Source organism: Comamonas resistens (genome assembly GCF_030064165.1).
Lineage (GTDB): Bacteria > Pseudomonadota > Gammaproteobacteria > Burkholderiales > Burkholderiaceae_C > Comamonas > Comamonas resistens.
On sequence record NZ_CP125947.1, the window covers coordinates 2669645 to 2782190 of the forward strand.

General features: G+C 62.8%; 112 protein-coding genes, 1 tRNA gene and 2 pseudogenes (2 of these 115 cut by a window edge). 40 read left to right on the plus strand and 75 right to left on the minus strand.

The genetic code is table 11. From position 1 onward, the window contains the following. From QMY55_RS12460 to QMY55_RS12485, 6 genes are all read left to right on the plus strand, one after another. A protein-coding gene (locus QMY55_RS12460; protein ID WP_208393565.1) for a DNA methyltransferase crosses the window boundary here: on the plus strand, nt 1-378 show its 3' portion. 2427 nt of this gene lie to the left of the window's left edge; only the last 378 of its 2805 coding nucleotides appear in the window; the start codon falls outside the window, past its left edge; its stop codon occupies nt 376-378. 11 nt (nt 379-389) lie between these two features. Further along, nucleotides 390-689, plus strand: coding sequence for a DUF1016 N-terminal domain-containing protein (locus QMY55_RS12465; RefSeq protein ID WP_283484582.1), 300 nt, complete (start codon nt 390-392; stop codon nt 687-689). Further along, the gene (locus tag QMY55_RS12470) at nt 686-3517 is read left to right on the plus strand and encodes a DEAD/DEAH box helicase (RefSeq protein WP_125277460.1); all 2832 of its coding nucleotides are present in this window, start codon (nt 686-688) and stop codon (nt 3515-3517) included. Before QMY55_RS12465 ends, QMY55_RS12470 begins: the two co-directional genes overlap by 4 nt. Further along, the gene (gene pglZ / locus QMY55_RS12475; protein ID WP_125277459.1) at nt 3514-5529 is read left to right on the plus strand and encodes a BREX-3 system phosphatase PglZ; all 2016 of its coding nucleotides are present in this window, start codon (nt 3514-3516) and stop codon (nt 5527-5529) included. The genes QMY55_RS12470 and pglZ overlap by 4 nt, the downstream gene beginning before the upstream one ends. An 80-nt stretch (nt 5530-5609) precedes the next feature. Then, nucleotides 5610-6248, plus strand: coding sequence for a hypothetical protein (locus QMY55_RS12480; protein WP_283484583.1), 639 nt, complete (start codon nt 5610-5612; stop codon nt 6246-6248). Nucleotides 6249-6314: 66 nt separating this feature from the next. Further along, nucleotides 6315-7328, plus strand: a complete 1014-nt coding sequence (locus QMY55_RS12485) for a DUF4917 family protein (protein WP_125277457.1) — start codon at nt 6315-6317, stop codon at nt 7326-7328. A 94-nt stretch (nt 7329-7422) separates the two neighbouring features. Here QMY55_RS12485 and mobH read toward each other — a convergent pair whose 3' ends face one another. Next, nucleotides 7423-9264, minus strand: coding sequence for a MobH family relaxase (gene mobH / locus QMY55_RS12490; protein ID WP_125277456.1), 1842 nt, complete (start codon nt 9262-9264; stop codon nt 7423-7425). 308 nt (nt 9265-9572) lie between these two features. Between mobH and QMY55_RS12495 the strand changes: the two genes are divergently transcribed. The 3 genes from QMY55_RS12495 to QMY55_RS12505 are packed head-to-tail and all read left to right on the plus strand — an operon-like array spanning nt 9573 to nt 10750. Next, on the plus strand, nt 9573-9890 hold the full coding sequence (locus QMY55_RS12495; protein ID WP_022580070.1) for a type II toxin-antitoxin system PrlF family antitoxin: 318 nt from the start codon (nt 9573-9575) through the stop codon (nt 9888-9890). Then, on the plus strand, nt 9890-10348 hold the full coding sequence (locus QMY55_RS12500) for a type II toxin-antitoxin system YhaV family toxin (RefSeq protein ID WP_125277455.1): 459 nt from the start codon (nt 9890-9892) through the stop codon (nt 10346-10348). Before QMY55_RS12495 ends, QMY55_RS12500 begins: the two co-directional genes overlap by 1 nt. A 27-nt stretch (nt 10349-10375) precedes the next feature. Next, nucleotides 10376-10750, plus strand: coding sequence for a DUF3742 family protein (locus QMY55_RS12505; RefSeq protein ID WP_125277454.1), 375 nt, complete (start codon nt 10376-10378; stop codon nt 10748-10750). 19 nt (nt 10751-10769) lie between these two features. Here the strand turns inward: QMY55_RS12505 and QMY55_RS12510 are convergent, their stop codons facing one another. From QMY55_RS12510 to pilL2, 23 genes are all read right to left on the minus strand, one after another. Continuing rightward, a complete protein-coding gene (locus QMY55_RS12510; RefSeq protein WP_125277453.1) occupies nt 10770-12287 on the minus strand; it encodes a conjugal transfer protein TraG N-terminal domain-containing protein in 1518 nt (505 codons plus the stop codon). A gap of 12 nt (nt 12288-12299) precedes the next feature. Then, nucleotides 12300-12665, minus strand: a complete 366-nt coding sequence (locus tag QMY55_RS12515; protein WP_456064502.1) for a hypothetical protein — start codon at nt 12663-12665, stop codon at nt 12300-12302. 2 nt (nt 12666-12667) lie between these two features. Further along, nucleotides 12668-14086: an integrating conjugative element protein gene (locus QMY55_RS12520; protein WP_125277451.1), complete on the minus strand. Its 1419-nt coding sequence runs from the start codon at nt 14084-14086 to the stop codon at nt 12668-12670. A gap of 10 nt (nt 14087-14096) precedes the next feature. After that, nucleotides 14097-15044, minus strand: a complete 948-nt coding sequence (locus QMY55_RS12525) for a TIGR03756 family integrating conjugative element protein (protein WP_125277450.1) — start codon at nt 15042-15044, stop codon at nt 14097-14099. Then, the gene (locus QMY55_RS12530) at nt 15041-15487 is read right to left on the minus strand and encodes a TIGR03757 family integrating conjugative element protein (RefSeq protein WP_125277449.1); all 447 of its coding nucleotides are present in this window, start codon (nt 15485-15487) and stop codon (nt 15041-15043) included. The genes QMY55_RS12525 and QMY55_RS12530 overlap by 4 nt, the downstream gene beginning before the upstream one ends. A gap of 144 nt (nt 15488-15631) precedes the next feature. Then, nucleotides 15632-16126, minus strand: a complete 495-nt coding sequence (radC, locus tag QMY55_RS12535; RefSeq protein WP_026383922.1) for a RadC family protein — start codon at nt 16124-16126, stop codon at nt 15632-15634. A gap of 178 nt (nt 16127-16304) precedes the next feature. Continuing rightward, on the minus strand, nt 16305-17042 hold the full coding sequence (locus tag QMY55_RS12540) for a DsbA family protein (protein WP_407650692.1): 738 nt from the start codon (nt 17040-17042) through the stop codon (nt 16305-16307). Nucleotides 17043-17084: 42 nt separating this feature from the next. After that, nucleotides 17085-19994, minus strand: coding sequence for a conjugative transfer ATPase (locus QMY55_RS12545; protein WP_125277447.1), 2910 nt, complete (start codon nt 19992-19994; stop codon nt 17085-17087). Next, nucleotides 19994-20443, minus strand: coding sequence for a TIGR03751 family conjugal transfer lipoprotein (locus QMY55_RS12550; protein ID WP_012205987.1), 450 nt, complete (start codon nt 20441-20443; stop codon nt 19994-19996). The genes QMY55_RS12545 and QMY55_RS12550 overlap by 1 nt, the downstream gene beginning before the upstream one ends. Further along, on the minus strand, nt 20424-21833 hold the full coding sequence (locus tag QMY55_RS12555; RefSeq protein ID WP_125277446.1) for a TIGR03752 family integrating conjugative element protein: 1410 nt from the start codon (nt 21831-21833) through the stop codon (nt 20424-20426). The genes QMY55_RS12550 and QMY55_RS12555 overlap by 20 nt, the downstream gene beginning before the upstream one ends. After that, nucleotides 21823-22761, minus strand: a complete 939-nt coding sequence (locus tag QMY55_RS12560; protein WP_014596094.1) for a TIGR03749 family integrating conjugative element protein — start codon at nt 22759-22761, stop codon at nt 21823-21825. The genes QMY55_RS12555 and QMY55_RS12560 overlap by 11 nt, the downstream gene beginning before the upstream one ends. Then, a complete protein-coding gene (locus QMY55_RS12565; RefSeq protein WP_125277445.1) occupies nt 22758-23450 on the minus strand; it encodes a PFL_4703 family integrating conjugative element protein in 693 nt (230 codons plus the stop codon). The genes QMY55_RS12560 and QMY55_RS12565 overlap by 4 nt, the downstream gene beginning before the upstream one ends. Then, the gene (locus QMY55_RS12570; protein WP_125277444.1) at nt 23447-23857 is read right to left on the minus strand and encodes a TIGR03750 family conjugal transfer protein; all 411 of its coding nucleotides are present in this window, start codon (nt 23855-23857) and stop codon (nt 23447-23449) included. The genes QMY55_RS12565 and QMY55_RS12570 overlap by 4 nt, the downstream gene beginning before the upstream one ends. 13 nt (nt 23858-23870) lie before the next feature. Next, a complete protein-coding gene (locus QMY55_RS12575) occupies nt 23871-24230 on the minus strand; it encodes a TIGR03745 family integrating conjugative element membrane protein (protein WP_125277443.1) in 360 nt (119 codons plus the stop codon). A 16-nt stretch (nt 24231-24246) separates the two neighbouring features. Further along, complete coding sequence (locus QMY55_RS12580) at nt 24247-24480, minus strand: TIGR03758 family integrating conjugative element protein (protein ID WP_022579861.1); 234 nt, start codon at nt 24478-24480, stop codon at nt 24247-24249. Then, nucleotides 24477-24860 (minus strand): integrative conjugative element protein, RAQPRD family, encoded by a 384-nt coding sequence (locus QMY55_RS12585; protein ID WP_125277442.1) that lies wholly within the window; start codon nt 24858-24860, stop codon nt 24477-24479. Before QMY55_RS12585 ends, QMY55_RS12580 begins: the two co-directional genes overlap by 4 nt. 98 nt (nt 24861-24958) lie before the next feature. Further along, a complete protein-coding gene (locus tag QMY55_RS12590) occupies nt 24959-25708 on the minus strand; it encodes a TIGR03747 family integrating conjugative element membrane protein (RefSeq protein WP_125277441.1) in 750 nt (249 codons plus the stop codon). After that, the gene (traD, locus tag QMY55_RS12595; RefSeq protein WP_125277440.1) at nt 25705-27888 is read right to left on the minus strand and encodes a type IV conjugative transfer system coupling protein TraD; all 2184 of its coding nucleotides are present in this window, start codon (nt 27886-27888) and stop codon (nt 25705-25707) included. The genes QMY55_RS12590 and traD overlap by 4 nt, the downstream gene beginning before the upstream one ends. Nucleotides 27889-27892: 4 nt before the next feature. Beyond that, on the minus strand, nt 27893-28441 hold the full coding sequence (locus tag QMY55_RS12600) for an integrating conjugative element protein (RefSeq protein WP_125277439.1): 549 nt from the start codon (nt 28439-28441) through the stop codon (nt 27893-27895). After that, on the minus strand, nt 28438-29043 hold the full coding sequence (locus QMY55_RS12605; RefSeq protein ID WP_125277438.1) for a transglycosylase SLT domain-containing protein: 606 nt from the start codon (nt 29041-29043) through the stop codon (nt 28438-28440). Before QMY55_RS12605 ends, QMY55_RS12600 begins: the two co-directional genes overlap by 4 nt. Beyond that, nucleotides 29025-29762 (minus strand): TIGR03759 family integrating conjugative element protein, encoded by a 738-nt coding sequence (locus tag QMY55_RS12610; RefSeq protein ID WP_125277437.1) that lies wholly within the window; start codon nt 29760-29762, stop codon nt 29025-29027. The genes QMY55_RS12605 and QMY55_RS12610 overlap by 19 nt, the downstream gene beginning before the upstream one ends. A gap of 14 nt (nt 29763-29776) precedes the next feature. Further along, nucleotides 29777-30418, minus strand: coding sequence for a hypothetical protein (locus tag QMY55_RS12615; RefSeq protein WP_125277436.1), 642 nt, complete (start codon nt 30416-30418; stop codon nt 29777-29779). Beyond that, a complete protein-coding gene (gene pilL2, locus QMY55_RS12620; protein WP_125277435.1) occupies nt 30415-30993 on the minus strand; it encodes a PFGI-1 class ICE element type IV pilus protein PilL2 in 579 nt (192 codons plus the stop codon). The genes QMY55_RS12615 and pilL2 overlap by 4 nt, the downstream gene beginning before the upstream one ends. 321 nt (nt 30994-31314) lie before the next feature. On the opposite strand from pilL2, the gene QMY55_RS12625 reads away from it, so the two are divergent. Genes QMY55_RS12625 through QMY55_RS12635 form a run of 3 tightly spaced genes read left to right on the plus strand, consistent with a single transcriptional unit; the run spans nt 31315 to nt 35896 of the window. Then, nucleotides 31315-31944, plus strand: a complete 630-nt coding sequence (locus QMY55_RS12625) for a hypothetical protein (protein ID WP_125277434.1) — start codon at nt 31315-31317, stop codon at nt 31942-31944. 14 nt (nt 31945-31958) lie between these two features. Beyond that, complete coding sequence (locus QMY55_RS12630) at nt 31959-33926, plus strand: coiled-coil domain-containing protein (protein WP_125277433.1); 1968 nt, start codon at nt 31959-31961, stop codon at nt 33924-33926. Nucleotides 33927-33931: 5 nt separating this feature from the next. After that, nucleotides 33932-35896, plus strand: a complete 1965-nt coding sequence (locus QMY55_RS12635; protein WP_180729979.1) for a hypothetical protein — start codon at nt 33932-33934, stop codon at nt 35894-35896. A gap of 137 nt (nt 35897-36033) precedes the next feature. On the opposite strand, the gene QMY55_RS12640 is transcribed toward QMY55_RS12635, so the two are convergent. The 27 genes and pseudogenes from QMY55_RS12640 to QMY55_RS12770 all read right to left on the minus strand — a co-directional run bounded on the left by QMY55_RS12640 (nt 36034) and on the right by QMY55_RS12770 (nt 60777). Beyond that, nucleotides 36034-38313, minus strand: a complete 2280-nt coding sequence (locus tag QMY55_RS12640) for a helicase-related protein (RefSeq protein WP_125277432.1) — start codon at nt 38311-38313, stop codon at nt 36034-36036. 135 nt (nt 38314-38448) lie between these two features. Beyond that, a complete protein-coding gene (locus QMY55_RS12645; RefSeq protein ID WP_125277431.1) occupies nt 38449-38754 on the minus strand; it encodes a hypothetical protein in 306 nt (101 codons plus the stop codon). Between the two features lie 69 nt (nt 38755-38823). Further along, nucleotides 38824-39135: a hypothetical protein gene (locus QMY55_RS12650; RefSeq protein WP_125277430.1), complete on the minus strand. Its 312-nt coding sequence runs from the start codon at nt 39133-39135 to the stop codon at nt 38824-38826. A 102-nt stretch (nt 39136-39237) separates the two neighbouring features. Beyond that, nucleotides 39238-40383, minus strand: a complete 1146-nt coding sequence (locus QMY55_RS12655; protein ID WP_257504843.1) for a class I SAM-dependent methyltransferase — start codon at nt 40381-40383, stop codon at nt 39238-39240. 40 nt (nt 40384-40423) lie between these two features. Next, nucleotides 40424-41074: a hypothetical protein gene (locus tag QMY55_RS12660; RefSeq protein ID WP_125277428.1), complete on the minus strand. Its 651-nt coding sequence runs from the start codon at nt 41072-41074 to the stop codon at nt 40424-40426. A gap of 82 nt (nt 41075-41156) precedes the next feature. Continuing rightward, nucleotides 41157-41564 carry a hypothetical protein gene (locus tag QMY55_RS12665; protein WP_125277427.1) on the minus strand — a complete coding sequence of 136 codons (408 nt, stop codon included), beginning with the start codon at nt 41562-41564 and terminating at the stop codon, nt 41157-41159. A 91-nt stretch (nt 41565-41655) separates the two neighbouring features. Beyond that, nucleotides 41656-42354, minus strand: coding sequence for a DUF3275 family protein (locus QMY55_RS12670; protein WP_125277426.1), 699 nt, complete (start codon nt 42352-42354; stop codon nt 41656-41658). A gap of 54 nt (nt 42355-42408) precedes the next feature. Continuing rightward, nucleotides 42409-43323: a DUF3577 domain-containing protein gene (locus QMY55_RS12675; RefSeq protein WP_125277425.1), complete on the minus strand. Its 915-nt coding sequence runs from the start codon at nt 43321-43323 to the stop codon at nt 42409-42411. Between the two features lie 380 nt (nt 43324-43703). Then, nucleotides 43704-44516 carry a GTPase gene (locus tag QMY55_RS12680; RefSeq protein WP_125277424.1) on the minus strand — a complete coding sequence of 271 codons (813 nt, stop codon included), beginning with the start codon at nt 44514-44516 and terminating at the stop codon, nt 43704-43706. 279 nt (nt 44517-44795) lie between these two features. Beyond that, the gene (locus QMY55_RS12685; protein ID WP_102774531.1) at nt 44796-45074 is read right to left on the minus strand and encodes a uridylate kinase; all 279 of its coding nucleotides are present in this window, start codon (nt 45072-45074) and stop codon (nt 44796-44798) included. Between the two features lie 96 nt (nt 45075-45170). Further along, the gene (locus tag QMY55_RS12690) at nt 45171-45908 is read right to left on the minus strand and encodes a DUF5983 family protein (protein ID WP_125277423.1); all 738 of its coding nucleotides are present in this window, start codon (nt 45906-45908) and stop codon (nt 45171-45173) included. 209 nt (nt 45909-46117) lie between these two features. Next, the gene (locus tag QMY55_RS12695; protein ID WP_125277422.1) at nt 46118-46510 is read right to left on the minus strand and encodes a hypothetical protein; all 393 of its coding nucleotides are present in this window, start codon (nt 46508-46510) and stop codon (nt 46118-46120) included. Between the two features lie 21 nt (nt 46511-46531). Beyond that, nucleotides 46532-46744: a hypothetical protein gene (locus tag QMY55_RS12700; RefSeq protein ID WP_125277421.1), complete on the minus strand. Its 213-nt coding sequence runs from the start codon at nt 46742-46744 to the stop codon at nt 46532-46534. A 330-nt stretch (nt 46745-47074) separates the two neighbouring features. Beyond that, nucleotides 47075-47305, minus strand: a pseudogene (locus tag QMY55_RS12705) (hypothetical protein); the annotation flags it as partial. A 538-nt stretch (nt 47306-47843) separates the two neighbouring features. Then, the gene (locus QMY55_RS12710; protein WP_125277420.1) at nt 47844-49856 is read right to left on the minus strand and encodes a DNA topoisomerase III; all 2013 of its coding nucleotides are present in this window, start codon (nt 49854-49856) and stop codon (nt 47844-47846) included. A gap of 275 nt (nt 49857-50131) precedes the next feature. Next, complete coding sequence (locus QMY55_RS12715) at nt 50132-50575, minus strand: single-stranded DNA-binding protein (RefSeq protein WP_125277419.1); 444 nt, start codon at nt 50573-50575, stop codon at nt 50132-50134. Between the two features lie 73 nt (nt 50576-50648). Next, on the minus strand, nt 50649-51176 hold the full coding sequence (locus QMY55_RS12720; protein WP_125277418.1) for a DUF3158 family protein: 528 nt from the start codon (nt 51174-51176) through the stop codon (nt 50649-50651). Continuing rightward, a complete protein-coding gene (locus tag QMY55_RS12725) occupies nt 51173-51973 on the minus strand; it encodes a PFL_4669 family integrating conjugative element protein (protein ID WP_125277417.1) in 801 nt (266 codons plus the stop codon). Before QMY55_RS12725 ends, QMY55_RS12720 begins: the two co-directional genes overlap by 4 nt. A gap of 317 nt (nt 51974-52290) precedes the next feature. Beyond that, on the minus strand, nt 52291-53535 hold the full coding sequence (locus tag QMY55_RS12730; protein WP_125277416.1) for an STY4528 family pathogenicity island replication protein: 1245 nt from the start codon (nt 53533-53535) through the stop codon (nt 52291-52293). Between the two features lie 3 nt (nt 53536-53538). Next, nucleotides 53539-54099 (minus strand): DUF2857 domain-containing protein, encoded by a 561-nt coding sequence (locus tag QMY55_RS12735; protein ID WP_008267477.1) that lies wholly within the window; start codon nt 54097-54099, stop codon nt 53539-53541. Between the two features lie 15 nt (nt 54100-54114). Then, nucleotides 54115-55743, minus strand: coding sequence for a ParB family protein (locus QMY55_RS12740; RefSeq protein ID WP_125277415.1), 1629 nt, complete (start codon nt 55741-55743; stop codon nt 54115-54117). Continuing rightward, entirely contained in the window at nt 55736-55984 is a 249-nt protein-coding gene (locus QMY55_RS12745; RefSeq protein WP_125277414.1) for a type II toxin-antitoxin system HicA family toxin, read from the minus strand. The genes QMY55_RS12740 and QMY55_RS12745 overlap by 8 nt, the downstream gene beginning before the upstream one ends. After that, nucleotides 55968-56843 (minus strand): ParA family protein, encoded by an 876-nt coding sequence (locus QMY55_RS12750; protein WP_125277413.1) that lies wholly within the window; start codon nt 56841-56843, stop codon nt 55968-55970. Before QMY55_RS12750 ends, QMY55_RS12745 begins: the two co-directional genes overlap by 17 nt. 42 nt (nt 56844-56885) lie before the next feature. Beyond that, nucleotides 56886-57098, minus strand: coding sequence for an AlpA family transcriptional regulator (locus QMY55_RS12755; RefSeq protein ID WP_012205952.1), 213 nt, complete (start codon nt 57096-57098; stop codon nt 56886-56888). Between the two features lie 118 nt (nt 57099-57216). Then, on the minus strand, nt 57217-57972 hold the full coding sequence (locus QMY55_RS12760) for a hypothetical protein (RefSeq protein ID WP_077575456.1): 756 nt from the start codon (nt 57970-57972) through the stop codon (nt 57217-57219). A gap of 564 nt (nt 57973-58536) precedes the next feature. Next, on the minus strand, nt 58537-60465 hold the full coding sequence (locus QMY55_RS12765) for a tyrosine-type recombinase/integrase (RefSeq protein ID WP_125277412.1): 1929 nt from the start codon (nt 60463-60465) through the stop codon (nt 58537-58539). A gap of 238 nt (nt 60466-60703) precedes the next feature. Continuing rightward, nucleotides 60704-60777, minus strand: a tRNA-Gly gene (locus QMY55_RS12770). A 478-nt stretch (nt 60778-61255) separates the two neighbouring features. Here QMY55_RS12770 and QMY55_RS12775 point away from each other — a divergent pair. Both QMY55_RS12775 and cyoE read left to right on the plus strand, forming a co-directional pair. Beyond that, nucleotides 61256-62434, plus strand: coding sequence for a COX15/CtaA family protein (locus tag QMY55_RS12775; RefSeq protein ID WP_283484584.1), 1179 nt, complete (start codon nt 61256-61258; stop codon nt 62432-62434). Between the two features lie 25 nt (nt 62435-62459). After that, nucleotides 62460-63365 (plus strand): heme o synthase, encoded by a 906-nt coding sequence (cyoE, locus tag QMY55_RS12780; RefSeq protein ID WP_283484585.1) that lies wholly within the window; start codon nt 62460-62462, stop codon nt 63363-63365. Nucleotides 63366-63552: 187 nt separating this feature from the next. On the opposite strand, the gene QMY55_RS12785 is transcribed toward cyoE, so the two are convergent. The 4 genes from QMY55_RS12785 to QMY55_RS12800 all read right to left on the minus strand — a co-directional run bounded on the left by QMY55_RS12785 (nt 63553) and on the right by QMY55_RS12800 (nt 67869). Next, complete coding sequence (locus QMY55_RS12785; protein WP_283484586.1) at nt 63553-64536, minus strand: c-type cytochrome; 984 nt, start codon at nt 64534-64536, stop codon at nt 63553-63555. A gap of 7 nt (nt 64537-64543) precedes the next feature. Beyond that, complete coding sequence (locus tag QMY55_RS12790; RefSeq protein ID WP_283484587.1) at nt 64544-65263, minus strand: c-type cytochrome; 720 nt, start codon at nt 65261-65263, stop codon at nt 64544-64546. Nucleotides 65264-65422: 159 nt separating this feature from the next. Next, a complete protein-coding gene (locus QMY55_RS12795; RefSeq protein ID WP_283484588.1) occupies nt 65423-67192 on the minus strand; it encodes an ATP-binding protein in 1770 nt (589 codons plus the stop codon). Continuing rightward, nucleotides 67192-67869, minus strand: coding sequence for a response regulator (locus tag QMY55_RS12800; protein WP_283484589.1), 678 nt, complete (start codon nt 67867-67869; stop codon nt 67192-67194). Before QMY55_RS12800 ends, QMY55_RS12795 begins: the two co-directional genes overlap by 1 nt. A 181-nt stretch (nt 67870-68050) precedes the next feature. On the opposite strand from QMY55_RS12800, the gene QMY55_RS12805 reads away from it, so the two are divergent. The 4 genes from QMY55_RS12805 (at nt 68051) to QMY55_RS12820 (ending at nt 71299) form a co-directional block, all read left to right on the plus strand. Next, the gene (locus QMY55_RS12805) at nt 68051-69490 is read left to right on the plus strand and encodes a prolipoprotein diacylglyceryl transferase family protein (RefSeq protein WP_283484590.1); all 1440 of its coding nucleotides are present in this window, start codon (nt 68051-68053) and stop codon (nt 69488-69490) included. Nucleotides 69491-69548: 58 nt separating this feature from the next. Beyond that, nucleotides 69549-70349, plus strand: a complete 801-nt coding sequence (gene dsbG / locus QMY55_RS12810; protein ID WP_283484591.1) for a thiol:disulfide interchange protein DsbG — start codon at nt 69549-69551, stop codon at nt 70347-70349. Nucleotides 70350-70414: 65 nt separating this feature from the next. Then, a complete protein-coding gene (locus QMY55_RS12815; protein WP_283484592.1) occupies nt 70415-70765 on the plus strand; it encodes a DsrE family protein in 351 nt (116 codons plus the stop codon). Nucleotides 70766-70777: 12 nt separating this feature from the next. Further along, on the plus strand, nt 70778-71299 hold the full coding sequence (locus tag QMY55_RS12820) for a GNAT family N-acetyltransferase (protein ID WP_283484593.1): 522 nt from the start codon (nt 70778-70780) through the stop codon (nt 71297-71299). Between the two features lie 39 nt (nt 71300-71338). On the opposite strand, the gene QMY55_RS12825 is transcribed toward QMY55_RS12820, so the two are convergent. From QMY55_RS12825 to QMY55_RS12850, 6 genes are all read right to left on the minus strand, one after another. Next, nucleotides 71339-72352, minus strand: a complete 1014-nt coding sequence (locus QMY55_RS12825; RefSeq protein ID WP_283484594.1) for a patatin-like phospholipase family protein — start codon at nt 72350-72352, stop codon at nt 71339-71341. 23 nt (nt 72353-72375) lie between these two features. Further along, nucleotides 72376-74502 carry an NAD-dependent DNA ligase LigA gene (gene ligA / locus QMY55_RS12830; RefSeq protein WP_283484595.1) on the minus strand — a complete coding sequence of 709 codons (2127 nt, stop codon included), beginning with the start codon at nt 74500-74502 and terminating at the stop codon, nt 72376-72378. Between the two features lie 229 nt (nt 74503-74731). Continuing rightward, the gene (locus QMY55_RS12835; RefSeq protein WP_283484596.1) at nt 74732-76072 is read right to left on the minus strand and encodes a cell division protein FtsZ; all 1341 of its coding nucleotides are present in this window, start codon (nt 76070-76072) and stop codon (nt 74732-74734) included. A 40-nt stretch (nt 76073-76112) separates the two neighbouring features. Continuing rightward, complete coding sequence (gene smc, locus QMY55_RS12840) at nt 76113-79640, minus strand: chromosome segregation protein SMC (protein WP_283484597.1); 3528 nt, start codon at nt 79638-79640, stop codon at nt 76113-76115. 230 nt (nt 79641-79870) lie between these two features. After that, nucleotides 79871-80200, minus strand: a complete 330-nt coding sequence (locus QMY55_RS12845; protein ID WP_283484598.1) for a YnfA family protein — start codon at nt 80198-80200, stop codon at nt 79871-79873. A 62-nt stretch (nt 80201-80262) separates the two neighbouring features. Then, complete coding sequence (locus QMY55_RS12850) at nt 80263-83427, minus strand: bifunctional diguanylate cyclase/phosphodiesterase (RefSeq protein ID WP_283484599.1); 3165 nt, start codon at nt 83425-83427, stop codon at nt 80263-80265. 472 nt (nt 83428-83899) lie between these two features. Between QMY55_RS12850 and QMY55_RS12855 the strand changes: the two genes are divergently transcribed. Then, complete coding sequence (locus tag QMY55_RS12855; RefSeq protein WP_283484600.1) at nt 83900-84400, plus strand: flavodoxin family protein; 501 nt, start codon at nt 83900-83902, stop codon at nt 84398-84400. Nucleotides 84401-84485: 85 nt separating this feature from the next. Then, entirely contained in the window at nt 84486-85196 is a 711-nt protein-coding gene (locus QMY55_RS12860; protein ID WP_283484601.1) for a prepilin peptidase, read from the plus strand. Nucleotides 85197-85258: 62 nt separating this feature from the next. Here the strand turns inward: QMY55_RS12860 and prfH are convergent, their stop codons facing one another. After that, nucleotides 85259-85852, minus strand: coding sequence for a peptide chain release factor H (gene prfH / locus QMY55_RS12865; protein ID WP_283484602.1), 594 nt, complete (start codon nt 85850-85852; stop codon nt 85259-85261). Continuing rightward, on the minus strand, nt 85843-86997 hold the full coding sequence (locus QMY55_RS12870) for an RNA ligase RtcB family protein (RefSeq protein ID WP_283484603.1): 1155 nt from the start codon (nt 86995-86997) through the stop codon (nt 85843-85845). Before QMY55_RS12870 ends, prfH begins: the two co-directional genes overlap by 10 nt. Nucleotides 86998-87235: 238 nt before the next feature. Between QMY55_RS12870 and QMY55_RS12875 the strand changes: the two genes are divergently transcribed. The 9 genes and pseudogenes from QMY55_RS12875 (at nt 87236) to QMY55_RS12915 (ending at nt 91788) form a co-directional block, all read left to right on the plus strand. After that, nucleotides 87236-87502, plus strand: coding sequence for a hypothetical protein (locus QMY55_RS12875; protein WP_283484604.1), 267 nt, complete (start codon nt 87236-87238; stop codon nt 87500-87502). Then, nucleotides 87495-88223, plus strand: coding sequence for a DUF6348 family protein (locus QMY55_RS12880; protein WP_283484606.1), 729 nt, complete (start codon nt 87495-87497; stop codon nt 88221-88223). The genes QMY55_RS12875 and QMY55_RS12880 overlap by 8 nt, the downstream gene beginning before the upstream one ends. Nucleotides 88224-88233: 10 nt before the next feature. Next, complete coding sequence (locus tag QMY55_RS12885) at nt 88234-88491, plus strand: hypothetical protein (protein WP_283484607.1); 258 nt, start codon at nt 88234-88236, stop codon at nt 88489-88491. Nucleotides 88492-88501: 10 nt separating this feature from the next. After that, nucleotides 88502-88864, plus strand: coding sequence for a hypothetical protein (locus tag QMY55_RS12890; RefSeq protein ID WP_283484608.1), 363 nt, complete (start codon nt 88502-88504; stop codon nt 88862-88864). Next, nucleotides 88854-89171 (plus strand): hypothetical protein, encoded by a 318-nt coding sequence (locus tag QMY55_RS12895; RefSeq protein ID WP_283484609.1) that lies wholly within the window; start codon nt 88854-88856, stop codon nt 89169-89171. The genes QMY55_RS12890 and QMY55_RS12895 overlap by 11 nt, the downstream gene beginning before the upstream one ends. Next, nucleotides 89171-89545 (plus strand): DUF6331 family protein, encoded by a 375-nt coding sequence (locus QMY55_RS12900; RefSeq protein ID WP_283484610.1) that lies wholly within the window; start codon nt 89171-89173, stop codon nt 89543-89545. The genes QMY55_RS12895 and QMY55_RS12900 overlap by 1 nt, the downstream gene beginning before the upstream one ends. A gap of 114 nt (nt 89546-89659) precedes the next feature. Further along, a pseudogene (locus tag QMY55_RS12905) lies at nt 89660-89836 on the plus strand (PrpF domain-containing protein); the annotation flags it as partial. 216 nt (nt 89837-90052) lie between these two features. Beyond that, nucleotides 90053-91309 carry a DUF6138 family protein gene (locus QMY55_RS12910; protein ID WP_407650693.1) on the plus strand — a complete coding sequence of 419 codons (1257 nt, stop codon included), beginning with the start codon at nt 90053-90055 and terminating at the stop codon, nt 91307-91309. A 47-nt stretch (nt 91310-91356) separates the two neighbouring features. After that, nucleotides 91357-91788 carry a hypothetical protein gene (locus QMY55_RS12915; RefSeq protein WP_283484611.1) on the plus strand — a complete coding sequence of 144 codons (432 nt, stop codon included), beginning with the start codon at nt 91357-91359 and terminating at the stop codon, nt 91786-91788. A gap of 160 nt (nt 91789-91948) precedes the next feature. On the opposite strand, the gene QMY55_RS12920 is transcribed toward QMY55_RS12915, so the two are convergent. Further along, nucleotides 91949-92431, minus strand: coding sequence for a VOC family protein (locus QMY55_RS12920; protein ID WP_283484612.1), 483 nt, complete (start codon nt 92429-92431; stop codon nt 91949-91951). Nucleotides 92432-92718: 287 nt separating this feature from the next. On the opposite strand from QMY55_RS12920, the gene QMY55_RS12925 reads away from it, so the two are divergent. The 4 genes from QMY55_RS12925 to arsH are packed head-to-tail and all read left to right on the plus strand — an operon-like array spanning nt 92719 to nt 95348. Beyond that, the gene (locus QMY55_RS12925; protein ID WP_283484613.1) at nt 92719-93066 is read left to right on the plus strand and encodes an ArsR/SmtB family transcription factor; all 348 of its coding nucleotides are present in this window, start codon (nt 92719-92721) and stop codon (nt 93064-93066) included. 2 nt (nt 93067-93068) lie between these two features. Next, a complete protein-coding gene (locus QMY55_RS12930) occupies nt 93069-93557 on the plus strand; it encodes an arsenate reductase ArsC (RefSeq protein WP_283484614.1) in 489 nt (162 codons plus the stop codon). A 1-nt stretch (nt 93558) separates the two neighbouring features. Then, complete coding sequence (arsB, locus tag QMY55_RS12935; protein WP_283484615.1) at nt 93559-94632, plus strand: ACR3 family arsenite efflux transporter; 1074 nt, start codon at nt 93559-93561, stop codon at nt 94630-94632. Continuing rightward, nucleotides 94632-95348, plus strand: a complete 717-nt coding sequence (gene arsH, locus QMY55_RS12940) for an arsenical resistance protein ArsH (protein ID WP_283484616.1) — start codon at nt 94632-94634, stop codon at nt 95346-95348. The genes arsB and arsH overlap by 1 nt, the downstream gene beginning before the upstream one ends. Before the next feature lie 47 nt (nt 95349-95395). On the opposite strand, the gene QMY55_RS12945 is transcribed toward arsH, so the two are convergent. The 3 genes from QMY55_RS12945 to QMY55_RS12955 all read right to left on the minus strand — a co-directional run bounded on the left by QMY55_RS12945 (nt 95396) and on the right by QMY55_RS12955 (nt 98791). Beyond that, nucleotides 95396-96370, minus strand: coding sequence for a Bug family tripartite tricarboxylate transporter substrate binding protein (locus QMY55_RS12945; RefSeq protein WP_283484617.1), 975 nt, complete (start codon nt 96368-96370; stop codon nt 95396-95398). A 249-nt stretch (nt 96371-96619) separates the two neighbouring features. Continuing rightward, nucleotides 96620-98101 (minus strand): MFS transporter, encoded by a 1482-nt coding sequence (locus QMY55_RS12950; RefSeq protein WP_283484618.1) that lies wholly within the window; start codon nt 98099-98101, stop codon nt 96620-96622. Nucleotides 98102-98326: 225 nt separating this feature from the next. Then, nucleotides 98327-98791, minus strand: coding sequence for a PACE efflux transporter (locus QMY55_RS12955; RefSeq protein WP_283484619.1), 465 nt, complete (start codon nt 98789-98791; stop codon nt 98327-98329). An 84-nt stretch (nt 98792-98875) separates the two neighbouring features. On the opposite strand from QMY55_RS12955, the gene QMY55_RS12960 reads away from it, so the two are divergent. Next, complete coding sequence (locus QMY55_RS12960) at nt 98876-99760, plus strand: LysR family transcriptional regulator (RefSeq protein WP_283484620.1); 885 nt, start codon at nt 98876-98878, stop codon at nt 99758-99760. A 289-nt stretch (nt 99761-100049) separates the two neighbouring features. On the opposite strand, the gene QMY55_RS12965 is transcribed toward QMY55_RS12960, so the two are convergent. The 3 genes from QMY55_RS12965 to QMY55_RS12975 are packed head-to-tail and all read right to left on the minus strand — an operon-like array spanning nt 100050 to nt 101743. Next, nucleotides 100050-100853 carry a hypothetical protein gene (locus QMY55_RS12965; protein WP_283484621.1) on the minus strand — a complete coding sequence of 268 codons (804 nt, stop codon included), beginning with the start codon at nt 100851-100853 and terminating at the stop codon, nt 100050-100052. Between the two features lie 33 nt (nt 100854-100886). Further along, on the minus strand, nt 100887-101156 hold the full coding sequence (locus QMY55_RS12970; protein WP_283484622.1) for a hypothetical protein: 270 nt from the start codon (nt 101154-101156) through the stop codon (nt 100887-100889). A 23-nt stretch (nt 101157-101179) separates the two neighbouring features. Then, nucleotides 101180-101743, minus strand: coding sequence for a TetR/AcrR family transcriptional regulator (locus QMY55_RS12975; protein WP_283488945.1), 564 nt, complete (start codon nt 101741-101743; stop codon nt 101180-101182). Between the two features lie 150 nt (nt 101744-101893). On the opposite strand from QMY55_RS12975, the gene QMY55_RS12980 reads away from it, so the two are divergent. Continuing rightward, nucleotides 101894-103096: an MFS transporter gene (locus QMY55_RS12980; RefSeq protein WP_283484623.1), complete on the plus strand. Its 1203-nt coding sequence runs from the start codon at nt 101894-101896 to the stop codon at nt 103094-103096. Between the two features lie 113 nt (nt 103097-103209). On the opposite strand, the gene QMY55_RS12985 is transcribed toward QMY55_RS12980, so the two are convergent. Then, nucleotides 103210-103458, minus strand: coding sequence for a hypothetical protein (locus QMY55_RS12985; protein ID WP_283484624.1), 249 nt, complete (start codon nt 103456-103458; stop codon nt 103210-103212). A gap of 146 nt (nt 103459-103604) precedes the next feature. Here QMY55_RS12985 and QMY55_RS12990 point away from each other — a divergent pair, with 146 nt between their 5' ends. The 5 genes from QMY55_RS12990 to QMY55_RS13010 all read left to right on the plus strand — a co-directional run bounded on the left by QMY55_RS12990 (nt 103605) and on the right by QMY55_RS13010 (nt 109568). Beyond that, entirely contained in the window at nt 103605-104075 is a 471-nt protein-coding gene (locus QMY55_RS12990) for a CopD family protein (protein WP_283484626.1), read from the plus strand. 201 nt (nt 104076-104276) lie between these two features. After that, nucleotides 104277-104825 (plus strand): MarR family winged helix-turn-helix transcriptional regulator, encoded by a 549-nt coding sequence (locus QMY55_RS12995; protein WP_407650504.1) that lies wholly within the window; start codon nt 104277-104279, stop codon nt 104823-104825. Between the two features lie 132 nt (nt 104826-104957). Then, entirely contained in the window at nt 104958-106376 is a 1419-nt protein-coding gene (locus QMY55_RS13000) for an efflux transporter outer membrane subunit (protein ID WP_283488947.1), read from the plus strand. Between the two features lie 222 nt (nt 106377-106598). Then, a complete protein-coding gene (locus QMY55_RS13005) occupies nt 106599-107930 on the plus strand; it encodes an HlyD family secretion protein (RefSeq protein WP_283484627.1) in 1332 nt (443 codons plus the stop codon). 15 nt (nt 107931-107945) lie between these two features. After that, nucleotides 107946-109568: a DHA2 family efflux MFS transporter permease subunit gene (locus QMY55_RS13010; protein ID WP_283484628.1), complete on the plus strand. Its 1623-nt coding sequence runs from the start codon at nt 107946-107948 to the stop codon at nt 109566-109568. Between the two features lie 104 nt (nt 109569-109672). On the opposite strand, the gene QMY55_RS13015 is transcribed toward QMY55_RS13010, so the two are convergent. From QMY55_RS13015 to QMY55_RS13030, 4 genes are all read right to left on the minus strand, one after another. Then, nucleotides 109673-110038 (minus strand): tetratricopeptide repeat protein, encoded by a 366-nt coding sequence (locus QMY55_RS13015; protein WP_407650506.1) that lies wholly within the window; start codon nt 110036-110038, stop codon nt 109673-109675. 38 nt (nt 110039-110076) lie between these two features. Continuing rightward, nucleotides 110077-111366 (minus strand): anaerobic sulfatase maturase, encoded by a 1290-nt coding sequence (locus tag QMY55_RS13020; RefSeq protein WP_283484629.1) that lies wholly within the window; start codon nt 111364-111366, stop codon nt 110077-110079. After that, the gene (locus tag QMY55_RS13025) at nt 111363-112337 is read right to left on the minus strand and encodes a YkgJ family cysteine cluster protein (protein WP_283484630.1); all 975 of its coding nucleotides are present in this window, start codon (nt 112335-112337) and stop codon (nt 111363-111365) included. Before QMY55_RS13025 ends, QMY55_RS13020 begins: the two co-directional genes overlap by 4 nt. Nucleotides 112338-112483: 146 nt before the next feature. Next, nucleotides 112484-112546: the 3' end of an arylsulfatase gene (locus QMY55_RS13030; RefSeq protein ID WP_283484631.1), read on the minus strand. 1908 nt of this gene lie beyond the right edge of the window; the window shows 63 of its 1971 coding nt (coding positions 1909-1971); the start codon falls outside the window, past its right edge; it ends in the stop codon at nt 112484-112486.

The window sequence follows — 112546 nt, forward strand, 5'->3', positions numbered from 1 at the left end:
GTGCCCAGCCAGATTCACCGCTACCTCTCTACCAATTACCACGACCTGCGCGGACTGGAGAAAAACGATCCGCGCCTGATCGCCAAGGCGCAAGATCGCTGGTATGTGCCCGACCCGAACAAGGCGCAAGACCTGGAGAAAAAGCGCGAGAAGGCGCTGCTCAAGGAGTTCGAGCAGTACAAAACCTTTACTGGCCGCAAGATCAAGGAATCGCGCCTGGAAGTGCTGCGCGCCGGTTTCCGCGCAGCATGGGCGGCCAAGGACTACGCCACCATCCTGCGCGTGGCCGACAAGCTGCCGGACGCCACGCTGCAAGAGGATGAAAAGCTGCTCACCCTGTACGACATGGCGCTGACGCGCAGTGAGGGCGGTATCTGATGACCCCAGCCATGCAGCGCTGTCGCCAAACCTTGGGGGCGAACTTGGCGTTGAACCAGGCGGATGCACAGGCCAGGGAGCCAGCTGGGACCAAGTTGGGATCAAGTCGGGACCAAGTCACCCCGGAAGTGCGGCGGATGCTGGCCTTCCCGGAAATGAAGGGGTTTTCGCGCGCCAACCTGATGTATGTGGGAGCGTTTGCCGAGGCTTGGCCGGATGCCGAAATTGTCCAACAGCCTGTTGGACAATTTCCCTGGGGCCAAAATCTGCCCAGCATTGAGCAGATCGAACGCGAGGTGGGTGGGCAGTGAGTAGCGGAACCGACTTCACCACTGGCGATTGGTGCTGGTTCACCCGGCAGGCATCGCCGTGCCGGGTGATCGAGCGGCAAGATGTGTGGGGCGAGGTGGCCTACCGCGTGTGGTTGCCCGCCAAGGACGCGGTGGTGCGCGCTCGGGCGGTGGATCTGGCCTCGCTGGAAAGCGTGCGCCCGAGCGTGGAGCAGATCCTCCACACCACGGCGGCCGCCAAGTTGCTGGATGCGCTGGAGGACAACCTGCTGCTGGCGCCGATCCAGTCCAGCGTGGTGCCGCTGCCGCATCAGCTCTATGCGTTGAACCGCGCGGTCAGCCGCGACCGCATCCGTTACCTGCTGGCCGATGAGGTGGGTCTCGGCAAGACCATCGAGGCCGGCTTGGTGCTGCGTGAATTGAAGTTGCGTGGCCGCGTGAAGCGCATCCTGGTGGTGGCGCCCAAGGGACTGGTGCGCCAGTGGCAGGCCGAAATGCGCCTGCACTTTGGTGAGACGTTTCAGTTTATTGAGCCGTCCGAGCTGGCGGCCTTCCGGCAGTGGCGCAGCGGCGGTGCGGGCGAGGAAGAAAACCTGTGGCGCATGCACGACCAGGTGATCTGCTCGCTGGATTCGGTGAAGCCCATGGAAAGTCGGCGTGGCTGGAGCCTGGAGCAACTCAACACCTACAACCGCGAGCGCTTTGAGGACCTGATCTCAGCGTCGTGGGATCTGGTCATCATCGACGAAGCCCACCGCATGGGCGGCAGCACCGAGCAGGTGGCCCGCTACAAGCTGGGCGCGGCGCTGGCGGAGGCGTCGCCCTATCTCTTGCTGCTGTCAGCCACGCCGCACCAGGGCAAGACTGACCAGTTCATGCGGCTAATGCAGTTGCTGGACCGCGAAGCTTTCCCGGACGAGAGCAGCGTCAGCCGCGACCGGGTGAGCCCATTCGTGATCCGCACCGAAAAGCGCGTATCCATTAATGCCGAAGGCCAGCCGCTGTTCAAGCCGCGTGTTACCCGGCTGCAGGCCGTGGCATGGCAAGCGCGGCACGGGTCGCAGCAGCGCCTGTACGAAGCGGTGACCGACTATGTGCGCCACGGCTACAACCAGGCCATGGCGGCCAAGCAGCGCCACATCGGCTTTTTGATGATTCTGATGCAGCGGCTGGTGACGTCTAGCACGGCGGCCATCCGCACCACGCTGGAGAAGCGCCAGGCCATGCTTGATGCGCCACAGCCCCAAGCGAATCTCTTTGAGAACACCAGCCAGGACGAGTGGGCCGACCTCGATGGCCAGTCCCAGGTGGATCTGGCGATGCAGTCCAGTGGCTGGGAATTGGAGAAGTCCGAAGTCGAGATGCTGCTGGAACTGGCGCGGGAAACCGAGGCCGCTGGTACCGATGCCAAGGCTGAGGCGCTGCTGGAGCTGATCTACAAGCTGCAGCAGGAGGAAGGCGACCCGGCGTTGAAGGTGCTGATCTTCACCGAGTTCGTGCCCACGCAAGCGATGCTGGCCGACTACCTGGAAAGCCGTGGCTTCTCGGTGACGACGCTCAACGGCAGCATGGATCTGGAAACCCGCACCCGTGCGCAGCAGGCGTTCTCCAAGGATGTGCGCGTGCTGATATCGACGGATGCCGGTGGTGAAGGTCTGAACCTGCAGTTTTGCCATGTCATCGTCAACTTCGACATGCCGTGGAACCCCATGCGGATCGAACAGCGCATTGGCCGCGTAGACCGTATCGGACAGAAGCACGTGGTCCGCGCCATCAATTTCGTGCTTGAAGACACCGTGGAACACCGCGTGCGCCAGGTGCTGGAGGAAAAGCTCGAGGTCATCGCGCAGGAGTTTGGCGTCGACAAGGCGGCCGACGTGATGGACTCGGTCGAGGCCGACCCGATCTTCGACGAGCTGTTCGTGCACGGTCTGCAGAACCCGGATGCCATCGAACAGGAGTGCGACGCGGTGGTGTCGCAGTTGCGATCCACCCTGGCGGAGTCGAAGAAGAACAGCGATCTGCTCACCACCGAACACGATCTGGACGCCGACGATGCCCGCAAGTGGCGCGACCACCCGGCGCAGTTCTGGCTGGAGCGCGCCATCACCAGCGGGTTGGCTGCGCGCGGTGGCTCGGCAGCAAAAGTTGGCAAGGCATGGCGGGTGAAGTGGGCGGACGGCAGCGAGTCGGCACAGGCCTGTTTTGACGCCCGCACGGCGGATGAGAACCCGGAGTTGGAATGGGTCACGATGGAAGACCCGCGCGCACGCGCTGTGATCAGCGAGCTGCCACGCTTTGTCGCCGGGCAGCCGCTACCGGTGATCCGCGTGACCGGTCTGCCGGATTCGGTTCGCGGCATCTGGTCGCTGTGGGAGATCAGTCTGGCGGCCGAAGGCCTGAGCCGGAAGCGCTTCCTTCCAGTGTTCATCAACGAAGAAGGTCGCCCCTTCGTACCGACCGCGAAACGCGTCTGGGATCTGCTGCTCACTGAAACCGTAGACGTGCATGCCGTGACCGGCGCCGAGGAGTCGGTGAGGTGGTTCGAGGCATCGCATTCCGCTGCCAGCACCCAGGGTGAACGGATCTTCACGGAGCTGCTGACCGAACACAGCGCCCGGCTGAAAGAAGAGCGCGAACGTGCGCTGTATGCGTTCGAGGCCCGAGGTCAGGCCATCGGCCGAATTGGCCTGCCCGCCGTGCGTGAGCACCGGCGCAAGCGGCTGCAACAAGAACACGATGCACGCATGGCCGCCCTGGACGACATGGAGGCCAGCCTGCCGGATTTGAATGCCGTGATGATGGTGCGCGTCTCCGGCGATGTGATGCCCGGAGGACAGGTGGGATGAGCCAGTGGTCAGAACGTATTCTCAGCCACTTCACGGCCGATCTCACCCGGCTGTGGGTGGCGTGCGACCCGGATGATGTGCTGCTGGACGAAAAGCTGTTGTCCGAACTGCGCAGCCGGGGCTTCGAGGTCATGCTGTACGAAGACCCGTTCGCCTTTCGGGCGGAATACGAGGAACGCTATCGCGCAGCCTGGGATCGCGGTGAGGCGGGGCCAGCGCCTTCGCTGGTTCTGCATCTGCGCAGCGCCGACGCGAATGCGCTGCCGTGGGACATCGTGCACCACGGGCGTGTGGTTCGATTGAGCCTTGCGGAGCTTTTCCCCAGGCTGGCATACAGCGCGGTACAGCAAGTCGAGCCGGAGCATCTTGCCGGGCTGTTTCATGCACACCAGACGGAATTGCAGAATGCGCGCGGCGAGAACGAGTCCAAGGACTTCATTCTCGAGCACGTCTACCAACTGACGCCGCGATCTATTCGCAACCCAGTGGACTTCTGGCGCGAGCTGCTGCGGATGCACTTTGCCAACCGCTCGTTGCCACCCCTGTTTGCCCAGCACGCGGCAGGCATCATTCAAGGCAAGGGGCTGTTCACGGATCTGCCCGTCGCCACATGGTTGGCATCCAAGAGTGCGCTGCTGCGCGTGGTGCAGGATGCCTGGTATCGCTACCTGACGACACTGGGGCTGGATGGCACGCGCACGGGCGAACCGCCGCCGCCAGACTACGTCGCCAAGATCGAGATTCCGTTCGACCACTCCGATGTGCAGGTGCTGGTCGATTCCATGTTCCTCGACGGCAGCTTGCATCCGCTGGCGGTGCACAGCGTCCCGGCGGGGATGCCGAGTTGGATCAAGGCGGGGATTGTCCAGGACCCAGCGGCATTGCAGGCCTTGGTGCTCAAAGGCATTGATGGCCTGATCGAGACGATCCCAACGGCAGCGTCTTCGCACAAGGACTGGAGCGAGTTCGCCAAGCGCTACGGTGAGATCCTGGCCCGCGCGCATGGTCTGCCCGGCACGGAAGCCAGCGAACACTTGCCGGTGATTCGGGAGCAGATTAAGACCTTGCAAGCGCAATCGGACGAGCATCTGCAAGCCTGGGTCGCAGCCAAGCACTACGCCGACCTGATCCTGCAGCCGGTGACCAAGGGCCCGGTGATGGTGCACCACGTGCCGCGCTTCTTGCGCCATCGGCGATCCGCAGGGGAAACGAAGGTGGCTCTGCTGGTCTTCGACGGACTGGCCTTCGACCAGTGGGTGCAGATCCGCGAGCGCCTGATCGCCACCACCAAACGTTTCGCGTTCGATGAGGGAACCGCGTTCGCATGGCTGCCGACCGTGACATCGGTGTCGCGCCAGGCGCTGTTTTCTGGGTTGAAACCGCGAGAGTTCGACGACTCCATCGACCGAACGGACAAGGAGGAATCCTTGTGGAAGACGTTCTGGCAGAACGAAGGCGTCAATTCGAATGAGGTGATGTATCGACGTGCGCTGCGTCAGATTGATCAACTGGACGTGCTTGAGGCGGACTTGAACGATCGGCGCCCGAAGGTGGTGGGCCTGGTCATCGATGAGGTGGACGATCGGCTCCACAAGGAGCGGTCGAAGAAGGACGTGGCGATGTGGATCGGGAACTGGTTGACGACTGGTTTCGTCGACCGGCTGTTCTCGCTGCTGCTGGACAGGGGATACCACATCTATCTCACGGCGGACCATGGCAACGTAGAGTCCACCGGCGTCGGCAGGCCGAACCAGGGCGTCATTGCCGAGACGCGCGGTGAGCGCGTGCGGGTGTATCGGAGTGAGCCATTGCTGGCCGACTCCGCAGCGGCCTATCCCAGCACGGTCAGGCTTGACGTCGCAGGCCTTCCCGCGAACTTCATGCCCCTGTTCGCAGGCGGACGAACCGCCTTTGTGCCGGAGGGCGACCAGGTGGTGGTCCACGGCGGGGTGTCGGTCGAAGAACTGATCGTGCCCTTTGTGAAAGTCAGTTATGTGATAGGTACCGAATGAATTCATCAGCCCCAAAAATAGGCTTTGATCGGTTCATTCAGCTTGATTGGGCGGCTGCGGCACTGAATGTTCGTGCAGGCGTGGCTGGGCTAGATGATCTGAATGCACTGCTCGATGCAGCCGAGCTTGGCGTGGAAGCCAAGAAGAAAACGCGCACCGTTCTGAATCGGCTGTGGCTGGAGCCGCGCGCCGAACTGGTCGATTACGCCGATCGCGGCGTGGCCATCCACAACACGCAGCTGGACATTCCCGTCTCAGCACTGTGCTGGGGCATGTCCGTGGCGACGTACCCGTTCTTTGGCAAGGTGGCCGAGCTGGTGGGCCGCCTGTCCGCCATCCAGGGCGACTGCGCCGCTGCAGAAGTGCATCGGCGCATGAGTGAAACCTATGGGGAGCGCGAAGGCACCCGGCGCATGACCAACATGGTGATTCAGAGTCAGGCGAGCTGGGGCGCAGTGGAGCGGGTCGAGAAAGGCAAGCGGGTCATTCGCCTGCCACAGACGGGTATCGACAACGATGAACTCACAGTTTGGCTGATCGAAGCTGTCGTGCGCTACGCCGGCAAGCCGGTTTCAGTGCCCAGCCTGCAGTCGCTGCCCGTGCTGTTCCCGTTCAACTTGACGCGGCCTTTGGCTTACTTGGTGGCGAACAGCCCGAACCTGATCCTTCGATCAGAAGGTCCGAGTAACCAGTTCGTTGCGTTGCGAGGCGCGCTTTGAGGTGAGCGGCTTGCAGCTGAGACTCTGCGTGCCAGGCCACGCGATGAAAACGGGCTCGTAAAGAACATGGACAGAATAGGAATCGACACTTGGGCGGACATCAGCGCGGAAAGTTGGAGCTCCCTCCTTCTGGGTAACGGCGCCAGCATCGCCATCCACAAGGAGTTTGCATATCCAACACTCCACAGCGTTGCCGACGCAAAAGGGTTGCTCGCAACCACTGCGCCAATATTCGCCAAGCTCGGGACGACTGACTTTGAGCATGTGTTGCTCGCATGCTGGTATGCGGAGCACGTCAACGTCGCCTTGGGAACTCCGTCTGCCGACATCTCTGCGGCTTATGCGGAAGTGCGATCAGCACTGATCGAAGCTGTGCACAGCGTGCATCCGATACATGCCGATGTCGCCGCCGACCTACAACGGGTCGGTACATTCGCGAGCGCGTTTCCCACTGTCGTCAGTCTGAACTACGACCTCACCTTGTACTGGGCCATGCTGCTGTTCAATGCGGCAAACGGTAGCTGGTTCAAAGACGCATTCCATCATGGGGAATTCCAGGCGGATTGGGGGTATCTGCGCAGGCCACTTCCCCCGGCCGGTGGGGCCACGCTAGTGTTTTATCCTCATGGCAGTCTCGCCATGGCGCGTGACTACATTGGTGATGAGACAAAGATTTCTGTTGGTGCAGGAGCCGCAGGTGACCTGCTCGAAACGATAACTCTCAGGTGGTCGTCCCGGAACTACGTGCCCGTGTTTGTTAGCGAGGGCACCAGTAAGCAGAAAGTCGCAGCGATTCGTCGGAGCCACTACCTGACGAATGTGTATGAGGAGGTGCTGCCGGCGCTCGGGGAGGATCTGGTCGTCTATGGCTGGAGCTTTGACGAACGAGACCAACACGTGTTTGATGCCATCGCGGCGAATAAGCCAAAGCGAATGGCCGTCTCGGTTTTCACTGGTCAGCCGGATGGAGATCAGCAAGCGTTCTGCCACCAGGTTCTGAAGGCTGCTGGTCGATCCTTGCCTGCCACAGATGTGACATTCTTCGATTCGCGAAGCCCAGGTTGCTGGAACAATCCATGACCTGATTAGCGATGAGCCTCAGCCGAGCGAATCTCGCGCAGGGGCCGTGCAGATGGCGGCAGCCACGAGCAATTGCACAGGAAGTTCGCGTAGATTAAGCCAACTTCAAGAATGGATTATTTGGGGGCTCGTCATTGAATATCGAGCTGGGTTCGAGAAGCAGATAGCCATGCAGTTTCCGTGACTTTCTGGGGCCAGTGACTTCGCATGTCCAGATGTTCAACCCACTCGGCTGTTTGCGATGCAATTGCAGTCGCTCGAAGCGCTTCTGCACCCACTGCCAATCCTGCAGGTTCTCCTGTTTGGCCAGTTTACCTACCTGCGGATGTTCCTGCGCATAGCGCTGGAATACGCCAGGGCTGACCAGGTAGGCGGTGTCGCTCACGGTATGCACCAGCGCTTTCGCATCGTTGATAATGAGCCGCCGCGTGGCGATGCCCTGTTTCAGCCACTCCATGAAGTGCTCGCCGGATGGCTGTGCCGTCGAGGACGTGGAGGCCGGTCGCGAAGGCGCAGCGGCGGCCAAGGTCGGCAGGGGCGTATCGGAAAGAACGATGGGTGTTTCGTCCGGGGCGGTTTCCACATCTTGATCGGTGGTTGGCGAGTTTCCCGTTCCCACCATTGCCAGCATGTCCGCCATGACGTCGGGTATGGCCGGTGCCTTGGATGGAGGGGCCGATGCGATGTCACTACCTTCCGCTGGCGGAGCGTTTTGGTTCTCCAAAGCGGACGTCGCGCCGTCCGCAGAAAGGGTGGCCCCTGCCTCGACATCTTCGCCTGCGGGGGGCGTATCGATCATCACCGTCCCGGAAAAGGGCGCCGGTCGCTCACCAGATTCCCAGATCAGCGCGGGTGCCAGCCGTAGCAACGTAAACGAGTGGGTCCAGCCGGTGGAACTGGTCACGGTAGCACGCCAGATCGCTTTGCCGTCCGGCGTGGGCTGCAACATGCCGTGATCCTGCAGCACGTTGAACACGGCGGTGTTGTTCGCTGGGATGCCGTCTATGCCCTGGGACAGCAAGTGCGCCCGCAGCTTGTCTGAGACAGTCTTGCTGACCAGCCACAAACCATCCTCGGTGAGCCAGCCATCGGAGGCCTCGGGTTGGTTCAGCTTCAGCTCCTCCTTGAGCAGGTAACGCAGCCCGTCCAGCAGCTTGCGTTGCAGCGCGTGCTTGGGCGCAGCCATGGCGCGCGCAGGATCGCCACCCAGTTCCTGGGCCACGGAAGCCCGGTCGGCCTGCACCACCAGTTCGCCCAGCACCCCTGCATGCTCGTACTGCCCGGCCAGGACATAAAGCAGCGGTGCCCACAGTGATGGGTAGCTGCTGAGCCAGTCCAGGACTTCACGGTCAAGCAGTTGCCGGTAGAGCAAACCTGTCGCGGCGCTGTGCAGGCGGTACTCGCGATCGTCACGGTAGCGGAAGCGGTATGGCTGGTGCAGCGGGCCGTGCCACGGATGCCAGGTATTGCCGTCGGCTAGCTCGACGTGCAGATCGACAGCGATCTTGCCGATGTCGTGCAGCAGTGCGGCGTAGGCGATGGCAGCAGTCCACGCCTCGGCTTGCGCGGCCTGATCCTCGGGGTTGGCGCCGATCGGCAGCAGATGAGACTGGCGCAGCTTCAGGCTGTAGGCGACGATTTCCAGACCGTGGTCGAGCATGCCGCCTGGGTAGGCATGGTGATGCGCTTCGGAGGCAGGGAAAGCCTGGACCAGCTCGGCATAACGTTCCAGCGGCGCACGGTACAGCGCGGCGAACTGCTTGCGCGAGAGCGAGGTGCGCTGCCAGATGTGTTCCAGCAGTTTCTGTCGGCGCGGTGTCGCCAGCAGCGATGCGGCCGATTCCGGCCTGATCAGCCCTTTCGGGAGGTCGGTGGCGGGTGCTGGCGACGGAGCGGCAGCGCCTGGGGGCCGTTTTCGCTGGAACAGAGAGAGCATGTGGGTGTCCTGGTGGCGGGCCAAGCGGGAGGCTTTTTCGCCTTTTCGGGTAGGGCCTTTCCCCTTGCACCCATTCCCTTGCTCCCTTTGACCTTTTGGCCTTTAGAAGCCTTTGGATATAGAGCGGTGAGCATTGGTCGTCCACCGTCAATGCGGGTGTGGCGGGGCCGGATTGATGCGGGAAGGCTGGCTGTTCCCACCCTACGATGAGGTTCATTGTTGGATGCTGGAGAACCCTGGTGAGACCTCTCATTGACGAGGTAAGGATATTTCCTTACAATGCAGGCATTGCGATCAGGAGAGCCGCCATGCCTGCCATTCACGAAGTTGCCACGCTGACCTCCAAAGGCCAGATCACGCTGCCCAAGTCCATCCGACAGGCGCTTGGCGCCGATACCGGCAGCAAGCTCGCGTTCGAGCTTCGTGGCAGTGAGGTCGTCGTGACCCGCGCCGATGCCGAGCACGAGGACCCTGCCATTGCCGCGTTCCTGACCCTGCTGGCCCGCGACATTGAAGCGGGCCGGAATGTGCGCGGCCTGCCCGAGGATCTGGCTCGCACAATGCTGGAGCACGCGGGACACAAGGTGGACCTGGGCGATGATTTCGATGAGGACGTGGAAATCTGATGCAACAGCATGGCTGGACACTGCTGTTCCACGACAACCTGATCGAGCAGATGATGAAGCTGTGCGCGGCTGTGCTGCGCGCCCAAGACAACGACCCGGAAGGGTTCGGATCGAACGCCAACGTCAAGTTCTTCCGGGCCTTGACCCAGTTGATACAAGACGTGGTGCCGAGTGATCCGGCGCGCGACGAGTACCGTCAAGGCAACACCATGGGGCCGGCCTATCGCCATTGGCGGCGAGCCAAGCTCGGAAGGCGATACCGGCTGTTCTTCCGCTACGACTCGAAGGCGAAGGTCATCGTGTACGCATGGGTCAACGATGAACAGACCCTGCGGTCTTCGGGAAGCAAATCGGACCCGTATGCCGTGTTCGAGAAGATGCTCGGGCGCGGGAACCCGCCGGACGAATGGAGCGCATTGGTACAGGCAAGCAAGCAGGATTGGAGCAAACTGGAGTAGCGATCTCACATGTAGCAGGTGACGACCATGAACACGACGACCCGCATCAGCACCGCAGAACGCCTCGGCCGCAGCTTTGGCCGTCGATGGCGCGCCTATGCGCGTGGCGAACGGCGGGCGTCGAACTGGTTGGTATCCGAGGGCGTGCCGGTAGCTGGTGCCACCGTGCTGTTGTGGGTGGTCAAGCTGGCCGTGCTCGGTGTACTGCTCTATTCCGCGTTCTGGCTGGCACTGCTGTTGGTTTGTGTCGTGGCTGTGGGATGGGCAGCAAATCAGAGCCATTCAGACGAAGAGTTCCATTTGCAGTTTCCTACCACCTTGGAAGAACTTCGAGAGACACCGGGTTATGACCCGAATCTCTACAACGACACATCTCATGAGATGTACAAGGATGATGACTGACACTCGGCTTGAGCGTGCGTCACTTCAACTTCCTTGACATTGCGCCAGCTCCTTTTCCACCGGCAGCGCCTGCGTCCCTCGTACCTGCTGAGAAACTGTTTGCGATCGTTCCAGCGCGGATTCCGGCCCAGGTCAGCGCACCGATCCAAAAGGTGGGCAGCACGATGAACATCGTCCCCATAACGAAGTTCAACAACAGGTCGCCAAAGGCGTTGTTCAGCCCCACCAGTGGATCGAAGTTGGCGTGTGGCCGGTTCCAGCCGAAGCCCCAGCCATAAAGCGCATCGAGGATGGTGCTGTCGATCCAGCGCGCGAGCTGGAACCAGAAATCGACGAAGAACAGCGCGAACTGCACGACGCTCACGGTAACGACCGTCTTCAAGTCATAGGTGCCCACAACCAGCACCAGCGGGATGCAGATGACCAGCGCCATCTTGAGCAAGCCGAGCACCATGGGCAGCGCTTGGCGCACCACGTCCATGGCGGGAAACGCGGCAATCGCGCCGACAGCCATGCCGACGTCGCCCGTGGCCCGCGTCACGATGTTTGGCAGGGTCTTGTCGATTTGGCCGCCGTAGTCCGTATAGACGTTGCCCTGGTTCAGTTTCTGCTGCCGCGGCGAGGCGATGGTGCGGATTACCGAGTCGTCCACCTCGGCTCGGCTCAGAAAGCCGGCCCAGCCCGCCAGGCGATTCAGCAGGCTTGGGTCTACCTGCCCCAGCAGGCGTGCGCGCAGGCCATTGCTGCCATCGGCCCACCACTGCCTGCAGGACGGATAGCCGCCACCGCTGGCCACCTGCGCAAGCCCGGCATCACGGTTGCTGTCGTAGGGCCAGTCATCGCGTGGTGTGCTGGAGCGATAGCTGTCGTAGTAGCCGCCGGTGTCCGTGAAGAAGCGCGAGCCGATCCAGGTCACGTCGTGCATTTGTGTCTCATCGAGGTCCGGGCGCAGCATGAAGAGCTTGGCGCGTGCCGGTCCGTAGCAGTCCCGCGAGAAATCCGCCACTTCCTGAGCCAATACCGGGTCGTCGATGCGCGTCGCGTCGATCTCCATGCGCATCTGCCGCAAGTCGGTGCCGCAGGGAATCGCCGCCACAGAGGCACCGGTCACTGCTCGCGAGAGTGTGTGCATAAAGGCCCACCAGACGGGCACCTTCGCCGACTGGTTGTTGATAGTGCTGAAGGACTGCGACCAGCCGGTATCGGTGGGCTGCGGCACGCTGACTTGGCATTGGGCCGAGCGCGAGCTGTCGTAGCGGATGGTGTTGAGATCCACGTCGATGAATGGGATGCCGGCGAACATCACCACCACGATGGCGACGAACACCCGGTTCTCAATGCGCGCAGCCGAGAGCACGCCCTTGTTGCCTTCGTCGGCACCCTCCGCACGGGCCTTCAGCCACTCTTGCACGATGATGGCAATGAAAGGCAGCGCGAATACACCGCTCGCCACCAGCACGGCCCAGATGCCGTTATGGACGATCCACGACACCAGCGTCAGGTAGTACTCCAAGTAGTCGGTGGTGAAAAGCGTCATGTCCTCGCCCCCTCAAGCGGCCTGCATCAACAGGCTGGCTTCCAGCGCCACAATGGCGGCGACGCCGGCGATCTCGCTGCGCAGCAGGCGCCGTCGCGCCTGCCTATCCGCTCCGCGCTGGGCCTCGCGCGCCAGCAGTCGGCGACGCATCCAGACCCAGCCATAGGCTGTTGCGCCGTACAGGCACAGTCGCCACACAAGGAAGTAACCCGCCGTGGCCGTCAGCCACAGTTCCCAGCTGGCGACGCTGCCGACGAGGTAAATGCCGACGACGTTGGCACCCACGGCGGCAGCAACGAGCACCACCGTCCACAGCAACGCCTTCGCCGCGCGCCGATTCAGCAGCCAGCGCGGGCGCAGCCAACTGGCGCGCGGCAGGTTCATGGGTTGCCTCCCGGACTGCCCTTCTGGAGCCGGTCAAGGCGGTCGGGAATGGGATCGCCTTCGTAGATGCCACGCGAGCCAGCCGCGCGCGTGCCGTGGCGCTGGATGATGGCCATCGGCGAGTTGTTCGCCAGCTCGCGGCGCAGCTCCAGTTCGGTCTTGAGGTTGCGGATCTCCTGGTCGAGCGTGTCGCTCTCGTGGTTCACGGCCTCGACCGCCAACTGGTTCGCCACGACGTTGGGCTCCTTCTTGCCGGTCAGCAGGGTGCGCTGGAGCAGCAATGCCTTCTCCAGCACCGACGCCAGCGCGACCTCCGAGGCCAGGCGCCGCGCCAGCAGGTCTTGGTCAGGCTCGTCGCGCAGCGCCTCGATGACGCCGCGCGTGATGGGCAGCGAGGTGCTGCCAGCCGCGCGCAGGTTCTCGAAGGTGGTGTTGCGCGTTCCCGAGACCAGTTCCTGCAAGGCTTCCAGCTTTGCCTCGTACTCCTCCTGGATCAGCGGCGTCAGCCCGACGCCGGGCACCGTTTCGGTCTTGGTGCAGGCATCGCAAGTGCGCTGTACCTGTTCGCCGAGAACCCGTGTGGCCCATTCGGTCGCCTGCTGTGGCGAGGTCCAGGTCTGGCAGGACAGGCTCGCGCAACTGGCGGAAGCGATGGACGACGTGTCGGTCACGCCGCGGCCGTTGACCAGGTTGTAGCCCGCGCGGGTGACGTCGCCGACCACGCGGATGGCCGACTGACCTGCGCCCCCCGCATTGCTGCCGCCGACCCAGGGCACGCCGTCGTTGCCACGGCGCGTCTCTGCCTGCTCAATCGCCGACACGGCGTCCGTGCTCGACACCGCATCGCGCAGTGCCATGCCTTCGGCCATCTGGCTCCAGCCGAGCTGTCCGCCCGCCGTGTCGGCCATCTTCTCGGCCATGGCGCGGCAGGTCAGCTTGGAGCGGTCGAAATCCAGCCGCGCCTGCAGCACGCCGTTGGTCAGCAGGTTGTACAGGCCCGGATCAGCACGCTGGATGATCAGCGCAGGCAGCGATGCCACCGCGCTAGTGGCGCTCTGGATCACGTTGCTCATGATCTGCTGAAAGCCGTTGGTGACGCCGTTGAGCTGGTTGCGCAGCGTGGTCTGGATGCTCATGTCGCCGCAGATCAGGTTGCTGTTCCAGCCCACGCCGACGCCGATCGAGCGCATGCCGGCAGCGCGGCCCATGGACACTGCGCTGCCGCCGCCAATCGAATACATCACCTCGTCGCCGATCACGGAGCCGCCGGTTTGAAAGCCGGTCTGCGCCCACGCCAGGCCGCCGCCAAGAACGAGTCCGCCAGCCAGCAGCCCAGCCGATACCCGAGCCAATACCATGGGGCGCAGCAGGCGGCGTGCCTTTGGGGAGAGGTTCATCAGTTCAGGACGCTTCATCGCCGTACCCTCATTGGAAATCGACGCTGCCAAGGAACACCTGACCCCGGCGTTGGCAGCACGCATAGGGCCGCCACAGCGCCCAGGCGTAGTCGCCTTGCTGGGCTTGGGTCAGGAAGCCGCTGCGCGGGAACACCGTGCAGGACGAGGACAGGACGGGCGTGAGTTCCTGCCACTTGCCCGTCGAGGCATCGCCTTCCATCAGCGCGCCGGCAGGCCAGTAGCCGGGCCGCGAGTTGGCGAGCAGCGGCTGATAGACGTGGATTTGCCCACGGCGCGTGACGACATCGCCGGCGCGCTGGGCCACTACGGCGCCGGCCTTGTGGTCGTCGGCCTGGTGCAGGAAGCCGCCGCGCGGATACACGTTGCCCCAGAGGTTCAGCGTGGTGCGCGCGCCGACCTCGCGCCTGCCCGGAATCAGCGCCTCCGGGTAGGCCATCTCGGGCACGTTGTAGCGCCAGGCCAGCGTGTCCAGGGTGCTGAGCAGATACGGCATGAACGCTGTGCCTGCGCCCTCGCAGAAATAGCCCGAGGACGAGACGAACTGGTTGAACACCTCGACGCCGGGATGGCCGATCACGTCTGCATTCTTGAACTTGGCGAGATTGTTCTCGTGATCCTCGTTGGTGGTGCCATCTCCGCCCGCTTGGGCGGACGGGTTGGGCGCGCTCATCGCCCGGACTTCGACCCACGGGTTCTCGCCGGTGTTGCTGTAGCTGGAGACGACCGCATCGGGGATGTAGTGGCGGACCTTGATCGACGTGCGCACCGTGCAGCCCGTCCAGGTGCAATAGAGCCAGTAGCAGATGCCGACGACGCGGTATTCGAGGCAGTCCGGCGATGCCACTGAGCCAACGATGGTTGCGGTGTTGAGGGCGTAGCTGCCCGTGGCGCTGAGCAGCAGCATTGACGCCACGCCAGCACGCAGGCGGCGCATCCGCTCGAAGGGTCGGGTCATGGCTGCGGCCTCCGGTATTGCGCAACGCGCGCGACGGCACGAGCCACGTCCGGTTCGCCATAGACCACGTAACGCTGATCCACCACGACCGCCGGAATGCTGGTGACGCCCAGGCTCCATGCATCGGCAACGCCCTGGTATGCCGACGCGATTCGGCGCTGGAGGTCGGCACCGCCGTTGTTCAGGCGGCGCTTGACGATGGCCGTGGCCTGCTCAGGATCGGCGGGCAGCTGTGCGGAAAGCTCGGCTTCGATGCGCGCGCCTTCATCCAGCTCGATCAACCGCTCTCCACCCATGGCCTTGACCGGGTGACGGCTGTCGGTGACGACCACCACATCGGCGGCGAAGGCGGCGGGGCTGAAAACGGCCAAGGATGCCGGCAGTGCAACGGCCAGGCCAAGGGTTCGCCAGCCGGATGCGAAGCGGAATAAAGATGCTGGCATGTCGCGTGCCCTGGAAGTTGATCAGAGCCATAGTCGAACGCGAACCCGCTGCCGCCCCAACAAACAATGCGCATCGCGGGCACCCCGCATACCTGTTCGGTGCTGCCGCATGGAAAAAAGCGGAGGCCGAAGCCCCCGCTGTGATTACAAAAGACCAGACTCGGCGAATGAGTACGGTGCGCCCTGACCAATCACAAAATGGTCGAGTACCCGCACGTCGATAAGCGCCAAGGCCGTCTTCAACTGCTCTGTCAGCAAGCGATCCGCATTGGATGGCTCGGTGGTGCCCGAGGGGTGCTGATGGGCGAAGATGACCGCAGCGGCGTTCAGTTGCAACGCTCGCTGCAGCACGACACGCGGATAAACCGAGGTCGCATTGATCGTTCCATGGAACATCGGCTCCACGGCCAGCACGTCGTGCATGCTGTTCATGAACACGACGACGAATATCTCATTGGGCTCGGCGACCAGCTTCAAGCGAAGGTAGTCCCTGACCGCAGCGGGCCGTTCAAGACGTGGCCCTGCTTTGAAAACCCGTCGCTCCAGCAACACGATGGCTTGCTGGACGATCCAGTCCTCGTTCTGAACAGAAATATCGGAAAGCGACTCCAGGCAGGAGTCATTGATGACGACAGACATGGCGAACCTCCAGGCAGGGAAATCGGAGGGCGCACATGCCCCTGGAGGGCAGGCCCTCCAGGGAATGGAACAAGGTGCATCCATCACCGCAGCAGCGGTGATCGTTCGCGGCCAGGATGCGGGGCGAACGGGTAGCGGTCAGCGCAGCGTGCTGCGCCGTAGCCTCAATGACCGCGGGCTACCTGGGCATGTCGCCGACGACGTCGGCAGGCATTTCCGTAGTGGGTGAAACGACCGAATCCTCAGCTGCCAGCATGTCCATGGCCGACAGCAGTGCATCGCCTTCGATCGGCCCCTGCAGCAGGATCGCCTGGCTGGTCTGGCGATCGTGTAGTCGCAGGGATGGCGTCGCGGTCACGCCGCCCTTGGTGGCTTCCTCGGCCTGAGCGCGAATCAACGTTTCGGGCCGCTCGCTGGCCAAACACTGCTCGACGGCTGGGTTTAGGCCGGGATAGCGCAGGCCCTCGGGCAAGCCCAGGCCGTCACTGCGCGTGTGCGCATAGACCCATTCAATGGCCTGCCAAAAGGCCAAATGCCCGCCACTTTCGGCGGCGCACTCGGCCAGGCGTGCCTCGGCAGAGGCGGCCGGTTCGTGCGCGGCCAGCGGCTGGTGCTGCCATTGCAGGGCTACGTCCGCGTTGGCGCCCACCCAGCGTTTGAGTTGCGGAAAGTACTCCCGGCAGAACGGACATTCGAGGTCGGCATAGAGCGTCAGCGTGAACCGGCCCTGCGCGTTGCCCATTTGCCAGGGCGGCCCGGCCACCTGCGCGGTACTGACCGGCGCGGGAGCCAACGACGCGGGTTCGCTGGGTGCGCGGGACACGAGCCAGATCAGCAGCAGCGCGATCAATCCAGCGGCCAAGAACCAGGGCCAGCGCTTGCGCGAGCGCCGATGGCGGAGCGCCTGGACTGGCATAGGAACGAAAGGATGTTTCGGTTTCACGGCAGTCTCCGGCGGCTATTGCGGCAGGCCCAAGGCCGGCGACTCGATGCCGCGCGCCTGGTCGATCTTCTCGGCCACCTTGAAGGCCGCGTCGAGTTCACTGATGCCGTGCTGTTGCATGAGTTGGTAACGCTCGGCTTTCTCCTCGGGTTCGGTCTGCGCAAGCGCGAGATAGAGGCTCGGTGGCACGGCCCGAAACAGCACTTCCAGGCTCTTGGAGAGGATGACGCCCTCGGTGAACTTCCCGGCTTCCTTGCGCGCCGAAAGCATCAGCGCCTTCTGCGCAGGCGAGAGTTCGCGGAAGCGGGCGATCTTCTCCACCTCATCGGGTGGCATCGACAGGCAGATCCACCACTCGATCATGTTGAGCATGGGCTCTGCGGCGCGCGGCAGATCGTCGATGTTTTGTGTGGCGAGCCAGAACCAGGCCCCCAGCTTGCGCCACATCTTGGTGATCTTCACCACGTAGGGGGCGAGCAGCGGGTTCTTGGTGATGATGTGCCCTTCGTCGGTGACGTTGATGATCGGGCGGCCCAGGTACTGATCGCGCTCGGCAATGTTGTTCACCGTGCTGATCAGGCTTATGTAGGCAATGGAGAGCTGCGCGTTGTAGCCCTCGCGGGCATAGGTCGCCAGATCGACCAGGGTGATGTCGGCCTCGGGCCACGGCGAACCGTCGCGGTCGAACATTTCACCGTCCGTGCCTTGGCAGAACATGTCCATGGCGTCGGCCATCTCCAGCAGTCGCACACGCCGCATTTCCGGCAGCGTCGGGTCCTGGCTGCGCGTGCGCAGCGCATTGCGCACATCGCGCGTGAGCACGGTGCGCTTCTCGCCATCCTTGCTGTGGCAGTGTTCTGCGGCATCGAGGATGCACTGACGGATCAGCGAGCGGTCGGCCCGCGTCATCCGGGCTTCTTCCTTGTCTTCGCCACCGGTGATCATCAGCCTCGCGGTGATCTCCAATTCGCCCAGCACGTCGCGCTGCTCATCCGCCTCCATGGCCACAGCATCGGGTGGAAGGTCTTCGTCCAGCGCATCGGCGTCGAGCGTCTGCACGCCGCTGGGCGTCTCGATCAGCCGCCGCGCATCCGCGAACGGCGCGAGCGTCACACCCGAGCCTGGGGCCAGTTTGACCCGGTTCACGGTCAGACCCAGGCGCCGGGCAAAATCGCTGAACAGGCCGAAGCTGTTGCCGGCCTCGACAATGAACAGCCGTGGCCGGTAGATCGCCGTGACCTGATTCAAGAGGTTGTTGAGGGTCGCCGACTTGCCCGAACCCGTCGGGCCGAACAGAAACAGGTGGGCATTCATCTGCCGGTCAAGGCGGTTGAGCGGGTCGAAGGTGATCGGCCCGCCGCCGCGGTTGAACATCGTGATGCCGGGATGCCCCGTGCCCTGGCTGCGCCCCCACACCGGCGAGAGGTTCGCCGCGTGCTGGGCGAACATCAGTTGCGTGTACCACTTCTTGCGATCCTGGCTGGGGTTGTAGCAGCACGGTAGCCAGCGCAGGTAACTGTTGAGCGGCGCTACTTCGTCGTCCTCGCGCACCGGCTGCAAGCCAGCGTTGAGCATGACGTTCGCCAGGTCCAGGCCGCGTCGGTCCAGTTCCGCCTCATCGCGCCCGCGCAGGTAGAACGCCAGCGTGCCGCGATAGAGCTTGTGCGCGCTGCCGATCAGGGAACGGGCTTCATGCACGTCCTTGAGCGTCTGCTCCGACGCCAGGGTTTCGCCGACCGCTTTCTTGGCCAGGTGGTTCAAGTCCGCCTCAAGGACATCCTGCGGCGTGGCGACCATCGTCAGGCAAAGGGTGGTGTCCTCGGGCATCTGGTCGAACAGCGTGTTGATGGCATCGCCTTTGCGTGTCTCGCCGGTCAGGTGCCCTGTGCCCGGCGGCATGCGCAGGCGGTCGGTGATCAGCACGCGGTGCGGCAGGCCGTCGAAATGCCAGGTGCCCTGCGCCACGTCGGAGCGCGGCTGGCCGAAGAACAGCCGCTGGCTGAAATCCCGCCCGCTCGCCAATTCGATCTCGCCGTCTTCGCCGGCCTCCGTACTGTCGGGGTAGCGCGCCAGCGCATAGAAGCGCTCCCTGTCTTCGGCCCCAGGCCCAAGCAACGTGGGACGCGGGTTGAACCAGCGCAGCAGCCAGTCGTGAACATCCGCAGCCACCATGCGCCGGGCCTGAATGCCGGCGTTCGCCAGTCCGCCGCACAGGCGGTCGCAAACGATATTGAGCATCTGCTCGGGCGTCTGCCCGCGGCGGCTGTTTTGCCCTTGGCCGGTCACGCGGCGATAGACCACCATGCGCACACGCCGGGTCTGGCCGCGCCAGCGCAGCCGTGTGACCACCGTGTCCTCGAACAGGCCGCCCGGCTTGGCCACCGCGCGCAGGTGATGGCCGAAGAAGCGCAGGTAGAACTCGGTGAACGCCGTCTCACGGGCGCGCGGCTGCACATAGTCGCGCAGGGTCTGCATGTACTGGTCGAAACTGGGCTCGTCCTGAGCGTAGAGCTGCAGCACCCAGGGGTTCTCATCCAGTTCATCGAAACTGTCCTGCAGCGCGTTTTCCAAGGCATCGCGGGCCTGCGCGAGCCAGCCAGGTTCCCGGCCTTCGGTGCCCAGCGGCACCAGCTCGTAGAACGCCGCCACCGATTGCCCGTCCTCCAGCAACATGGCTTTCGACTGCGCCAGGAACTCCACCCAGGGCAGCAGTTCCACGAACGACGGCGCGACCTCGTACAGCGCCTGCTCGTCTGCCAGGGTCGCCGGCCTGCGGCCTTGCACCGCCGTGCCGGGTTCGGGGATGCCGACCTGGCGCAGTGCCTCGACGTGGCGTTGCCAGCCGTCCGGCTGCTCGTCGTCGTCAGCATCGGATGCGGCCAGCTTCGGCGCGGTCGGCTTCGGTCTGGGGAGTTTCCAGCGCATCAGTAATCCTCCACGCGCTCGCCTGGCATGGCGTACTGCACGCGCTGGTACAGCGGGAACACGGTCGTATAGCCCGGAATCGGCACTGGGTCGGTGCCCGCCAAATGCGGATACACGTACATTACGAGATCGGGGTTGGGCAGGCGCTGGAACTGGCGGTAGACCTCGTTGCGCGCCGTGCGCGTGTAGCGCATCTGCTCGGCAGGCGCGGCCTGCACGTCCATCTCGGTCAGCGGCCTGCGCAGGCTCTGGCGCGCATCGAGCAACTGCCTGCGCGCTACCTGGCCGGCACCACCGCCGCCGTCGCCGGCGTTCTGCTGCCAGATGTTCATCATCGTGCTGTCGCCGTGGGTCAGCAGCTTTTCCTTGCTGGTGGCGCAGCCACCGAGCAGCGCGACGGCCAAGGCCAGCGCCAGGCCCTGAGCCCAGCTATTCAAGTTCGAGGGCATGGCTTTCTCCTGCGCGGTGATCGACCTTGCGGCCTTCGGGATCGAAGTCGATGGCGAGCGGCTTTTCGAGGTGGACGGCGACCTTGGCACCGGGCTGCACATAAACGGCAGCGAAGGCCTGGCCGTAGAGCTTGTTGACCCAGCTCGACATGTCCTGGACGCCGCTGGCGAGAATCCGGCCCACGGCTTCCTGGCCGCTGATGCCCACGCTGCCGATGGAGCCGTCGGCGCCGACATAGGACGCCCTGCCACTGTCGGATTCGATCAGCGAGGCCACGCCAGCCCCAGCCGCCGTGATCAGCGCCTGGGTGCCGAGGTACTGCTGCGCATTGCTGCGCCGCTCGCCGCTGACACAGGGAATGCCGTGCGGGTCGCTGATCCAGCCCAGGCCGTCGCGTTGTTGGTTGTTCTGCTGGTTGCCCTCACGATCCTCGGGGATGGTGCGGATGGTCCCGTCATGGAACACGAAGGTGATGCTGCGCACCTGGCCGCGCACGCAGGAGAGCGTCCAGTCGCCCGATGCGGTGCCGGAGAACACGGCCCCGGCCACATCGGGAATGTCGATGCCGTTCGCGGTCAAATTGTCAGGCCCGACCAAGACCTTGAAGGGGTATGGATCGTTCACCGTGCCGTCGATCGGCACGCGGCCAATCAGCGCCGTCATCGCCACCGACCCCATCAGCGTCGAGTTGGTCGGCACGGTATAGACGGGCGTCGGGCTCTTGACGCCTGCCGCGCGTGCGCCCGCGTTCGCCACGGTTTGCGCTGTGGTTTCCAGCGTGCTCTGTGCGGAACCGAAGCTGGTGGGGAAGCTTATGCCGCCATTCGACCTGCCACGCCCGTCGCTTTGTTTCGCGTCATCCGGCTCCACCCAGCGCATACCGCCTTCCATGCCGGCCTCGTCGCCGTCACGCAGGCCCAGCCCCACCGGCAAATCGGCATGGCCACCGCCACGTCCGCCGATGCTGTCCAGGCGCTGCTGCAGGTCGGCGAGCAGCCCCTCGGTCTGCTGGCGCGTGCTGGCCGCCTGCTGCTGGTCACGGCGCAGGTCGGAGCGCTCGGATTCGAGGGCCGAACTGATGCGCTGGTCGATGGCGCTCTCGCGCTGGCGCAGTCGCTGATTCTCCTCGCGCTGCGACCTGTTGTCGGACAGCGCGGTCTGAAGCTCGGTGCGCAACTGCTTCACCTGGGCAACCAGCGTCGCCACGGTGTCGCGCGGGGTGTCACCCTCGATGCCCAGCGCCTTCATTTCTTCCGGCGTAAGCCTGCCGCCGCCATCCGCGACAGGCGGTGCCGACGCACCGCCACCGGAAAACAGCCGGATGGCGACAAACAGCACCAGCAGGGCCACGGGGATCAGCAGCCACTTCAGGAGTCCGTTACTGCGCATGGCGGGCCTCCCTGTCGTCGCTGGCTGCTGCTTTGGGCTGCGGGAGATGCACAGCGGGGTCGAAGCGATGGATCGCCGGCAGCAGCGATTGCGCGAGGCCGTGCCCGCGCGTCACCAGGTACAGGACGGTGGTGTCCTCGGGGGTTCCGCGCGGGCCAAGCGCCTCGTGCTGGAAGGTGGCGGTGAGGAAATCCCCTTGCAGCACGCGCGGGTCGAGGCTGATCCAGTCGCTGCTACTGTTGGTCAGGCGCACGGCAGTGACCCACTGGTCTTCCAGGCGCCACGAGGCGAGCGCGACCGCGCGTGCCGGCAAGGTCGGCATCAGCGTGCCGAGGTCGAGGTCGCGGCGCAGGTTGACCCGCATGACGCCTGGCAAGGCTTCCACGGTGCGCAGCGGTGCGTAGAGGTTCTGCGCAGCAAAACGTGTCAGCACGACGGGGATTGGCGTTTCGCGCCGCGCCGTCCGGGTGCCCGCCTGCTCCTGAGCGCGTGCATGGGGCGCATCGGCACCGTCAGGCTGATCGCCATAGCGCGCTGTTGAGTTGTTGCCCTCGACGATTCGCACCGGTTCCAGCTCGGCTTCGCCGTCCTTGGGCGGCTCCGCCGCAATGTCGAGCAGGATCAGCGCGCCGGTGTCGGCGTCCTGCAATTGCAGCCGAGTGGGCTCGATCGGCTCGCTGGCGCGCAGGTACACCGCGCCGCCCGCGCTCTGCACGCGCAAGCGCTCACCGACGCCTGCGGGAACGCCCACGCGGACGTTTCGGTCGATGAACACGATGCGCTCCTGGCCGACCTTCAACGGCACCGCCAGCGGCATGCGCTCCCAACGCAGGATCTCCACCGCCTGGACAGCGGGGGACACGACCACTGCGGCGGCCACGGCCAGCAGCCCCAGCAGCGCGAGTACAGGATGCTTCATGGGCTTCATGGGGAATTACCTCCTTGAGGCGCTTGCGGCGTCAGGCCACCAGGCACCGGGCGCGTCGGCTCCGGTGCGCTGATGCGCTGGGGCGTGCCCTCGTAGCAGTCGATCACCAGGCCGAACGGGTTGCGTGCGGGATCGACGTCCACCCGCGCGACCTTCACGGGGTAGCGCACCAGGGCGCGCTTGACCTGCTCGGCGCCGTAGTACTCGTCGGCGCTGATGTCCAATGTCACCACCCAGTCGCGGTCGGAGATCACACGCACGCGCGCCGTGGGGTTGTCGCCATAACTGCGGCCGGGGATTTCGTAGATGCCACGCACACGCTGGCGCAGTTCGCCGGTGCTGCGGCGGTAGTCGTAGTCCGCCTTGAGGAATGCCTGGCAGGACGGGGTGAGGTATGGCGAGAGCGTGTGGAGGTTGCGCGGGTAGTCTTCTTCGCCATTTGTGGGCCAGCGATTGAGGGTCTGGAACACGTAGAACGTGAACGCATAGATCGACTCGGGCGGCACCTCCCACCACTTGCGGGTACTGCCGGAGCGCAGGTCAGGCGGGACGTGGATGGTCAGGTCGCGCGGCGCGCTCCACCAACCGCCGCCCATGACCAGGGCGACGATGACCAGCGCACCCGCGCCGAGGCGCAGCGTCTTGATGTGCGCCTGCAGGTGGGTGATCTCGTTCTTGAAACGGCTCATCGTGCGCCCCCATGCCTGCCCCTGCGGGTGGTCCAGAAACCGGAGCGCGAGATCAGCACATGGCCGCCCACCCAACCGGCCATCAGCGGATGGCGCGTGGCAATCCGCCATTGCAACTGCCGGTACAGCCAGGTGTCGGGACGCCCACGCTTGAGGCGGCGCAGGATGCCGCCGCCGATGAAAACGCCCAGCGCCACGCCCAGGACAACAAAGGTCGGCGCGATGGCAATCGTGCGGAACACCCAGGACAGCGGCGCGCCGACCACCAGGCCGGCAGCGCCGGACAGGCCGCAGCAAATCCACAACTCGTCGGCGGTGAGGCCGCGCACGACCACCGGGTGCCTGTTGAGCCGGTGTGGAAGGAACGTGACCGTCCCATCGGCACGGACATGCTGTTGCTCGGACATGGCCCGTCCTCGCTTACAGGATGCCGGTGGCTTCGGTGAGCAGCCAGATGCCGATCACGAGCAGGACGGCGCCGATGGCGACCGTGAGGCCGAACTGGCCCCAGGTCTTGCGCCCGGTGTGGATTTCCGCGTAGGTGCCGTAGGCGTGATAGCACACGCCAATGAACATCGACGCCACCACCAGCAGAGCCACGAGCATGATGATGTCGTAGCCGTAGTTCCTGATCGTTTCCATGATGCCGCTGCCAGCGCCGCGGGTTGGGTTTTCCAACTGCGGCAGCCCTTGCGCGAACGACAGCGCGGGCAGCGCGGCGGCACCCAGGGCGACGGCGGCGCGTTGGACAAAACGAGTAGTGAGGATGCGGTTTTGCATGGTCAATCCCTTCAGGTCAGGAGAGGAGGAAGAAAGTCAGCACGAGGTACATCGCGACGAAGCGGATGCAGACGCCGAGGAACTGGCGCTGGTTGAGGCGGTTCTCGGCCCACCCCACGTAGGCCGTTCGGATGGCCCAGACGCCCCAGACGAGCAGAACCGCGAACACGACGCCGACCAGGACGGTCGCCATTGCGGACGGCGCGATGCCGCTGTTGGCTTGAAATGCCGAGACCTGGGCACCGTTCATGGCCTGCCCTGCACAGTCGTCGGCAGCGATGGCGGGACGGCCCGCTCGGTGCGGTACTCGCCGGCCAGTTCGGAAAGGTCGCGCGGCTGGGCGCGCGACGGGTTGAGATGGGCCTGGATACCAGCGCGCACACGGGCCAGATCAGTCAGCAGTCGTGGGTAATCGAAGTGGTAGCGCTCGCCCGGCTGGATGGCGGTTTGCACGGAGCTGTCCTTGACGGTGCGCTCCAGCGCATCGAGCTGGCGCAGCGCAGCAACCAGCTCCTGACGCTGCGCCGGGGACTCGGCCAACGCCATCGAAGACTGCCCCATCAGCAGGGCCGTCACGAGAAAAGTGGGCACGCCGCGATGCGCGGCGCGCAGCCAGATCGGAGCCAACATCGCGCCATTCCTGTGTGATCAGCAATGGCTTGATCGTGGCGATCAGAGACGTATCAGGCCGCAAACAATAAGAACCTGCGGATGACCGGATTGATGGCCTAGAGGTACTTCTTGAAGCTCCCTGCAGTCAGGCTCACGGCCAGTCCCAGCAAGCCGGCGCTGGGCAGCAGGATCAGGAGCGGATGCACCGAGATCGGTAGCGCCAGGTACGTCACCCAAGGCAGTACGGCCAGCGGCATCAGACTGGCTTTCGCTCGGTGGTAGATAAAGCCGGACTCGCGGCCCGCGCCGAACCGGCGCACATCCCGCCTCACCAGTCCGTCGATCAAACCGACAAATGCCGCCGTGAAGATCAGCGGAAGCGTGAGCGCCAGGACCAACAGACGCACCAAAAAAGTGAGCGTGGTGAAGGCGGCAGCGATCAGGTAGCTTTCGGCCCAAACATAGACTTGGCTGATGAAGTAGCGGAAGTTTCGTGTCTGCCCCTGACTGGGCGCGCGGGCGCGCTCGGCGGTCTGGCTCATGCGCTCCAACAGCCCCGATCGCACGAACACCCATTCGTAGCCGGTGTCCACCAGCTCGTGCGCCGTTCGCCCCGGCTCCTGCACGACCACGCTGCGCGTGAAATGCTTGGACAGGTGCCCCAGCTCGTACTGCAACATTTGCTGGGAGTGCTGCCAGCCCTGGTCTTTCCAGAACAGGTGCATGCCGATGCACTCCATCAGGATCGAGAACAGCAGCGAGCCGACCAGTACCCCGAGCAGCCGGAACGGCAAGGTGATGGTGCCGACGGTCAAGCCCTGGCGGCGGTTCTGCTCGCGCTGCGCAGTCGAGGCGGCATCGCTCATGGCGCGGCCTCTTCGCTGGCCGTGTCGCCCGTGTCGGTGATGGGTGTGGCGATGGCCGCCTCATCGATCAAGTCGTCCGGCAAGGCCGCGTCCTGCAAGACCGGGGAGCTGGTGAACTCCCACCATTGCGTGGCCTCGCTGTAGCTTTGGCGCATGTGCCCTGCCAGTTGCTGCAAGTCCGCCGGCATCACTTCATCCGGGTCTGGCGCCGGCAACGGCATGCGCACCTTCCAAAGCTGGCCGCCCTGCAGCAGCGCGAAGCACTGGCCTTTGGGCAGGCCGACGATGTGCGATGGCTCGATCATCGGCACGCTGGACATGCTGATGCGGTCCTGGGTGTTTGACGTAAAGTCTGTCGCTCCACGAATATCGGAGCTGTCGGTCGCGCCGCTGACGATGGTGGTCGTATAGACCTCGACCTTCGGCAACTGCCGGGTCAGCAATTCAGCGGTAGCCGTCTCGCGCACGCGCAGCATGAACAGGTTGTTGAAGTTGCCGATCACCTGACCGGCCTTCGCGCGGTTGCCGATGCGGGCTTCGATGTCCGAGAGCGTCTGTGTGTACGCGGTAACTTGTAGGCCAGCGCCGCCGCCCTTGTTGATCAGCGGAATGAACTCGTCGCCCATCAACTCGTTGAACTCATCGGCGTGGACGTTGATCGGCACGCGCGTGCCAGCCGATGCGCCCGGCAGACCGTCGTCGATCCCGTGCTTGTAGATGTGGCCGGCGACCGAAACCAGGTCGGAGAACATGGAATTGCCGACCGCCGCGGCGACCTCGGCGTCGGACAGCGCGTCCAGGCCGACATAGACCACGGCGCGCTTTCGGATGACCTGCATCCAATCGAAGATCGGACGCGGGTCGGCCAGGTCGGAGTAGTTCGGGGCCAGAAGCTGGGCGATCTTGCCGCTGGTGAGCTTCTCCAGCAGGGGCAGCAGCGATGCGACGATCTTGTCGAAGTAGGTCTTGTCGTAGCGCACTGCCGAGCGCAGGCCGTCGAGCACCGGGTCATAGTTGCGCGCCTGCGAGAGGTACTGCTCCAGCGCCACCACGCGCTTTTCGCGCCCGATCATGTTGCGCGGGATGTTCTTTTCGTTGAGCTTGGCCTCGATCTGGACGATCACCTCCCAGGCCTTGGGCTCGGTCTTGGCGAAGTAGTGCTGGGCGTACTCGATGAACAGCGCATCGATGTTGATCACATGGCGCTGGATCAGCATGTAGTCCGGGCGCTGCCCCAGTTCCACCAGGGCGCGGGCGATGATGTTGACGAAGCGCCACGCAAACTCGCGAAATGCCGCGCTGTTGCCTTCCCCGGAGAGCTGCCCTGCAACACGGGTGGCCACCTCGCTGATGCGCCCAAAGCGGCCCACGGCGTTGTAGCGCGCGGAAATGTCCGGCCAGCCCAAATGGAAGACATAGAACTCGCCCTCGCGGCCCGCACGCTTGGCCTCGACGTACACCCGCTTCAAGAGATCGGCGTCGCCCTTGGGATCGATGACGATGACGACCTCGTGCTCGCCGTCGGCGTTCTTGCGCCGAATGTCCTGGGTCACGAACAACTCGGCCAACCGCGTCTTGCCCACGCGCGTGGTGCCCAGCACCAGCGAATGCCCGACGCGCTCACCCAGCGGCAGGCTGACGTCCACCTCATCGGGTTCGATGCCGTGCAGGCGCGGCAGGCCGCCCACAGGCGGCAGCGGGCGCACCGGGTTGAAAGGCACATCCCAGCCCGTGAGCGCGGGCAGCCGGGACAGCGGGAACGGCGCGAACTCCAGCCGTTCCTCCAGCCTGCGTGCCAGCCGGTAGGCCGGCGTTGGCTCGACGTAGCGGCGAAATTCCGGTCGGTACGTCTGCATGAGCCTATGGGTGTGTTTCTGCTCCCACAGAAACCCGCGCCCCACGAACAGACGCTGCTGGCTGACCGGCACGTCCTTGCTGGTCATCACGTAGCGCGGCAAGCGGCGAATGTTGCGCCGGTAGCGCAGGATGACGCGGGCATCGCGGTAGCGGATGGCACCGTAGGCGCAGAACGCCAGCGCACTGCCGACGCCCATGGCGGGGCTCAGCGCGAGCGACCACGGTGCCACCAAGGACAGAAACGCGGCGCCTGCACACGCCGCGACGGTATAGAACTCCACCGCTGGGCGCAGCAGAACCTCGACCGGCTGTTTCCCCGACATGGCTTCATTGCTCGATGCCGGTGGCTGTGATCAGCACCGGGTAATGGCGCAGACCCAGGCGCTCGGCCAGGTCGTCACCGACCACAGGCGCAAGGGGCACGCCCGGCACCAGGGCGCGCAGCCGTGCCAGGCCCTGCACGGTCTCGACGTTAACCACCAGGCCCACCGCGCCGCGCTCGCGCAGGGATGTTGCCTGGCGGCGCAGCCAGGCTTGGGACGCCTCGTCGTCGCCGACGACCACGAAAGGCCGCAGGCCCGGTGCCTCGATCACCCGCCGCGCGACGGTGCCAAGCGTGAGCTTGGCACTGCGCACCGGCAACATCGCGGCCTCGTCCATGGGCGTGGCGGGCACCGGGAGCATCGGGATAGGCTGTCGGGCCGGAGCATCGGCGCGCGGCTGAAGGTTCAGAGCCTCGTAGTACGGCAGCGCCGATGTGCCGCCACGGTCTTCGACCACGATCAGCGGCTCGCCGGCGCTCGAGGCCAGTGGCAGAGCCGCCAGCAGCAAGAGCAGGCCCTTCAGCGTGAGGTTGGCCAGAGGGGGCTTCGTCATGGGGATGTCTCCTGGTGCGCGGCGAGGGCCGCGGCGGTTGGGTGCGTGCCCTGCACACGGGCAAGGTGGCGCGACACGCTGCGCCGGTAACGTGCGGCAGGTTCTCCGCCCGCAGGGCGGTGGTAGCGACCGATTGCCAGTAACCAGTCCTCGCCAGTGGTGTGCTGCTCCTTCAGAATTTCAGCGGCGAGGGCGAGGTTGCGGTATGGGTCGAGCAAGTCGCACGGGCTGACATAGCGCTGCTGGTGGTAGCCGAGGTTGATCTGACCCAGGCCCGCGTCGATGCGCGTGTGCGGCGTGGCGCGCATCGCCTGCTGCAAACCGGCGCAAGCGTCGGCGCGTGTGGCGTAACGACGCGACTGGCCAGCGACGTTGAGCGACCACGGCCATGGGACGATGCGCCCGTTGCGGCGGATGCCGCTCTCCTGCAAGGCCACGGCGTAGAGCACCGTCGAGGGGATGCCTGCGCGCTGGGCGGCGAGTTGGTAGGCCGGTGGCGGAACCTCTTGGGCATGGGCGGCGCAGGCGTACAGGCCAGCAGCGAGCACCAGTGCGCGTAAGCACTGCGAAACGGAGGTGGCCGCTATGGCTGGCGTTGCCATTGGCCGTTCACCTCGCGCACGACTGCTGGAAGGTCGCCGGGCAAGCTCAGCGACAGCCACCGCCCGCCATCATGGTTGAGCGTGATGCCACCGCTGCGCACGCGCGCCGGATCGACGTTCGCACGCTTGGCCCAGTCGCGGATACGTGTGTCGTCTTGGCGGCTGCCAACCATGTACAGGTCGAACTCGGTGCCGGAGGATTGCAGGCGCTGCACAAGCTGCCCGCAGGCCGCGCAGCCGTCCTTGACGAACACTGCTGTGCGGCCTGAACCGCGCAAGGGGTTGGCGCTTGTGCCGGCGCCGGGTTTTTCGTCAGGCAGGCTCACCCGCTGCATGCCGGGATTTAGGCGCTGCCAGGCCTCGTCGTAGGCACGCTGGTAGGCGAGCAGCTTCTCGACACGGCGCGCCTCGATCTGCACCTGCAGTTCGGCGTAGCGGCGCCGTTCCTCGTCGGTGCGCGCCTCGATGCCCAGGGCGGACAGTGGGTCCAGGTTGGGCGAGTAGATGCCCAACGGCCCGTCCATCAGTTCGCGATAACGCGCCCACTCCTGCGGTTGCAGGCCCCAGTTGCTTGCCACACGGTCGTCCAGGGTGCGGGCGATCAGCGAGCGCTCCTGACTTTGTGCATTGCGGGCGGGAGCCGTGGCCGGCTGCTGCGCCCAGGTGGGCAACTGGGCAGACGCGAGCAGAAGCGCGGAAAGGATGATGGCTGGCTTCATGTCGTGTCCTCAGCTCAAGGGATCGCCACGCGACGGGTCTGGTCGCCGGCCTGAAACACGGCGGAGTTGCCCTCGACCGCCTGAAAGCGCCATGGGCCGAGCGAATCGCCGGGCAGCAGCACCTCAAGCTGGTCGGGCGTGTAAGACCCGGCGCTCGGCGCAACGGACAGGCTGCGTTGACCAGCGCGAAGCTCGGCACCGACGATGCGAAATGGCAGTGGCGGCGGTTCTGGTTTGGCGGTGGGCCTGCTCGGTGAGCGCGGCTGAGCGGGTGCTGCTGCGCGCGCAACGGTCTGGCGCGTCTTGATTTGCTCGACCTCGGTGCGCAGCGCCTGAAGGTCGTCAGCAGCGGCATAGCCGCTCAGCGTTTTCTCGAACTGGGCAGCGCGTGCTTCCAGGAGTTCGCGGGTGTCTTTGAGGTCTGCCGCCGTTGCGACGGCTGGACGCTGCTGGATGGCATCAATGGTCTCGGCCAGGCCCATCGCCTGCGCTTCGAGACGTTGCAGGCGGGTATCAAGCTGATTCTGGTCGGCCTGCTCGTTCACCGCCTGGTAGCCGAGTGCGACGAAAACGCTGAGGCCGATCAGCCAGAGCCACATCAGGCTCTGCAACACCACGGCGGTGATCGGGCGACGGGGAGACTGCGCGGCATTCATGGCTGGCCTCCCGAAACCGAAGGCATCAGCGGAAACGTCTGCACCGCCTCGGCAACAGGCGGCTCGTGTGCGTGCTCGGCGGTCGCGCTGCCTCCAGCCTGCTCAAAGCAAATCTGCCGTGCCCGGTCATTCGCATGCAGTTCCCAGGCCGGGCCAGCCAGGGTGAGCAGCGCATCGCGCAAGGTCATGGGGCCAAGATGCAGGTGCGCCGCCGGCAGCGGGAGCGCATACAACTCGCTCACGGCGCGGGACGTCTCGCAAAGCTGGTAGCCGCTGCGTTTGAGCACATGCCGCAGGCCATCGCCCACCGTGGTGCGGGCGTCCTCGGGCATGGACACGTCGATGGTCTGCAACAGCAAGTCACGCTGCGCCGCCGTGGGTGCCAGCTCGACCAGCGTGTAGCGGCCATAGCGCACGACGGGAATGAACTCGAGTGCCTCGGGTTCGGGAACGGAGGCGACTTCTTCTATGGCGTCTGGCACCAGCGGCGCGGTCGTGGTCGTGCAGCCGCTGGCCAGCGCTGCAGCCAGGAGACCAGCGCCGACCAGACACCGTGATACAGGGATTGCGGGCATGGCATCGGCTCTTCTGTTGCGATGCCGATACCTTGGCGGCGCGTCGCTGCGCGGTCAGCCAGGAATGCGAACTGGGTGGTGCCCGCTTTTCTGTCTTGGGGTAGTGCCGGGGGTGGCAATACGAAAGCGGAGACCGTCTCTATCTGTCATTCCTCGCCAACTTACTTTGGGTTACATTGCCCGAGCATGTGCCTTTATTGGCCTTGCCTGCAAGGAATCGATCTGGATCAGGATATGCCCACAGGATCACTGCTCGCATGCTGTTGTGGGTCGATGGAATTTGGCGACTACCAAATTAGGTTCTAGGAGAAACAAAGCGGCATGACGATTCGGTCACCTCATCGCGATGCACTGCGAATTTTGTTCGTCTTAAGAGCAGGAGGCAGCCCTGTCGAACCACCGACGGCTGAGCATGCTCTCGTCTTCAAAGGCGAAGCACGTCTACAAGCTTTCGATTTTTGGATGCGAAATCCAGACTATCTTGCGGCGGAGTTGCTTGATTTGTTCGCAGAGACAAAGGACAAGAGCTACTACAAAGCAGCGCAGGTGATCTTGGACGACGAGGAGCCTGACCTCCGCCGTGTTCCTATGGTTCGGTACTTCTTTGGTGCCTATGAGCGGCTGGATGATGCCCTCTCGCTGCTAAGGTCCCGGGATCTGATTCGCATCACTGGCACCAAGGGAGCCAAAAACAAGGTCTTGGAGACAGATTTCGTTCTTACGAAGTCCGGCTATGACGTCTGCTCGACCGCAGTGTCGCAGGAGCCCATTCTTCAATGGTATGCGGATAGGGCTGCATTGGTAGCCAAGATCGCGGGTCCTATGGGTGGGACAGCTTTGAAACAAAAACAGTATCAGCGCGCGAGCTACGCAGAAACCAAGTTGGGCGGAGTTATCCCGGCCATCACCGAAGATGTACGAGTTCGCCTGATACAGCTGAAATCCGTGTAACGATGGGGAGAAATATGGCAAAACCCAAGGAAGAATGGCTGCGCGCGATAGCAAATCGAGCAGAAGTGGAGACTGCCGCAGTTGAGGGCGTCCTTTCCGCTCACCGAATTCAACCATCACCTGTACTTGCCCAGCCTCGCAGACTTGTTCTGCGAGAGATCGAGTTTTCTGGCGAGAAAGATGGCATCGCGAATGCTGGCCCTTTCGCGTTTTCCTGGACGGCCCTTGATCACGGTCTGTGGGCCATGCTTTCTGAGCATAACCTACGGGGCAAATCAACCATCATCGAAATTGTTCGATGGATGATAAGAGGAAGACCATCAAGCAACTTGCAAGACGATGTGCGACGATGGGTTCATGCCGTGAGGCTGGGATTCCTCCTTGATTCAGACGAATACGAGATCGTTGCCAGAACTCAGGGTGAGCCTATCGGCAGCCTGTACCGTATTCGTGCGCCCAGCCCTAGCGGAGGCAAACCGGGGAAAACCGTTCTTGCCGACTTTGCTACCGATGGCGAGTTCGAAGCAGTCATGGCAGATTTCTTCATGCGCACGTTCGCGATGGATCCGATATCGACTTGGCGACAGGGAAAAGAAGACGAAGGTCAATCGGTAACACATAGCTGGGTATCCTTTTCAGGCGCCATGTTCATCGGCACTAACTACGAGGTACTCCTTGGCGACATGCCCGTCACCACTGGCCTCACATCGCGGTTAATGCAGATGTACCTCGGCGTTCCGTGGGTTTCAACACTCGCTGCTGCGAAGACCGCGCACCAGATCGTTGAGCAAGCTGTTCAAGTTTTTGCGAGAAAAAATGAACAGGGGCATGAGGCAAGCAAAGAGCGCATTGCAAGCATTAGCGCCCAACTGGCAGAGAAACGTGCCGACCTAGCGAAGATTCCAAGCGATGAGGCCTTGCGCAACGCCATTGATGCGGATGCGGCCGAGCTAGCTGATATTCGTCGCCAAGAACGAGCCATGGTCGAACATGCGGAACGCGCCGTTGCCGCGCTCCGAGAACTCACGGCCATTCATCAGGAGGATCGGCGGGACCTTCAGACACACATGGATGCCATGTCCGCAATGGCAGTGTTTCGTCGTCTGGAACCCAAGTGTTGCCCTCGTTGCGACCACACGATCTCCAAGGTGAAGAAGGAACTTGAAAGTTCCAACCACTCATGCTCTGTTTGCGGTGAGTCGATCACGAGCTCCGAAGATGGCGAGACGATCAAGGCTGAGCTGCAGGAGCGGGTTGCGGAATCTGATTCCGCAGTAGCGCGCGCCTCGACCAAAAAAGAAGAAGTGGAGGCTGACTTAGCCACCCTTCGAGAAAAAATTGACATCTTGCAAAGTCGTCTTGAATCAGCTTCTAAAGAGCTAGGTTCCGCAGTGCGACGGCAAGAGGTCGCAATAGCCGTAGCTGCTCTGGAAGGTCGGCTGGCGGAGGCCTCAATAAGCCCAGTTGCACAAGCTGACAACCGAAGCGACGAACTGAAAATTCTGTCTGCTGTCGTGGCGGAAACAGAGGCTCGGGTTAAGGCCGTGAGAGATGGTTTGCTCACCGATGTTTCTGCACGCCTGGTTGAATACGCCAAGGCCTTCGGAATGGAGAACTTGTTGGAGGCGTCACTGAAGGGAAACGCAGCTCTATCTTTGGTCAAAGGAGGAGTGCCCACGAGCTACAGCAAGGTAACGGAAGGCGAGAAGTTACGTCTGAAGGTGGCGACCGTTCTTGCGATGATTGAAATCTCTGAAGCGCGGGGTATTGGTCGGCACCCGGGATTGCTCATGATTGATTCGCCCGCTGCTCAAGAAGTATCCCCTGTCGACGTCGATCACCTTATTGCGGGGCTTCAGGAAGTTTTTACCAAGCTGCCGCATTTTCAAGTGTTTGTTGCCGGTATCTCGTCCAAGGCTATAACCGATCACATACCGGAGACGAATCGCCGTGAGGTTGCCGGCAATGCGTTCCTGTGGTGACCAACATGCATCCGATTGAAGCAGAACTTATAGAGGCCGTGAAGAGCGGGCGGGACTGGCAGTTGGAAGATCTTGGCGGGATCACGAAGCTTGCGTCGGCAGCACGATCGCTCGGTAGCACGCCCATGATGCCCGAACTGCTTCACCCGCTTGTGTTGGGGTGGAACGATGCAAAAACAGCAGATCGGGACGTGTACAAAGGCGTCCTGCACGATCTATTGGAGGTCGCAACAACAGATTTCGTACTCCTTGAAGCGGTCGATATCCTAGAACATCATCGCCCGCTGCCGGACGACGGAGATGAGTGTTGCTTCATGCTCTTCCTTGCAAAGGCCGCAACCGGCGACCATTCGCTCTCTGGGCTATCGCGCGGCGCGGCGCTTGATGGCGCGTTTCGCTGGGCCGGAGACAACAGGCGCTGGCAACTTCGCTTACTGGACTTCTTCCTCGGTCTTGCGCCAAGCGACGATACAGAGTTCCTGCGGCGGGCCGCCAAGATTGTCGGTGTCGCTTTTTCGCACTGGCGTGACAAGGAGTTGGTCGAGGTTTTGCACAAACTCGCCCAACTCGAAGCGGTCCGGCCCGAGGCAGCATTCGAGTTGGGAATGGCGGCTCTTGCTGAAGCCATGGATAGAGGGGACAGCAACGCGGCAGTCACGGCATTCCGTGACGCCAGAGACTGGTTTGGAGAGTCCGACGGAGTGTCTGATCACCATCCTGAAGCCAGCTTGTACCTCGATGGCCTCGACCTACTCCTGAGCTTCCACAGCGGGGCCGCAAGCGCATCGATCAGTGTCGTAAGCACTCGCGTTCAGCAGCATGCGTTCGAGCTCCACGCCTGGTCCGGAGGTTCCGGCCCTCCGTGGCTGGGGGCGAGGCAGACCGAAGCGGTGTGTTGGAGTGTGTTGGCCAGTGCTGTTGCGGGACTGGCAGGCGCACTTGACGAACCGAGTTGGTGGGAACCGGCTGTTGTCATCGAGGAAGGTCTCCTGTCGGTGTACAGCGCAAGTCGATCGATCTTGCGTCGAGATCAGCACGGTGGCGTCGAAGCGATGGTCAGGCCTCGAATACGTGCAAGTGTCGCCACTCGGGCCGGACAGGTGCATCAAGTTCGCATGTGGCTCCAGCAAAACGCGACCCATGAATGGATTGCGGAAGCGCAGGATCTGATTGCACAGATTGATGCCTTCGTTGAACAGTCAGGCGGTCGGGAAAACCCTCCTGAGGCGGCGAATGAACGGGCCCGGCTCGCCGCCATCATCGCAGGGTCCAGCATTCCAGAAGAACAGAGGAATGTCCTTCTGGGTGTAGTCGCGAACGCCATATCTCTGCAACTTTCCAACATGACAAGTGCCGAAGCCGATGTCATAGAGCGCTGCTGTAACGAAGTTCGTGGGCACTCCGACTACAGCGCGAACACGAACGGGGCACGTCTCTTCGATACCGTGCTTCTCTGGTTGGTTCGTTTTATTTTCAATCGTCTGGAATTGACTAAGGGCGATGACCCAACTGGCGCCTATCTCTTCGAACGCGATGATGGTTCACTGCCTCACGAGGATGAACTACAGCAGGACTTTTTTCGCTGGGTGGCAACGTATGCAGCAGGGAGCGACCTTGAACCGACAAACATTGCGAGTGGCAGAGCCGATATACGTCTGAAGTCTGGCCCAGAACGTCTCGTTGTCGAGGTGAAACGTGAGGAAAAGGACTGTTCTTTCGATGCGCTTTTTAAGTCATATGCAGCACAAACGGCGGACTACCAGAACGTCAGCATCCGATTAGGCGTACTGTTGGTGCTCGACTTGGCGACACCCAACCGCGAAGGCACCCCGCATTTGACGAGTTTATTTGAGGCTCGCCGCGTTCATCGCTCAGGCGAGGATCAGTCGCGGTTTATCCTAATTGTCAAGATTCCCGGTCGGCGCAAGAGACCAAGCGATCTTACAAAGCTTGCCAGAACCAGCCGGTAGCAGTTGCTCTGCGCTTGTTGGCGTTCATGGAACTTGTTGGGATAAGAAAAAGCACAGCCATGTCCACGTAAGCGTGGGCATGGCTGCAAGGTGGAAATGAGTGAGCCGGCGGCGCTAGGCCGACGATGGCGTGGAAATCAGGCGGTGACCAACTGCCGGGCCAGTGCGACCTCGACGGAATCACCGTCCTGGTTCAGAACATCCAGCCCCGATTCGGGCACATCGCCCGAGGTGGACTGCGAGACCATGATCTTCTTGGCCATCAGTTCCAGGCAGGTCATCTGCGAGGAACCGGCGTAGCCGAGGTAGATCACGCACACGGGCTGTTTCTGCCCAATGCGCCAGGAGCGGCGTGCTGCCTGTTGGAGCGAGTACACGTTGTAGCCACTTTGCATGAACACAATCGTCGGGAACTCCAGCAGGTCCAGCCCCGTCTTGACCAGCTCGGGATTGGTGACGAGCACGTCGATGCCCCGGTCCAGTTGCTCGGCGATCCAGTCCTCGCGGCGGCTGGCATCCACGCTTGCGCGCAGTACCGCCACCTTGAATCCTTCCTGCTCCAGCAGCCCCTTCAGGCGCGACGTGGTGTCGCGCGTGCCGGTATAGACCGTGTAGGCCAGAACCTTGCGGCCCTGTGTCTTCTCCTGCTTGCAGATGTCGATCAGCTCACGCTCCTTGGGGCTGATCTCGAACTCATTGAACTGAGCCGGGACAAACGCCAAGGTGTTGCGCGTGCGCGGATGCACCACGGTCTCCGACCGGAAGCAGCAATCCGGCCAGGCCAATAGCACGTTGAGCACCACACCCAGCAAGGTCGTGTCGCGTCGCGCCAGAGCCTGTTTCAGCTCTGCGGTCAGCCGACCCGCCAGATCGCGGTAGGCCGCAGCTTGCGCCACGTCCATCTGGACTTCACGAAACTCCTCGTCATACGGCGGCAGGACGTTGCCGCCGATGTCCTTGAGCTTGAGGAAAATCGTGAACGGCAGGATGCAGCGCAAGACGCCTTTCGGGCCGAAGCCGGGAGCCTTGACCGTGCGCACCGATACCTTGGTGCCATTGGCTGTCTTGTGCGCCGTGCCGGTGCTCTCGGAATAGATGTCCTTGAGGACGCCGTGATCGCGCATGAACGCCATCGCAGCCGAGGTCATGCTGCCGCTCGTGGTCGGGCGGTAGCCGTCTTCGATCATCCGTCCAGGCAGCGCCCGGAACAGCAGGTAGAACAGATCATCGCCATAGCCGCCCATCAGCGTGCCGGTCAGCAGCAAGGTCTTGCGAGCCTTCGCCGCCAGCACGCCCATGGCCTGGCCCTGGGCACTGCCACCGTTCTTGTACTCGTGCGCCTCGTCGGCGATGAGCAGGTCGAACGTGCCTTGCGGCAGGTAGCGCTTGATGAACTCGGACGGTTGGTAGCCGCCTTCGCCAAAGCCAAACTCCATGTTGGCCATCGCACGTTCCATGCGCGTGGCCTGACGGTCGGAAAACACCAGCTCGCCGTTGCCATCCATGAGGTTGATGAACTCATGGATGTTGTCGCCCAGCATCGAGGCCAGGAAGCCGTCACCGAACTTCTGCATCAGCTTCTGCGCGGTGACCTCCCCGATGGTCGGGATGCGCTTCAAGGCTTTGAGGACGACCGAGGACTGGTCACTGCCGGACAGGCTGCGCGGGCGGATCAGCGTCCACAGGGGCGCGGCGCAGTGGCTGCACTTCCTGCGGGACTCCTCGGCTTCGAGCGAGATCGGGTTGACCGGCTCGCCGTCGAGGTCGGTGATGAGCGTGCCGCAGTCCGGGCAGGCTGCCACGTCGCCGTGGCGGGTGCGCCGCTGGGTGAAGACCGGCTTCCAGTGGAACCCCATCCGCATCCTGACGCGGCCCAGGATGAAAAACTCCTGGCCCGTGGGCTGCACACCCAACTGCTCGCGCAGCTTGATGAGCTTGACCAGCGTGTCCGGGCCATTGAGCACCCAGACCTTGGCGCCGGCCACCGTCTCCTGGATCTCGCGCCGCCACTTGTAAACCAGGTGGGGTGGCGAAAGCACCAGGGTGCGGCGGTAGCCTTCGGCGTTGAGCACGGCGGCCGTGGCGATGCCGACGGTCGTCTTGCCGCAGCCCATTTCACCGTTGACGATCGCAGCGCGCTCGCCTTGATCGACCAGCAGCTCGGCGGCGGCATGGACAACGTCGGCCTGGGCCTGGAACAACTTGCGCTTGAGGCTGGCGACGACGAGTTGTCGCTGCGCCTGTGCTTGACCGGCATAGACCGGCGGGTTGGCGCGGTTGAGAGAGTCGAGCAGTTCGTCGCCGAACTCGCCGACAAAATCCTGAAGGCTCAGGGTGAGAGGGTTGGATTCCGCTTCGAGCAGTTCGTCCTGTACGGGCGCTGAATCGTTGGCGGTGGTGTCGAGATCGAGGGACATGGTGATGCTCCAAAGAAAAATGGGACATGCACCACCCCAGCGGGGCGATGGCATGCCCCGTGATGGGAAGATAGACGGCGAACCGTCGGTGGTTGGACAGTGCAGGCGCTCGCGGCCTACGGTGACAACTCGCGGTCAGTACTCGGACGGCAGCACGATGCGGGTCGCTCTGCGATCTGCTTCGGTGAAGATGCGGATGCTCAGGTCACGGGTGACGACGTAAAACGAATCGAGGCGTTCGCCAGACTCCAACGCAGCGTTGTTCTGTTGCCATTGGTTATCTGCGACGTCGCCCCAGTCGCCACGCATGTGGCGTTCGAAAAGCGGCATGGGATCGAGCCGGCCTTCGTTCATCAGGCGTTCGACGCCTTCGCTGAACTCCAGTGCACCGATCTCGAACAGCCGTTTGCGGCGGTGCTTGTCATGTTGGTTGGATGTCATGTGGCTTCCTTCTGAGTGAAGGGGCTACGGCACCCTTGCGGGGTGTCGGTGGCCCCGCGTTGGAGAAGATCAGTACTCGCTGGGCAGCAGCAGCGTGGTGACGCTGCGATCCCATTCGGTGATGATCCAGAGCTTCAGGCCGGGTGCGACCTGGTAGGAAGAAAACAGACGATCCTCGCCGGACTTCAGCGCGGCATCGTTCTGCCGCCTGTCGCTGTCGTCGAGGTCGCCCCAGTCGCCACCGAAGTGGCGGCGCAGATACGGAATCGGGTTGAGCCGGCCCTGTTGGACCAGGTCATCGACGCCGCAGGTCATGACCACCTGGCCGGGCGAGAAGCGCAGGCTCGGTGTCTGGCTGATGGAAAGTGCTTGGGCTGCCATGGAAGGCTCCTTGATATGGAAGGGCCGCGGCACCCCATCGGGGCGACTGGACCCCGGTGGGTGGAAAAAATCGACGGCGAACCGTCGGCGGTGGAGAAACGATCAGCGGATGGTCAACACCTCGCCCCGCGTGGCGGAACCCGGCGTCATGTCCCAGGCGCGGATGACGGGAACGAACTTGTCGGTGAGGATGCGCGTCTCGGCAATCGAGCCGTCTTCGCGTTCGGTGAATTCCCGCTGGAGCGTCTTGTCCTTGTGGGTGTCACCTTTGACGACGAGCACGCGCCCCGTCTTGGATTGCACGACTCCCGAGATCGCGCCCGCAGCCAAAGCCAGGGCGAGATGCCAGTGGGACAAGGCCCGCGCCGGTGGACGCAGCGTCTGCTGCGCGGCCCCCAACTGGGTATCCCGCGACGGCCAGAGGCCTTGCAGCCTGCCAACCTCATCGGCGAACTGCTCCGGCTCCATCGTCACGCGGAAGAAATGCCCCGGCTCCGCCGGGCTGGTGGGGACGATGTACGGCAGGAACGGCCATTCGCTCGGCAGCTCCTCGGCTTCGACTTCGCCAAGCCCAACCTGCAGCAGCAGATTGCGCACGGCCTTGACGCCATCGGGCGTCTGCTCACGCTGGCGCACCCGCCGTCCGAAGATCACCACCTGCTTGAACTGCGTTTCCACCGCTCGGTAGATGCGCAGATCGGTGTAGTGGCGCGTCAGCCAGCCAACCAGCTCCGCGTCGAGCACGTAGCCGGGGACGATGAAGACCAGCACGCCGCCGTACTGCAGCAGGGGCAGCGTGCGCTGGTAGAACAGTTTTTCGAGGCGGGCACGGCCCTGACCCTGATAGCCAATGTTGCCGTTGACATCCTTGGACAGGTCGCCATACGGCGGATTGAGCCAGAGCAGCCCAAAGGACTGTTTGGAGATCATCGTGTCCATCAGGTCCGCGTGCAGGCAGTGATCGACCAGGCTGCGGGCATGGCGCGCCCGCTCTGCGTCGAACTCGACGGCGAACGCCCTGGCCTGCTCGCGCCCGAGGGCATGAGCAGCTTCGGCGATTGCCACGCCTTCGCCGGCGCAGGGATCGAGGATGCACATCGGCCCATTGGATTCAGGCGCACTGGGCATCAGTGCATTGAGGGCTCTTTCGAGCGTCGGTTCGTCGGTCGGGAAGTACCCGTTCTTCACGAAATTGCGGGCGAGCCGCGGGAACATGAGAGCCATGGAAGTCTCCTGGTTGGCGGGGATGAATAGAGAAGGCGCGCCTTGGCGTGCCTGCGCAGGTGGGTCAAGCCGCTACCGTTTCCGGCGTCCAAATCTTGGCCGGATAGGGATAGGCGGTGAGCACGTCACTGCGGATCAGCGAGCCGAGCGCCTGGGTCAGCGCCGGCACGTCGATGGCGAGCCGATGGCCCACTAAAGGCCCGAGGGCGAATGGCAGACGGGTCAGCATCTCGCGGCTTTGCAGCAGTTCCAGCACGGTTTCGCGCCAGTGGTCGAGCAATGGCAGTGGGCAGGTGTCCTGCACCAACGTCCACAGGCGGTCAAGCCGGTGGTCGCTATCGCGGGGCAGCAATGCCAGTGCGCTGGCGTTGGCCTTGTCGGGCTTGACGCAGCGCCGATCGAACAGCCACACGTTGGACAGCGAACCGAACAGCGTTCGCCGGTAGGCGCGGGTCATGCGCTTTTCCAGGCGATCGACGTTGCCGACGAACACCGGGACGCTACCGTCCTGGTCGGTGATGAGGTGGAACTGCTCCAGCCCCTGCTCGTCGCGCCCGAGGGTCAGGCGAGCCAGGAACTGCTGGACGGCGGTGTCCCGCGCCCAGATCGACAGGAAGATCAGGTTGCCCTGGTCATCGCCGACGCAAGCGTCGGCCATCACGTCCGGGCATTCGTCGATGCGGTACAGCGTGGTGGAAGAAGTGTTTGCGGGCATGGTGGTGTCCTCGGATGAACGGGAACAGCACCGCCCGCAGGGGCAAGTGCTGCCCCTTGGGGTGGAAGTAAAACGCTCTGGTTCAGGCCGTCAGCGCCGTAGCTGGGGCTGTGGTCGCCTTGGGTGCGCGCCGCCGTGCGTGGTAAGCGCGAACGCCTGCACGCCAGTCGGCGGACTGCTCCGGTGCGAGGTTCAGATAGGACAGCGGGCACGAGTAGTAGTACGGGTGCATGGATTCGTCCAGCGGCTTGTAGCCCCACTGGCTGCCGCTGCGTTCCAGCAGATCGCAGCGGATGGTGCGCAGGGACTGGCCCGGTGCGAGATCACGGTGTACGCCTTCGGCCTTGGCCGTCACTTGCACAACGGACCAGAGGACGTTGCCACGCAGCGCGTGGGCGATGACCTTGACGCTGGCGCGCTCGGTCTCTTGCGGTGCGATCAACTCCGCGATCAGTTCAGACCGCGATTGGGGTGAGAAATACCAGCCCATGAGAGGCCTCCTGGAAAAATTGAGCCAGAAGCCTCCCCGGTGGGGAAGACCCCCGGCGGGTGGATGAACACCGCAGATGCGGTGTCCAGTACTACGCAGGTTGCAGTTCGGCCTGGCGGCTCCACTCCTGCGTCTTGAAGTCCAGCGCGTAGCCCAGTTCGCCCAGGCGGACGATCTGCGCGCGCAGGGTGCGGCGGTCGATGGTCGAATCCAGTTTCACGGACTCGCCCAGTGGCCAGAGCAAGCTGAACAGCGCGGCGTCGCCATCTTCGGTACTGCCGGGAGCAGTTGCCGCAGCGGGCGTCGGCGCATCCACGCCGAAGGGCGTGGTATCGACCAGCGGATCCGTGGATGCCTGCACGGGTGCGGGCTTGGCGGGCTTGGACGTTTTGGCAGTCTTGGCCGGTGTTGCCGGCGTTACTGCAGGCTGCGCGCCCAGCTCTTCATCGAGCGGATCGACGTCCTGGGTGGCGAAGCTGCGTGCCTCGTCACGGCTCAGTTTGTCGATGTCGTAGAGCGTCATCCCGTCCAGGCTGGCACGGATCTCGAAGCGCATGCCGCCACCGACCGGGTAGGACTTCGGGAAGATGTACCTGATGATGAATTCCCCGTCGTACTTGCCTTCGGGGTATTGCTCCAGCTCCGGGTCCTTGACCTCGAAGGTACCCAGGTGCGTGGCGAGGCGACCGACCGTGAAGGGGCCGTTCTTGCCGCGGATGGTGCGCAGCGTGAGCTGGCCGGGGACGACGATGGGCGAGACCGATTTCTCGGATGCCGATGTGGCTGCCATGATGGTTCTCCTTAGCGATTGGGAAAACGACAAGGCCCGCGAGGGCCTTGCCGATCAGAACGAAGCAGCCAATGCCGGCTCCTGCTTCTCGACTTCACCTTCGGGCTCGCGCTCGGCGGGCTCGGCAGGCTGATCGGCAGCGGGGTCGGCGTCCTCGGCTTCGGACGCGGATGCGTCCTGGGCTGGCGGCGTCTCGGCTTGCGCGGGGCTCGTCGGATAGACCTTGGTGCCGTCGATCTTGATCAGGCCGATGTGGATCAGCGTCGATTCCAGGCTTGCGGCCGGTTCCCCAGCGCGTTCACCCTTGGTGCGGATGTACGGATCGATCTTCATGTCGTTGAGACGGAAGGCGATCAGCACCTTGCAGTCCCCTTCGATGGCCTGCACGCACCGGCGAACCAGATGCTCGGCTTCAGGGGTGGTGACGATGGTGTCGAAGTACCGATACTCCGGTTCATCGACAGGCCCGGCCAGCGCGGCGACGGTGCAAGAGAGGAACGGGTCGCCATCTTTGGGCGTGACGTCCTTCGGACGGCTGAGGTAGCCGATGCCGCGGGTGATCAGCTCGTGCTGCCTGATCGAAGCCAGTTCGGCCCGGTCAAGCGGCTCGGCCTTGAGTAGGCGCGCCTTGAGGGACGCGGCGGCTTGACCTTTCTGATCGCCCTTGTCACGGATGTATGCATCGCCCCACAGGTCGCCGAGGCGAAAGCGCACCAGTGGGCGCTGCTTGGGATCGTCAACGCCGATGTAGCGCTCGACCAGCTTCTTGGCCTCGGCACCCGAGACCTTGACGTCGCAATAGCGATAGCTGGGGTCCTTTGCGGAACCGACCAGCGCGGCGATGGTGCATGCCAGGAAAGGCTGCGCGCGGCGGCCGCCCCGGACAGGCACTTCACGGGCACGCTGGATGTAACCGATGCCCGAGGTGTGGAGGTCGAAATACGATTTCTCGTTGGACGTGGTGCTCATGGTGAATCTCCATAGGGATGAAGCGGAGACACACCGGCCCCACGCTGCGGGGAAAGGTGCGTAACCCCGCGATGGGTTGATAAGGCGAAAGCATCCACCACCAGAGACTGGTGGCCGCTCGCGGATGGATGTGGTGCGAGCTGGCTCGGTCACGCAGTGGGAACTGCGCCGCAACCTCGAAGACCGATGGTTGCCTGGCATGTCGCTGACAACGTCAGCAGGCATGGGCTCAGCATGGCCGGGCCTCGCGCGCGAGACAGCCATCAATCGGCATCCGGTCGATTCCCTTTGATGAAATCTCCCAGGCAGAAAAAAGGCCCTCCTTCCGAATGGAGGGAGAGCCTGTGGGGGGGGCATGTCGCCTGGTTCTTTTCGTGGTGTCACGCCGGTACAGCGCGGCGCCGTCGGGACGTCTCCGCGCCGATCACGCTCACATCGATCAGACGCCAGCGCCCGTCGTCGATGAGCCGCTCCAGCACTTCGCCGAGGATGTCGAAATACACCTCGTCGTGCCGATCGACCAACTCGCCGTCGCGGCGCAGCTCCACCGCATAGGTATCGCTGCCGCGCTGGTAGAGGATCGTCACCTGGCCGGCGAACTTCGCGGTCGAAACCGTGAAACTGATCGCCGGAGGCGTTTCGATGATCCTGGACGGCTTCGGATCGACCCAGGTGAAGTCGTGGGCGCCCGCATCGACCAGCATGTGGGTGATGCGCCGGAACCCGTCGGGCGCCGGCATTTCCTCCAACTGCTCGATGAGCTGACCCAGTTCCATGCACTGCGGCTCGGGAATGGGCAGCTTGGCCGGCGCGGAGCCGAGGATGTGTGTCTTGACGGTGTAGGGAGTGCCGTCGGACATCATCTCGGTGCGCTCTTCTGGCGTGTCCGCACGCAGACCGTCGAAACGACGACGGGCATAGGGTTGGACATGCACCTTGGTGCCCTCACTGGGAATGCTGGTCACCAGGTTGGGATCGAGTACCGCGAACTCGCTGGGCTTGAGCTTGACGACGATGGCGTCTTCGCTGGCTGCGACCACCTTGCCGTCGAAGGGCTGGGGATCAATGATGAAGCCCAGTGTCGAGGACTGTGGCTGATCATCGAACACGCGGTACTTGAACGACCGCACGTTGCGGGGCACATGGCCTGCGACCAGCGAAGGCATCAGGGTCTTGATAAGAGAGCGATCCATGTGAATCTCCTTGAGGAAGAACAAGGGATTCCCCGCCCGCAAGGGAGAGGTCCCTTGTGGGTGAATGGGCGCAATGCGTCCGTAGGAAGAAACAACCAGCACGGTTTCCCGCGCTTGCAGCCTTGAAGGTCTTGGCTGCCTGGGCATGTGTCGGCAACGCCGACGAACATGGGGCAAGGATGGCCCTGGAGTGAGCCGCCTGCGCTCAGGAAACCGCACCGCGCCGCACCCGCTTTCCTGCGTCGCGACAAGAAAAGCCCCTCGAAAGGGGCTGGGTGGTCAGGCTTGGTACACGAAGTAGTGTTCGCGCTGACGTGGAAAGAACACGTGCTTCCACGTGTCGCCGCCGGTGTTGCCACCGTCGAAGACGACCATTTCGTAGGCATCAATGTCGGTGTCTGCCAGATCGGCGCTGGCGATATGGCGCATGTGCAGCATGCCGCTCAAGCGCTCGAATACCAGGATCTGGCCGATGGCGTCGTCCTGGCCCATGGCGTTGACGCAGGCTCCAAGCTGATGCTCGAAGTCGCGTGCGGGCGAGATGAGGTCGGGGAACATAAAGTGCTCCTATGGAATTGGACCAGCCCGGCTCCCAGAAAGGAGACGGGCTGGCATGGAGGACAAAGAGGAAGGTGGGCGCGTGGTGTGTTTGCTCTAGGACTCGGCCAGCGGCAGGCCCAGCAACACGGGCGCGTCAGCGTCGAGGATGAGGATGCGCACATCGGCCTGCCCAGCCAGTTCCAGGATGTTCGCCAGGTCGTCTGGCATGCCCTTGCTGCGGTGCTCCTGCCGAAGCTGCTCGGCGGTGATGCCCTCGGCGTGCTCCAGGTTCTTGTCCGTCCAGGGTGTGGAGATCAGCTTGACGCCGATCGCCGGGCTGTACGGAACCCGAAAGGCGATGAACAAAAAGGCCTCCGGCGTGGCAAGATCCGCCAGATTGGCGAGGTACTGGTCGGTTTCCGGGCTGATGTGCGCGCTGCTGATCTCCCAGCATCGGCTGTAGTAGCCGGTCTCGAAACTCAGGCGCTGCACGACTTCCCGCGCGGCCTCGACCGAATAACTGTCACCAACGTGGATCAGGCGACCGTCGAAGTCCTCGCCATGAATGGCATAGACCACGGCATTGATCACGCCTTCGCCGTTAACGCCTTCATCGGCATCGCATTCGGCCAGTACCTCGGCACTCACAGGTTCAGAGCCGTTCGTGACCACCGCGAAATCGCTGGTGACGATGCAGGACGATGAAATCAGTTCCTGGTCGGAAAGGTGTTGCTGGCTCGGGTGGATGTTTCGCCAGACATGCGGGCTTCCGTCCTCGTAGCTGATGGACAGCGTGCGGACGATGTTCAAATTCCAGTAGCCGCGCAGAAAGGGATTTGGATTCTGAGACATGGGAACGCTCCTGATTGAATAATGGAGCCAATTCCCGCCACCGGGAATTGGACCCGGTGGGTTGAAAGTGGAAAATGCGTCAGGCAGAGGTGATCGTTGGCTTTGATTCAGCCTTACGCTGGGCAACGGAAAGGAAATTGAGGGACATGACCGTGTAGGCGCATGTCTCTCGTGGGGAACGAAAAGGCGATGGTGTGCCGGAAACGGGGTCACCAACCGCTGTAGTTCAGCATCAAGTCGGCAATGACCTTGCGGCGTTCCAGGTCGAGACCGTCGAAGTCCGACAGCCCGTGGAAGTGGCAGCGTTTGAGCATGGCACCGCCCTCGCGCGCGTTGTAGAAGCTGACCATGGCGGACAGAAACATGCGTTGCCCGCTGCTCAGGACACCGAGGGCGTCGTTGAGCCGCAGCATGTTGGGACGCAGATCCCACTTGCTCTTGGCCTGGTTCAGGCCGTCACGGGTGCCATCGCCAAACCATTCGGGGCCAGCGATCTCGGCACCACGCTTCCAGGCCTCGAAGAAGGCTTGGGGCGCGGCAGCGAAATGCTGCTCTTCCCGCATGATCTGATCGACGACTTCCTGCGGCAGCAGTTGATTCATGGCGTGATTCCTCCAGTTGGATCAGGGAATGGCGAGCTGGGACCAGCCGCCTCTTTCGAGGGCACGTTGAGCCGCCGCATGGCTGCGGAAGTACTCGTGCGATTCCCGCGAAACGGGACCTTCGGTATCGCGCGTGCCGATGTAGTGGCCGGCGGCGCTTTGCAGGACTTCGAGCGGCAGGAACTTGCCGCAATAGGTCAAGGCCAACTGGCCGAAAGAGGCTATGTGGGACATGGGTAGGCTCCTTGGAAAAGCGAGGCCTTGTCCCTCACGGGATGGCAGCTCCCGCACGCGGTGGATAAAAAGCATCGGCGTCACGGGGACGCGCGTCCGCAGACTTGATGCGATACGGACTGGCGGGTTACGCGGGAAGAACCCGCGGCAGCCAGGAACCCATGGCTGCTGGCATGTGCTGACGAATCAGCGAACATGCGGGCAGCTTCATGCGGGGGCCGCGCTGCGTCAGTTGGAAAACGGCATTCGGCCCAGCCCGGATTGATCGGCGCAGAGAAAGAAAACCCGCATCAAGTGCGGGCTGTCAGGGTGGTGCGTGGGTGCGTTGGCTCACTCGGGCGTGTCGCCCAGGACATGCTGCTTCCACAGGGCGAATGCCTCGTCCTGTCCCAGTTCGGCCAGGACCACAATGGGTTGCGCCTGCCGCGCACGCAGCGAAGCGAAATACGCCTTACGGTCGGCGATGGCCTTGAGGTTGATGCCATCGATGAACAGCAGTTTGCCGCCCTTGATGAACAGCACCTTGTTGCCAAGGTCGCGCTCGAACGCGGCTCGTACTTTCTCCGGTTGTTGCATGCGTCGGTTTCCTGTTGCTGTGGCCGTCCATTGGGTCGGAATGTTGATCGGCGAGATAAAGACGCCGAAGGCTCGCTGACCTTCGGCTCGGGAGGAAATAACCACCCGTGGGCTGTTGCAGGCCCGGTCGTCGCTAGAACCGTCTGCTCATCAGCAATCACACCCGGCCCATGTCGTGGCTGGGGCCGGCATCGTCTGGCGCACATCCGCGCACAAAGGGAGCCCGTTTTTGCGCCGGTGGGCACCGGCACCGAATACCGCTGACCACAAAGGGTCTCCGGAGGGTTCGCGCAGCCTGGCAAGCCATCGGGGGACCCTTCGCAGTGGGCGGGAGAAACACAGACCAGCAGAACACGCGGGAGACGGTTCGCGGAAAAGCTACCTTCAGGTCCCGCAGCCGGGGACGGCTGGACGGGACGCGCACACGGACAAGAAGGCGTTGCGCGCTGGGCGACCCGCAGGGGCGTGCGGGACACGGGCCACGCCTTTGAAACAGAGCGCGGCCCACGGGAAACGGAGTCGGTCAGGTGCCTTTGCGGCCGCTGCTATGCGAGCGCGAAGCGCCACGCTTGGGCGTACCGGATTCGACCGGCAGCGTGCCTTGGCAGTCGGGGTAGCGACTGCACGACCAGAATGGGCCGCTCTTGCCGGTGCGCTGGCGCGTCGGTGCGCCGCACTGCGGGCATATTGGCCCATGGGGAAGCTTGATGGACAGGGACATGCTGCCGTACTGCGCGGTCAACTGCGAAATCCAGGTGGCCTGCTTGCTGAGGAATACGTCCAGGGTGAGCTGTCCGGCCTCGATCATGTCGAGCGCCTGCTCCCACACCGCAGTGGTGCCGGGATCTGCAATCGCTGCGGGCACGGCGTCGATCAGCGTGAACGCCGCATCCGATGCGCGAATGGAGCGTCCCTTCTTCACGATGTAGCCACGGGCGATCAGCACGCTGATGATGTTGGCTCGCGTCGCCTCGGTGCCGATGCCCGTTGTGTCCTTCAGCTTCTGTTTCAGACGCGGGTCGGTCACGAAGCGCGCAACGCCCTTCATCGACTTGACCAGTTCGCCCTGGGTGTAGGGCTTGGGCGGCATCGTCTTGAGCGCCTTGATCTCGACCTCGGCCACCTGGCACGCCAGGCCCTCACGCAGCGGGGGCAGCACCTGGCTGCGCGTCGCGTCGTCGCCGTCCTCATCCGCTTTCGGTTCGGCCAGCACCAGACGCCAACCCTTGACGACCACCTGTTTACCGGTGGCCACCAGCGTCTGCTGCCCGCAGGAAAACTCAGCCACGGTACGGTCGAACTCGTGGTGTGGGAGGAACTGCGCCAGGTAATGCGCCCGGATCAGCCGGTACACCGCCAGCTCCTTCTCGCTCAGAGCAGAGAGGTTCGCGGGTTCGAGCGTCGGAATGATGCCGTGGTGCGCCGTGATCTTGCCGTCGTTCCAGGCGCGCGAACGCTGGGAGCGGTCGAGCTGACCCATGATCGGTCGCAGCGACGGGTCGGTCTTGAACAGGCTGTCCAGGACAGTGGGCACCTCGGCGAACATGCTTTCGGGCAGGTAGCCGGAGTCCGAGCGCGGGTAGGTCGTGGCCTTGTGCGTCTCGTACAGGGCCTGGGCGATCTGCAATGTCTCCTGCACGTCCAGCCCGAGCTGCCTGGAACAGACCTCCTGAAGCGTCCCCAGGTCGAACAGCAGCGGCGGGCCTTCGCGCACGCGCTCGGTCTCGACCGACACCACCTGGGCGCTGCCCGCAGCGCGAATCTGCTGCGCCGCCTGCTGGGCGACCGGCTGTTGCAGGCAACGACCGGCGTCGTCGGTGCAGCCGTCGGGCGCAACCCACTGCGCGGCGAAAGCCTGACCCTCTGCGGACAGAGACACGTCGATGGCCGAGAACGGCACCGACTTGAAAGCCGCGATTTCGCGGTCGCGGTCCACGACCAGCTTCAGGGTCGGGGTCTGGACACGTCCGACCGACAGCACGCCGTCGTAGCCCGCCTGCCGCCCGAGCACAGTGAAAAGACGGCTGAGGTTCATGCCGACGAGCCAGTCTGCCCGCGAACGTGCCAGCGCCGAGTAATACATCGGCAGCGTATCGGACGACGGTCGCAGCTTGCCGAGCGCAGTGCGGATCGACGCATCGTTGAGTGCCGATAGCCACAAGCGCTCGATGGGGCCACGGTAGCCGCACAGGTCGATGATCTCGCGGGCAATCAGCTCGCCCTCGCGGTCGGCATCGGTGGCGATGACGAGATGGGTCGCCTTCGCCAGAAGCGCCTTGACGACCTTGAATTGCGTGGCGGTCTTGGGTTTGACCTCGACCCGCCACTGCTGGGGAATGATGGGCAACTGCTCCAGTGACCAGCGCTTGAGCGCCGCGTCATAGACCTCGGGTGCTGCCGCTTCTACGAGATGGCCGATGCACCAGGTAATCGTGACGCCGGAGCCGTTGAGGCAGCCTTCACCGCGCTGTGTCGCGCCGAGAATCCGACCAATATCCTTGCCCTGGGAGGGCTTCTCGCACAAGAACAGCCGCATATCCGTCCATCCGATTTCCGTGGTTCATTGAGTTGCTGGAATCGAGGATGCCGGGCACCGCCAGGGGCAACAGCAAACAAGTCGCAAGCGGTGGCGACCACTTTCACGGGATGGAATGGCTGGGGCGGAGATGGCGTGCAGCTGGGGTGTGCGGGCCGGGAGCCGCGATTTTCGGGAGCGCGTGGAAGCCGGTGGACGTTGATGGAGCTATCCCCTGGGGATAGCTCGCAGGTGCATGGATAGCAGCGAAGCACCGCAACCGCCTCCATGCCGGATCACTTCCTGCGCTTGACCTCCTTCGGCGCAGCCGGTTCCTGGGCTGCTTGGGGCTTCGGCTGCGCGTCCTGCGCGGTCTTGGGGCTGAGGGTCACGGACTCGACGCGGAACGGCAGGATGCCAACGCTGCGCGCGTTGATCTGCCAGGTTTCGCGCGGCTGATCCTCGTTGTCCGTCCAGGGTTCGCGCTCCATGCGTCCGACGACCAGGACGCGCATGCCCTTCTGGTAGAGGTTCTTCCAGTGCGCGGCGTCGCGGTGCCAGATTTCCACCGGTGCCCAGAAGCCGCCGCGATCCTCGAAGTCACCGCCTTTGGTGGGAATGGGGTTGTCGAAATACACGTTCAACCGCAGCAAGCGCCGCGGCTCGTCGTTGCCGTTGGGGAACTCCCGGTACTCGGGCGGGGAGCCAATGTTGCCTTCGCCCCAAAAATGCGTGCTCATGTTGCAATCTCCATGGTGGTTGAAATACCCGTGCCACGTCGGTGCCGGGCGTGTACTGGGGTGTCCGGTGCAATCACCGATCACGCATTCCAGGTGGGATGGACTTGAGCCTGCGCAGGTAGGCGTCTTCCGCCTTGGCGGCCTTGCTGGCGCACTCCTGGGCCTGCCTGCCCAAGGTGTGCAACAGGCTGATCTGCATGTTCAGCGTGATGCGCTGAAGCTCGATCGCGTGCAGCTCGGCCAGCAAGTTGACCGGCGTGCCGGTGCTCGCCATCAATTCCTGCCACAGGGCTACGCCCATGGCTGAGCGGTCGTGCTTGCGCCAGCGCAAAAACGCCGTGCCTGCGCCAGTGGTTTGCTGGGCCAACTCCACGGGCAGCAGGTGGAAGGGATGCCCGACTGCCTGTTGCAGCACCTGCCGCTGCGTCAAGCCAATCAACTCGTCGCGCATGGCGAAGCACTGGCTGGCCCAGGCCTCAAGATCCCCCTTACCCTTAAAAGGCTTCAAAAGGCCTTTTAGAGAGGCAGCGTGTTCCAGCTTCATGAAGGCAGCCTGTTGCAGGCCCTGGAAGTAACGGGGTTCGCGATTCGGATCGCTCATGCCTGCTCGCCCTCGACCTCGCCGGCGCTGACTTCGGGTGCTGCGTCAGTGGCGGGCTCGTCGGTGGTGGCCGCGTCGTTGTGGGCAGGCGCTGCAGCAGGACTCTCAGCACGCTGTTGCAGGCCACGGCGCACGATGGGCGGCGCGAACTTCGAGCGGCGCGTGCCTTCCAACACGTCCTGCGGCAGTTCGCCGAATTTCTCCAACGCCGCCCGTGCTGCGGCGTTCTTTGATACGAAGTCGTCGCGCGTGCAGCCCGAATAGCGGTATTGCTGGGCCAGCGAGAACAGGCTGCGCAGTGCATGGGCGCCCTCGTTGAGCCAGCGCTCCAAGGTGCTGCGGTCGATGAGCGCCGTGTGGTGGGCGAGGATCAGTTTGCGGGCGATGTCGTCGTAGTCGGCCAGCAGATAGACGGCGGCAAAGCCGAGCTGCGCATTGACGAACAGCGGCAACTTGACGGGCTGCACGTTGAGGTTTTCGCCCAGGCTGAGTGCCGGCGGCACGCTCGCCAGCGCCTGATCCACCTGCTCGCGCAGCGATTGCAGCGTGGTCTTGGTCTGGTCGAGCTTGACCTCGATGCGCAGCATCCACCAATCCGAGTACGGGTCGTCCTGTTCCGAACCGCGCCGCATCTTGTTCATTTGGGCGATGTAGCCGTTCAGGCCAACGATGCCCGGTCGCCCCTCGGCGGCGGCACGGCCATGCCAGATGCGCGAAGCGTGGTGCGTGTGAAGCGTCAGCGACATCGCGCTGCGCAGGGAGCCGAGATTCAGTTGCAGAGGTTCATTGGTTGCCATGGTGTCCGCTCGTTGTGTGGAAAGGAGCGGTCAGCTTCGGCAGGAAGCGGAAGGCCGTCAGTCAACAAACCGAAACCTGCCAGACCCCGGTTCAGCGCGTGGTGGCCGCCTGCGGCGCGAGCTATCCCCTGGGGATAGCTCCATGGAGCGCCAACGAACGCTGCACGTCGGGATCAGGGCGGACAACGCCGATGCTGCTGCAGATGTTCGAGGCCAGGCTTGCGACTGCACGGCATCCGCCCCAACGGTGGAACTATCCCCAGGGGATAGCTCTATTGGCATCCATGGGCGTCCACTTCACGGCCTTGTCGGCCGGCTCACTTGCTGGCGAGCAGATCTCGCAGCCGCTCGATGTGCTGCCTGGCGACTTCTGGTGGCACCGGCTTACCCTGCGTTTGGGCCGGCGGTGTGGGTGGTGGCCGTTCGTTTGGCGGAGCGGGTGCCGGTGGCGGGTCTTTCTTGGCCCAGGCATTGAACTCGCCGTGGATAGCTCGCTGGATGATGCCGAATAGATACCCAGCGGGATTGCGGATGCCGTGGTTGCTACAACGCGCGGCCCATTCGTCCAGCACGTCCTGCCTCAGCGAGGCATCAACCTGCTGCAATGCCACCTTGGCACCCGCCTGCTGTTCCGCCTTCAGTTGCGCAAAGCGCTTGGGCCATTGCAGATCGTCCAGCGCGCGCGCCTGCGCAGTAGTACGTATTTCATTAATACAACTACTACGTACTGTACGGGCCTGCTTCGGATTCCGAAGAGAGACGTCTGGCGCGGGTTCCGACCCTGCTTCGGAATCCGTAGCGGGTCGTTCACGATTCCGAAGAAGGCTCGGAGCCCCTTCTTCGGAATCGTGAATGGCGTCTTCCTGTGGATAACTATCGCTGGCCGTGAGGTCCTGGTTGGCGAGACGTTCGGCCATCACCTGCAACCGTGACGGGAGGGTGCGTCCGACCAGTAATGGGTCTTCGCCGATTTCCTTGAGCGTGTGCAGGCCCACGATCTGCACGGCCTTGGCAGAATGGCCGAGTGCCTGGCTGACGAGTTGCAGGTAGTCCGGGTCGAGCTGCATGGCCTCGAACGGTGTCAGGGGTTCGTCGTGCAGCACGTACAGATTGCCGAGGATGCGGCCGGTCTTGGGGTCACGCCGTCGCCGAACCAGGCTCAGCCAGCGGGTCAGGCGCATCAGTGTCAGCGCCCGTGCCACGGTTTCATGCGAGGCCTGCCCTGCGCAGGGCATGGACGCCAGCCAGGGCCGCAACTGCTCGTAGGTGGGGAATGCGGTCACGCCATCGTCGTTGAGCATCAGCCGGAACACTTGCCAGGCGTTTCGTTCCAGCGGCGTCAAGCGGCGGTCGAGGAACAGCTTGCGTGGCACCGTCTCGTGCCGGTTGCCACTGAACAGGAAAGCATCGCCGGAGGTAGGCGTGGGCGACTGTGCAGGTGTAGACGCAGGTGTGCTGGGGGCGGGCTTGGGCGCAAGGTCTTTCAGCGCAGCATCGAACAGCTCTGCGAGTGCGATGGGGCCTTGGCGTCGGACTCGTGGTGCGGTGTCGTCCACGGCCATGACTCAAGCCAATCCCTGATCGACCCAGCTCTTGATCGAGGCCCAGACCACCGACAGAGGCAGCGACATGCCTTCGGCCAAGTCCATGGCGGCATCGAGGATGGAGGTTTCGTCTTCGAGATCGACCGTTCTGCTGTTGGTCACGGCCTTCCATTGCCGCCACAGCTCCGTGTCCTGCTCCTCGTCCAGCACGGGGTGCCGACCCTTGCGTTTGGGCAGACCGAGGATTTCACGGCGAAGTGCCACTTCCTGATGCGTCAAACCATAGAACTTGCTGACCATCTCCGTGCTCGCGCCCAGCCTGAGCATGCGATCGACTGTGGCGATTTCCTTCTCCACGTCCTGCGCCTGCTGGAGCAGCCGCCGCAGCACTTCGCGGTTGACCGTCACTGAGCACCAGGAGACGTTGGCATTGGCCAGCACGCTGATCAGCGCGGGATGCTTGAGGGCGTCCAGCTCTGCCTCGCCAAACCCCATCAGTTTGCAGCGGCGCAGTTGCCCATTGCGCAGGTCATAGAGGGCCTGGGCGATGACAGCCTGGTTGAGTGGGTGTGCTGTGGACATGCTGGCCTCCCTCGCTTAGGTTCCAGAGTCCGCAGCGCCGGCTTCGAGATCGAGCAGGCGGCGGGCCAGTCGCAGCAGGCGAAACAGCTTGACCAGCGCGGTGTCGCTCAATCGTCGGGTTACGTCGCCCTGGCCGTGCAGCAGCGCCGGCAGGTCGATGACGAGTTTCCCGTTGTCCAGACCGACGTCGGCGGGCTGCTGATCGGCCAGGCAAGCTAACAGCGCATGGACGGCACGGCCCAGCGGCGCTGGGTTTGTGGTGCGAGCGCGGCAGGCGAAGCCGATGCCGTCTGGGCGGTCATCGATGCACTCGCCCAGGTCTGCCTCGACCGCAATCTCGCGGGCAAACTGCGCGATGTGGATGCGCAGGTGCTCGGGTGTGTCCAGGCCAGGGGTGATGTACCAGACATCCGAGATCGGATAGAGCCCGCCGGCCTGCACCGGGATGGACTGCAAGACGTTCGCTGAGAAGGTGGGCGGCAGCGCATCGCCCAACTGGTCGGCGACCATGCGTTGGATGGACTCAAGTCGCTCCGTTGTCGGCGCCGGGGAAACAATGTGCTCCCGAAGCAGGTCGCCATCTGCCGCCGGACTGACCGCGCCCGAATGACTGGCATCCGCGTCGCTCTCGCCCGTCGAGGGCGTTGCCGTCGGCCTCGCATCAGGTGGCGCAGTATCGGCAGGAGGGCGCGCGATGGCTTCTGGCTCTGGCAAGGCGGGCGGCGTCGAGGGCGGCGTCGGCTCGCTGACCAAGGCACGCTGGCGGCTCTCGGATTCAGTCATGTCTAGAGCGAGCACGTCGTAATCAACACCCAGCAATTCGGTCATCTGGCCGATCAGTTCGTCCTGTACGCGTTGCGCAGAGAATTCGTCGGCCTGGGCATCGAATTGCGACAGCACTTCCTGAAAGAACTCGTCGAATTCCTGCACCAGTGAGCGGCCTTTGGCGTAATGCTCCCAGGTGCGCTCGCAGGCCTTGCGCATGACCGACAACCGCTCGACCTGGTGACGCCCCAGGCCGGCGTAGAGCACGGTCGGGATTGCGGGCAGCAGGTAGCGTACGGCGTCGGCCATCCGGCTGATGTGCGACTGCTGCACGGGGTATCCATCGGCGGCCAGGCGGCGGGCCAGCTCGGACTGGCTCAGGGGGGAGCCGCTTTCCAGTTCGTAGAACTCGCGCGCTTTCTCGACGCCCAAAGCGCGCTCGATGAAGGTGAGGCCACCGCGCAGTTCGTTTTCCGCAAGATGCCCGGTGAGCGCGACGATCTCGCCACGCTCGGGCCACGGGCGGAACAGGCATGAGACCCGAAAAAATCGTTCGTCCCTGGTCTCCGACCAGAGTTCGCGCAGGATTGCCAGTCGCGTGTTGCCGCCATTGCGGATGATGTAGTGATCGTCGCCGGGCCGCCGGGTGATGGCCGGTGCCGCGTCCAGACCACGCTCGCGGATGGATGCCTTGATTTCCTCGTACACCGGATTGCGCTTCTTGCGCGGGTCGTGGTCGTAGGGGCGCAACTGGTCCAGGGTCACGACCATGGGCGTGTCGGCGATCGGGTCGCTCAAGGACGTTGCTGACGGGCCGCTGCGCTCGAACCCGGATGCAAGCAGTTTGCCGGCCATCTGCTGGGAGGTGATCTCAGTCATGGCCGCCCCCCTGCGCTTGGGACCGGGTCTCGCGCTCAGCACGACGGATCTGCGCACGGGCGTTGAGGGCTGCCCGGTGATCGCTGGCCGTCGAACTGGTGTAGATCGCGGCGCAGCCTGCCTTGGTGAACTTGAGGTGACCGCCCGCCGTGCGCTTGACGTGCCAGCCTTCATCGACGGCGAACTCGATCAGGGCGCGCAGCCGGCTGTGGCCTCGGGCCAGTTCATGTGCGTTGGCCATGGGACCTCCTGGTATCAAGAGGCTGTAGCGGACGGCCGGGCACGGCGGCAAATCGATCCTGCCACTGCGGGAGCAATTCGCCGGCAAGATCGCGCATGGTGGCGAGCGCGGCGGGAGCGACTCTGCCCACTGGTTGGCGGTACTCGACCCGATGCACCGGCAGGCCGCGCGTCGCAGCACGCGGATAAGCCTCAATGGCCGGTACGTCGGTGGCCAGAATCCGAATGTCGGTGTGGCCCTGGAAAAGATCGCGCAGCGCCTGCTGGATCAGCCGGGCGTTGGCGGACACCGGATGGACGCGGTTGATGAGCAGGTACAGCGGCGGCGGCCCGATACCCAGGTGCCGGTATGGTGCAATGTCCTCCAGCAACTGCATGGTGCCGCGCCGCAGTTCGCGGGCGGCGAGGATTTCCGGAGTCACGGGCGACAGCGCGAGGTCGGAGGCAAGCACCGCCATCTCCAGCAGCACCGAGCGCGCGCCCTGGGTGTCGATCAGCACCAGGTCGTAGAGGGGGTTCAGTATCGGCAGCAGATGCCGCAGCCGCAGGCGCCCGTCTGGCGCATGCAGCAGCAAAGTGTTCAGTTCTCCTCGGTGGTCGTTGGAGAGCACCAAGTCCAGGCCCGCGATGATCGTGCGGGACACAAGCTGGTCGAGGTCGCGCTCGTTGAAGGCCAGCAATTCATAGATGCCGCCGGGCGCGCGGTGAGCCAGCTCATAGTAGGAGGACAAGGTGGGCTGCACATCGAGATCGAGCAGCAGCACGCGCAGTCCGGCGTCCGCAGCGAGACCGCCCAGGTTTGCGGCCGTGGTGGTCTTGCCGACCCCGCCTTTGGTTGAAATGATGGATACGACCTGCATGGTGTTCTCCGTATGAGGATGGAAAGTCCGCGGGAGAACGGATCAGGCCCGGTTGTTGACGCGCTCGTCGATCCACTGATCGATTTCGATGGAGTCCCAGCCCACGGCGCGCACGCCCAGACGCAGCGCTTGCGGGAACTGGCGTTTCTTCATCAGGTTGTAGATGTGGGCGCGCTTGAAACCGGATTTCGCTTCGACTTCTTCCAGGCGCAGGATGCGGCGCTCGTTTGGCGGCAGTACAGGTGTTTGCGACATGGCGGTCACTCCTGAACGCTCAGTGGCGTTTGTTGGCGTGACCTCTATTCAATAGACACGGCAGCGAAAAGACATTGCAAATGCAATCTCCGCTACTGCACATACAAGCTGGCAAATCTCAGCGGGAGGCGCTACGCAACCGGCGCCTGGCGGTGGCGAACTTGCCGTTCAATGTCCGCTCCGCGATACCCATGGCGCCGCTGTGATGGGCGACCAGCGCGCTGACCACGGCCTCCTGCGTCTTGAAGCTGGAGTACGGCGTGCCCGATGGCGACTGGCCGAGCATCAGCTCTAACAGGCCGCCAACGATGTTCAGGTAGGTGGCCTCGGCCCGATCACTGATCGGACACTGCGCGCATGCCGAAATCACCGTGGACTGCTTGAGCAGCGCGTCATGCTTGTCCTGCAACTCGCGAAGCTGACGTTTGGTCTGTTCCAGGGCGGATTTCAAAGCCTGGCGTTCGACCAGCATGGCTTGCCCTGTTTCTAGGGAGATGAAGGGATGGATGATGCGCTCGCTGCGGGAGAAGAGAAAGCCGGGCCGCTGCTCGGGGTAGTGCTGGCGCATCCAGCACTTCAGATCGACATGGCGTACCGTCAGATCAGGCGATTCGATCAACGCGGTGTCGCGTGTCGTGATGCCATGCTGCCCGAAGGGCAGTTCCCCGTTGAGGATGCCGTCATAGATGCGGTCGGTGTACAGCCGCAGTTCGCCCAAACGCGGGCAGTCCAGCGACTGCGGCAGATCCATAGGCGACGAGACCGAAGCCAGGATCACCTGCTCGTATCGCAGCAGTCCGGCCCAGCGGATGGACGCTTCGAGCGGGCGGTAGAACACCTTTGATGTTGGTGCATCATTTTTGTTCTCGTGCATGCTCCGTCTCCTTCCAGGAGAAGAACTACAGGGCCGACTGCTTTTGCAGCCGTCCTCATGGTCGGCCTGTTGTCCGCGCAAGACGCGAGTGATGACGCCCGCTTTTGATGACTTCTGATCAGTTCGCGCAACGAGTAGGCGTTGTGTGCTCGATGTGCAAAAATCCATCGGGCACAAGAAAACCGAGCGTCTGTCGCGGCTCGACAGTGACGCTTGCGCTATCAGGATCGTGAGAAGTGGCTGCTCTCGCAAAACCGTATCGGTATGGTCTGATGCGCCAGCGGTTTCAAAAAGCGGCGAACGCTCGGAATCTATTGATCGGGGCTTGAGATTGGCAACGAAAATCCGCTGGTGTCATATCCGATCGAGATACTGATATAGCGAGATAGCATTACCGAGAAGTCGCCTATGGTGACTGCCGAGCGCTGATCCGACGCTAAACGCTGCCTGCCAAAACGTGGAAATTGCGAGTTGGCCGCGCAGAAGACGGATGGGCGGCCATGCGAAGCGATCGACGTTCCCTCCTTTGACCTTGACCGGACGGTGCTGCCGCCCGGCCTCAGCTCAACGGGCGACGGGATCTTCGGGCATATCAACCAACATTGCCGTTTTTACCAGGCGCTCTACAGTCTGCCTGGCCAGCACCGGAGACGCCTCCGATTGCTCTGCAAGCTCATCGGTTTCTATGGCATGTGCGGCGACCAGTCGAGCTGCAAGATGCAGGTTGGTCGGATCGACGGCCTCGATGACTGGACACTTGCCCAGGGCATCGTATGGCCGCAGCAGTGCGTGATAGATGTGCCAGGTGTCGATACCGCGCGGCACCAGCTTCAGGACAGCCTGAATCAGCTTGCGCTTGATGGGGTCGAGTTGCCAGTCCGGGACGCGCTGCCCACGGTGACCCAGATGGATCGACAGGAGATTGCCGGCCTGAATCTCGTAAGTGATCCAGCGGCGGGACTTGCCAACCAGCTTGGCGTAATCGGCCACCGACAGGTTGTGGGATGCCTCGAATATCTCCAGCAATTGCAAGCGCTCGCGCTGCACCTCTGACAGCGTGGGTCGCGCGTACTCGGGCAGATGCACCGCCGAAAGTCGATAGACGGAAGCTGGAACCGCTGGTGCATCGGGTGCAGGCGCAACGATCAACTGAGGGGCGTTTGGATTCAGGGCGGGCGGCTGCGCTGCCGCCTGTCCGGCGATTGTGGGCAGGCCCTGCAACGTGATGGTCAAGTGCGTGCTGGCAACTTCGACCTGATTCTGCTCGAACAAGTCCAGCCGGTCGGCCCAGTCCTGCATCATGACGCGGCGTTGCTCGACGTACTCGGCGTGGTTGTAGGTCGCGCTGATCCGATCCGGATCGGCATGCGAAAGTTGGGCGTCTACCCACTTGGGCGGATACCCCAATTCATTGAGCGCAGTCGAGATGGTGGCGCGAACGCCATGCCCAGTGAGTTGGTCTTCATAGCCCATACGCTTGAGCGCGCCATTGAGCGTGTTCTCGCTCAGAGGGTTTTTCAGGCACCAATCACCGGGGATAAGATACACCTGTGCTGGCTTCAGATTTCCCAGCAAATGACGAACGACCTCTTGTGCCTGCAACGACAGTGGCACGATGTATGGCGGGATGTCGGCGAAACGCTGGCGCTTCTTCTTGGTGAGCTGCTTGCGTTGCTTGAGCCTGACAACCGGGATGATCCACAGACCGCGCTCCAGATCAAACTGATCGGGCGTGGCGTAGCGCAATTCACCGGTGCGCACGCCCGTGAGCAGCAGCAGACGTAGACCCAGTTGCGTATTCAGGCGACCGCTGTACTTGCGCAACGTCTGCAGCATTGCCGGCAGCTCGGGCATGCGCAAAAAGGGATTGTTCTCCACCGGGGGCAGCGGCATCGCCACCACGTCCAAATCCTTGGCCGGGTTGTCGCCCATGTTGGGCACCACCACCGAGGCGTAGGTGAATAGCTGGCTGAACCAGGTGCGCAGCTTCTCGGCCACCGACAGCGAGCCACGCTTTTCCACTCTGCCGATGATGTCCAGCAGGTGGGCGCGGGTGACGTCGTAGATGGTCAGGTGGCGCAATACGGGAAACACGTCCTTGGCGAAGACGCGCCCGATCTGCTTGGGCGTACTTTGGCGGCCCTCATTTTCCAGAGAGAGGCTGCGGTGGGCCAGCCATTTGTCGTAGATGGTCTGGAAGGTGTGCTCGCCAGCCAGGACAATCACGTGACGTTTGCGCTTGCGTTCCGAGTGCGGGTTGATGTCCTTGGCCAGCAGCGCCCGCGCCTCTTCACGCAAGTCGCGAGCCTGTTTCAAGGAGAGGGCCGGATAGCCGCCAAAGGTGATGCGCTCACGCTTGCCCAGCCAGGAATAGCGGAAGTGCCATACCTTGCTGCCGATGGCGGAGACGTAGAGGTAAAGGCCGTCGAAATCGGCAAGCGAGTACGGCTTGCCGGTGGCCTTGGCTTGCCGAGCCATGAGGTCCGAGAGCATATGTCCAACTCCAGAAGGCGAGTTGAATGCAATCGTTCTCTTCTAGCGCCAGCTCCTCCAGCAACAATGCGGATTGGGAACCTCGCACATTGTTTGGGCCACTTTTTGTACCAGTTTGGGCCGGTTGTCAGTGGTTCTCGCTGGATGTCAGTGGATCGAGGCTGGGTGAAAATCCTCAATTCTGACAATGACTTACGGTGTTCTATGGACTCCGGTGGAAGTCCCTGGAAAGTCGAAGTGGAGCGGGTGAAGGGAATCGAACCCACGTTATTTGCTTGGGAAGCAAGAGTCCTACCATTGAACGACGCCCGCATACTTCTTTGGCCTTGCACCTGAAGCTGCTCTCTCAGCGATTTGCTCGTGAGAGTGGTTGGATCGTACATCAAAGCTTGTGGGCTTCTGAGAAAAATCATGCTGCTCATGCAATTTTCTGCCCGGAGTTTCCCTTGGATATGACAAACGGAATCGGGCCTTTCCAAGCTTTATTAGGGACACTCCAGGTGCAACAGCTGTGCCACAAATCACGCGGCTAAAATTGTGCAGGATCAAACAGTCTGCACATTGGCGGCTGCAAGTGCCAGACGCTTGCGCATGACAGCCAACTCTCATGCAGGTTTTGCCCATCCCGCCCAGGGCAGCGATCCCCAATACTCCTGTAGTCCGAACCCAATCCAGGCCGCGCCTGCTGAACCATGCTGATCTGCTTTTGCGATATCGCCTTGTCTGTCTCCTGCCCACCCTCTGGCGGCGCACTGACAGTCACGCAAGCTGTAGAAAGCCAGAGGCAGCAATGAGCGAGCAGCAGTTGTATGACCTGGCTCCGGCGCTGGAGCTGATGGCTTTTGGCCTGCTGCTGGCCCTGGGGCCCTTGTGCTGGGTCTGGTGGCGCAATCGCGGCAACGGCCCGAGCCGACGTCTTCAGGCCCTGTGCGTTCTGACACTGTTTCTGACCTTTGATCTGGTGCTGTTTGGTGCCTTCACACGGCTGACCGACTCGGGTCTGGGTTGCCCCGACTGGCCTGGCTGCTATGGCACTTTCAGCCCGTTGGCCGCTCACTCGCAAATTTCAGAGGCCCAGGCTGCCATGCCCACAGGCCCGGTCACCCATGGCAAGGCATGGGTGGAGATGATTCACCGATATCTTGCGACCACGGTAGGCGTGCTCATCATTGCCATGACCGTCATGTCCTGGAAACAGGCCATGGCTGCACGCCGCGCAGGCGAGCCCGAGCAGGCCCAAGGTGCATTGAGCCCCTGGTGGCCGTCCTTGACGCTGGTCTGGGCCTGCCTGCAAGGGGCCCTCGGTGCCTGGACCGTGACGTGGAAGCTTTTTCCGGCCATCGTCACCTTGCACCTGCTTGGCGGCACGGGTCTGCTGGCCTTGCTGGCCATTCCAGCCTCGGCCATGAGCCTGAAACAGGCGGCCCTGCTTCCTGCGTTGATTGGTAAAAGGCTTCGCACCGCTTTGTGGCTTTGCCTGGCTTTGCTCGTGCTGCAGGTCAGCCTGGGCGGGTGGGTCAGCACCAATTACGCGGTGCTGGCTTGCACCACTTTCCCGACTTGCCAGGGAAGCTGGTGGCCGAGCATGGATTTTGCGCAGGCTCTGCAGATCTGGCGTCCCCTGGGTCTGCTGGCCGATGGCAGCCACATCAGCTTTGAAGCGTTGACTACCATCCACTACACGCACCGCCTGATGGCCTATGTGGTGGTTCTGTCCCTGGCTGGTCTCTGGGCCGCCATGCGCCATGCGCCAGCCCTGGCCAAGCAGCGCCGCATGCTGGGCTTTTTTGCGGTGCTGCAAGTTTTGACGGGCCTGTCCAATGTGGTGTTGGACTGGCCCTTGGTCGCGGCCGTGCTCCACACCGGTGGAGCTGCGGCCCTGGTAACGATTGTGGTCTGGAGTCTGGCCGTGACACGTTCCGATGTCACCAGCCATCCCGACCAGGAAACGGCGCGCCGCCCTGCCTGAGGCACCGCGCACAAAGAGTGAATGCATGAGTCAAAGTGAAACCCTGCCCGATAGCTCCTCTCGACTGAGCCAGTACTACGCGCTGACCAAGCCGCGCGTGGTTCAGCTCATTGTGTTCTGCGCGCTGATCGGCATGGTGCTGGCCGTTCCTGGCTGGCCCACGGTCTCGCAGTGGGTGCATATGGGTGTGGCCAGCGTCGGCATCTGGCTGGTGGCCGCCGCTGCTGCCGCCTTCAACTGCCTGGTCGAGCGCCATATCGACGCCAAGATGAAACGCACGTCCTGGCGCCCTACCGCACGTGGCGAGCTTTCCAGCCAGCAGGCGCTGGCCTTCTCGGCCATTCTTTGCATGGTGGGTGCAACGATCTTGCTGCTCTGGACCAATGCGCTGACCATGTGGCTGACGCTGGCCACTTTTGTCGGCTACGCAGTGATCTATACCGTGGTGCTCAAGCCCGCCACGCCGCAGAACATTGTGATTGGGGGCGCATCGGGCGCCATGCCGCCCGTACTGGGCTGGGCTGCCATGACCGGCAATGTCGGGCCTGAAGCACTGATTTTGTTCCTCATCATCTTCCTCTGGACTCCGCCCCATTTCTGGGCCTTGGCGCTGTACCGCGTGGAGGATTACCGCCAGTCCGGTCTGCCCATGCTGCCCGTGACCCATGGCAGCAAATACACACGCCTGCAGATTCTGCTCTACACCCTGGTGCTGTTCGCCGCCGGCCTGCTGCCCTTCATGTACGGCATGAGCAGCTGGCTCTATCTGTTCGCCGCCGTGGTGCTTGGCGCGGGCTTTGTCGGCTATGCCATTGCTCTGTACCGCAACTATTCGGATGCGCTCTCGCGCAAGACCTTCCGCTTCTCCCTCATACACCTGAGCCTGCTGTTCCTGGCTTTGCTCATAGATCACTATCTGTTCATGGCGTGATCACCGCCTTGCTGCTTGAAAGCCCGGTACCGCCGGGCTTTTTGATATCTCAAGCACTATCAAAAAATGAGCTTATAGCGTTTTACAGGCAAGCACTACAAGCCAAAACACTGAATATTCAGCCGTCAAAAAAGGCCAGCCCCTTTTTAAGAAGCTGGCCCCGATCAGGTTTGGCAACAAGTGCTTTTTACAGACCCTTGAGCAACTTGCCGTTGACTTCCTTGCCATACAAGGTGAACTTGCCAGCATGGTACTTCTCGGCAGTTGCCTTCAGGTCGCCGTTGAAGCGGGGGTCCTGACCACGCTCCTGGCTGTTGATGAAAGTCGCCACATCCCAGGCTTCCTGGTCTGTCAACGTGGCATTTCCGTAGGGCATGTTGTTCTTGATGAAGTTAGCCGCCTTGTCGATCTCGTGCATGCCGGCGCCCCAGTTGTAGGAGTCCTTGCCCCACAGCGGCGGGAACACGGCGATATCGCCGACAAACTGGCCCTTGCCGTCACCACCGTGACACAGCGCACACTTGGCTTCATACACCTTGGCACCAGCCTCGTAGGTAGGCGTCTGCTCGGGCTCACCGGCCTTCTTGAAGCCCGCACCGGGCAGCTTCTCGCCCGTTGGTGCCTTCTGCGCCATCCAGTAGGCATAGGACTCCAGCGCCACCAGAATGTCGTGGCCGTCGTCCGGTGCCTTGCCGTTCATGGAATACATGAAGCAACCGCGCACGCGTTCAGCGAAAGTATCGACATGGTCGGTCTTCTTGCGATAGGCCGGGTACATGGGGTAGGCACCCCACATGGGAGCTGCGCCCTTCAGACGGCCAGCGTCCAGGTGGCAGTTGGTGCAGCTCAGGGGGTTGCCCGAGAAGCCCACGGCGTTGGCAGGCGTGCGGGTGAAGATGGCTTCACCACGGCGAATCCACTCGCCCATCGGGCCTTCGGGAATATCGCTGGCAGCGGGAGGAGTGAACACGCCGCTGTTGGCCGCTACGGGCACAGCCTTGAGATCCGTAGGTGCGGGGGCTGCAATCTTGGCTGGCTCTTCAGCCTTCTTGGGGCTGCTGATGCTCATGCCGTACCAGAGCGCACCGCCCAGGCCCGCAAATAAGCTGGCCACGACTGCGTATTCAGCCAGATTGGAAGACTTGGCCTTGTCTTGTTGTGCTTGGGACATGGTGACCTCAGGGCTTTGCAGGCGTTGTGGCTGCGGCAGGGTTGTGCAGGCGCTGGTAATAGGCGGCAACGGCCTTGACGTCATCGGCCGTCAGCTTCTTGGCCACTGCCCCCATCAGACCCAGGGGACCGGCCTCACGCTGGCCCTTGTTCCAGGCATCGATCTGGCTTTGCATATAGTCGGCAGGCAGGTGACCGATGGCAGGGAAATCCTTGCCCACACCGACACCGCCAGGGCCATGGCACTGCGCACAGGCGGGAATGCCATCGGCCCAGCGACCACGCTCGACCAGCCACGCGCCCGAATCATCATTCTTGCCAGGCAGCGCACCGCGCGTGGGCTGGATGGGCAACTTCAGGCTGGAGTAGAACGCGGCCACGTCGGCACGCTCCTGCTCGCTCAGCGCCTTGGCCATGGACGCCATCACGGCGGACTGGCGGGCGCCAGCGGCCATTTGCTGCAGCTGGCGCTCCAGATAGCCGGCATGCTGGCCCGCCAGAGCAGGAAAGCCAGCCTGGCCTTCGCCCTTGGCACCATGGCAGGTGGCGCAGGCCGCAGCACCGCCCGCAGAGCCGGACTGTGCAATCTTTTCACCGGCAGCGGCACTGCCTTGCAGTGCGGCCTTGGCAGCAACGGGTTCTTGCGCCCAGGCGCCGGTTGCCATCAGCATGGAAATGCCGACAGCCACCCACGACCGAGGCAGAGTCTTTGTGTTCAAGCGGTTCATCTTGGGAATGGTGAAATACGCGGCGCGCACTGCAGCTATCGGGCATGTACAAAAAGCACCGGCGTCTGACCTTTGAAATCAGGTGCTCGACGAGCCCTGACCGGACATTCCCGGAACCATACTTATGGAAGATTAAGCATCGATTAATAAACAGCGCCTTCAGCAGCGGACTTTGCTCTCGTCAGCCTCGACCCCCTCGGCTCTACAGACGCGCACGGGCAGATACAGACTCGCCACCAGACCTGTATTCGCGCCGCCTTCCAGTGCCCAGACTGCCCCCGCATCCTCCCAGTCTGCCAGCGGTATGAGTTGCAGCGCCCCGCCGCTGCACTGCGCAATGCGCTGCACAATTGCCAAGCCCAGGCCGCTGCCATGGGACTGATGCTTTTTGCGCCAGAAACGCTGCACGGCAATGCTGCAGTCCTCAGCACTCAGCCCCGGTCCATGGTCCGCCACCACCAGATGCACATAGCCAGCCGGCGATGCAGGCCTGTCGCCCTGGCGCAGTGTTTGTGGCAGTTGCTTCGCATGGCACATTCCCAGAAACACCGGGCATTCCGAAGGCTGCGCCCCCGGCTCCTGGCCGTAGCGCAGAGCGTTTTCCATCAAATTGCGCAGCGCGGACACCAGCAAGGGCTGGGGGACCACCACATGCAGATCTTCAAGATACCCATCCCCCTGGCGCTGCCCCGGCAGCCAGGTCAGCCGTGCTCGGGCCGAGGGATTGGCCGTGGCGGCCAGCTCCCAGGCTTTTTCCAGCGCATCCCAGGCACAGGCCGGCTCGCTGCCGCAGACGATCTCGCTGTCTGCGGATTCACTGACCGGCTGGCAATCGAGCCGCGCCAGCAGCAGCAATTGCTCCAGCGTGTGCTGCAGATGCTCCACACCCTCGCCCGCCTGCAGCAGCGCATCGCGCGCCATCAGCCACTGCGCAGTCTCGGACACCGGATGCCAGCTCGGCTGCAGGTCCGGGCCCTGGGTATCGCTGCGAACCATCTGCAGGCCACCCGCACTGTCCACGGCCATCTGGGCGACTTGCACATGGGCCTTGACGGCCGTCAGTGGCGTGCGCAGCTCATGGGCCGCATCATCGCTCCAGCGCCTCTCGCGCTCGATGGCGCTGTGCACGCGTTGCAGCATGTGGTTGACGGTCTGCACCAATGGCGCCAGCTCCCGCACCTGACGGCCCTGCGCCACCGGTGAATCATCGCCCGGAGGGCGCTGGCTCAACTCCTGGCGCAGCGACTCCAGCGGCTTCAAGCCTCGCGTCACACCCCACCACATCAGCAGCATGCTGGCCAGCAGCGCCAGCACGAAAGGCAGGATGATGGTGTAGGCAAAGCCGTGGACCAGGCCTTCGCGCACATCAATACGGTCGGCCGTGGCAATGCGCACGCCATGCTCTTCAAGCACATAGGTGCGCCAGGGACGCCCGCCCTTGGTCATCGTCGAAAAACCCAATGGCAGCGGCGCCTGAAAACTGGGGGCACCGGCACTGCGCGCGACCACGCGAGAGTCATCCGGCGCGGACTCTGCCTGCACTGGCAGAGCAGCCTTGTCGCTGGGTCTGTCCAATGGAGATGCAGGAATCAGGGTCGGTCGCGGGGCCGGCCCTGATTCACCCTGTGCCTGCACATTCGCGGCCGCTGGCGCCGCGCGCACCTCGCTGCGCAGCATGCTGACCTCGCAGGCCACGCCATCGCGGGAGACCACGTTCAGCATCGGCCCCCAGTCGCTGGGCGAAACGTTTTCGGGTTTGAACTGGTGAACAATGCCCGCCACCATATGGGCAGAGGCAATCAGGCGGTCGTCCAGCACCGAGCGCAGCTCATGCCGCATGCCCGCAAACATCCAGGCTGCCACGCCACCCCACAAGGTGCACAGCGCCAGGCACAGCCAGACCAGCAGCCTTACCCGCAGACTGCGCATCAGCGGCCTCCCAGGCCCTGGGCACGCCCCAGCCTAAAGCCCAAGCCACGCACCGTCTCCACCATGTCCGGGCCCAGTTTGCGGCGCAGATGGTGGACGTGCACATTGACCGCATTGCTTTCGACATCCTGGCTGTAGCCGTAAAGGCTGTCGCGCAGTTGCTCCAGATTCAGCACCCGGCCCGGCGATTGCAGCAAGGCGCGCAACAGCGCCCATTCTCGACGCGACAGATCCACGGGCAGGCCATCGCGCTGGGCACGGCCCGCGGCCAGATCCAGCTGCACATCGCCCAGCACAATCCAGTCCACAGCGCGGCCCGCCGCACGGCGCAGCAGCGCATGCAGCCGCGCAGCCAGTTCATGCAGGTCGAAAGGCTTGGCCAGATAATCATCAGCGCCGGTCTGCAGACCTTCTATGCGCTGGCCTACCGCGTCGCGTGCGGTCAGCACCAGCACCGGCAACTCCAGCCCCTGGCTGCGCCAGCGAGCAAGCAGGTGCAAGCCGTCTTCGTCGGGCAACCCCAGGTCCAGTACGCAGACGTCGAAATGCGAGGACTTGATGGCCGCATCCGCCTGGGCGGCACAGCCCACCACATCGACCCCGAAACCCTGCAGTTGCAGGCCTGCCTTGACCCCACTGGCCACCAAAGCGTTATCTTCCACCAACAGCACGTGCATTGTGTATTCCTGAACCTGCGCTCACATCGGCTCTGATGCCGTGCTTCTGCCACTGTTCCTATTGCATACCCGAAACGGGAAAGCATCGCAGATTTGTCTTTTGTCAGCGTTAACCCCTGCTTAATCCCCAGCACCCAAGATTGGCGACCTGTTTGATCGGTTTTTTTGTGCTCTTGCCCCCATGCCTGTTTCTCGCCTTGCTGCCATCGTCCTGCTGCCTGCATCGCTGCTGATGGGGGCCGCTGCGCCGGCGCAGCCTCTGCAGGTGCCCGGGCTGTTGCAGCAACAACAAGGCAACGGCAGCTCCTCCACCGAGGTTCTCGGCTCCGAACAGGCGTTTGTGCTGACACCGCCTGCGCCAAGCGCTATCAAAACCGAGGGCACCAGGCAGTTGCTGCAACTGCACTGGCGGATAGAGCCGGGCTACTACCTCTATCGCGATCAGCTCAAGCTCAGCGATGCCCAAGGCCAGCCACTGGCACTGAACATTCCGCAAGGACAGACCCTGACCGACGCTTTCTTTGGCACGGTACAGGTCTTTCATGACGAGCTGCGCATCGAAGCAGCGCTGCCGCAGCGCTCGGAACAATGGCCGCTGCAGCTGCAATGGCAGGGCTGCGCCCATGCCGGCGTCTGCTACCCGGCCCAGCAGCAGAGCATCAGTGTCCAACAACTGGGCCAACTAGCCAGCGCAGAAGCAGCAAGCATAGACAGTGCGGTAGAGGCTATCCCCATCTCCACCTCATCTCCTTCCTGGCTGCAATCACTGGCCTTGCCCGCCAGCGTGCTGATCGGCCCCATGGCCCTGCCGACCATGGCGCTTGCCTTGTTCCTCGCCATGCTCCTGAGCCAATGGTGGGCCAGACGCCAGCAGTTGCGCCTGGAGCAGGCTGTCGATGCCTTGCTCATGCGCTCGTTCCTCGTGGGTTTGCTGGCGGCGCGCCTGGCCTATGTGGGCCAGTGGTGGCAAGAGTATCTGCAACCCGTGACCCACTCGGCTGCCAGCGTGCTGCAGATCGTCGATATCCGCGATGGCGGCTGGAATCTGTGGGCCGGTCTGGCGGCCGCTGCGGCCTGGACACTCTGGCGCGCGCGCCGCAACACTGCTTTGCGCCGTGCCACTTTGCAGGCCTTGGCCGCAGGCGCTTTCATTCTGATAGCTGCTCACGCGTTGCGTAACTGGGTCGAGCCGGAAAAACCAGCCATTCCAGCCATCACTTTGGTCACGGCCAGCACGCAAACCGTGGACCTGCGCAGCTACCAGGGCCAGCCGCTGGTCATCAATCTCTGGGCCACCTGGTGCCCGCCCTGCCGCCGCGAGATGCCGGTACTGGCCCAGGCCCAGAAGGAGCATCCGGATATTCGCTTTCTCTGGATCAACCAGGGCGAGGACGCGGCAGCCGTGATGCGCTACCTGCAGGCCATGGCCTTGCCGCTGCCGCAGGTGCTGCTGGACCCCGAGCAGCGCGCCAGCGCCCATTGGCAGCAACGCGGTCTGCCGTCCACCTATTTTTATGACGCTCAGGGCCAACTGCGCGGAATGCGCATGGGAGAGCTGTCCCGCGCCAGCCTGGCCGAGCAGCTGACGCGCATTGCGCCAGCTCGCCCCCCCGCCCGATAGCGCGTCACACAACAATCAAAAAAGGCCCCAGATGACCCCTCACATATACCGAAGCCGTATGGCATTGCTGGCCGCCGCCCTGGTCGCAGGGGCCTCCATCGCCGCAGCCGCCATGGCCTGGGCCGGCCCGGCGGCCGGTGATCTGCCATCCGAGAAGTTCCTGGCCGAGCAAGGGCTGACGGTGGTCGGCCCCATGCCCGCAGCTGGCGGGCTCAAGGCCTGGGCCGCCTACCGCGAGCAGCAAGCCATCCCCATCTACCGCCTGCCCGACGGCAAGCACTGGGTCATAGGCACGGTGATCGATGCGCAAGGCAAGGATGTCAACGCCAAAGCCTTGCAGTCCGCCGTGCAAAAGCCCATGGGCCAGCAGATCTGGGCCGACCTGGAGCGCACTCACTGGATTGGCGACGGCAAGCCCGATGCACCGCAAATCGCCTATGTCTTCACCGACCCCAACTGCCCCTATTGCAACCAGCTATGGCGCGAAGCGCGTCCTCTGGTGCAATCGGGCCAGTTGCAGCTGCGCCATATCCTGGTCGCCGTGCTGCGCCCCAGCAGCGAAGGCAAGGCCGCAGCCATCTTGCAAGCCCCATCGCCCGAGCAAGCCCTGGCCGGCCATGCACAGGCCTATGCCGATGCGCACGGCAAAAGCCCCGACACGCTGGGTATTGCCGCGCTGCCACGCATTCCGCTGTCGGCCCGCGATGCCTTGGCCAACAATGTCTCTCTGATGAGGGCCATGGGTCTGCGCGCCACGCCCGCCACGATCTGGAAAAATGCTCAGGACAGCGTCCAGATTCGCACCGGCATGCCGCCCGGGCTGTTTGACAGCGTGATGGATAAATCTGGCTCCAGATAGGCCTTAGACCATATCCAGTCAGCGTCAGAAGCTATAGTCTGCATAGCAATTGAGAGGCCTTCACCATGAGCCAACCCGACTGGAATACCCTGCTACCCGCCCTGGCGCCCGACACCCGCGTGGTACTGCACGCCCCCACCGCCCAGGCGCTGGCACGTGCACGCGGCAACTTCAAGAACCTGACCAATGCCCAACCCCAGGCCGAAGTCTGGATTGTGGCCAACGCCCAGGCCGTGCAGGCCGTGGTGGATGCACCCGAGGACATGGGCCCGGCCTTGCCCCGCGTGCTGCTGTGCCCCAACACCCTCAGAAACAACGACCTGAGCGCACCTGCTGGCGTGCAGGTACTGCCCATGGGCGCCGTGGATGCCCTGGCACGCATGCAGCAAGGCGGCTGGGTCTATATCCGCAGCTGAGCAAGCCCAGACATGAGCCGCCCCACCCTGCAGCTGCGCAATTTCCGCAACGCGGATCTGCCCGCCATCGCCTGCGCCATGGGCGACGAGCGCGTCACACAGCACTACGGGCTGGAGACGGACGAAACCGATGCCCAGGCCATCGCACGCGAGCAGCTGCACTGGTACCAGCAGCAAAGCGCCGATGGTGAAGGCTGGTGGCAAGCCATCTGCATGGATGGTCAGCTCGTAGGCGCACTGGGTGCCTATGACCGCGACGACGATGGCGACAGTGCCGAGCTCGGCTACTGGCTGCTGCCCAGGCACTGGGGCCAGGGCCTGATGCGCAGCGCACTGCAGCTTTGGCTGCCCGAGGCCTTCAATCACTTGAGGCTGCACAGCATGGTCGCCTATGTCGAGCCGGAAAACACGGCCTCTGCACGGCTGCTGACCAGCCTGGGCTTTTGCCGCGAGGGCCTGCTGCGTGAATGCAGCAAACGCGGCTCGCGCTATGTGTCCTTGCAGCGTTTCACCCTGTTGGCCCATGAGCTATGACAGAGCCAGACGCCTGCTCCGTCCCAGATGCCAACCGGGCTACAGCCCCCAGTCCTTGAGCGCAGGCAGCGCCAGCCGGGTTGCAGCAAAACCTTCATCGATGGATTCGCGTCCGCGGTGAAAATCCATCAGACCGATATGGGACAGGCGCGGCGCGATCAGCACCTCGGCGGGATCGCCGGCCATGCGGCTGCGCGTGATGCGCATCTGCATGATGCTGACGCTGGCCTGCACCACGTTCACCAGCGATGGCACGGCTGGCGCGTCGTCCGCATCAACCGCCTCATCCTTGCGGCCCCGCCGGATCACCGAGGACGACAGGCTTTTCACGCTGGTCATGCTGCGCTTCCATTTCCCGCTCCAGCCCACGGGGTCGGCCAGAGCCTCCTCTTCAGCCACGGCATCCTGCTTCAGCGCCGAGACATGAATTTCCTGCGTCTGGACTTTCAGCTCGGTCTGTGAAAAGTCCACCGGCTTCATATGCTTGCGCATGATGTCGGCGTTCAGATCGACCGCAATCACGATGTCCGCGCCCATGGCACGGGCCAGCGACACCGGCACCGGGTTGACCAGGCCGCCATCGACCAGCAAACGCCCCTGGTGAATGACGGGAGTGAACAGTCCTGGCAAGGCAATCGAGGCACGCACGGCCTCGGCAATCGAGCCCTTGCGCAGCCAGACTTCTGCGCCGGTCTGTAGGTCGGTGGCCACGCAGCCAAACGGCGCACTCAGCTCCTCCATGGTTTCCTGCACGAAGTTCTCGCGCCAGAAGTCGATGATCTTCTCGCCCTTGAGCAAGCCTCCGCCCAGGTTGAAGTCCATGAAGCCGAACACCTTGCGCTTGCCCAGGCCCAGCACCCAGTCCTGAAAGCTGTCCATCTCGCCGGCAGCATAGGTTGCGCCAACCAGCGAGCCAATCGAGGTGCCGCAGATGATGTCGGGGCTGATTCCGGCCTCACGCAACGCGTGCAGCACACCGAAATGTGCCCAGCCGCGGGCAGAGCCGCTGCCCAGTGCCAGGCCAACTATGGGCTTGCGCCGCAATTTGCTCATGCTGACAGTCCTTTGTATGCGTGTCAGGCCGGTCGCTCACCGCTGAGCAAGGCCAGCATGCCGGCCTCGTCCAGCACGGGCACGCCCAGCTCTTCGGCCTTGGCCAGCTTGGAGCCCGCCTCCGCACCGGCCACCACATAGCTGGTCTTCTTGCTGACCGAGCCGGAGACCTTGGCACCAGCGGCTTCCAGCATGTCCTTGGCGGTATCGCGGCCCAGCGTGGGCAGGGTACCGGTCAGCACGACCGTCAGCCCCGCCAGAATCTGCGGCGCCTTCTCGGCCGGCTCGCCTTCCTCCCAGTGCACGCCACAGGCGCGCAGCTGCTCCACCACCTCGCGGTTATGAGGCTGGGCAAAAAAGGTGTGAATGCTGTCGGCCACCACAGGACCTACATCCTTGACCTGCAGCAGCTCTTCCACACTGGCGTCCATGATGGCGTCGAGCTTGCCGAAATGCTTGGCCAGATCACGTGCCGTGGACTCACCTACGTTGCGAATGCCCAGACCGAACAGAAAGCGCTGCAGCGTGGTGCTCTTGGATTTCTCCAGGGCCGCGAGCACGTTCTGGGCCGATTTCTCGGCCATGCGATCCAGCGCCGCCAACGAGGTCAGGCCCAGCTTGTACAGATCGGGCAGCACGCGCACCACCTGGCCATCGACGAGCTGGTCGACCAGCTTGTCGCCCAGACCCTCGATATCCATGGCACGGCGGTGGGCGAAGTGCAAGATGGCTTCCTTGCGCTGCGCACCGCAGAACAGACCGCCCGTGCAGCGGTGGTTGGCTTCGCCCTTTTCGCGTACCACTTCGCTGCCGCAGATGGGGCAGGTTTTGGGCATGCGGAAGTTAGGTACATACAAAGGTCGCTCGCCGGCAACCTTGCCCACCACCTCGGGAATCACATCGCCGGCGCGGCGCACGATGACCTGGTCGCCCACGCGCACGCCTTTCTTACGGATGTCGAACAGATTGGACAAGGTGGCATTGGTCACCACCACACCCCCTACCTGTACGGGTGCCAGGCGCGCCACGGGTGTGAGCTTGCCGGTGCGGCCGACCTGCACGTCGATGGCCTCCATCAGCGTGGGCATCTCCTGGGCCGGATACTTGTGCGCCACAGCCCAGCGCGGCTCGCGCGACTTGAAGCCCAGCTGGCGCTGTAGCGCCAGACTGTTGACCTTGTAGACCACGCCGTCGATCTCATAGGGCAGACTGGCGCGCTCGGCGCCTATGCGTTCGTGAAACGCTACCAATTCCGAAGCGCCTGTCGCCACACACACCTGCGGTGCAACCGGAAAACCCCAGGATTTCAACGTCTGCAGCATGCCGTAGTGAGTGCCGAAGTCGGGCCCACCCTGATCGGCTGGCGTGATCTCGCCCAGGCCATAGGCAAAGAACGACAGCGGACGCTGGGCCGCAATCTTCGAGTCCAGCTGGCGCACCGAGCCTGCCGCCGCATTGCGCGGGTTGGCAAAAGTCTTGCCACCGGCTGCCAGCTGGCGCTCGTTGAGCTTTTCCAGATCGGCCCGCATCATGTGCACCTCGCCACGTACCTCGACCACAGGCGGCACCTTGGCCGCAGCGGACAGCGTCAGCGGGATCTGGCGAATGGTGCGGATGTTGTGCGTCACGTCCTCGCCCACCTCGCCATCACCGCGTGTGGTGGCCTGCACCAGCACGCCATTCTCGTAGCGCAGGTTCATGGCCAAGCCGTCAAACTTGGGCTCGGCCACATATTCGATGGCTGCAGCGGACTCATCCAGGCCCAGCTCCTTGCGCACGCGCTGGTCAAAGGCGATGGCGCCCGTAGCCTCGTTATCGGTCTCGGTCTGGATGCTGAGCATGGGCACGGCATGGCGCACCGGTGTCAGGCCATCCAGCACCGCACCGATCACGCGCTGCGTGGGAGAGTCCGGCGTGACAAGTGCGGGATAGGCTCCTTCAAGTGCTTCGAGCTGCTGGTAGATCCGGTCGTACTCGCCGTCGGGCACCGTGGGGGTGTCCAGCACATAGTATTCGTGCGCCCACTGGTTGAGCTGCGCACGCAGTGCGGCCGTCTTGGCCATCACCGTTTCAGGCACCCCATTTTTGATAGCTGCTGGCGCCTTCTGGTCCTGGGGTTCAGCGGAAAAAAGGTCTAAATTCTCGGTCATGCTCTAGCCAGGGAAATGACGATGAAAAAGGCCAACATCGTTGGCCTTAATGATGGTTGTTCACGCATGGTATCCGCATCACCCACGGCCCATGAAACCCGCGCGGCCCAAACGAGAGACGGCCAGCAAGGGCCGCCCCGCAGCGTGGGCTGCCCCAGCAAAGGCCGTCGTCCCCCTTGGGGGCGCCGTGCAACGGGAAGCCGCGCAGCGGCTCAGGGGGGAGCATTTTTTAGCTGAAAAGCCTTCTGGCGAGCAGCGAGCCGGCCGACAGCTCGGCGCTGTCGAGCTTGTCGTAGAGCAGCTCCAGGTCATGCTGGATAGGGTCCAGCGCCGACACTGGCAGCAGATAGCCGTTCTGGTCGCACAGCACGCCATCCATGGTCTGGCACAGCTGCTCTGCCACCTGGCGCAAACGCGCAAACGGCTGCTGGCCACGCGGCACCTGGGCCACATCCAGACTGATCAGGAATTCGCGCACCACGGACTGATCCAGGTCGTCACCCAGGGCAGCCTGCGGGTCATAGCTGAGCACCAGCACGGGCGGCATATTGGGCAGGGGCGATGCCAGCACCATGCGGCCCGGCATGGCCGAAGTCACGAATCCCAGGCGCTGGGCATTCTGCTGCACATAACCGGCGCTCCAGGACGCCTGGCGCGCACGCAGCATGAAGCTCAGCTGTGCATCGTGCTCGCTGGCGAACTGATCGAGCTCACGGGCGCGCGAGACTTCGCCAAGCATATCGGGCACATCGGCCATGGCACCCAGCGCATCGGCAAAGCGCTGCACCTTGGTGACGAATTCCGAGAACTCGATCTCGTTGAGCGAGCCGGTACGGTTGGCCAGTTGCACGCCCGCCTGAAAGCCCAGGTAACGCTGACCGGCCTGCAGCGGCTCCCACTGTCTGCTTTCCTGGTTCATGCCTTCGATGGCAAAGGGCTTGTTGCCCGCACGGCGTGTGCTGGGGTGGGCTTGCAATGCCACCTCTCCCGGCACGATCTGCGCTACGGTGATGGGAGCGATGGCGTCGATCAACGGGTCCAGATGGCTGCGCCGCTCCAGCGATGGAGCGGGCGCAATGGTGGGAATAGGCTCTGCCGCCAACGGTACATCGGCCAGCACAGGTTCCTGGCGCGGGGCTGCGGTCTGCTCGGTCACTGCGGCGATGGCAGCATCGGTGCGCTGAACGGACATGACCGCATCACCGGCACCCTGCTCGCCTTGCTGAGCCAGAGCGGCCTGGCGCTGCTGCTCTTCATAGGCTTCGCGGGCCACGATGCGGGCCAGCTCGGCATCCGCCTCGGCAAAGCGGCCTTCGGGCATCTGCACGGGCTCGGTGCCGGGAATAGCCTTGCCGAAGTCGCCGAGCATGGGCTCATGCTGGTATTTGGTCAGATCGGAGCCATGTCCCACGGTGTCCATACCGGGCTCGTGGCGGGCAGGGTCCGCGCTCTCTTCCAAAGGTTCGGCCTTGCGGGGAGCATTGCGCCGGGAGGTCCAGGAGTTGTAGGCAACGATCAGGATCAACAGCACCACACCCAGGACGGCCAGACTGATTTGCAGGTTACTCATGTCAGAAAACGGTTTTTCCAGAATATTTGGACGACATGGCTCAGGATAGCTCAGCCATGGACAGTGCGGACTCCATGTCCACCGCAACAATTCGTGAAACACCTTGCTCCTGCATCGTCACACCGATCAGTTGCTCGGCCATTTCCATGGCGATCTTGTTGTGACTGATGAACAGAAACTGGGTGCCCTTGCTCATGCTGTGAACCAGCTTGGCATAGCGCTCGGTATTGGCGTCGTCCAGCGGCGCATCCACTTCGTCGAGCAGACAAAAGGGTGCGGGGTTGAGCTGGAAGATGGCAAACACCAGCGCAATCGCGGTCAGTGCCTTCTCGCCACCCGAGAGCAGGTGAATGGTCTGGTTTTTCTTGCCGGGCGGCTGGGCAATCACCTGCACGCCGGCATCCAGAATTTCGTCGCCGGTAATCACCAGCTTGGCCTGGCCGCCGCCAAACAGCTCGGGGAACATGCGGCCAAAGTGACGGTTGACGATATCGAAGGTGCCGGTCAGCAGATCACGCGTCTCGGCGTCGATCTTGCGGATGGCTTCTTCCAGAGTGTTCATGGCCTTGGTCAGATCGTCCATCTGCGCATCGAGGAAGGTCTTGCGCTCGCGCGCCAGCGTCAACTCGTCGAGAGCGGCCAGATTCACCGCGCCCAGAGCCTGTATTTCCCGGTGCAGGCGGTCGATTTCGCCTTGCAGACCATGCATGCGCACATTGCCCTCGGCAATGGACTGGGCCACGGCGGCCAGATCGGCTTCGGCCTCGGTCAGCAGATTGCTGTACTGCTCCAGACCCAGGCGCGCGGCCTGCTCCTTGAGCTGGAATTCGGTGATGCGCTGGCGCAGCGGGTCCAGCGCCTTTTCCAGCGACTGGCGGCGCTCGTCACTGGCACGCAGCTTGTTGGTCAGGTCTTCGTATTCGCTGCGACGCTCGGCCACATCCTTCTCACGCTGCATCTTCAGATCCAGCGCATCCTGCAGACCGCCCTGCGCTGCGGCGTCGGACAAGCGGGCCAGCTCGTCCTGGGCGCGCTGCTGCTCCTCGGCCAGCGACTTGGCCTGCTGGCTGGCGGTTTCGATGGTGCGCGACAGCTCGGCGCGGCGCGCATGCAGCGTGCGCTGCGAGAAAGTGGCTTCCTGGGCCTGACGCTCCAGGGCGCGCAATTGCTCGCGCGACTCGTTCAGGCGGCGCTCTGACTCCAGCACCCGGTCGCCCAGTTGTGCATGGCGCTCCTGACTGTCGGCCAGTTGCATGTCCAGCTCCTCGAAGCGAGCCTCGGCCGACACCTTGCGCTCTTCGATATCGGAGAGCTGGGCCTCGACTTCCGACAGGTCGGCAGAAATCTGGGCATTGCGTGCGCGGGCCTGCTCGGCCAGCTGCGACAGGCGCAGGGTTTCGACCTGCAGCTCATGGGCACGGCTTTGCGACTCGCTTGCTTCACGGCGCGCAGCCACCAGACGCTGGGAGGCATCGGCATAGGCGCTTTCCGCGCGTACCAGGGCCGAACGCGACTCCTCGGCAATCAGGGCCTGGGCGCGCACCTCTTTTTCAAGGTGCTCGATTTCCTGGGCACGGGCCAGCAGACCCGACTGCTCGGAATCCTGGGCATAGAAGGTGACGCTGTGCGCAGTCACCGCATGGCCCGTGGGCACATAAATCGTCTCGCCAGCCTGCAGCTCGGCACGCCTAGATAAAGCTTCGTCCAGCGTGGGCGCGGTATAGCAGCCCGCCAGCCAGTCGACCAGAACGGCACGCAGCCCTGCATCGCTGATCTTGAGCAAATCCGACAACGGCGAAAAACGGCTGTTAGGTGCGGCTCCGGTAGTCTGTGGCGGGCTGAAAAACGCCAGTCGCGCAGGCGGTGCATCCTGCCCGCCCGAGCCCAGAAAGCCGCGCACCATATCGAGGCGCCCTACTTCCAGTGCGCCCAGACGTTCGCGCAGTGCGGCTTCCAGCGCGTTTTCCCAGCCGCCTTCGATGGCAATACGGCTCCACAGCCCCTGCAAGCCATCCAGCCCATGCTTGGCCAGCCAGGGCTGGAGCTTGCCGTCGGTCTTGACCTTTTCCTGCAAGGCCTTGAGCGCATCGAGCCGCGCCGACAGATCGGCGTGGCGGCTGTTTTCCGCGTTCACCGTCTGCTGGCGGGTGCGGCGATCCTCGTCGAGCTGCGGCACGTTTTCCTGCAGCTCTTCGAGCACGGCGGCCGCCATTTCGGCCAGCTCCTGCGCCTCGGCCAACTGCGCCTGCAGATTGTTCAGGCGCGCTTCATCGGGCGTTTCCAGCGCATTGCGGTCGGTGCGCAGACGCTCATAGCGGGTTTCGAACTGGCGACGCTGCTCGTCCAGGCTGCGCTGCTCGGCGGCCAGCACCTGGATCTGCTGCTGCACCTGCACGACGGAGTTGCGCTGATCGGCATCGGCTTTTTGCGCCTTGTGCAAAGCCTCTTCCAGATCGGGCAGACGGGCGCTTTGCTCTTCGAGCTGGGCAGCCAGCATCTCGGCCTGCTCTTCGGCGTCCATGCCCGCGCCTTCGATGCTCTCGATCTCGCCCTGGGCCTCTTCGCTGCGGCTGCTCCACAGCAGCAGTTGCTCGGCCAGTTGCTGCAGGCGCTGCTGCACGCGCTGGCGACCTTCGACCACATAGCGGATTTCGGCCTCGAGCTTGCCGACTTCGGCCGTGGCTTCGTAGAGCTTGCTCTGCGCCTGATTGACATGGTCGCTGGCGTCGTAATGCGCCTGGCGCAGGGCCTCCAATCCGCTTTCGTTGTTGCGGATGTCGGCCATGCGCTCTTCGAGCTCATTGACGACCTTGAGCCCTTCGACACGCACGCGGTCCTGCTCGGCCTCGGCTTCGGCGCGCTTGAGGAACCACAGCTGATGCTGCTTGAGCGTGACCTGGGCGTTCAGGCCGTTGTACTTGGCTGCGACTTCGGCCTGTTTCTCAAGCTTGTCAAGATTGGCATTGAGTTCGCGAAGAATGTCTTCCACACGGGTGAGGTTTTCGGTCGTGGCCGAAAGGCGGTTTTCCGTCTCACGCCTGCGCTCCTTGTATTTGGAAACCCCTGCCGCCTCTTCGAGGAACAGACGCAGCTCTTCCGGGCGTGACTCGATGATGCGGCTGATCGTGCCCTGGCCGATGATGGCGTAGGCACGCGGGCCCAGACCCGTGCCCAGGAACACGTCCTGCACGTCGCGGCGACGCACGGGCTGGTTGTTGATGAAATAGCTGCTATTGCCCTCGCGCGTGAGCACGCGCTTGACGGCGATCTCGCCAAACTGGCCCCACTGGCCGCCGGCGCGGTGGTCGCTGTTGTCGAAGGTCAGCTCCACGCTGGCACGGCTCGACGGCTTTCTGTGCGTGGTGCCGTTGAAGATCACGTCCTGCATGGACTCGCCACGCAGTTCGCTGGCCTTGCTCTCTCCCAGCACCCAGCGCACCGCATCCATGATGTTGGACTTGCCGCAACCATTGGGGCCCACCACACCCACCATCTGCCCGGGCAGGATGAAGTTGGTGGGTTCGGCAAAGGATTTGAAGCCGGAGAGCTTGATGGAGTTCAGGCGCACGGTGTCAGGGTCGGTCCAGGGGCGGCAACAGTTTGGGAGATCAGGCCGGGAACGGCAAAAAACGGCCGCGCATATGCAAAGCTTGAGAAAACCCAATCCTTGCTCGCAGCCGATGACAGGCCAGAATCATAACGCTCCCCGCCAGGGCGCAGATCAACTTTGCTGCAACTGCGCAAACCATAGCAGCTTGCGCATGACCACCAAGGGTTTTAGTCGGTTTTTATGGTTTTTCAAGCCCGAGGCTGAAAAGCAATCAGGCCCGCACCCAGCAGGCACACCACAACACCGGCCATATCCCAGCCGCTGGGCTTCACGCCATCGACCAGCCACAGCCAGACCAGGGCCACGCTGATATAGATGCCACCATAAGCCGCATAAATGCGTCCCGAAGCCGAGGGGTGCAGCGTCAGCAGCCAGACAAAAGCGGCCAGGCTCACGACGGCCGGCAGCAGCAACCAGACGCTTGCCCCCTGCTTGAGCCAGAGCCAGGGCAGATAGCAACCGAGAATTTCGGCCACAGCAGTCAAGGCAAACAGCAGCAAGGTCTTGATTTCGGTCACGGCAAAAGAGTCAGCAAACACAAAGCGGCATATTGTGAATCAAGACACCGCCCGTCAGCAGCTCAGCGCATCGAAGACGGACTCAGTGCCGGCGCACCCGCTCCCGGCACAACACCATGGGTGACCAGACGCTCAAGCTCCTGCGGCGGCACGGCGGGGCTCATCAGATAGCCCTGCCAGGCATGGCAGCGGATGCCCTCCAGAAAACGGCACTGCGCCAGCGTTTCCACGCCCTCGGCAATCACATGCAGACCCAGGCTCTTGGCCAGCGCCACGATGGTGCGGGCAATCGCAGCATCGTTAGGGTCGGTCAGCACATCGCGCACAAAGCTGCGGTCGATCTTGAGCTGATCGAGCGGCAGGCGCTTGAGATAGGCCAGGGACGAGTAGCCGGTCCCAAAGTCATCGAGCGAGAAACCGATGCCATAGGACTTCAAACGCGCCATCTTGGCAATGGTGCTGTCCACATCGGTGACCAGCATGCCCTCTGTCAGCTCCAGTTTGAGCCTGCTGGCATCTGCTCCATGCTCTGCCAGGGCCCTGAGTACCTGATCCACGAAGTTCGGCTGCAGAAACTGGCCGGGACTCACATTGACCGAGAGCACCAACTGGGCATAGCGCGGATGCTGGGCCCATCTGGCCAGTTGACGGCAGGCAGCCTCCAGCACCCATTCGCCCAGTTGCAAGATGAAGCCCGTTTCCTCGGCCAGCGGAATGAACTGCGCAGGAGGTACATAGCTGCGCACAGGATGCTTCCAGCGCAGCAGGGCTTCGGCACCGATGACCCGGCCCATCTCCACCTGCGGCTGATAGAACAGCTCGAACTGACCAGCCTTGAGTCCGGCCCGCATGTCCTGCTCCAGCGTGCGCCGCTCCTGAAGCGCCGACTGCAGCTGCGGGTCGAAGAAACAGTGGGTATTGCGGCCCTGACTCTTGGCCTGGTACATGGCCATCTCGGCGCGGCGCAGCACCTCTTCCACCTTCATCGGCTGACCGCCGAAGAGACTCAGACCCACGCTTACCGTGATCTGGCGCAATGCACCCGCAATCTCCATGGGCTCGCTGAGCAGCTTCATCCAGACATTGGCCTCATGCTCCAGCCGGGTCGCGGCGGCCACCGGGTCTTCGCCCAGATCCTCCAGCAGCAGCACAAAATCATCACCACCCTGGCGCGCCATGGTCGCCCCCGCAGGCAGTTGCGCCTTGATGCGCTGGCTCATGCCGACCAGCAGGAGATCGCCCAGCTCCAGGCCGAAGTCCGCGTTGAAGGCCTTGAAGTTATCGATGTCCAGCAGCACCACACCGCCGAAGTGCTGACGCCGCAAGCAGGTCTCCAGTGCCTGCTGCAATCTGTCGGCCATCAGGCGGCGATTGGGCAGATCGGTCAGTGCATCATAGAAAGCCAGGCGTTTGACTTCCTGCTCGGCGGCCTGGCGCAGACTCTGATCCTGCAGCACCATGAGGCAGCCATCCTCCTGCATCACCCCCGACACCAGCACCGGCCGGCGCAGGCCGTCCATGCCCAGCAGTTGCATCTCCTGCACCTCAATGGTGTAGCCCCCCGGCCCTCCCAGCTGCGCGTCCACCGGGGAGGACAGGCTTTTCTCGGACTTCAGGACGGCCCGCGCCTTGCTTTGCGCGCTTTGCCAGCGCTGCACCACACGCTCGTGCTCGGCCATGTCGGGATACATGCGCCGCCACCATTGCGCCGCGCAGTGCTCGGGAGATCCGCTCTGGCCGGCCAGACGCAGGAACTCCTCGTTCCAGTAGACAAACCGGCCCTGATGATCTTCCATGACCAAGCCCACGGGCAGGCGCTGCATGAGATTGCGCAGCTGTTGATGGCCCTCGCGCTCCATCTGTTCAAGCCGCTTGCGCCCGCTAATGTCCTGCACCAGCACCAGAATGCGCCTGGCCTCTTGCGAACCATCGAGAAAAACGGTCAGCTCCACCCAGAGCTGGCTGCCATCACGGGCACGCAGGCGGAACTCACCCGAACCATGCGGGAACTGCTGCAGGTTGACCGTGTCCATCAACGATGCGCAGCCCGCCCGGTCTTCGGGAGCGAGCATTTCCAGCACATTGCGCGAGACCAGTTCCTGCTCGGCATGGCCTGTCAAACGGCAGTAATGCGCATTCACCTTGAGGATGCCGCGACTGTCCAGATCCACTTCCACCACGCCCAGCGCAGCCTGCTCGCACATGGCATGAAAACGTGCATCGCTTTGCTTGTGTGCCTGCTTTGAAGAGCGTATGCGCCGCAGCCAGCTGAATCGGCTTTGCCACCAGCCCGAAATCCCGAAGGCCGCCAGCAAGCCCAGCAAAGCTCCCAAGGCAAGAACAGCCCAGGGCATGGCCTTCTCCAACCAGGCAGTGCTGCCTATCGCAGACTTGAACTGCAGCAGCCAGACCCGGTCATAGACATGCAGCCTGCGCTCCAGCGGGAGTGCGGCCGCGAAATCGGCGTCTTCCGTGTTGGCAGCCCAGATCGAACCGGTGTAGAGCGTTTTCTCCACCACCGGCCCGGCCCCGGCAGCGCCAGATGTCTGAATCGGCCCCAAATCCTGGATCTTCAGCGCCACATGCGGATAGACATTGGCGGGCACCAGACCGAGGGCAAAGTCGGACAGGCGCACCGTGGCATTCACGATTCCCTGCAGCTGCGGCACCGCCTCTTCACCCTGGCTGGATTGCGGCCCGAAGACGGGACGCCGCAAAAGCACTCCCAAGGGACTGCCTGAGACCTGATGAAGATGATAGGCACCGGAAACAGCCATGGAGCGGGATCTCCAGGCCGACTGTAAAGACTGCCAGACGGCGGCCGCCGGCCTGACGTCATGACCTTTGAGCATCTCATTGCCCTTGTAGGGCCACACAGCCGAGGTCTCGAAGTGAAAAGGCGGCTCCCCCGCATCCGCATGGGGGTTGGGTTCGGTCACCCTTGTCAGGCTCAGGGCCTGCAAGCCATGCAGCCGCACCTGCGATAGCGCATGGTGTGCCTGCTGAGCAAACAGCTGCGGGCTCTCATTGACGCTGCCGCTCAAGGAGCTGCTCAATTGTTCCAGCACATCGGCATAGACCGCCAGGCGCTGTTCCAGCGCCTGCACTGCAAGCTCGGCACCGTTTTGCAAACGCAATTGGGCCCGGCTTTGCATGCTGCTGTGCAGTTGCCAGGCTCCCATCGCGCCACAACCCATACCCATCGCCAGCGCTGCCAGAGCCAGCATGGAACGATGTCTTTCCAACGATGAACGAAGAACGAAACGCGACATGCGAGGAAACGGAACCCGAATATGAAAAGCCGCCCGTCCTGCCATCCGAGCGCACCGGCTCAGATGTCCAACGGCCGAAAGCAGAACGTTGGCGCACAGTTTGTAGGAATCAACTTACAAAGCCATGACCTTAGCGCCAAGTGATTTCCCTGAGACTACAGCGCATCTTGCCTGAGGACATCGGCTCTACCAGCCTTCATCGCAGATGAGCGCATAAGAAAGCGCTTCAAAATCAAGAGCATTTCATGCATCTCGCCCCTGACGAATGTCAATTTTTGTGAATATTTCAGGCGCTCGATCCGCGTTTCTTTTTTGCAGAACTGTTTCTTTTTAACAACGAATTGTAATATTCGGGGTTTGAACCCTTCGGCGCATCGCAGACCTCGGCCTTGAAGCATTCGGGCAACAGCGGACAATGACAGGCATCATGGCCACCATCACCAGCCTGCTCATCGTCTATCACTCTCTGACCGGAGGCACCCGGCAGATGGCCGAGGCTGCAGCGACCGGCGCGGGTACCGAAACGGGGATGGAGGTGCGGCTCTTGCCCGCCCATCAGGCCGGCCCCCAGGATTTGCTGGCAGCGCAGGGCTATCTGTTTGCCGCGCCAGAGAATCTGGCTGCAGTGAGCGGCATCATGAAGGACTTCTTTGACCGCAGCTACTACGGCGCGCTGGATCGCATTCAGGGCCGCCCCTATGCCAGCCTGATCTGCGCGGGCAGCGATGGCCGCAATGCCGCACGGCAGATCGAGCGCATCTGTACTGGCTGGCGACTCAAGCCCGTGGCCGAGCCGCTGATTGTCTGCACCCATGCCCAGACACCCGAAGCCATACTCGCGCCCAAGCACATCACCCCCGAAGAGCTGCTGCGCTGCAGGGAGCTGGGGCAGTCAATGGCAGCGGGGCTGGTGATGGGTATTTTTTAAGCAAGCAGCCCATCCCTCTGCAGCCCTCGGTCCAAACGTGCTCTGACAAGCACACAATCACGGCTCAAACCATCGTGACCTTGCCATGACACCTTTTATCGCCGCCATTTTGGGCGGCATTTTGTGCGCCCTTATCGCTGCAGCATTTCTGACCCCTCTGACATTCCGCATTCCTCTGGGTATTTCCCGTCAATGGGCACGTGAAGTCGATGAATATGCGGAGCTTGAACTCAGCGGAGACAACCTCGCCGCCGCCCCACTCACACGCACTCAGTCGGTGCTATTGATTCTTGCCTCTGCTCTACTGGGCTGCGCTACGGTAGCCACAAAGGGACTGCAAGCGGAAGGCATGGCACTGGCCTTCTACTTTTTGAGCCTTCTGCTCCTGGTCGCCATCAATATGAAGGCCCTGCTGCTTCCAGACATCGTTGTACTGCCAGTCCTCTGGGCCGGGCTGCTCTATCACGCTCAAGCAGGTTCAGCTGCCGAGCATATCTATGGTGCAGCTGCCGCCTATCTGGCGCCGTTTCTGCTGACGACCGCACTGCAGCGCTTTACCGGAAAAGGACTCATAGGCCATGGAGATCTCAAAACCATGGCCATGGCAGGCGCCTGGTTCGGCCTTGCGAGCCTGCCCTTGTTTTTTATGGGATTTGTTGCGGGATTTGCGCTTTGGATTGTGCTGCTCCTGATCAGAGGCCAAAGAACCCAAGGCCCAATCTGCAGCGGCCCTGCGCATTTGGCTGGTGGGTTGACGGCGGCGTTTTGCAGCATGCCCGTCGCCCCCTTTACCTGATGGCAAAAAAGCCCCAACCTGGAATTGAGGCTCCAAGCTGAGGGCTTCTGCCTTTCACCTCCTCAAGCGCGCATCAGCTTGACAGGGCTGCCCCGCTCCACCTGCCAGTGCTGCTGGCTACGCTGGCGGGCCGACTGCTGCAGGCTCTGTTCCTGCCGCTGGGCCAGCTTCAGTGCAATCAGCTCGCGCGCCAGGCGCTTGTTGGCATGCTGGCTGCGCTCCGTCATCACCTTGACGGCAATGCCACTGGCCACATGGACGGCATGCACAGCAGAATCCGTGGTGTTCACATGCTGGCCACCCTTGCCTGATGCACGGCAGGCCTGAAAAATGATTTCACCTTCTGCCGGCAGCTCCTTGGGAGCTTCACATCGCTGCACGGCCACAAACCAGTTCTTGCGCGGATGGTGGGGCCTGAACGGACTGGCAAACACCCATTGGACGGTGCCCAGCCATTCGCCAAGCCAGGCGGGCATGGATTCGGCCTCGACCCTCAGCAGCGCCGATTTGCAGCCGGCAGGCGTGTGGTTCTCTTCCAGCAATTGCATGCCGATACCCTCTCGCTCGGCGCTGCGCAGCAGCTCGCGCAAGGTCAGGCGTGCCGCATGCTCGCATTCGGTCGGCCCATGCGCGGCCGTGATCTGTATCAGCAGCATTGCATGGCTCCCCTCTTGTAGGTCAGCAGCGGCCTGAGCCGCGCTACCAGGGTCAGCAAGCCCGCTTCCTGCAGACTGGCAATCACGCCATCCACGTCCTTGTAGGCCTGCGGCGCTTCTTCATAGATCAGCTCGCGGTCTGCGCAGACCACGGCGCTGTCAAAGCGCGTCTGCTGCAGATCGGCCAGCGAAAACCTGGGTTTGAGCCTGCCCACGCAATCCGAACGGGCCCATTTGCGCCCCGCGCCATGGGCCAGCGAGTGCAAGGCCTCATCACGCTCTGAGGCAGGCCGCACCAGATAGCTGTAGTCGCCGCGCGATCCGGGAATCACCACCAACCCCTCATCGGCCGGCGTCGCACCCTTGCGATGCAGAAAACCTGATTCGCCGCGCCATTCGTGGCGCTGCACATGGTTGTGGCTGATGTCCAGCACCAGGCTCAGCTCCATACGCAGTGCGCGCGCCATGCGTCTGGCGATCATGCTGCGGTTGAGCTGGGCATAGGCAATGGCAGCCTCGTGCTGCTGCCAGTAGGCCCGGGCCTCGGGAGTTGCTGCCGCCAAGCCGTCATGGTTGAAACGCTCCACATGCTCGCGCAAGATGGTGCCACCCAGCCCGCGCGATCCGCTGTGCACCATCAGGTGCACGCACTTCTTGTCCAGCGCGCCTTCCTCATACAGCGTGTCCACGGCTTGCAGCTCGGCAAAGTGATTGCCGCCGCCGATCGTGCCCAGGCTTTGCTGCAGAGCTTCTGCCGTGGCCACACCGCAGCGCTGCGCCAGCGCTTGCAACTGAGCCATGTCGACCTCCTCCAGCAATGCTTCGGTCAGTGGTCCGTCAATCACTCCCAGCGCTTTTTCCAGCTTGCTGGGCGATGTCTTGTGCACCCGCAAACTGGTGGCGTGCAGAGCCATGCCGCAGCCTATGTCACCACCGACCAATGCCGGGTAGAAGCGTCCCGTTGAAAAAAATGCAGCCCCCACGGGATAGCCGCGCCCCGGATGCAGATCCGGCAGGCCTACGGCTGCACGAATGCCCTGCAGATTGCGTGCTGTGGTGTGGAGTTGCTCGATGGCAGCGCTTTCCATCCAGACGCTGCGGTTGGCGAACACCTGAACATAGGTGTCCATCAAAGAATTGCCCATTCAATGGCCTTTGAATCAATCTTGTCCTGAGTTGCCGCTGCGCGCACAGCGCAGCAGCCTGGTGCATGAATACATGCAGCAGCCGCAGGACCTCTGAATCAGAAGCCTCAAGATCAACGCGCAGCAGCACACCTGCCCAGAGATGGCAAGTGTTCAGACTGCAGCGTGAAAAAAGCGCGAAGGGCTCAGGCGGTCACGGCTGCAAAGGGCGTTGTCAGATGGGACATGGCTTTCTCCTTTGCGTGAATGGGATGGCGGCTATGCAGACCTTGTGTTCAAGGTTGCAAGCGTGAAGGAAGGCGATTCTAAAAAGCCTTGTCCTGCCGCAGCAAGCGCCTTGCCGCAAACTGTTGCGCATGTCACACAGATCTGGGCAACTATCAGATTCATAGCTGCTCACGCTTTGCCGCAAGGCGCTGCAACCGGTTTGACTGCAAAGACCGAATGCAGCGCCATCTCCATTACCATGGCAAACATCGCCTCTTTACCCAGCCACCATGACTGAATCCGAATCCTCCACTCTCACACTGCAGCAACTATTGGCCCATACGCTGGACGAACTGGGCATTGCCACTGAGGAACAAGGCCAGCGTCTGGTGCTGGAGGACGGCCTGCAACTGGTGCCCCATGTGGTGGACATTGCGGCGCAATCCGATGAGCACTGGCGTACCAGCACCGTGATCGAGGTCTACCACCCGCTGATCGAGGACGTGCTGTTCGAATACCAGCACAGCGGCGGCCGCTCGCAGATCACATCGCTGCACGACGGCTTCAATCAATGGGCGCGTATGGATCTGGTCACTCTGCGCGATGCCGTGCAACCCGAACTGCAGCGTCCCTCCATGGGCATTGGCTATACCGATGAAGCCACGGGCCAGCCCTATCAGCGTCAGGTCGTGCTTGGGCCAACGGGCCACTACCAGCAACGCCCGCCGGAAGCCTCGGCCTTGCCCGATGGTCATGAGGACGATGATCACGACTTCTGCCCCTGCTGCCTGTTCAGCAACAGCATGCAAGCATTCAGCGACCAGCTCCAAAGCCGTGAATTTCTGGGAGTGCGCCTGTATGCTGCGCGTGATTCGCAAGGCGAGATCAGCGCCGACTGCCGCATCAATGGCGAAGACTTTCCTGCTGCCCTTCCCTATCTCAAGGCCTATGTACAAACCTGGCCCGATGCCGGGCTGGAGTTTCGCAAGCAATACGTGGTCATTCGCAACCAGCCTTGACAGACCTGCGATGAATACTGCGCTGCTCGGCAGAATCCGCGACTTGCTGGCACAGGTACAAGCCGGCCAAGGCGATGCCAGCCAACTGGCCGACGCGCTGCGCGGCAATGCCCAGGCCATGGAAGGCCTGAGCTATGCTCAGCTACGCCAGCTCGAATCTCTGGCCGATGAGTTGCAGCAGGCCGCCGAACTGGAGGCCGATGGCTTTGAATCACCGCTTGCCGCCCTCATGGCGCACCTGCAGCAATGGCTGGGCAGCCACCATTAATCCGCAAACCATGGGCACTGAAACCTCGTTCCCCCTCCAGCGCCAGCACACCCTGAACGCCTTGCACCAAGCCGTCGATGGGCAGAGCAATGCCTGCTGCGCACCGCTCAGCGGCTTTGGCATGTTCGGCTGGATCCTTGAAGGCCCGGCAGACGCCGGCAATGCCATGCAGGGCGACCTGCGCTACGGCCTGGCCTATCTGGGCCATATGATCGACCAGGGTTTTGAAACCGCATTTGCCGTGGTGCAAGCCAGCCAGCCGCCGCTGGTCTGCCTCAAGACCTGGGAACCCGGCGAGGCCGAGCCACCCTGGCCAGCGCAGACCTGGAGCCTGATCCATCGCCACGGGCAGGAGCACGGCCATGGCCTTTGACCTCATGGTCGGCACGGGCTGGCGTGTCAAGGATCAACCCAGCATGGTCGGCACCATCGAATTTGACGAACTGCCGCAGCTCAGCCATTTGCTCAAGCGCCAGGACTGTTTCTTTCTGCACCGCATCTCCAATCTGTTTGAAGACCAGCAGTTTTCGGTCGCAGAAATCGCGCAGGCACTGGATCAGCTATTGCCCCTGCTGACCCGGCCCATGCCAGAAGCCGAGCGCGCCATGCTGCACAAGCTGATTGCCGTGCTGGCCTTTGCCCAAAGCCGCCGGCAGCCGCTGTTCGGGGTGGCTGACTGATGAGTACCGCGCCTCAATCCATCGATCTGGGCAACGGACAAAGCATTCCCATCCAGCCCTTGAGCACCAGGCCCGAACAAACACTGGACATGGATGCACTGGCCCCCGAGCTTGCGCCGTTGTGGGATGCACTGGAGACGATTTGCGTCACCGGCTGCTGCGGTATCGACGCGCTGGATCTCAGCCCCGAACAACTGGCTGCCGCCCGACCCAAGCTCGACACTGCGGCAATTTGCTCAGGCTTGCTGCAGATACAGGCAAGGCTGAACTGCCCCGACTTACCCTTGGTGGTAAGCCAGCGGCTCAATCAGTACCTGGACCGGGATGCAGCCCGGCAGCTGATCACCCATTTGCTGTACCACCTTGACGCCTAGAATGGCTTGCACCAGATTCATATTAAAAATAGCCTCAAACGCTGGTGAATCAAGCGCAAGCAGCTATAAAAACAGGGATTCCAGACGGCAGAGACAGCGAGGTTTGCACCGCAGATCAAAATCCCCGCCACTTATCTGCGCGGCGGCACCAGCAAAGGCGTGCTCTTCACGCGGCAGGACTTGCCCGAAGCCACGCGGCAAGCCCCCCTATGCGATGCCATCCTTCTATACGCCCTGGACCGCCCCGCCCCCCATGGCAAGCAGATCGACGGCATGGGCAATTCCGGCGCGCTGCACACCGCCCCACCCCATGGCACAACCCTGGTGCAGCAAGCACTGCATCAGTCCAAATTCTTTGATTTTCAGATTCCCATGAGCAACAAAAACTGGCTGGTCTTTGACGAAATCGCGCAGAACCCCAAGATTCAAGCCCTGTTCGACAGCGCTGTCGCGCAGATTGCCAGCGGCACCCCGCCCAAGCTGAACAAGCACTATCCCATCGGCTTCATGGTGGAGGGGCAAAAGCTGCTGGGCACTTCGGTGCTCGAGTACCGGCTCAGCCAGGAGCCCATTTCCAGTTTCTCTCATGCCAATATGCGCGACTTTGCCGAGAAAATGCGCACGCTGCTGGGCTGGAACGAGATCTCCTACCAGCTGCATCTGTGGGTGCAGGCCCATTTGCGCGACCCCTTCTTTGTCAACGAGGGCAGTGACTGGAACGAGCAATGGGTGCGCAAGCCCAATGCCGCCCCCGTGCAGCTCAGCACCGATGTGTTTCGCTTTGCCTGCGATGTGGCTATTGGCGACCTCAAATTCGGCCCCAGTTATGCCTATGTCAGCGCCGATCGGATCTTTGACTGGGCCACTCAGCTGGGCTCGGATCTGCCGGCCCGGCTCAAGAAGCATGGCACCGGCGATCTGCCCAAAGCCCTGGCCCAATGGGCGGGCCCGGGCGTCAGCGCCACGGCCAATGATGCGCTGGCCGTGATCCGCATCACCCAGAAGGAAGAAAGCGAAGCCGCCTATGGCCAGGTTCTCGACTATCTGATCGAACTGCTGAACACCACGGACTTTCCACGCTCCTACGCCATCGAATATCGCGGCCCCAGCAAGACCTATCTGCCCATCAAGGGCTTGCCCAAAAAAGGCGTGCACCAGCTGTTTGCCAGCGCAGCTGCCTATCCCGGCCTTCATGACAAAATTGCCGCCTATGCGCGTACCGCCATCAGCGAATTCGACTGGTACCAGAACCTCCAGGATGAAGACTGCGCCATGCCCGGCAGTTTTGCGGTGTTTGCGCTGGCGTTCATGGATACACGCTTCGCTCCGCTGATGCTGGACTATCTTCACACCGTCGATGGCGAGCACCAGTCGCTGCATGGCAGATTTGTCGAAGCCTATATCGACGCCCACGGCTTTACCGAAACGGGTATTGCCTATCTGCTGGCCTGTGCCGGCAATATCCAGCATTTGCGCCACCGCAAGAGCTATCCGGCCCTCATGGCCAACGCGCAAAGTCTGAGCGCACTGATCCGGGCCCGTCAGCAGCACATCAGCGATACGCCTTCAGCCAATGCCGCCCTGCGCGCGGCGCTGGAAAGCCGCAGTGCAGCAGAATCCGCCTTTCAGGAGGCACGCCACGCCATCTGGGGCGACGCCAGTAGTAAAGACAACGGCAAACGCCTGATCGAGAGCGCCCCGACCGAGCTACGCCCGCTCTACGAGCAGGTCTTTGCTCCAATCGCTTCGAGCAGACGGGCATAAACCTGCCCGCAGCGTATCTCCACCTCAACTGCAAAGGCCAGACCATCATGCTGAGTTACGCCATCCAGAAAGTCGGTTTCGACTTTGACCAGCTCGAGCCGCAAGGCCCCATAGACCTGACCGGTATGCTGCGTGCGATTGACGAGTTTCCCTGGCGCGAACAATTGCAGGATTGGAACGAAGAGCAAGACGGCCCACTGCCCGCGCTGGTGCTGGAATGCGAGGCCGAGCGGCGCCAGCTATGGATCACGGCGCTGGGCGAGGGTCTGGGGCAGGACTTTCAGCTGCAATCGGTCTCGACCCAGGTACGCAAAGGCTTGTTTGGCAAGCCCAGGCAGGAGCGCAATGTGCTCGTCTTCGAGGTGTTCAGTCGCAGCACACTCAACCAGCTCTGTGCACTGTTTTGCGAACGCGAATTTGACGCACTGGACCAGGAAGCACAGCGCCTGGCACGGCAGGCTGAGGATTACGAGGATTGAAGCGTTCCAGCATCCGACCCCACTCCATCTGGGGATCTTGGGCCACCGAGCCCATGCTTTCCTTTTGTCTTTGAATGTCAGAAGGCTTTGAAAATTAAAGCACAACCGCCTCTAGCGCTTATGGGGAAAGCGCCAAAAGCTATTTTTTCTGAAGCACTCATCAGCCCTGCACCGCCGCCTCGATGGCAGCGATATCAATCTTGCGCATATCCATCATGGCCGCATAGGCACGCTGGGCAGCAGCTGCACCATACGCGCCTGAAACCGCCTGCATCAGCACGCGCGGCGTGATCTGCCAGGAAATACCCCAGCGATCCTTGCACCAGCCGCAGGCGCTTTCCTGACCGCCATTGCCCACGATGGCATTCCAGAGCCTGTCTGTTTCTTCCTGATCGTCGGTGGCAATCTGGAACGAGAAGGATTCGTTGTGCGTGAAATGCGGCCCGCCGTTCAGACCGATGCAGACCACACCGGCAACGGTGAATTCGACCAGCAGCACATCGCCCTGCTTGCCGTCCGGATAGTCACCCGGTGCGTAATGCACGGCACCCACATGGCTGTCGGGGAAGGTTTTGGCATAGAACTGTGCGGCTTGCAGCGCCTCACCGGTGTACCAGAGACAGATGGTGTTCTTGGGGGACATGGCAGCTCCTTGGTCCGGGTCACAAGCCAGACATTGTGAAGGCTTGCGCCAGCGGCCGCCATCCCCCAACCCCTACACCTTCATGCGCCGCCACACAATGTCCTTCAGCCGGGCCACGCCCAGAGCACCAGCATCTGGCAAGCAAGAACTTCCGGGGCCCGCTGGAGCAGAAAGACCAGTAATCCAACACTGCCCTGCGCCCATCAGAAGAGCGGCTAACCCTTGTGCGCCCAGGCTTGCTGGCTTTTTTCTTTTTTTCAATTCAATATTTCAACTATCATTGAAATATGAATGAAGACCAAGTCATCAAATCACTGGCTGCGCTGGCCCACCAAGTTCGGTTGCGTGTCTTTCGCGCGCTGGTGATGGCTGGGGCTGAAGGTCTGACACCTTCCGTCCTGGCTGAGCAGTTGGAAGTGGCGTCCACCGCCCTGTCCTTTCACCTCAAGGAGCTGGTCAATGCAGGCTTGGTGGCGCAGGAGCGCATGGGCCGCAACCTCATCTATCGCGCCGACTTTGCGCGCATGGATGGTGTCCTGGGCTATCTGACCGAAAACTGCTGCGCAGGTGCTGGCTGCGGACTGAGCGCATCGACCTGCTGCCCTGTGGACGATACAGACAACAAAGGCTGCTAACCATGACCACCCATATCCTGGTGCTCTGCACCCACAACTCTGCCCGCAGTGTTCTGGCAGAAGCCATGTTCAATCATTGGGCGAGAAAGCTGGGCATTGATGCCAAGGCCTTCAGCGCAGGCGCGGCCCCCAGCGGCCGTATTCACCCACAGGCCATTGCTGCGCTGAACGCTGCTGGCGTGGAGGTGTCAGGCCTCGCCAGCAAGAGCATGGATATGTTTGCCAAGGCCGGTGCACCTGAGATGGGCGTGGTCATCACGGTCTGCGACAGTGCAGCAGCCCAACCATGCCCTGTCTGGCCCGGTGCGCCTGTGCGTGCCCACTGGAGCTACCCCGACCCCTCTGTCGCCCTCGAACAGGAACAGGCCCAACGCTTTGAACTGACGCGCCAGGCCATTGCCTACCGCATGCTGCAATTGGTGCAACTGCCGTTTGCCGAGCTCGATAACAAGGCACTGCAGCCCCTGGTGCAGCGTATCGGAGAGTCCTGAAATGCAAGCTACTGCCCCAAAGCCTGCGATGGGCTTGTTCGAGCGCTATCTCACGCTCTGGGTACTGCTCTGCATCTGTGCAGGGATTGCCTTGGGCCGTGGCCTGCCGGAACTGACTCAGGCCGTCGCCTCCATGGAGGTCGCGAAGGTGAACCTGCCCGTGGGAGTGCTGATCTGGGTGATGATCATTCCCATGCTGGTCAAGATTGACTTCTCTGCCTTGTCGCAGGTGAGGTCTCATGCCCGCGGCATCGGAGTGACCTTGCTGATCAACTGGGCCGTCAAGCCGTTTTCGATGGCATTGCTGGCCTGGCTGTTTCTGCGCCATGTCTTTGCCCGGTGGCTTGATCCCGCACAGGTGGACAGCTATGTGGCCGGCCTGATTCTGCTGGCCGCAGCCCCCTGCACGGCCATGGTGTTTGTCTGGAGCCAGTTGTGCAAGGGCGACCCTTATTTCACGCTGTCTCAAGTCGCCTTGAATGACGCCATCATGCTGGTGGCCTTTGCCCCCATCGTGGCCTTGCTGCTGGGTATCTCCTCCATCACCGTCCCGTGGGCCACCCTGCTCGCTTCGGTGCTGCTCTACATCCTTGTGCCTGTGGCCATCGCTCAGATGCTGCGCAAGCACCTGATGCGCAAAGGAGAAGACGCGTTCAATCGCGCCACTGCTGCCATGGGGCCGGCGTCCATCATGGCCCTGCTCGTCACGCTGGTGCTGCTGTTCGCATTTCAAGGCAATGCCATCTTGCAGCAGCCCTTGGTGATCGCACTGTTGGCTGTGCCCATCCTGATTCAGGTGGTACTCAATTCAGGGCTGGCCTACTGGCTGAACAAGCGACTGGGCGTGGCCCACTGCGTGGCCGGGCCTTCCGCCCTAATCGGGGCCAGCAACTTCTTCGAGCTGGCCGTGGCCACGGCCATCAGCCTGTTTGGTCTGAACTCTGGCGCCGCACTGGCAACCGTGGTTGGCGTGCTGATCGAAGTACCCGTCATGCTGGTCGTGGTCGCCGCCGTCAACCATTCCAGGCATTGGTACGAATGTTCCCTGCCAGCAACGCAAACCCCAAAATCCTGATGTCTCCCGAATCCATTTCTAGCAATCTCGACCCGGTCAGCTTCCAGATTCCAGCGCTTCAGGCCCTGGCGGCGGCCCGGACATCCAGCCACGCGCCACGCATCCTCATGCTTTATGGCTCCTTGCGTGAGCGCTCCTACAGCAAGCTGCTGACCCATGAGGCAGCCAGGCTGCTGGCAGGCATGGGAGCCGAGGTCCGTATCTACAACCCCGAAGGCCTACCGCAGCCTGATGCGGCGCCGGTTGAACACCCCAAGGTCCTGGAACTGCGCGAGCTGGTGCGCTGGTGCGAGGGCATGGTCTGGACATCGCCAGAGCGCCATGGAGCCATGACCGGCATCATGAAAACGCAGATCGACTGGATTCCCCTGTCCGAAGGCGCGGTGCGCCCCACGCAGGGCAAGACGCTGGCGGTCATGCAGGTCTGCGGCGGCTCCCAGTCCTTCAATGCCGTGAACCAGCTGCGCATACTGGGGCGCTGGATGCGCCTGCTCACCATCCCCAACCAAAGCTCGGTTGCCAAGGCCTACCAGGAGTTTGAGGAAGATGGTCGTATGAAACCTTCCTCTTACTATGACCGGGTGGTGGATGTGATGGAAGAGCTGATGAAGTTCACGCTGCTGACGAGGGATGCTGCCCCTTACCTCGTTGACCGCTATAGCGAGCGCAAGGAAGAACGAGCCAGGATGCACGCCAAGACCTTGACCAATATGTGAGCAGTTGAAGCGCTGCGCGGGTATCCGCCAACCGTCAGAAGTGGCCCTTAGTTGACCTGCATCCGGGCTCTACGTGCCGCATCACCCAGTCGTTGATATTCGGACTGCGTCAATGCTTCAAAGTCTTGGGCTGCAGACCCCTTGGGGGTGAATCCGGCCTGCAGCAGTTTGTCCTTGACGGCGGGATCGCTCAGGGCTTTGTTGATGGCGGCATTGAGCTTGGCCGTGATAGCCGGGTCCAGCTTGGCCGGGCCATATACGCCGAACCATGGATCGACCGCGTAGCCCTTGAGACCGCTCTCTGCAATGGTCGGCACATTCGGCAGTGACGGGCTGCGCTCGCTACCTGCCACAGCCAGTGCTTTGAGCTTGCCTGCCTGGATATGTGGCAAGGAAGCCGGCAGGTTATCGAACATGGCAGGCAGATGACCGCCCAGCATGTCGGTAATACCCGGCACGCTGCCTTTATAGGGGACATGGATGGTGTCCAGGCCTGCCATTTGCGCAAACATCACGCCCGCCAGATGCATGCTGGTTCCTGCCCCGGCTGTACCGTACTGAAAGCCCGGATGCGCCTTGATGTAGGCAATGAACTCCTGCAGATTGTCGGCCGGGAAGCTCTTGCCCACCTCCAGCACGATGGTGGAGTAGCCCAGCATCGAAACCGCAGTGAAGTCCTTACGGGGATCAAATGCCATCGATTTGTAAATGTGCGGGTTGAGCGCATTAGTGGAGATGGCTCCAAAGCCGATCGTATAGCCGTCGGGCTTGGACTTGGCCACGACATCCATGCCTATATTGCCCCCGGCGCCAGGCTTGTTTTCGATCACCACAGGTTGACCCAACGTGCGTGACATGTGCTCGCCCACGACTCGTGCCACGAGATCGGTTGTTCCTCCAGCCAGATACGGAACAACAAAGGTGATGGGCTTTTGCGGGAAAGTTGCTTGCGCGTGAGCGCCTGCCATGGTGGCAAGCGCACCTACGGCAGCCATGGAAACCAGTATCTGTCGACGATTCATGGAGTCTCCTCGGTAGTTCTATGGGATAAGGCTTGAAGCCGTTGTACGGAGCCTGCTTGAAGCGAAGCTCCGGAGGCTCTTATCGTGTGAAGCAAATCGAGAAGCAGTGTATTGGTTCCATGCCGTCCGCGGGGACCAAGTCTGGCAACCGCTGGCCAGAGAAGCGATTTTTCACAGAGCGGCAGCTTTTGAGGCGGAGCTATCGCTTTCTTTAGCAAGGACTTTTACAATTCTCCCCCCTGCCAAGCATCATCCAGACATCTGCTGCTTGGGCAAATTGCGCGTCAGCACCAGAACGACTACGGCAAGAGAAAAAAGCAAGGCGATGACGACGCCGCTGACCGCAGTAAAAGACGCTTCAAACGCTTGCATTGCGCCCTGTAAAACGGCTGGAGACTGGATGCCCTGATGGGCATTCCGGTACGCTTCGTCCAGGCTGCTGCCAGCCATGGCCTCGATGCCGGCGCTTCGCACATGCGCGACATAAACCGCGGTCATCAGGGAGCCAAAAATAGTCACCCCGAAACCTCCTCCAAACTCATAAGCCACGCCTTCTACAGACCCGGCCATGCCCGCACGGTCTTCCGAAACATGGGTCATCACCAGCGCACTGGAGGCGGTCAGGCTGAAACCTATTCCCACGCCGCACAGGGCCAGGACCGCAACCTGAGCCAATGCCCCTGCCTCGTGCAGTCCAAGATATCCCCAGATGCCTGAGGCACACATGACCAAGCCGGCAGCAATGACACGCGGGCAACCAATGCGTCCAATCAGTGCCCCCGCCACCGGCCCTGCAAAAAATGATCCCAAAGAAATGGGCAGAACAAATGCTCCCGCCTCCAGGGGGCTTTTTCCCAGAACCAATTGAAGCCTTTGACTGAGCACCAACTCGAAACCGATCAGCGTCATTGACGCCACCAGCGCGATCAAGATGCCCGTGGCGATAGGAGTGGCCGAAAGCAGCCTGAAATCAATCAAGGGCCGAGGCAGCCGGAGCTGGCGTCGCACAAAGACTGCCAATGTCACGACTCCCACAAACAGAGCGCCCCAGGCCAGGAGTACATGACTATCAGACTTGGCGAATTCTTTGATGCCATAGGCCAGTGAAATGATGCCAAGCATGCTTTGCCAGCAACTATGCAAATCGATGGTGATGCTGGCATTCCCGGCTTTCTTGGGAACCAGCCACCAGGCCAGCAAAGCTGCCACGCCAATGATCGGGACATTGATCAAGAAAACCGAACCCCACCAGAAATGCTCAAGCAAGGCCCCGCCCAAGAGCGGGCCGATCGCAGCGCCGCCAGAAGCCACAGAGGCCCAGACACCAATGGCAAACGCCAGTTCCTTGGGGTCGTGGAAAGTGATCCGCACAATGGCAATCGTGGCCGGCATCATGGCGGCACCGCCAACAGCAAGCAGTGCACGCGCAGCAATCAGCACATCGGCACTGGGGGCAAATGCGGCGGTCACAGAGGCCAGGCCAAACAAAACCATGCCGCCGATAAAGACCATCCTATGGCCCAGACGGTCACCTAAAGCCCCCATGGCGGGCATCAAACCTGCCATCACCAGCGAGTAGGCATTGAGAATCCAGAGCTTTTCCGAGGCCGTGGTGTGCAAAGCCTGCGCCAAACTCGGCAACGCCGTGTACAGCACCGTCATATCGATGACGATGAGCAGCAACGCCGTTGAAACCACGCCAAGCGTGAGCCAGCGGCTCTGGAATTTCATAGGAAACCTTCGAACATTGATTTCAGTGCCTTGCAAATGCAGGCCTTGTGGCATTCGATGCACAGCGTAACTGACTGGTCTTACGCCAGGCTACAGGATGGGCGCCCCGATTCGGTCTTCAGCCCAGCACAGGGATTGCGCGGGAAGTCCGTGGCCGCAGCCCGAACCTGCACCAGATCATGGAGCCTGCACCCACGAGACCTGGCGCCCAAGCCGAGTTGCGGGTTATGAGGCCTCGCTCAAGCTGGAAACAACTGGGGAGCGGCTATTGGCCAGGACCGGAAAAAGGCGGTCATAGGCAACGTTGAACACAAAGTTGTAAACAAGATAGAACGCGACGATAGCCAGATCGAGCACCAGCGTCTCGAGTAGCGTCATATTCAGATACCAGGCAATCAGCGGAAGCAGGATCAGCAGCAGGCCGGCCTCGAACAAGACAGTGTGCAGCAGTCGGGCTGCGAAGCTCTTGCGAATATGACCGTACATCTTCCGCATGCAGCGATCAAACCCGATGTTGAACGTGAAATTCCAAACCGTCGCGATCGTAGCGGAGCCTATACCCACCACGCCCATATGCGTCATGGGCTTGTTGAACAAGATGGCCGAGGCCGGGATGATGATCATCAACCCGATAGCTTCGAACATCAAAGCGTGCCGCACACGATCAGAAAGACTGCGCGTCTTCATCATTTTTTCTCCAATCACATTGATTGGTATGCAATGTATCTTGATATCAAATAATGCAAAGTTATCTACCATCTTAAAATCAGATAGATGAGCATATCCATGGACCAACTGGAAGCATTCGTCTCGGCAGCAGAAAAAGGATCTTTCTCTGCCGCCGGACGTGCTTTGCGCAAGGCGCAATCAGCCGTCAGCACCCAGGTTTCCAACCTGGAAACCGATCTTGGGGTGATGCTTTTCAACCGTGCCGGGCGCAATCCCTCCTTGACTGCCGCAGGCGAGCGCCTGCTGGCGGAAGCAAAGCTGATCCTTGACCGCCGGGAGCATCTGATTGGTATTGCGGCCAGCTTCGAGGCGCATATCGAAAAGCGCCTTGTTGTGGCCATTGACGAGCTCTACCCGGAGCATGTGCTGGGAGAGCTATTCGCCGAGTTCGCGGCTCTCTTTCCCCATGTTGAGCTGGAGCTGCTGTTCCCCATCATGGAGGATGTCAGCAGCATGATTCTTGACGGGAAAGCGGATATCGGAGTGATGTGGCGCCAGGAATCGCTGCCCGCAGAGCTTGGCTTTCACACGATTGGATGGGTGCCGCTCCAACTGGTTTGTGGAAGCAGCCATCCGCTTGCGCATACCGTCGTCGACTGGGAAGAGCTCAAGCGTCACCGTCAGATCATGGTGACGCTGAGGTCCGAAGGAACTGAAAAACACCGTCTTCGCGTCGCTGCCGAGGTCTGGTGGGTCGAAAGCCATTGGGTCATCCTGCAGATCCTCAAGCAAGGGATCGGCTGGGCGCTCATCCCCAATCACATCATCGAGAGCTCACCCGTAGCCAAGGACCTCGTCATACCAGCACTGCGATTCAACGAAGGAGCGCATCCCGTGGCCTTGGAGCTGGTTTGGCACAAGCAGCGCCCGAGCGGGCCTGCGGCCACATGGCTGCGCGAGAGATTTGCGGCCACCAAGATTGACGCTTGATGATTGCGGGGCAGGATCGAAGCAGCACCGCCGCATGGCAGACCTTGGCGGCTTCGACGCGAAATGCAGCGATGGATGGTAAACAGCCGCGGCTTTTTTGGCCAGAAGCCGCCGTTCAAGCTGGACAGAACGCGTCCTCATCGCTTGGCGACTGCATTACTCTCGGCGTCATGAATCGTTGCAACGGATTCACGCCAACATTCATCGAAGCTCCATCTCCACAGCCACTACAGCCGGAGTTTGGCGGCGCAGACTGCTACAGGGCTCCACTCAGCAGTCACCCCAAAGCCTATGCCCGCTCCCTCTTCAGCACCAATCTATACCGTGTAGCCAGCATCTGGTCCCCATAGCCCTCATGCACCGCAATCAGTTTTTCCAGCAGATTCCAGTGCATGTTTTCCATGCCCATGGTCAATGCCTTGGCCCAGATATAGACCTGCGCTGAGGCCTCGGGATGGGCTGCTTTGGCGGCCAGCACATAAGCAAGATATTGTTCTGCGATAAAGCGACCCAGGCCCAGTTTTCGCCATTCCTTGAAGTGGTGGTGAAAACTCTGCAGCGCTTGAATGCATTGCAGCGCTTGCGGCAGGTCATGGTTCTGCAAATGCAGGTCTGTCAGGTCGCGCAACCGGGATGCCTTGTCCCAGTCCTGGGTATCAAAGGCCAGCAGGGCTTGCTGGGCTTCGATCATGCCGCCCAGATTCTGGATGCAGCGCTGCCAGGAGCGCCACTGGCTCCAGCCCTCGGGCGTGGGTTTGAAGGCCGTGGCACGCCATTCGTTGATCTTGGCCTCGGCCAAGGTCTGCTCGCCCAGCTCCAGCAGAAATTCGATTTCCTCATCAAGGCTGCGAAGGACCCGCGGTACGGGATAGACCCTGGTCTGAAGCCCGCGCCATTGCTCAAGCGCTTGCTCGGTTATTTCACATTGCGCGGGCGTTGCGCCCAGATAGTCGTGAAAGGCTTCGCGCAGGTCAGCGTCCAGCAGCGCGGCGGCGGCATAGCTTTCGGCAATCCCGGCTGACAGCAGGTATTGCACATCCAGCCCGCAATGGGTGTCGAAGTTGGCACGCTTGGCGTTGATGAACAGGGGCAAATGCTCGGTATTTTGATAGCGCGCCAGCAAGGCTCAGGCCAGGGCCAGCGCGGGGTACAGGCCTTGATAGGCCTCCATGCGGTGGCGCGCTGTTTCGGCCTGTAGCAAGGGAACCAGCAGGTCGGCATCGCCCTCGGCCCGGTCGCACTGCAGCGCCAGCAGCAATCGATAGCGCCGTGCCTCGTTGGCGTCGTACTGGCTGCCATCGGTCTCAGCTACGGGCCGGAACAGATAGTCTTGCAGCGGCTGCAGGCCTTGGCGAATGGCGGCAAGGCGTTGCAGGTCTTGGTCTAGCAATTGCATGGTTGGCTTTCCTTGGAACGGGCTCAGGCCTTCCAGCCCTGCAGCATCAAATCCAGTGCCTGTAGCGCTTGCTCCAGCCGCTCGGGCGGCGCGCCCTCTTCGGCAATCCAGAATGCGGCCTCGACCAGGCAACCATTGAGCAGCCGGGCCAGAGCGGGCGCGCTGGCGGGCACGATGACGCCCTGGTCCATGAGCCGCTGCAGAAAACCGGTGGTAAAGGCAATGCACTGCTGATGCTGCTGGCCTTGGTCGGTGCCGGTGAGCACCGAGCGCGCATCCTGCAGCACGATGCGGCGGATTTCGGCTTCCTGGGCCATGGCCAGATAGGCACGGCAGTAGGCCAGAAAGCCCAGCCAGGGGTCGGCATGGGCGCGCAGCACGGCTTCGAGACGCTCGTCCATCTCGGCATCCATCTGTGCGACAACGGCGGCCAGCAGGCCGGGTTTGCCGCCAAAGTGATGGTAGAGCGCACCGCGTGTCAGACCGGCTTGCGCAGTCAGCTCGTCCATGGAGGCCTGGGCGTAGCCGTGCTGGGCAAAGGCCTTGCGGGCCGCGGCAATCAGCTTGGCCCGGGTGGCTTCAATCATGCTGGCTCGGCTCTGGCGAACCTGGGTCATGGCGAACTCCCGACTTTATTCACATACAACTCGTATGCCAATCATACGCCGAGCACCTCCGGCATTTAGAATGCAACTCGCATACGCGATGTATGTCAAAAATTGAATCCCAAGGTTTTCATGTTTCACGCTTACCGCAGTCTGTTCACTGCACCTGGCAGTACAGGTTTTGTCATGGCCGGCCTGCTGGCCCGCCTGCCTTTGTCAATGACGGGTATAGGCCTGATCACCATGCTTTCGCAGCAGCGCGGCGCCTATACGCTGGCAGGCATGGCTTCGGCCTGTTTTGCGTTGTCGATCGCCGTGCTGGCGCCACGCATCTCGGCCCTGGTGGACAGACACGGACAGTCCAGGGTGCTGCCGTTTGCTGCGGCCTGCAGTGCGCTGTCCATGCTGGCGCTGCTGGCCTGCGCGCACTGGCAGGGGCCGGACTGGCTGCTGCTGGTGCTGGCCGCCATGGCGGGCAGCCTGCCCAGCATGCCAGCCATGGTGCGCGCACGCTGGACGGCAATCTACAGCGGCACGCCCCAGCTCAAGACCGCATTCGCGCTGGAAGGCGTGCTCGACGATATGGCTTTCATCGTCGGCCCTCCGCTATCCGTGGGTTTGAGCATGTGGCTGTTCCCCGAAGCCGGGCCGCTGGCAGCCGCGCTGTTTCTCATCGTAGGCGTGGGCCTGTTTGTGATGCAGCGGGCCACCGAGCCGCCCATCAGCCCCCATGCCTGTGCCGAGAGCGCTCCTTCCATGCTGCGCCAGCCCGTGGTGCGCACGTTGGCACTGTTCATGCTGGCGCAGGGCATCATCGTGGGCGTGATCGATGTGGCCAGCGTGGCCTTTGCCACGGCCCAGGGCCAGCCCGGCATGGCCAGCGTGGTGCTGTCTTTCTATGCCCTGGGCTCCTGCGCCATGGGGCTCGTGTTCGGCACGCTGCAGCTGAAAATGCCTTTGAGCCGCCAGATCGTGTGGGTGGGCGCATCGGTGGCGATCTCCGCCCTGCCCCTGCTGCTGGCCAGCAATCTGACGGCACTGACAATGGCCGTGTTGCTGGCAGGCATTACCTTCGGCCCCACGATTACGGTGGCGATGGCCCTGGTGGAGCAGCAGGTGCCCTCGCACCGCCTGACCGAGGGCATGACCTGGCTGCTGACGGGCCTGGCCACAGGTGTTGCGCTGGGCGCCGCCATCGCCGGCTGGCTGATTGACCACTGGGGCGCGCAGCGCTCGTTTGTGCTGACCCTGGTGGCCGGCGCCGCCATGTGGCTATGGGGCGTGCAAGCCGGACGACTGGCGGGCAAAGCCGGCACCCGGCAAATGGCGTTCTAAGCCTTTCAGCCTTGCAGCGCTTTGCCATCAAGCGCTGGCAGCTATCAAAAATGCTGTTTCAGCTGGCAAAAAGGCGCCCCTCAGGGCGCCTTTCTGATTAAGCAGATGCAAACCTACATGGCCTGCTCGATGGCTTCTGCCGACAGATCCCAGCCCAGCACAAAGACTTCGTACTGAGTCTGGCCCTGGGCGTCGCTCCAGACCTCGGGGCCGAACTCGCTCATATTGCCTTCCAGGCTCAGGCCTTCAGCCATGGGCTTGGCATCGGTCTGCTCCGCCAGTACAAAGCTGCCATCGGCAGAGCGCAATGCAATACGGCCCGAGGATTTCTTGAAGGCAACGACGGTGGCCTGTTGTGACATGAGGTACTCCTTGGCGTTCTTGATCGGTGCCCAAAGTCTAAACACGCAATGGGTGCCCCAGGCACTGCGATTTGGGTCTGAGTGTTTCATGGACAGGACAATCTCCGCTAGGCTTGCAGCCTTGCCACTTTTGTCCCCACAAATCCATGCTTTTCATTCTGTTCAAACTTCTGCACCTGCTGGCCGTCATGGTCTGGGTGGGCGGCATGTTCTTTGCCCATTTCTTTTTGCGCCCTGCCGTGCAGGGCCTGCAGCCGCCCGAGCGCGTCAAGCTCATGCACAGCGTGCTGCAGCGCTTTTTTGCCGTGGTGATGGTGCTGGTCGTGGTGATTCTGGCCTCGGGCGTGGGCATGATCGGCAGCATCCACGCCATGGCAGGGGCCGCAGGCGGCAAGTTCAACATGCCGGCGACCTGGATCGTGATGAGCATTCTGGGCTTGGTGATGATGGCCGTGTTCGGCCATATCCGCTTTGCGCTGTTCAAGCGACTGGACCGCGCCGTGGAGGCCAAGGACTGGCCCGCTGGCGGCAAGGCGCTGGAGAGGATACGCAAATGGGTGGCGCTGAATCTGGCGCTGGGCCTGGTCATCATCATCGTGCTGCGTGTGCCGCTGTGATTTGACCCTTTTGCCAACAAGCCCGGCCCTGCACAGCCGGGCTTTTTTATTTTCAAAGCAAAAACAGGCACCAGCGCTTATACAGACAGCGCATGGCGCTTCTTTTTCAGGAGCGCTTCATAAATCTGCTGTACAGCCTTATTCCAATTCAGCAATAATTTGCGCCGTCAATCATTGACCAGACAAACATTGATTCCACAAGTGCCCAATTCAGCCTCAACCCGCATCGACCCGAACGACGCCTCCACCTTCTTCTATCAAGCGGGTGTGTATGCGCCAGACCGAAGCATCGGCTTTCTGATGCGGCGGGTGCTCAGCTCCATTCTGCAACTGGCCGACGCCCAGTTGGCAGAGCAAGGTCTGACCTATGTGCAATGGCTGCCGCTGTACAAGCTGTCGCTGTGCGGGGATACCCATAGCAGCACGCTGGCCAAGGATCTGGGCATGGACCCGGCTTCCGTCACGCGTGCACTGGATCGCATCGAGGCCAAGGGCCTGCTGCGCCGCGAGCGCTCGACCACCGACAGGCGCGTCGTGCATCTGGTGTTGACCGAGGAAGGTCGCAGTGTCGCCACCCAGGTGCCCAAGGTGCTGACCTCGGTGCTCAACGGCCACCTGAGCGGCTTCAGCCACGAAGAATGCTCGCTGATGCTGTCCATGCTGCAGCGGATGCTGGCCAATGGCGATGCACTGCGCGAAGCCCTGCAGCCCCTACAAACGAACGAGGCCGGCCCTGCCCCAAAAGGCTAGGCTGGCCGACACACTGCTTTTCCCCTGCCCGATTTCAATAAAAACCACTGGCATCTTTCCATGAAGCAAAGTACTTCTCTCCAACCTGCGGCACACACGCTCTGGTCAGCCCTGCCCTTCAAGGCGGCCTCCATGGCTCTGGCCCTGACCCTGGCTGGCTGTGCCTCCCAGGGCCCGGCCCATGCGCCGCTGGCCCAGCTCGCTGCCGCTGACCTGGGTCTGGATGACCAAGCTAGCAACACCGCCGCCGACAACACCGCTTTTGGCTCCGGCCAGTGGTGGACAGGCCTGGGCGACGCCCAGCTCAACCAGTTGGTCGCCCAGGCCCTGGCAGGCAGCCCCAGCCTGGCCGCCAGCAACGCCCGCTTCGACAAGGCTGCGGCCCTGGCCACCGCCAGCAGCACGGCCACCGACATCCGCGGCACGCTGAGCGCCGACGCCACGCGCGAGCGCTACAGCGCCAACGGCCTGTTCCCGCCGCCGCTGGCCGGCAATATCTACAACAGCGGCAATCTGCAGGCCGGCCTTTCCTGGGCGCCGGACTTCTTTGGCAAGCATTCGGCCGAGCTGGAATCGGCCCTGGGCCAGGCCCGCGCTGCCAAGGCCGATAGCGCGGCCGCCGCCAACCAGCTGGCTGCCCAGGTGGCACGCAGCTACGTGGCCCTGGCCCGCCTGATTGCGCAGCGCGATGTCGCCAAGCGCACTCTGGACCAGCGCCAGTCGCTGCTGAGCTTGAGCGAGCAGCGCACCCGCGCCGGCCTGGACAGCCAGGTGGAGCTGACCCAGGCCCAGGCCGGCATGCCCGATGCCCAAACCCAGATCGAAATGCTAAACGAGCAGATCACGCTGGCGCGCCGCACGATTGCCGTGCTCTGCGCCCAGGCGCCCGATGCGCAGAATGCGCTCTCACCCCGGCTGGCGGGCCTGCGCATACAGCCCGTACCCCAGACCCTGGGCGCGGACCTGCTGGGCCGCCGCCCCGACGTGGTGGCCGCGCGCTGGCGCGTGGAATCGGCCACGCAGGGTATTGAATCGGCCAAGGCAGACTTCTACCCCGATGTGAACCTGACGGCCTTTGTGGGCCTGAGCGCACTGGGCCTGGACAACCTCTTCAAGGCCAGCTCGCGCCAGATGGGCGTGACGCCTGCCCTGCGCCTGCCTATCTTTGACGGCAAGCGTCTGCGCGCCCAGTTGCGCGGCAAGCAGGCCGATCTGGATACGGCTGTTGCCCAGTACAACGGCGTGGTTCTCGATGCCGTCAAGCAGGCCGGTGACGCCATTGCCTCGGTGCAGTCGCTGCAGCGCCAGCAGACACTACAAAACGAATCGCTGTCCAAGGCCGAGCGCGCCTATGACTTTGCCGTGCAGCGCTACCAGGCCGGCCTGGGCACGCAGATCACCGTGCTCAATACCGAAACCCAGCTCATCACCCAGCGCCGCCTTGCCGTGGACCTGCAAGCCCGTGAACTCGATACCCGCATCGCCCTGGCCTCGGCCCTGGGCGGTGGCTGGACGGACGATACGAAAGCGCTGCAGATCAGCGCCCACTGAATACAACTTATTTGATAGCAGCCAGCGCACGTCAAGCAACCGTTTATCAATGAAAACGCATTGAAACCCTTGATTGACCAGCGCCAGCAGCTCCTTTTCTCAAAACTGCCGCAAAACCGCACTCAACCCAAACGACCACGCCAATCAGGTCCGGCAAGAGCTTGAGCTCCAAACCTCTCCTGATTGGCGCAAGTCCCAGCAGATAACAAAGCGCCAGACATCATGACCGACAACAACACCAGCCCGAACGCACCCAAAGCCCCTGTTGCAGCCTCTCCCACCGCCAACCCCGGCGGCCGTCGCAAGGGCCTGACCGTCGTCGCCGCCGCCGTGGCCGTAGGCGCCATCGTCTGGAGCGGCTGGCACTGGATGGTGGCCCGCAACTACCAGAGCACCGACAACGCCTATGTCGCGGGCAATGTGGTGCAGATCACGCCCCAGGTGGGCGGCACTGTCATCAGTATCGGCGCCGACGACACCGACTATGTCAAGGCCGGCCAGGTGCTGGTGCAACTGGACCCCGCCGACTATCTGGTGCAACTGGCCCAGGCCGAGTCGCAGCTGGCCCAGACCGCGCGCCAGACCCGCACCCTGTATGCCAACAACGCCCCGCTGGCCGCCCAGGTGGCCCAGCGCGAAGCCGACCTGCTGCGCCTGAAAGCCGACGCAGCCAAGGCCAATGACGACGTGGCCCGCCGCCGCCCGCTGACCGTGACCGGCGCCGTGGGCAAGGAAGAGTTTGACCACGCCAAGTCCCTGGCCACCGCCGCCAGCAATGCCGTGGTCGCCGCCGAAGCTGCCGTGCGCGCCGCCAAGGCCCAGCTGACAGCCGCCGAAGCCCAGACCAAGGGAGCTACGGCCCAGGACTTCCCTGCCGTCATGGCCGCTGCCGCCAAGGTGCGCGAATCCTATCTGGCGCTGCAGCGCACCCGCCTGCTCTCGCCCGTGGACGGCTTCGTGGCCAAGCGCGGCGTGCAACTGGGCCAGCGCGTGGCCGCGGGTGCGCCGCTGATGACGGTGGTGGAGCTGCACAAGCTCTGGGTCGATGCCAACTTCAAGGAAAGCCAGCTGGCCGATCTGCGCATGGGCCAGAAGGTGGAGCTGACCGCCGACGTCTATGGTGACAAGACCGTCTATGAAGGCCATGTGGTGGGCCTGGGCGCAGGCACAGGCGCGGCCTTCTCGCTGCTGCCCGCCCAGAACGCCACGGGCAACTGGATCAAGGTGGTGCAGCGCGTGCCCGTGCGCGTCAGCCTGGAGTCCGAAGCCCTCAAGCAGCACCCGCTGCGCGTGGGCCTGTCCATGGACGTGAAGGTCGACATCCGCGACAAGGAGGGCCTCGCCCTGGCCAACGCGCCGCGCACCGAGCCCGTGGCCCAGACCGCTGTCTATGACGGCACGCTGGCCCAGGCCGAAGACCGTATCCACCGCATCATTGCCGGTGAAAGCCTGCCTGCGCTGAGCTCTCTGGACAAGCTGCCGACAGCTCAAACCCAGGCCCAGGCATCGGAGCCAGCTGCTGCCGAGCCTGCTGAACCGGCACAAGGCAAGTAAGGCACGGAACCCGCCATGACTTCCTCGAATTCCGCCGCCCCCGAGGCCTCCGACCCCGACAAGGCTGGCGCGGCGCCCCCCATGCCTATGCCCGTGCATGCGCCGCCTCCGCTCAAGGGGGCGCCGCTGGTCCTGGGCACACTGGCCCTGTCGCTGGCCACCTTCATGAACGTGCTGGACTCCTCCATCGCCAACGTGGCCATTCCGGCCATCTCGGGCGATGTGGGCGTCAGCCCCAGCCAGGGCACCTGGGTCATCACCAGCTTCGGCGTGGCCAATGCCATCTCGGTGCCGCTGACGGGCTGGCTCACGCAGCGCTTCGGCGCCGTGCGCCTGTTCACCATGAGTGTGCTGCTGTTCGTGCTGACCTCCTGGCTCTGCGGCTTTGCCTCGTCGCTGGAGATGCTGGTCTTCTTCCGCGTGCTGCAAGGCCTGGTCGCCGGACCCATGATTCCGCTGTCCCAAACCCTGCTGCTGGCCAGCTATCCGCCGGCCATGGCCGGTACGGCGCTGGCGCTCTGGGGCGTGACCACGCTGGTGGCGCCCGTGGTGGGGCCGCTTCTGGGCGGCTGGATCACGGACAACATCTCCTGGCCCTGGATCTTCTATATCAACGTGCCTGTGGGCCTGCTGTCGGCACTGATGACCTGGAGCATCTACCGCAGCCGCGAAACGCCCACACGCAAGCTGCCCATAGACACCATAGGCCTGTCGCTGCTGGTGCTCTGGGTCGGTGCGCTGCAGCTGATGCTGGACAAGGGCAAGGAGCTGGACTGGTTTGCATCCAACGAAATCGTTGCCTTTGCCGTGATTGCCGTGGTGGCGTTTGCCGTGTTCGTGGTCTGGGAGCTGACCGACGCCCACCCCGTGGTGGACCTGCGCCTGTTCAGGCGGCGCAACTTTGCAGCGGGCTCGATCGCGCTGTCGATTGCCTATGGCCTGTTCTTTGGCAACGTGGTGCTGCTGCCGCTGTGGCTGCAGCAGTGGCTGGGCTATACCTCCACCACGGCCGGCATGGCACTGGCGCCCGTGGGTATTTTCGCCATCGTGCTGACGCCGCTGGTGGGCCGCAAGGTGGGCAGCTGGGACCCGCGCAAAATGGCCACGGGCGCATTCATCGTGTTTGCCCTGGTGCTGTGGATGCGTTCGCGCTTCACGGTGGAGACCGACTTTGGCCATATCCTGATCCCCACGCTGATCCAGGGCGCGGCCATGGCCTTCTTCTTCATCCCGCTGACCACCATCACGCTCAGCGGTTTGACGCCTGATCGCATTCCGGCAGCTGCCGGCCTGTCGAACTTTGTGCGGATTACTGCGGGCGCCATGGGCACCTCGATTGCCACGACGCTCTGGGAAAACCGGGCCTCCATGCACCACGCTCATCTGACCGAGCTGCTGGTGCAGGGACAAGGCACGTTTGCCATCACCGTCAAGCAACTGGAAGCCGCCGGCATGAGTGCCGAGCAGGCCTATGCCCAGATCAACCGCCTGATTGATCAGCAGGCCTTCACCCGCGCGGCCAACGATATCTTCCTGGCCTCGTCCTTTCTGTTCCTGAGCCTGATCGTCCTGATCTGGTTCACCAAGCGGCCAGCGCCCCATGCCGGAGGTTCCGACGCTGCGGCAGGTGCCCACTAGGAAACAGCTCACGACCTACGCAAAAATAGCTGCCAGCGCATATACATCAAGCGCTGGCAGCTATTTTTTTGAGAGTAACCTCCCTTGCCCCCCTGCGATGCGGGCTACTCGCCGGCGGCCTGCTTGTCCAGCCGGCGCAGGAACACCTGCAGCTCCTTGACCACCTGGGCATCGCCCTTGGCCTCGGCGTTGGCCAGACCCTGTTGCCAGGCTTGGCGTGCAGCCTCGGTATCGCCAAGCGCCAGTTGGGCCTTGCCCAGCAGCTTCCAGGCCACCGAATAGGCGGGATCGAGCACCGTGGCCTGCAGCAGATGCGTGCGGGCGTTCTCGGCCTGCTCCTGATCCAGATAGGCTTTGCCCAGGGTGTAGCGCAGCAGCGCTGAATCCTTGCCCTGCGCCAGCAAGGCTTCGAAGTTACGTATGGCGATGGACATCTTCTGTTTGCCTGCGGCGGAAATGATGGCGCCCATTTTGGCGCAACATCGTATGCGGGCCAGGCCATGGCGCGCTATCGCAGCAGTTGCAACGCTGGCAGCGCGTGCGCGAAGAAACGCTTCCAGCCCTGGCATAGATAGCTGAGATTGCCCTCGCCCGGCCGGGTCTTCAGGATGCGGGTGCGCGGGCATTCGCCGTAGCAGAGCTTCAGATAAGGGCATTTGCGGCATTCGCCGGGCAATGAATTGAACTTGTTCAGGCCGAACTCCAGCTGCTTGATCGAGAACACCATGCGGCTCAGCGGCTGCTCGCCGACCTTGCCGATCTCGTACTCCGGATAGACGAAGTGGTCGCAGGCATAGACGCGACCATCGTGCTCCAGTGCGACGTTCTTGCCGCAGAACGGGCTGCTGGTACAGATTTGCGCCGGCTGTCCGCGCAGCTGGGCCAGCGTGGTCTCGAACAGATTGATCTTGACCCGCTCGCGGTCGTGCGCCACCCACTCGTCGAACACTTCCGACAGAAAGCCTCCCCAGTCCTGCGAGGCCACGCTCCAGTCCGTCACCACCGACAGCGGATGGCCGGGATCGGTGCGCGGGCTCTGCGCATCGACCAGTTGACCCGGTTCCAGATAGCCGGGCGCCGTGTGCTCGAACTGCTTGGGCTCCACGCAGGGGATGAACTGCATATAGCGCGAACCGACCTCGTCGCGCAGGAAGCGATACACCTCCAGCGGCTGCCTGGCGTTTTTGCGGTTCACCGTGGTCAGCGTGCTGAACGGCACGCCGTATCTCTGGAGCAGCTGGGTGGCGGCAAAGACTGCGTCAAAGCTCGGCCTTCCCCTTTTGTCGGGCCGATAGGCGTCGTGCAGCGCACGCGGGCCGTCGATGCTCAACCCGACCAGAAAGCTGTGTTCGGCCAGGAAGGCGCCCCATTCGTCATCCAGCAAGGTGCCGTTGGTCTGCAGGTCGTTGGAGATGCGGCGCCCCGCCGGTGTGTGGCGCTTTTGCAGCTCCACCACCTTGCGGAAGAACTCCACGCCCAGCAGCGTCGGTTCGCCGCCATGCCAGGTAAAGGCAATCTCCTCCACATCCTGGCTGTCGATGTAATCCTTGATGAAGGTCTCCAGCAGCGTCTGGTCGATGCGGCGGTTGTTCTGCTTGAGCAGCCCGTCCTTGCTCAGGTAGTAGCAATAGCTGCAGTCGAGGTTGCAGGCCGAACCTATGGGCTTGATCGTGGTGTGCAGATAGCGGGACACGCCTGGCGCCGGCTTGCCGGCTCCGGCGTCGAGATAGGTCTGCAGTGCCTCGGGGCTGATGTTCAGCCGCTTGGCCTCTTGAACGATATGGTTGCTGTGCGTCATGAAACAGATTCAGGAGTGATGAAGGAAGCCTCGGCCACGGGAGCCAGACCAAGCCAAGCTTCAAGCTCGGCCGCGTTGACACGCGGCCGGGGGGCCGGCGCCTCGCGCAGGCGCCGCTCCAGCGCCCGGTAGGTGTCGGCAAAGGCTCGCAACTGCCGGGTAAAGGGTTTGTCGTCGCCAAGGCGCCGCTGCAGCGCGGCAGCAATCGCCTCGGCAATCAGTGCCTGCTGCGCGGCGATGAAATCCAGCACCCGCTGGCGGCAGGCGTCGGATGCACCAGCGATGACCAGCAGCACCGGCACCGGCGCCACGGTCAAGGCTTGTTCGACAGGAATGGCACCGGGTTCGCCGAGCAGTTCAGGGCCGATCAACCGCCACACCGCATCGCCCCAGTGGCGCCTGTCGGCCGCCAGATCATTGCGGCGCAGCGCCAGTGTGGCGGCATAGCCGGTATCGAGCACCGAGGCACCAGCGACCAGTGGCCTATGGCCGGCACGCGCCTCCGTGCTCAGGCAATCGGCGCCGAAATAGGCGGCTTCGCCTATCCTGCCGGCCAACACCAGATGCAGCAGGCGATCGGGCAGCAACGCATCCAGAGGCACCACGGCACAGGTCGCGGGCCGGCCCGCGGCATACAGCGAGCAATGGCCATCGGCGTCCAGTGCCGGGCAGGCGCCACGCGACGGATGGTCCATGCCCTGCAGCGCCAGCAGAATGTCGGTATCGCCCGCCGGATGCAGCAATTGGGCGGACAGCGCCGCCGTAGCGCGCAGATCCTCGGCACCGATGCTGTACAGCCGGCCGCCCTGCGCCAGGCGCTGGCCGATGCGCAGACGGCGCACGCGGCGCAGCGCCAGCCCGCCGATGAAGCGGTGCTGGTGCCGGAACAGTTCCGGCAGCGACAGCAGCGGCGGCGAATTGCAGCATTTGCCACAGGCCGAGCAATGAAAATCGAAGTGTGCGTCGCTCATCACCGACGCAACCCGTGCAAGCCGCGTGGCCAAAAAAACAGGAAGGATGGAGGCATTGGCAATCTCTGTGCAAAGGCCGCCAGGTGCCTAGCACCCGGCGGTCGGCAGCAAACGAGAAGCCCGCTGGCTTCTCGCTTCGCCCAAGGTCAGCGCGGACGCAGCGGCTCCACGCCCCCTACGCTGGCCATATAGGCCTTCCATTGCTCGAT

Coding starts and splice junctions, on each gene's coding strand:
- QMY55_RS12800 (WP_283484589.1), bottom strand. CDS start 67,869: ATGCACGTGCTGTTGGTGGAAGATAACGCTTTGGTGGCCAGTGGGGTC.
- QMY55_RS12885 (WP_283484607.1), top strand. CDS start 88,234: ATGAATACTGCGCTGCTCGGCAGAATCCGCGACTTGCTGGCACAGGTA.
- QMY55_RS12635 (WP_180729979.1), top strand. CDS start 33,932: ATGCATCCGATTGAAGCAGAACTTATAGAGGCCGTGAAGAGCGGGCGG.
- QMY55_RS12880 (WP_283484606.1), top strand. CDS start 87,495: ATGACTGAATCCGAATCCTCCACTCTCACACTGCAGCAACTATTGGCC.
- QMY55_RS12760 (WP_077575456.1), bottom strand. CDS start 57,972: ATGCACGAGAACAAAAATGATGCACCAACATCAAAGGTGTTCTACCGC.
- prfH (WP_283484602.1), bottom strand. CDS start 85,852: ATGCTGCTGATACAGATCACGGCCGCGCATGGGCCGACCGAATGCGAG.
- QMY55_RS12855 (WP_283484600.1), top strand. CDS start 83,900: ATGGCCACCATCACCAGCCTGCTCATCGTCTATCACTCTCTGACCGGA.
- QMY55_RS12805 (WP_283484590.1), top strand. CDS start 68,051: ATGCCTGTTTCTCGCCTTGCTGCCATCGTCCTGCTGCCTGCATCGCTG.
- QMY55_RS12715 (WP_125277419.1), bottom strand. CDS start 50,575: ATGAGCACGCATTTTTGGGGCGAAGGCAACATTGGCTCCCCGCCCGAG.
- QMY55_RS12950 (WP_283484618.1), bottom strand. CDS start 98,101: ATGAAATTCCAGAGCCGCTGGCTCACGCTTGGCGTGGTTTCAACGGCG.
- QMY55_RS12765 (WP_125277412.1), bottom strand. CDS start 60,465: ATGCTCTCGGACCTCATGGCTCGGCAAGCCAAGGCCACCGGCAAGCCG.
- QMY55_RS12570 (WP_125277444.1), bottom strand. CDS start 23,857: ATGTCCGAGCAACAGCATGTCCGTGCCGATGGGACGGTCACGTTCCTT.
- QMY55_RS12735 (WP_008267477.1), bottom strand. CDS start 54,099: ATGTCCACAGCACACCCACTCAACCAGGCTGTCATCGCCCAGGCCCTC.
- QMY55_RS12615 (WP_125277436.1), bottom strand. CDS start 30,418: ATGAATGCCGCGCAGTCTCCCCGTCGCCCGATCACCGCCGTGGTGTTG.
- QMY55_RS13025 (WP_283484630.1), bottom strand. CDS start 112,337: ATGAGCGACGCACACTTCGATTTTCATTGCTCGGCCTGTGGCAAATGC.
- QMY55_RS12580 (WP_022579861.1), bottom strand. CDS start 24,480: ATGAACGGTGCCCAGGTCTCGGCATTTCAAGCCAACAGCGGCATCGCG.
- QMY55_RS12665 (WP_125277427.1), bottom strand. CDS start 41,564: ATGGGCTGGTATTTCTCACCCCAATCGCGGTCTGAACTGATCGCGGAG.
- QMY55_RS12550 (WP_012205987.1), bottom strand. CDS start 20,443: ATGCCCTCGAACTTGAATAGCTGGGCTCAGGGCCTGGCGCTGGCCTTG.
- QMY55_RS12575 (WP_125277443.1), bottom strand. CDS start 24,230: ATGCAAAACCGCATCCTCACTACTCGTTTTGTCCAACGCGCCGCCGTC.
- QMY55_RS12610 (WP_125277437.1), bottom strand. CDS start 29,762: ATGAAGCCAGCCATCATCCTTTCCGCGCTTCTGCTCGCGTCTGCCCAG.
- QMY55_RS12650 (WP_125277430.1), bottom strand. CDS start 39,135: ATGGCAGCCCAAGCACTTTCCATCAGCCAGACACCGAGCCTGCGCTTC.
- QMY55_RS12530 (WP_125277449.1), bottom strand. CDS start 15,487: ATGCCAGCATCTTTATTCCGCTTCGCATCCGGCTGGCGAACCCTTGGC.
- QMY55_RS12540 (WP_407650692.1), bottom strand. CDS start 17,042: ATGCCAGTCCAGGCGCTCCGCCATCGGCGCTCGCGCAAGCGCTGGCCC.
- QMY55_RS12775 (WP_283484584.1), top strand. CDS start 61,256: ATGAGCGAGCAGCAGTTGTATGACCTGGCTCCGGCGCTGGAGCTGATG.
- QMY55_RS12690 (WP_125277423.1), bottom strand. CDS start 45,908: ATGTCTCAGAATCCAAATCCCTTTCTGCGCGGCTACTGGAATTTGAAC.
- ligA (WP_283484595.1), bottom strand. CDS start 74,502: ATGACCGAGAATTTAGACCTTTTTTCCGCTGAACCCCAGGACCAGAAG.
- QMY55_RS12745 (WP_125277414.1), bottom strand. CDS start 55,984: ATGGCCAACGCACATGAACTGGCCCGAGGCCACAGCCGGCTGCGCGCC.
- QMY55_RS12750 (WP_125277413.1), bottom strand. CDS start 56,843: ATGCAGGTCGTATCCATCATTTCAACCAAAGGCGGGGTCGGCAAGACC.
- QMY55_RS12975 (WP_283488945.1), bottom strand. CDS start 101,743: ATGATTGAAGCCACCCGGGCCAAGCTGATTGCCGCGGCCCGCAAGGCC.
- QMY55_RS12675 (WP_125277425.1), bottom strand. CDS start 43,323: ATGAGCACCACGTCCAACGAGAAATCGTATTTCGACCTCCACACCTCG.
- QMY55_RS12630 (WP_125277433.1), top strand. CDS start 31,959: ATGGCAAAACCCAAGGAAGAATGGCTGCGCGCGATAGCAAATCGAGCA.
- QMY55_RS12925 (WP_283484613.1), top strand. CDS start 92,719: ATGAATGAAGACCAAGTCATCAAATCACTGGCTGCGCTGGCCCACCAA.
- QMY55_RS12795 (WP_283484588.1), bottom strand. CDS start 67,192: ATGCGCAGTCTGCGGGTAAGGCTGCTGGTCTGGCTGTGCCTGGCGCTG.
- QMY55_RS12920 (WP_283484612.1), bottom strand. CDS start 92,431: ATGTCCCCCAAGAACACCATCTGTCTCTGGTACACCGGTGAGGCGCTG.
- QMY55_RS12895 (WP_283484609.1), top strand. CDS start 88,854: ATGGCCTTTGACCTCATGGTCGGCACGGGCTGGCGTGTCAAGGATCAA.
- QMY55_RS12600 (WP_125277439.1), bottom strand. CDS start 28,441: ATGACGAAGCCCCCTCTGGCCAACCTCACGCTGAAGGGCCTGCTCTTG.
- QMY55_RS12560 (WP_014596094.1), bottom strand. CDS start 22,761: ATGAAGCCCATGAAGCATCCTGTACTCGCGCTGCTGGGGCTGCTGGCC.
- radC (WP_026383922.1), bottom strand. CDS start 16,126: ATGTCTGTCGTCATCAATGACTCCTGCCTGGAGTCGCTTTCCGATATT.
- QMY55_RS12670 (WP_125277426.1), bottom strand. CDS start 42,354: ATGGCAGCCACATCGGCATCCGAGAAATCGGTCTCGCCCATCGTCGTC.
- QMY55_RS13020 (WP_283484629.1), bottom strand. CDS start 111,366: ATGACGCACAGCAACCATATCGTTCAAGAGGCCAAGCGGCTGAACATC.
- QMY55_RS12700 (WP_125277421.1), bottom strand. CDS start 46,744: ATGTCCCACATAGCCTCTTTCGGCCAGTTGGCCTTGACCTATTGCGGC.
- QMY55_RS12585 (WP_125277442.1), bottom strand. CDS start 24,860: ATGTTGGCTCCGATCTGGCTGCGCGCCGCGCATCGCGGCGTGCCCACT.
- QMY55_RS13010 (WP_283484628.1), top strand. CDS start 107,946: ATGACTTCCTCGAATTCCGCCGCCCCCGAGGCCTCCGACCCCGACAAG.
- QMY55_RS12520 (WP_125277451.1), bottom strand. CDS start 14,086: ATGAAGCGTCCTGAACTGATGAACCTCTCCCCAAAGGCACGCCGCCTG.
- QMY55_RS12910 (WP_407650693.1), top strand. CDS start 90,053: ATGGTGGAGGGGCAAAAGCTGCTGGGCACTTCGGTGCTCGAGTACCGG.
- QMY55_RS12790 (WP_283484587.1), bottom strand. CDS start 65,263: ATGAACCGCTTGAACACAAAGACTCTGCCTCGGTCGTGGGTGGCTGTC.
- QMY55_RS12955 (WP_283484619.1), bottom strand. CDS start 98,791: ATGATGAAGACGCGCAGTCTTTCTGATCGTGTGCGGCACGCTTTGATG.
- QMY55_RS12725 (WP_125277417.1), bottom strand. CDS start 51,973: ATGGCAACCAATGAACCTCTGCAACTGAATCTCGGCTCCCTGCGCAGC.
- QMY55_RS13005 (WP_283484627.1), top strand. CDS start 106,599: ATGACCGACAACAACACCAGCCCGAACGCACCCAAAGCCCCTGTTGCA.
- traD (WP_125277440.1), bottom strand. CDS start 27,888: ATGTCGGGGAAACAGCCGGTCGAGGTTCTGCTGCGCCCAGCGGTGGAG.
- QMY55_RS13000 (WP_283488947.1), top strand. CDS start 104,958: ATGGCTCTGGCCCTGACCCTGGCTGGCTGTGCCTCCCAGGGCCCGGCC.
- QMY55_RS12820 (WP_283484593.1), top strand. CDS start 70,778: ATGAGCCGCCCCACCCTGCAGCTGCGCAATTTCCGCAACGCGGATCTG.
- QMY55_RS12900 (WP_283484610.1), top strand. CDS start 89,171: ATGAGTACCGCGCCTCAATCCATCGATCTGGGCAACGGACAAAGCATT.
- QMY55_RS12835 (WP_283484596.1), bottom strand. CDS start 76,072: ATGAGTAACCTGCAAATCAGTCTGGCCGTCCTGGGTGTGGTGCTGTTG.
- dsbG (WP_283484591.1), top strand. CDS start 69,549: ATGGCATTGCTGGCCGCCGCCCTGGTCGCAGGGGCCTCCATCGCCGCA.
- QMY55_RS12565 (WP_125277445.1), bottom strand. CDS start 23,450: ATGAGCCGTTTCAAGAACGAGATCACCCACCTGCAGGCGCACATCAAG.
- QMY55_RS12695 (WP_125277422.1), bottom strand. CDS start 46,510: ATGAATCAACTGCTGCCGCAGGAAGTCGTCGATCAGATCATGCGGGAA.
- QMY55_RS12985 (WP_283484624.1), bottom strand. CDS start 103,458: ATGTCACAACAGGCCACCGTCGTTGCCTTCAAGAAATCCTCGGGCCGT.
- QMY55_RS12645 (WP_125277431.1), bottom strand. CDS start 38,754: ATGACATCCAACCAACATGACAAGCACCGCCGCAAACGGCTGTTCGAG.
- QMY55_RS12870 (WP_283484603.1), bottom strand. CDS start 86,997: ATGGGCAATTCTTTGATGGACACCTATGTTCAGGTGTTCGCCAACCGC.
- QMY55_RS12710 (WP_125277420.1), bottom strand. CDS start 49,856: ATGCGGCTGTTCTTGTGCGAGAAGCCCTCCCAGGGCAAGGATATTGGT.
- QMY55_RS12545 (WP_125277447.1), bottom strand. CDS start 19,994: ATGCGCTGGAAACTCCCCAGACCGAAGCCGACCGCGCCGAAGCTGGCC.
- QMY55_RS12850 (WP_283484599.1), bottom strand. CDS start 83,427: ATGCTGGCTCTGGCAGCGCTGGCGATGGGTATGGGTTGTGGCGCGATG.
- QMY55_RS12740 (WP_125277415.1), bottom strand. CDS start 55,743: ATGACTGAGATCACCTCCCAGCAGATGGCCGGCAAACTGCTTGCATCC.
- QMY55_RS12660 (WP_125277428.1), bottom strand. CDS start 41,074: ATGCCCGCAAACACTTCTTCCACCACGCTGTACCGCATCGACGAATGC.
- QMY55_RS12720 (WP_125277418.1), bottom strand. CDS start 51,176: ATGAGCGATCCGAATCGCGAACCCCGTTACTTCCAGGGCCTGCAACAG.
- QMY55_RS12890 (WP_283484608.1), top strand. CDS start 88,502: ATGGGCACTGAAACCTCGTTCCCCCTCCAGCGCCAGCACACCCTGAAC.
- QMY55_RS12605 (WP_125277438.1), bottom strand. CDS start 29,043: ATGGCAACGCCAGCCATAGCGGCCACCTCCGTTTCGCAGTGCTTACGC.
- QMY55_RS12680 (WP_125277424.1), bottom strand. CDS start 44,516: ATGGATCGCTCTCTTATCAAGACCCTGATGCCTTCGCTGGTCGCAGGC.
- QMY55_RS12500 (WP_125277455.1), top strand. CDS start 9,890: ATGCAACAGCATGGCTGGACACTGCTGTTCCACGACAACCTGATCGAG.
- QMY55_RS12485 (WP_125277457.1), top strand. CDS start 6,315: ATGGACAGAATAGGAATCGACACTTGGGCGGACATCAGCGCGGAAAGT.
- QMY55_RS12785 (WP_283484586.1), bottom strand. CDS start 64,536: ATGTCCCAAGCACAACAAGACAAGGCCAAGTCTTCCAATCTGGCTGAA.
- QMY55_RS12860 (WP_283484601.1), top strand. CDS start 84,486: ATGACACCTTTTATCGCCGCCATTTTGGGCGGCATTTTGTGCGCCCTT.
- QMY55_RS12495 (WP_022580070.1), top strand. CDS start 9,573: ATGCCTGCCATTCACGAAGTTGCCACGCTGACCTCCAAAGGCCAGATC.
- QMY55_RS12510 (WP_125277453.1), bottom strand. CDS start 12,287: ATGACGCTTTTCACCACCGACTACTTGGAGTACTACCTGACGCTGGTG.
- QMY55_RS12960 (WP_283484620.1), top strand. CDS start 98,876: ATGAGCATATCCATGGACCAACTGGAAGCATTCGTCTCGGCAGCAGAA.
- QMY55_RS12815 (WP_283484592.1), top strand. CDS start 70,415: ATGAGCCAACCCGACTGGAATACCCTGCTACCCGCCCTGGCGCCCGAC.
- QMY55_RS12640 (WP_125277432.1), bottom strand. CDS start 38,313: ATGTCCCTCGATCTCGACACCACCGCCAACGATTCAGCGCCCGTACAG.
- QMY55_RS12625 (WP_125277434.1), top strand. CDS start 31,315: ATGACGATTCGGTCACCTCATCGCGATGCACTGCGAATTTTGTTCGTC.
- pglZ (WP_125277459.1), top strand. CDS start 3,514: ATGAGCCAGTGGTCAGAACGTATTCTCAGCCACTTCACGGCCGATCTC.
- QMY55_RS12505 (WP_125277454.1), top strand. CDS start 10,376: ATGAACACGACGACCCGCATCAGCACCGCAGAACGCCTCGGCCGCAGC.
- QMY55_RS13015 (WP_407650506.1), bottom strand. CDS start 110,038: ATGGGCGCCATCATTTCCGCCGCAGGCAAACAGAAGATGTCCATCGCC.
- QMY55_RS12915 (WP_283484611.1), top strand. CDS start 91,357: ATGCTGAGTTACGCCATCCAGAAAGTCGGTTTCGACTTTGACCAGCTC.
- QMY55_RS12980 (WP_283484623.1), top strand. CDS start 101,894: ATGTTTCACGCTTACCGCAGTCTGTTCACTGCACCTGGCAGTACAGGT.
- QMY55_RS12755 (WP_012205952.1), bottom strand. CDS start 57,098: ATGTCGCAAACACCTGTACTGCCGCCAAACGAGCGCCGCATCCTGCGC.
- mobH (WP_125277456.1), bottom strand. CDS start 9,264: ATGCTCTCTCTGTTCCAGCGAAAACGGCCCCCAGGCGCTGCCGCTCCG.
- cyoE (WP_283484585.1), top strand. CDS start 62,460: ATGAGTCAAAGTGAAACCCTGCCCGATAGCTCCTCTCGACTGAGCCAG.
- QMY55_RS12825 (WP_283484594.1), bottom strand. CDS start 72,352: ATGAGCAAATTGCGGCGCAAGCCCATAGTTGGCCTGGCACTGGGCAGC.
- QMY55_RS12970 (WP_283484622.1), bottom strand. CDS start 101,156: ATGCAATTGCTAGACCAAGACCTGCAACGCCTTGCCGCCATTCGCCAA.
- QMY55_RS12465 (WP_283484582.1), top strand. CDS start 390: ATGCAGCGCTGTCGCCAAACCTTGGGGGCGAACTTGGCGTTGAACCAG.
- QMY55_RS12590 (WP_125277441.1), bottom strand. CDS start 25,708: ATGAGCGATGCCGCCTCGACTGCGCAGCGCGAGCAGAACCGCCGCCAG.
- QMY55_RS12945 (WP_283484617.1), bottom strand. CDS start 96,370: ATGAATCGTCGACAGATACTGGTTTCCATGGCTGCCGTAGGTGCGCTT.
- arsB (WP_283484615.1), top strand. CDS start 93,559: ATGCAAGCTACTGCCCCAAAGCCTGCGATGGGCTTGTTCGAGCGCTAT.
- QMY55_RS12990 (WP_283484626.1), top strand. CDS start 103,605: ATGCTTTTCATTCTGTTCAAACTTCTGCACCTGCTGGCCGTCATGGTC.
- QMY55_RS12730 (WP_125277416.1), bottom strand. CDS start 53,535: ATGGCCGTGGACGACACCGCACCACGAGTCCGACGCCAAGGCCCCATC.
- QMY55_RS12555 (WP_125277446.1), bottom strand. CDS start 21,833: ATGCGCAGTAACGGACTCCTGAAGTGGCTGCTGATCCCCGTGGCCCTG.
- QMY55_RS12685 (WP_102774531.1), bottom strand. CDS start 45,074: ATGTTCCCCGACCTCATCTCGCCCGCACGCGACTTCGAGCATCAGCTT.
- arsH (WP_283484616.1), top strand. CDS start 94,632: ATGTCTCCCGAATCCATTTCTAGCAATCTCGACCCGGTCAGCTTCCAG.
- QMY55_RS12930 (WP_283484614.1), top strand. CDS start 93,069: ATGACCACCCATATCCTGGTGCTCTGCACCCACAACTCTGCCCGCAGT.
- pilL2 (WP_125277435.1), bottom strand. CDS start 30,993: ATGCCCGCAATCCCTGTATCACGGTGTCTGGTCGGCGCTGGTCTCCTG.
- QMY55_RS12525 (WP_125277450.1), bottom strand. CDS start 15,044: ATGACCCGACCCTTCGAGCGGATGCGCCGCCTGCGTGCTGGCGTGGCG.